We start from the raw sequence: 85,960 nt of genomic DNA, 5'->3' as shown, positions 1-85,960 counted from the left end.
GTTCGAACGTAGTGAGTTTACAGTTTTAGCCATGGAATATGAAAAAATCATATTATTTCTTTGCGCAAGCTCATCTAAGCATCGGATGACTGACCACCTAATTTCAACACAGTACTTTAACATAGGCACAATTTAATATAAATCTATAACATCAACAACATAGAACCATCTGCTGAAACAAATAAGAAAGTTACAGCATATATTGAATTGTAATCAACTATTGGAGGCAAGTTATGATAGCTGCAATATATAGTAGAAAAAGCAGGCTCTCCGAAAAAGGTGAATCTATCGAAAACCAAATTGACTTGTGTAAACAATATGGTAATACTATAGGAATTACAGATTTTTTAGTATATGAAGATGAAGGCTTCTCTGGGGGTAATATAAATAGACCACAGTTTCAAAAACTTCTACAAGATGCAAGAAAGAAATGCTTTAGTTATCTTATTTGCTATAGACTTGACAGAATATCTCGTAATGTAGCTGACTTCTCAAATACTCTTGACCTTCTACAGAGTAATAAAATTGAATTCGTTAGCATCAGAGAACAATTTGACACATCAACACCAATGGGCAGAGCTATGGTATACATCTCTTCTGTATTTGCACAGCTTGAAAGAGAAACTATTGCAGAAAGAATCAAAGACAACATGCTTGAACTTGCTAAAACCGGAAGATGGCTTGGAGGTACTCCACCATTAGGTTTCAGATCAGAACCTGTTGAATATATAGGAAAAGAAAATATGAAGAAGATGTACAAACTTGAAGTTATTGAGGAAGAAATATCTATCGTCAAAACCATATTCGCCTTATATCTTGATAAAAAAAGCACTTCTACAGTGTCCAGATATCTTTGTTCAAATAATATTAAGGGCAAAAATGGAGGTGACTTTTCTAGAAATACAGTACTCCAAATATTGAATAACCCTGTATACACCTTTGCCGATAAGAACATGTATAATCATTTTAATAACTTAGGTGCCACTCTATGTAATGATTTTACTGGAGAATATGGACTCATGGTATACAACAAACGTGAAGGTGGTAAAAAAGATAAACCTGTTAAGGAGTGGATAGTATCCTCAGGCCTACACCCAGGTATTATCCCCTCTAACCATTGGCTACAATGCCAAGAAATATTAAAAGCCAATGCAAGCAATCCATCCGTACGTTCTAATACTAGCAAACATTTTTTATTATCTGGATTAATAAAGTGTGGTAACTGTGGAAGCAGCATGTCCACTTGGAGCAACTTAAATAAGAAAACTAATAAACTTGAACTATACTATAGGTGTGAGCTTAAGAATAAAGCTAGCAATCGCTGCTCTAGCAAAATGCTGAACGCCTATGCTGCAGAAGATGCTATAATAACAGCTTTAAATAATATAGATATAAGAAGCATAATTAGTCTTTATTCTAATGATAAAATTTTAAAAAACATCAAACTCGAACCTCAAACTGAAACCTCATGCTTAAAAAAAAATCTCTCTGCTAATAATAAAACTATTCAGGGATTAGTAAGAAAACTTGCATTAATAGAAGACCCAGTTACCCTTAAACTTTTAGAAAATGAAATAAAGGCTTTAAATAACGACAATCTTTCTATTGAGAAAAAGCTAGATAAACTTTCTGCTAAAAACATAGATGAAAGGGTAGAAAATATAGTATCAAATATAAAAACTATAAAACAGTTCTTTGATTATATTGATGATATGGAGATAAAGAGAGCATTTATTAAAGAAGTGATTGATAGTATTACTTGGGATAATGAGGTTTTAACGATTAATATTGTTGGAGCTAATAGCTCCTTAAGTATTTAAGCATAGTTTATTCAACTATGCTTTTTATTAATGACTAACTCCACTTAGATTTAGTCCAACTACACCCAAAATAATTAACAATATAGAAATTATTTTCAAAGCACTAACACTTTCTTTAAAAATAAATACTCCAATAATTGATATTATAACTATTCCAGCTGCAGACCAAACTGCATAAGCTACACTAACATCTATCTTTTTAAGCGCCATGGACAAGAAAGTAAAACATATCCCATATCCAATTAAACTACCTAATGCTGGTAATATCTTAGAAAATCCATTAGATGTTTTCATTAGAGTTGTTGCTATAATTTCGAAACTAATGGCTAAAATCAAATAAATCCAATGCATACTAATCCCTCCTACATAATATTAGCCCAACTATTGACTAGTATTATTATAGGCTATGAAAATCTGTATTTCAATTATTGTAATTTTTCAAAATCTTAAGCAACTTATAAAATTATAAATATTCTTGTATATAATACGTAATTTTATACGTTCTATTTTTTGTTCTTTACATTTTGTATCATGCTTCCACCATAATTATTAGTAGTATTTGAAGTATTCCAGGTATTATTACCGAAACCATTCTTCGCTGGTGAAATCAAAAATCCTAATACCACTCCCATTGAAAATGCTGTGGCTGCTACTGCTAAAACATCTCTTTTTCTCATGCCAATACCTCCCTCTAACCAATTTAAAACTCAACTTATTCAATACTTAATAGCCAATATAGATTAGTCTGATAAAATAATTCATAAGTTAACTGTCAGCACTTGTAATATGATTATATTACCTTTTCAAATGCAACTCTTTTGTTTTTATCTTCTAGATATATTATCCCACAGTATTGAAATCCACTTTTCTTTAGTAATTTCTGCATGGATAGATTATGCTCATGGGTATCAACTTTAATACTATGTACTCCTCTATCAACAGAAAGTTTTTCTACATTTTCAATTATGACAGACGAAAGTCCTAATCCCTTATACTCATTGTCCACTGCTATTCTATGTATTACTGCAAAAGAGTTGCTGCTTAACCATTGCCCTTCATAAATATTATCATAGGTACTCTCTCCATCAAAAGAAATAGCTGCAGTACCAACTATATTAGAGCCTTTTATCAATACATAACTATACCCATTTGTGATATCATTTCTTATGACTTCTGGATTGGGATAGCCATCCTGCCATTGATCTATTCCATTTTCCTTAAAATATATCTGTGCCTGATTTATTATAGTCATTATGCTTCCTATATCTGCTTCAACGGTCCTTCGAAATATCATTTGATTTACTTTCCTCCTTTGTACTGGTAATCAGAAATACTTGCTGCTACTTTATAATCTCTAAAAATTCTATTAGATTGCCACCAGAGCTTTACACTAATATTTCTTTTTCTATATATGTAATATTATCACATTTATACCTACTTATCATCATATCTTTATGATTTGGCACAAAAGCTCCCTTCCTCTGTCCTAATTGTCAAATTGAAATTTATACACGTTAAACTTTTACAAATTCATAATATCTTACTGATTTTATATACAAATATGCTAAGCTTTTATATAATAAATTTAAATTTATTGTTAAATACTTGAAAAACCGTTTACAGTAGGTAATATAATCAGGCTTTATTCTACTTTATAATATCTATTAAACTTGTTACAATGGGGGCGCTATACATATGAATAAAATATTTAAGGTTGCAATTGTTCAAGAAACTCGTGAGCCTTACAAAATGGATTTAAATACAAATAAGGGACTTAGTGCAATGAAGAGAGCAAAAGAGCTTGGGGCCGACATTGTTTTATTTCCAGAATGTTGGATTACAGGATATGAGTTTCCTAAAGTACAAAAAGATTTAGATATAAACGAAATTCTTAATACTAAAGAATTTATAGAATGGAATAATCAAGCTATAGATGAAGATAGCGAGCATATACAAATATTCTGCAAAGCTGCTAAGCTTTTAAACATAGGTGTTGTTATCACAGCTTATACAAAAGGTATAACTAGACCTCAAAACTCTGCCTTTGTAATAAATAAAAGCGGACAAATTATTATGAAGTATAGCAAGGTGCATACCTGTGATTTTGCAGATGAAAGATTATTAGAATCTGGGGATGAATTTAAGGTTTGTGACTTCGATGGAATAAAGCTTGGAATCATGATTTGCTACGATAGAGAATATCCTGAAAGTGCAAGAATACTAATGCTAAAAGGGGCAGAATTAATATTAGTTCCTAATGATTGCGAATCCATGAGACCTAGAGTGCAGGCTTTGTCTACAAGAGCCTATGAAAATATGGTTGGAGTTGTCATGGCAAACCCTCCAAGAAGAAATGCTGGCTGCTCTTGTGCTTTTAGTCCAATAACTTGGGATAGTAGTGGCATACCAGTAGACAATACTATAGTACTAGCTGATGCAGAATCAGAAAATATCTTAGTTGCAGATTTCGATTTAGAAAAATTACGTCACTATAGAAATCATGAGATGATGGGAAATACTTTCCGTAAGGTAAAAGCCTACTCTGAATTATTAAATGATGCTGTTAAAGAACCATTTAAAAGATAATGTTCCATCATAATATGAATAGACCATTATTAAAACTACAAAACGGTGTAAAATTTAAATCTATCATAAAAGCAGAAATTTGAAAACTAAATGATTTCTGCTTTTTTATTTCAATATAATGTTACATAAATGAAAGCAATAAAGCCATAAATATATTCTAACTAGGATTCATTTCACTGATTATGGTCATACTAAAATAGAAAATTAATGAAAAAATAGTGGAGGATACAAATAATTATGGATATATTTCACTTCATTTATAAGCCTTTGATAATATTTTTTGTACTTTTCATATTAGTTCGCTTAACTGGAAAAAAGTCTTTGTCTCAAATAACATACTTTGATTATGTTTCAGCAATCACAATTGGAACAATAGCTGGTTCAATAACCATCGAAGATAATGTAGGAATTATAAAAGGAATTGTTGTGATGTTAGTTTGGATTTTGATTCCAGTAATTATGTCTTATATAGGTTCTAAAAATTTAACCTTTCAAAGAAAAACTGTTGGGGAGCCTATTATTTTAATAAGGAACGGAACTTTAGACTATAACAACTTAAAAAAGACGAAATACAATATTGAAGACTTATTAATGCAACTTAGAAAAAAAGAAGTGTTCGATATATCTGAGGTCGAATTTGCACTTCTGGAGGTAGATGGTGAATTAAGCATATTGAAGAAATCAGCCTATAATTCAGTAACTCCTAAAGATTTGAATATATCAACTCCATACAAGGGATTAACCTTAAGTTTGATTATTAACGGAAGGATTTTAGAATCTAATTTAGCTCTTTCAGGAAAAGATAAATCATGGTTGAATAATCAACTTAAACAAAAAAATATGGATTCGGTAGAGGATGTTATATATTGTGGATACACCTCAGATGAAAGATTAGAGTTATTTGCAAAAACTGAACATACTACTTAAAATTAATTTGATTAATTCTAAAATCATACTAAAACACAAATGGCAGAAGTCCTTGCAAAAGCAGGTTTTCTGCCATTTGTGTTTCTGTACAAGTTGCAGATAAGACTATGCAGCAAGTATTATCTAAAAGTGTAGATATAGGATTCTGTGGTCCTGAACAGACGATTTATATTTATAACCAAAAAAGAGAAGACTACCCTGTTATATTTGCGCAACTTACTCAAAAGGATGGTTCTTTCTTAGTTGGAAGAAAGGAAGATAAGAACTTCACTTGGGAGTCTGTAAAGGGTAAAACTATCATAGGCGGTCGTCCTGGTGGAGTACCTGAAATGGCACTAGAATATGTTCTAAAAAATCATGGTCTACAACCTGGTAAGGATGTTAATGTAGTCACTAATATAGCTTATACCGCAACTGGTGGAGCCTTCAAAGGCGGAACAGGCGACTATGTTGCTTTGTTTGAGCCAACAGGTTCTATGCTTGAGAAAGAAAAGTCCGGAAGCATAGTTGCATCTGTAGGTGCTTCAGCTGGTGTCATTCCTTATACTGTTTTCTTCTCAACTAAATCATATATAGAAAAGAATCCTGATGTAATAGAAAAGTTTACTCGTGCTATCATAAAAGGTCAAAACTGGGTTGAAAAACACAGCGATAATGAAGTTGCTAAAGCAATTATTTCATACTTCCCAGGTACAGATGAAGATATAATAACAAATGTTGTTAAAAATTATAGATCAATTGATGCCTTTGCTAAAGTTCCAACAATGAAGGAAGAGGACTTTACTAGATTAATGGATATTATTCAATCCTACAAATCAGATTTAATACCATCAAGACCTCCTTTCAATAAAATAGTTGATAACTCCTTTGGCGAGAAGGCTTTAAAGGACTTATCTAAATAAGTTCAGTTTTTATTGTCACGGATATTATTAGCACCTTATCCGTGGCAAATTTTTAATAGGTGGTGAAATTATGGCCCTGCTTGAAATTAAGAATATATATATGAATTTCCATACTCCCGATTCGGTTATAGAAGCCTTAAAAGATATTAATATTACTATAGATAAAGGCGATTTTGTAAGCATCATAGGTCCTTCAGGCTGTGGCAAATCTACTTTACTTAATATAATCTCAGGACTTCTTAAACCTTCCTCAGGAGAAATACTATTCAATGGAGAAAGTCAAAGTGACCATGACAGGGTAGGCTATATGTTTCAAAAGGATAACTTATTTGAATGGTTAAACCTTTGGGACAATGTAACACTTGGTCTTAAGATAAAGAAGGTCTTAACAAAAGATAATATTGAAAAAGTAGATAAGCTACTATCTCAGTATGGCTTATCAAAATTCAAAAAGAGCTATCCCAGCCAATTATCTGGAGGTATGAGACAAAGAGCTGCTCTAATAAGAACCTTAGCTCTTGAGCCAGAAATATTACTTTTAGACGAACCTTTTTCAGCATTAGATTATCAGACACGACTAAAGGTATGCGACGAAATCTTCCAAATAATAAAGCAAGAAAACAAAACAGCTGTAATGGTTACCCATGATATATCTGAGGCAATATCTACTTCTTCTAAAATAGAAATTCTCTCTAAAAGACCTTCTTCATTAAAACAGGAGCTTATCCTAAACTTTAATGAAGATCTTACCCCTCTAAAAAGGAGAGATGAGACAGCGTTTAGAGAATACTTTAATATAGTATGGAAGGAGCTTGATTTGAACGATGAATAATGAACAAGAGCATGAATTGTATCTAAAAGAGATCCGTAAGTCAAAGATAAAATTAGCCTTTGTAAGAATATTAGTATTAGTTATTTTCTTAGCTTTGTGGGAAATAGCTGGAGATTTGAAATGGATTGACCCTTTCCTAACCTCTACTCCTTCAAGAGTGGTTAAATCAATAATAAAGTTTTATGGTGAAGGTACTCTAGTAAAGCATATCCTTGTAACCTGCTATGAAACTATATTAGGCTTTGTACTTGGTACAGTACTAGGAACTATAATAGCTATAGCCCTATGGTGGAGTGATTTTGCCTCCAAAGTTATGGAACCTTACCTTGTAGTATTAAATGCACTACCAAAGGTTGCCCTTGCACCAATAATAATCTTCTGGGTAGGAAATGGTATAACAGCAATTATTGTAATAGCACTTCTAATATCGATAATAGTTACAATAATGGGTGTATTTGCAGGCTTCCAAGAAGTTGATGTAGAGAAGATTAAATTGATGAAAACCTTTGGTGCTAGCAAGCTTCAGATGCTTACTCATTTGATTATGCCTGCCTCAATACCAACTATGATATCAGCTCTAAAAATTAACGTAGGTTTGTCCTGGGTAGGCGTTATAATGGGAGAATTCTTAGTAGCAAAAGATGGATTAGGTTTTCTTATAGTATATGGTGGACAGATTTCTCAACTTGATATGGTTATGATGAGTATAATAATTCTCTCTATTATTGCTTATATTATGTATAAATTAGTTGCAATATTGGAAAATTTCATCAGAGTGAAATATTGATTGTTTAAATTTGCCTCTTTAAATAGTATAATTAAAGATGTACCACTTCGTTTCGAAAATATAAATTTTATACGAAGTGGTATATCTGTATATAATACTACTTAAACGGGGGAATTAACTATGGGAAAAAAAAGCAATGGCTTTTCCAAAGACATTATAATTATTATAGCTATCTTCGCCATAATGTTTTTTGTAAATCCGACAATTGGAAGCATTTTATTTTGGGTATATATAGTTTTTAAAGCTATTATGAATCGTGATGTGTTAGCAGCTTTTATGGCAAATAGTGCTTATAGAAAGTATAGATATGATTCTGCTATTAGTTGGTATAAAAAAGCTGCTTTAACTAAAGTGTCAAAATCAAGAATAATTGCCAATTACGTGTTTCTTGAGCTAAAGCACGGAGATGTTATGGAAGCTGATAAAGTGTTCACAACACTAACTTCAGAAAGAAAATTCAAAGATAAGGACTTACAAAATCTAAAGATGGCTGAAGCATTGATAGAGTGGAAAAAAAGTAACATTGATAAAGCTATAGAGGTACTTGAATCCTTACAAGATTCTGATAGAACTTCTTCTGTACTGGAAACACTTGGATACTTCTTAATTGTAAAAGGTGACTTGGATGCTGCTTTGAAATTCAATGAAGATGCTTTATCAAAGCATGAAGACAGTTCCATAATAAGAGCTAACCTTGGTGAAATATATTACAAGCTTGGTGATTATGAGAAAGCTAAAGAACTACTAATTAAACTAATCAATGAGCATGTCAACTTTGCAGAGCCTTATTACTTCTCAGCCTTAATACTGTCAGAAGAAGGTAAGAAAGACGCTAGTATAGAGCTGCTTAAACGAGCATCTAAACTGGAGGAATCTTTTTTAAGCAATCTTAATAAGGACATAATAGATAGTGAACTAGAAAAGTTAAGTATAACAGAGGCGTAAACTATAATCTTAAAACATACATAATTTAAGTCTTCATAAAGGATACATATAGTCACGAAATCTATGCATTATAAGGGAAACTATTTTCTTATAAGCATAGATTTTTTATTGAAATTTACCAATATTCCTTTCTTAAAATATTCTTTTTCATGCCCTTTTCTCAAATATACTTTGGCTTTACATTAAAATTTCGAGTATTTAGGAGCATGTTTCTAATTCGTATATATAGTTAATCGTAACTACAAATGAAATTGTTTTCTATGTAATATTAAGTCACATTCTGGAGTTTACCTTCTTGTTAAAAGGTGCTAAATTATAATAGTGTATTTGAGGAGGTGTGGTTTGTGAAATTATTTAGAGAATTACTTTTAATCTTAGTAATATTTTTTATTGGTGAATTTATATCAAAAACGCTGTCTCTTCCTATCCCAGGAAATATAGTTGGTATGATTCTATTATTAGTCCTACTTTTAACAAAAGTTATTAAATTATCTTATGTTGAGACGGTAGCAAATTTCTTTCTTGATCATCTTTCATTTTTCTTTATACCCGCAGGGGTAGGTCTACTTACATCTATGGATGTTTTAAAAAGTGCCTGGGGAAGAATTCTACTTGTTTGTATAATTAGCACAATCATAATGATAGCTGTAACTGGCTTTGTGATACAGCTTATGACCAAGCTAATGAAAACTAATTAAGGAAGTGTCTTTATGAACATATTAACAGGAAATGCTCTATTTGGCATAGTTATATCTCTTTTAGCCTTTGAAATCGGATTATTACTTTATAAAAAAACTAATTTCCCTTTATTTAACCCATTATTAATATCTATTGCTTTAGTAATTGGTTTTCTTTTACTATTTAAGATTGATTTCAAAACTTATAATCAAGGCGGTCAGTTTATAAACATGTTCTTAGGGCCTGCCACAGTGATACTAGCTGTACCTTTGTACAAACAAATTGAACTTTTAAAAACTTATGGACTACCTATTTTTATTGGAATCTTCGTTGGAAGTACCGTCGGAATAATTAGTATTATATTACTCTCCTATGCATTCAAATTAGATCCAGTGATTATAAAATCTTTGGCACCTAAGGCTGTTACAACACCTATAGGTATGGAAATAAGCAGTGAACTCAATGGTATAGTGCCAATAACTGTTGTAGCTATTGTAATAACTGGAATAATCGGCGCTATGATAGGTCCATTGATATGTAAGTTTTTCAAAATTCATAACAAGGTTGCTATAGGAATTTCTTTAGGTACAGCATCTCATGCTGTGGGAACCTCTAAAGCTCTAGAAATCGGAGAGACAGAAGGTGCTATGGGTTCACTATCTATAGGAATCGCGGGTTTAATGACAGTATTTCTTGCTCCAAGTATATATAGCTTACTAAATCATTTTATTCATTTTTATAAGTAGTGACTTATAGAAAAAAATGCACTGAAGCAATTTTCTTCAGTGCATTTTTTATTTTATTCAATTTTACTTTGCTTCTATTGGAGAATATGTATTTTTAACACTAATTAATTTTCTATATAGCAAATTTATATTGTTTTGGCTCTTAACTCTTAAGATATTGTTTCTAGTATAGTCCTCAAGCTTACCCATAAAGTTAGATGGCTCTATTTCCTTTTCATATACCATCTTTAAACCTTTTTCCCAGCTTGCAGTAAGTATTGGGTTAAGCAATGATGGGATTGAGGAGCTTATAACCTCATAGATCATCTCACCTTTTATAGTTGGTGTTAGTATCTGTGTTTTTGAGTTAACAGTTAAGTAATTGATATTAATAAGCTTTTTAATAATTTCAGCTCTTGTAGCAGAGGTCCCAATGCCTGAGCCCTTTATCTGCTCTCTCAAGTCATCATCCTCTATTAGCTTACCGGCATTTTCCATAGCTATAACCATAGATCCTGATGTATATCTCTTTGGCGGGCTTGTTTCTCCTTCTTTTATGGTAAACTGTCCAATCTTAAGCTTATTACCCTTTCTAAGCTCATTTAGCCATAGATAGGAATTGTCATCATCTTCTTTACTATCACTTTTCAAAATATCTAAATATCCTCTTTCAATACATACTTTAATGCTCTTAAAAAACTTTTCTCCCATTATATCAGCTGTTATTGAAAGCTTAGAATACTTGGCCGGTGGGAAAAATATACTTAAAAATCTTGTTACCACTAATTCAAAAATTTCGCGCTCTAACTTGCCTAGAGTTCTTACAGCCCCTTCTCCTTCACCAGTTGGTATTATAGCATAGTGGTCCGTTATCTTTGAATCATCAACATATTTACTTTTAACTATATCCTTAGTCCAATTGTTCTTCATTATCTTCATAGCATTTTCTGAAATACTAGGATTGTATGAGAATTTAGTAAGCTTATTTAACGTCTTTCCTATCTCTTTAGCCACTGCTGAAGAGATAACTCTTGCATCAGTTCTAGGATACGTTAATAGCTTTTTCTCATATAGCTTTTGAATTACGCCTAAAGTTTCATCAGGACTTATCTTAAATCTTTTAGTACATTCATTCTGTAATTCTGCCAAGTTAAATAAAAGCGGAGCATACTTTGTCTCTTTAGTCTTCTTGACTTCATCTATAAGCGCAAGTTCTGCAGGTTTTAAACTGGTTACAAGCTCTTCTGCTGTATTTCTAGCTTTGAATCCAGTATCATTATACAAAAGAGGAGATTCATAATACCTAGAGCCTTGCACTGCTTTCCATTCTGCATCAAAAGCATTTTCTTCCTTTTTTAACTCCACATTAACCTTATAAAAGCTTGTTTTAGTAAAGTTTCTTATTTCTCTTTCTCGGTTCACAACTATTCCCAAAACACAGCTCATTACTCTTCCTACAGCAATTACTACATGATTCTCAGATAAAACTTCAGATATTTTTCTCCCATACATCAATGTAAGCAATCTTGAAAAGTTTATCCCTAAAAGAAAATCTTCCTTTGCTCTAAGATATGCTGAAGCTGCTAAGGAATCATACTGGTCAAGAGGTTTTGCTTCCTTAATACCTCTTTTGATTTCTTCTTCCGTTTGCGAATCTATCCAAACTCTCTTTTTCACCTTATTGGGAGTACCAGCCATCTGATCAACTAACCTATAGATGTATTCTCCTTCTCTCCCAGAGTCCGTACAGACATATATAACATCAACATCATCTCTATTTAATAATCTTGAAACTGTATCAAATTGCTTTTTTACGTTTGGTATAACATCATATTTATACTCTTTAGGGAGAAAAGGCAATTCTGCCAAATTCCACTTCTTAAACTTAACATCATAAGCTTCTGGATAACACATTGTTACCATGTGTCCAACACACCATGTAAAAATCGACTCCTGCCCCTCTACATATCCATCACTTTTCTTACCATTTACTTTTAATAACTTTATAAATTCCATGGCTACAGATGGTTTTTCTGTAACAAACAAAGCTTTACCCATAATCAAAATCCTTTCTAAGAAAACAACCTATGTTTTTTTAGGAAGTTCATAAGTTTAATTGTTCAAAAAACAAGATATTTAATTCTTAAGTTATTGAACCTTCACCTTTATACCTAGCTGTTTCAAAGTATCCTAGGCGAAAAAATATAGCTTCCCTCTAAAGAGAAGCTATATTAATTATATACTATTTTAACGATAAATTAAACCTTTATTCGAATTTACTATAAACAACCTTACCATCAACTATTGTATATAGAGTAGTTGTAGCAACTTCAAATGGACTTCCATCTAGTATTACTATATCTGCATCCTTACCAGGTTCTAAGCTACCAACTCTATCCGCAATTCCAGCTATTTCTGCAGCATTTATAGTTATTGTGCTTAAAGCTTCTTCAAAGGTTAACCCTTCCTTCATTGCATAAGCAGCACATAGAGGTAAATGCTCTATTTGTATAACAGGGTGATCTGTTATTATAGCGACCTTAATTCCTGCTCTTATTAACTCTATAGGTGTCCTAAAGCTTTTATTAGCAAGCTCTATCTTTGTACTAAAAGTCATTGTAGGTCCTACTAGGGCAGGAACTCCAGATTCTTTTATCTTATCAACTATTAGATGACCTTCTGTACAGTGATCTAAGGTAATTGGAACATTAAATTCCTTAGCTATTCTCAATGCTGTCAATATGTCATCTGCTCTATGAGCATGAGCCTTAAGCGGAATCTTTCCTTCTATAACTGGTACTAAAGCTTCATACTTAAGATTAATCTCAAAGAATTCGCCTTTTTCTTCGGCTTTCTTTTTCTTTCCTATATAATTCTTTGTTTCAGTCAAGGTTTGCCTAAGAAGCGCCGCTGTAGCCATTCTTGTCATAGGAGCTTTACCCTTTGCATTATATACTCTCTTTGGATTTTCACCAAAAGCTATCTTCATAGCCACAGGTTCCTTTAATATCATGTCATCAATGCAGTTTCCTTGAGTTTTCATAGCTACAAATTGTCCACCAATAACATTGGCACTTCCTGGACCAGTAAGTACAGAAGTTACTCCAGCCTTAACTGCTTTTCTAAAAGCTCCATCCACTGGATTAACGCCATCTAAAGCTCTTAGATGAGGAGTTATAGGATCAGTCATCTCATTAATATCATGCCCTTCAAATCCCATACTTTCTTCTTCGCCACCTATATGAGTATGCGCATCAATCATTCCAGGAATTACATATCCACCTTTTGCATCGATAATTTGCTCATCATATACCTTTAGGTTCTCTCCAACTTCTACAATCTTTCCATCCTTTACAAGAATGCTTCCACATTCAAAAGCTTGTCCAGCCATAGTAAAAACTTTCCCATTTTTAATTAGCATATAACACATCTCCTTATTTCATTATTTGTAGAGTTCCTAGATTAACTATTAATTTATGCATGCCATGAAATATCAAAAACAGATATTTTCGAACAAGTATAAATTGAGTTTGGGTATAGGAGCTCTTTATTATTATATTTACACAATTTATCAAAAAATTTAGTTAAATTAATATATTATAGTAATTTAAGCCACTGAAATTATAGAATTTATATTTATAGAAATTATTTAAATTTATCTTCATAGTTTATTCACCTTAAGTAGGTACAAATTGAATCCAAAATATATTTTTTAGTTCTTATAAGTTCTTATATAAAAACTTATAAATACAACTTTTATTATAAATTGGTCCATGCTACTCTTATAAAAATATTTTATCATATTATTAAAAATAATTAAACGTTAAAATAATTATAGCAAATCAAAAAGGGAGCAAAATTTGCTCCCTTTAATTATAAGCTCTTATTTAGCAGATGGATCAGTTAATTCTACTTTGTAGATATCATATGTCCAATCTCTAAATGCAGATATATTTAAGTTCTTAACTTTTGAACTTACAGCCCAAATTTGCTTTGGATTTGATAAGAATAAATAAGGAACTTCGTCATTTATTAACTTACACCATTCTTGGTAAGCTTCTTTTCTAACCTTTTGATCAGTAGTTCCTAAGCCTTTAGTTATTAACTCTTCAGACTTATCTGGATGCCATCCAACTGAGTTATATCCACCTAACACATCTTGTGATTTAGAGAATATTCCTGATGGATCTGGATCTGTTGAAAGTGACCAGCTCATAGCATACATTTGGTAGTCTTGTTTGTCATAAACTTTTTCTGAAATAGTGTTAAAGTCCATTGCATCAGTTACTAACTTAATACCAAGTTTAGTCCAGTCTTCTTTAACTATTGGAATAAGCGCTTGTATTACAGCACTATCAGATGTTGCTAACCAGTGAACTTCGAATGGTTTTCCATCTTTTTCTCTTATCTTTGTAGAAGCATTCAGCTTCCATCCAGCTTCATCTAATAACTTATTAGCTTTATCTAAATCATAAGTGTATTCATTTATTCCTGTTGGTTCTACCCATGATGTTGGTGCATTATGAGTATTTGCTACTGTAGCATAACCTTGATAGTATGAATCAACAAAATCTTTTCTTCTTGTTCCATACATAAGAGCTTGACGAACCTTCTTATCAGAGAACATTGGAAGTCTTGTATTTAATCCTATATAACTATAGTTGTTAGCTGAGAATATTTGTTGATCTAGGAATCCTGCACCTTGAACCATCTTTACAGTGTTTGCATTTGTTGTGACTTGGTTAACATCAACTTGCCCTGCTGATAGTTCTTGAACATTTGTCTTATCGTTTGTTACCTTGTATATGATTTTTGCAATCTTTGGAGCGCCTTTATAGTAATTATCATTCTTTTCAAAAGAAACTGATTCACCTTGTTTGAAATCTACAAACTTATATGGACCAGCACCTATTGGTTTAAGGAAGCTATCCTTTATTTTTTGCATATTTCCTTTTTCAAAGTTGTATACAGACTTTGGCATTATACCATAACCAAAATCATATATTCCAGGCCCTTTAACTTCTGTTAAAGTGAAGGAAATTTTGTTTTTATCTATAACCTTTATACCTGAAACTGAAGTAGCGGAGCCTTCTTTATATTCTTTGTAACCTTGAAGCTTTTCAACAGCGTCAGTTCTTGGTCCATCATACTTAGGATCACATAATGCAGTATAAGTGAAAGCTACGTCATCAGCAGTTACAGGTGTTCCATCTGAGAACTTAGCATTATCAACTAATGTAAATGTATATGTCTTACCATCTTGAGAAATATCCCACTTTGATGCTAATGCTTGAGTTGGATTTCCTTGTTCATCATTTGATATAAGTCCTTCAAAAATAAGAGAAGTTACATATCCATCATAAACTGAATCAGAATAAATTGGATTAAACTTTCCTTTTGGTGCATTACCACCAACAATTAAAGTGTCCTTTCTGTCCTTAGCAACCTGAGGAAGCTTGCTTGCATCTGTAGCTTTCTTTACCTCATTAGCTTTTTGTGAAGCAGCTGCATTATTGTTTTTCTTCGCACTGTCCTTTGTACCACATCCTGTAAGAACTATTGCTCCTGCAAGTATTGTACTTAATAAAGCGATCGATTTTCTCTTCATTAATTCCTACCCATATTACACAAATATCGTGTAACAGAGTAGATTCACCCCCCTTTTACTTTATATATATAATCTGAAAACAGATTTTAACTATGATAAAATTATAAACATATTGATAAAAATTTATTACTAGTATTTATTAAGTATTAACAAATTTTTAATGCTTATATATTTTATACCATATCTTCTCAAATAACACAACCTCTTTTTTATACTTTTTTATTATTTTTTTATAAATTCCTGATTATTATAATAAGTTTAATAGATAAAACCAACAATTAATTATTGAATTATCATTTAGCACTAGAATTTAATTGTTTACATCTCATTCATCATCCATATAAAAAAGTTTAATGCTCCAGCATATGCAACCCATAACATATACGGAACAAGTAAAATACTAGAAATTTTGTCTACCTTTATAAACTTTATAAAAGTTATTATAATAAAGATAAATAAAATTACCAATTCTATAAAGGCTAGTCCATAAAGTCTTAGTTTGAAAAATATCAATGGCCACAAGAAGTTAAGTATTAATTGAATAGAATAAAACAACAATGCATTATTAATATTTATACCTTGTTGCTTTAGTTCGTATACTCTATATGCAGCAATTGCCATGAGCAAATACAGTATTGTCCAAACTATTGGAAAAAGCCAAGAAGGCGGTGAAAATATTGGTTTAGCTAGATTCAAATATTGTTTTTCACTAGCTGAAGTAATAAACCCAATAACTATTCCCCCACCTAATGCCACCAAAATACTTATTAATAGGTCTCCAAAATTAAATTTTCCGTTCACTTTAAAAATATTCATAATATCCTCCCTTTAATTTATCACCTTATTTAAGATTACAGTGAAATTTGTATTTTATCCTTCAGAAAAATTATAGTAAGAATATTTTTGTTTTATTACACTATATATAAGAACTGAAATGTAATGAATAATAAATTTGCTTAAGAAACTTTTTTCAGCAAACTTTTTTGCGCAGCTACCTTTACAAATACATATGAGGAAAATATGACAGCCAATATAATTTTCCTTTTTTATTCTTTCTCCTACATCTATATTTAAGGCACCAACTAATATTTATCAACAGGCTATATCAAAATATAATCCCATAAAGAATAAGAAAATCACTGAAATAACAATTTCAGTGATTTTTGGCAAATACCTTTACAAACTCGTATTTTCAGACCCTATTAAAATTTTGTATTATTCTTGTACACAAAAAACTCCATTAGTTTAGCAAAACAGTGAATTTTAAAGGCAACTCGCCTACTTGACTGTTACATATTAGTTATATATATCTGAAAATTCTATATCAACCTTTTCTTTTAACTCATTAAATTTGTTATTTGTAAACATTTTATAGTCACACTTCTGATCTTTTATCCTATCAAATCTTATTGTAAACCTATTTCCATTTTCAAAGGTATCTAGCTTTATCTCTCCCCCTTGCAGTTCTACTAGCGCTTTTGATATAAATAAACCTAATCCACTGCCTTCTTTTCTACTATTTAGATCATATTGAGCTTTAGAAAATTTATCAAATATATAACTTTGCTCTTGTTCTGAAATTCTTTTAGAATCATTTAGTATGCATATACTCACGTCGCTATCACTACAACTTATAGAAACAAATATATATCCTCCAGCCCGTCCATATTTAACACTATTTGATAGTAGATTTAGGATAACTCTCTCAAGCAATTCCATATCGCAGTAAACATAAATCTCTTCTTCATCTGCATCAAAAGTAAGCTCCATCTTGAATCTATTAACATATTCCAAAGTAGATTGTGCTACATTTTCAACTAAATATACTATGTTATATATACTCATAGTCGGTGTTAAATACCCCTCAGATATTTTGTTTGTATCTATAAAGTTATTTATGGTCCTAATCAGCCTAAGACAGTTTCTCTTTATATTCTCACTGTTTTTCTCCAAGCCATCCTTCTTTTTCTCCTCTAGATACAAATCATTTAGCTGTAATGCAGAATATATTACATTTATAGGAGTTCTTAATTCATGAGATATATTAGTATAAAACTGTCTTTTTGTCTTTTCATCCTTAATATAATTATCCAACTCACTTTTTAGTGTTCTTACCTTGCCTATATCAGTTATATCTCTAATATCTACAACACATATTGAGTTATTAATACACTCTAATTTTAAGTCGTAAACCTTGCTACTTCCATTACTATTTTCAATAACAAAACTCAATTTATTGATTTCTTCATTATTATCTCGTCTAAGGGTACTAATATATTCAATAAAATCATCCAGATTTAGTTTCTCTATCTTCATCCGATCTTTATAAAGCAGTTTTAACAGCTTATCTGCTGAAGAGTTAACAAAACTAATCTCCCCATGCTCGAATATCAAAATCGAATCAGATATTGAGTTAATAAGCGTATTATATTTATTTTTGCTCATTTCCATCATTTTCTTCAACTCAATCTCTAAATCCATCCTTTTTTGAAGAATTGCTTTATAATGATTTTGATCTCTTTCCATTTGCCTTAACTCATCATACATCTCATTATAAGTACCTTGTATTAAAAACTTACTTATTCCTTCAAATAAAGTATAAAAAGCAAGATATTTAAAAATATGAGACATAAGTACAACATCATAATTGGTCTTGCTAAAGTTATAAAAATTTATCCTTGAGATGCTTTCATAAATCAATACAAGTATGGTGTAAATTATAATATATTTCTTAGCATCTCTTGATGTGTTTCTATTTTTTAATGTTATTGTTATGATTCCAATAAACATGAATATGATAACTATCCAATTAACTTTTATAAAAACACTTCTATTATAACTATTTATATCTGAATTTGTATAATAATATGAAGACATGAGAGTTAGGAATAATATAAAAGAAGATATTGCAAAGATAACACTGGATTTGACATAACTTATGGACCTCTTAGTAAAATATAAGGACATTAGTATAATTAAATACTCTAGATAATTCATTATGAAAGACATTATTAAAGTAAAGCTTATAATATCTTCATACTTCTTTCCACCACTGTATGAAAGAATATGTATTACATTGACTATACAAATAACTGAAAAATTTAATCCTATATAACTGAACAAATTATTCTTTCTTAGATTAAATCTATTCATAGAAAACATAGTAAGAGAAACTCCAAAGGTAGTACATAATATTTCAACAAACTGATGAAAAAACATGTAATCTCCGTTCTTTTCACATATAAGTATTATGATTAAAAGTATAGGAACAAACAGTTTCAGTACTATATTCTTAGATTTTACAATGCTATTGTCATACATACCTATATATACTCCCTCGCGAATTTAATTACTACTTTTGTCCCTTTATTATTAGAACTATCAATAAAAACTTGTCCACCTTGTAATTCTACCAAGTTCTTCACTACATAAAGACCTAGTCCAGAACTTTGATTGGTTGTTATGTTACTATTGTCTTTAGAATTAAACTTTGCAAAAGCTTCATTCATATATTCCTTGCTAATCCCTCTACCTTGATCTGATACCTCTATAAATACATTTGCTTCTGTACAATATATATCAACCTTTATCTCACCCTGATCAGAATATTTAATTGCATTGGATATTAAATTGAGTATTATCCTCTCAATAAAATTTCTATCACATAGTACATATATATCTTCTTCCTCAGTATCAAAAATAAGCTCTAAATTTTTATCTTTTGCATATTCAACTAATTGCTGGATAGTTTCTTCAATTATTTCTACAATATTATTTTTAACCATCTGAGGCTTCAAATACCCAAAGTCTATCTTTGAAGTATCTATTATATTGTTAGCAAGTCTTATGAGAGTCATACAGTTATCCTTATTTATAAGGTTGTATTTTTTTAAAGCTTCAATATCATCATTTTCCAATAGATATTTTGTAAGTTGAGTAGCACTATATATAACATTTATTGGAGTTTTTAAATCATGGGATATGGTAGACAAAAAAGTCCTTCGCATTTTCTCTTCTAACTTTTTTTGTTTTATCTTCTCTTCCATAGATTGCAGATTAAGCTTTTCCGTCACATCACTAAATACTAAAATAGACTCTTCTTCATTATTATTAACAGTAAATTCTCTTATTTCAAAGTGAGCTATCTTGCCACCAACCTCTGCAACTCCATCATAGTTTATACACTCATCTTCATATACGATTGTATCTTCATTAATATATATAAGAAACTTAATACTTTTATTTATAATGTTTCTTAAGCTTTTAATATTAAAAATCTTTAAAAACTGATTATTGGCAAGCATTACTCTGTTATTGGTTTTATTTATAATGGCCATAGGAAGCGGCATACTATCAAAAAGAACCTTATAGTCCCGCTCTCTTGTTTCTAGACTCTCTCTTATCTTTGCCATAGCAATGTTTTTCATATAGATTCTTTTATTAAACTGCTCAAGATTCATATTATGCCAATAGATATCATTGAATATAGTTTTATAAGGCTTATCTAAAAATTTATCTATAAAAGCTACACATATAATTAAATATGCACCAAATCTCAATAGGTTTGAAGGTAAGCAATCAATTTTACTAAAAAACACAAAATAATTTAACCGTATAATATAAGAAAAAAGTATCATATAGACGAATATATAAAAGTAATTAACTTTATTTTTAATTCTAATATGAATGTTATTATTTCTCACTATCGGAAGTAATATCATTACTAAATTGATCACTTGTATAGCAAACTTAACATGCCTAGTAGATAATCCAAGATCAATCATTATAGTATATAAACTAACAAAAGCTACCAGTGATAATAGATATATAAAGATTAAAGTTTTATGATTATAAGACCTGTTCATTGTATTCAAGGATAGATGTATATAGATACTTTCTGCTATACTGCTTATATCCACAATCTGCATTATAATATTGTACTGAGGGTAGTTACCCTGTGTTCCAGATATCTGTAAAGTTATATTCATAACGCTTAATAGTCCAATAACAAAGAATACAATATATGAAATCATTAAAAATCTAGAATTAGCAAATTTAGTTGTAGTATATAGAATAATCATAGATTCAAAACACAACATTGTAATAATTATATTAATTAAATAAATTGATATATTAGGATGTATGCTAAAAGTAATAAAGAATATTGTAGAAAGAACACAAAATACAACGAGTGCTTTTACAAACTTTTCTAAATTAAAGTATAAAAAATCTACTGTTTCATCATTTTCACTCATAATTAATACCTCCTACAGAATTATTTTATATTAATTATGGGAAAATAGGAATATAATTTCACAATTTAATAAATGGAGGTAAAAAATTGTTTAAAGATTTTAGAAATTTTGCTGTAAAAGGTAATGTATTAGACTTAGCAATAGGAGTTATAATAGGAGGTGCTTTCGGAAAGATAGTAACCTCCTTGGTAAATGATATAATTATGCCTATTTTAGGACTTGTTTTAGGTGGACTAAACTTCTCCTATTTAAAGTTAGTGATTAGAAAAGCCTCACCTGGCAATCCCGGGCTTACCATAAATTACGGTCAGTTTATTCAGGCTATAATTGATTTTTTAATTGTCTCCATTTCAATTTTTCTATTTATAAGATTGATAGAAAAGTTCAAGAAAAATAGTCCTGATGAGGAATTATTAATAAAAACTTCAAGAGAAGAAGAGCTCCTTACTGATATAAGAGATTTATTAAAGAATAAATTTTTCTCCTAATGCTAAGAACTTATTTACAAGATAGGTTTACTAACTCAACATTCCTTAATGAACCTATTAGTAACCTGGTTAAAAAAACACAAAAATATAAGCCATGCATATAAGGATATTAATTTTCCTTATTATGCATAGCTTTTATATAGTATCCAACAGCTCTTTTACATATATTTTTATTCTATAGGTCTATATTATTAATAAATTCTAGATATAATTTGTCATTTCTTATTTCTTCAAGTTCATCATCTTCATCAATATATTTTATGAAGCCTGGATAAAGCTCTACAGCCTTTATCAAGTCTTTAGCGGCCTCTTCTACCTTATTTAAAACAGATAAAAAACAGCTTCTATTATAATACAGAAATTCACACTGCTGATTATGGCTTATTCCTTCTGATAAAACTTCTATACCTGTTTCTACTTCTCCTCTTTCTTTATACAAGATTGCTAGATTTAGAAAAGAATAGGGATAGTGACTATTTAGTTTTATTGCTCTTCTGTAATAAGCTTTTGCCTTATCGTAGATATTGAGCCTAGAGTATATTACAGCCATGTTAAATGATGCCATATAATTCATCTTATCTATTTCTAAAGCCTTGCTAAACATCTTAAAGGCCAAATCATACTTACCTAACTCTTCATATATAGCTCCTAAATTAGTAAATCCCCAAAAATCGTAAGGATCTATTTCGGTAAACCTTATATAATAGTTTATCGCGGTTTCCTTATCTCCAAGGCTGTCATAAGCATTGGCTAAAAAGAAGCATGCTTTTCCGTACAACGGGTTAAGTTCAAGGGCCTTTTTATAATATTCTATTGCCTTATCATACTGCTCCATCTCATCATAGATAACACCTAACCCATAATAAGCTCTCTCCTCTAAGTTATCCTTTTCTATTATATCCTGGTATGAATTTATAGCCTCATCTTCCATACCTAACTCATCATATATAAGAGCTATATTAATCAATATTTCAATATCCTTGTAGTCCGACTGTCTACTTGCTTCCATATAATGATTAAGAGCTTTCAAAAGTTGACCTTTTTTATATGCTTTTTCTCCTAAGTCTACATAATCCATATAAATACCCACTTTTATTATTTTATACTAAATTTAATATACTTTCCCATCTTATATTTCCACAATATATATTTTTGCCTATCTAATTCACTTAAGTATTTAAAGAATACATCTAATGCATTCAAATTGTAAAGCCCCTTCATTAAGTGACGTGGATATCTCACAGTTTTAGTATAGTTATTTTTGGGGTCTATGATTACTACGGACATATCTTCTTGAACATATATATCCTTGCATCTTATGTCTATTCTAGTAAAGCTAAGCCTTGTAAATTCGTTTATCATATCAAGTAAGGATTTGCATATCTCTCCATTTAAACCATTATCCTTGATATACTTATCAAGTCTTTCACCACCAACATAATCCCTTATTATATATAACTCTCCACAACTATGTATATAGGGAAAAAACTTAGATCCCTTAACTCTTAGCAATATATCAATCTCTTCATCACAAACTTTTTTTTCTCTAAATATTTTAATTATCTTATTATCAGGAAGGCTATATACAATTCCGTTATGCCCTTCCCCCAAGTACTCGCTATGTTTAAATTGATTTTCTATCTCCTCTGTAAAATCAACACTATAATCCCAATTTCTGACCACACAACTCACATCCTATGATGAATTTTACTAATTTATACGTTTTTTTATTAGTAAATATGACTCATTGGCAAGCAGTATAACAGATATATTATTTTAAAATTAGGCTTAGTTAAAGTACTATGTTGAAATTAAGTGATCAGTCATCCAATGCTTTAATGAACTTCCGCTAATTGGTGTCTCATATAGCATCTCCTTCATAACCACTTAACTTCAACAATATTATTAAACATAGTCTAAAATTAAAAGCCAGTATAAAGAATCCCTATATCTAAACTTAGTTGAGTTAGGAACTCTTTATACTAGCCAATTTGTAAAATTCCTAATTATAACTTACTAGGAATTTTGTTAATTATATCATTGGTGCAGATGACGGGACTTGAACCCGTACGTATATACACGCGCTTCTGAGACGCGCCTGTCTGCCAGTTCCAGCACATCTGCATATATTACATGTTAATATATGGTACTAAGTTTATTCTAGTTCAATTATTTACTTATGTCAACATTTAGTCCTACCTATATTCACTTGCAGCTTTAACAAACTATCGCTTAATCATATATACGCAAAACTCTACTGAATGAAATATAATTATGAATTGCAATATACTCGATACAACATATACTGCTTGTATATTTTAAAATGCAAAAAAGAGAAGTATTTCTACTTCTCTTAAAAATTCATAAAATAACTCCAAAATACCGGTGCCCTGATTTTGACACCTATCTCTCGATAGGTGGGTGTTCTCACAATTATATCAATCGCCTAAGATGCCGTCTAAGGGTCTCACAAAAAGGTACATATCCATAATTAAATCTTGAACTCCCTTTGTTGTAATGTAGGTTCAAAATAAGAGCTTGTCGCATATCCTAGAACATATGAACTTATTTACACTTAGTTAAGCTTTTTGTGTTTTCTGCTTCTATAATGAATTATATACGATTCAGAAACAAATTTCAATAGTAAATTTATCAAGTCACAATAAGTTAAAAATTAATTAAATATTTAATAGTGAACTGAATTATTAACTACTGGAACTTTATTTTATAGCTAAATATTCATTATGTCAATATAATAAAAGCTATATTTCTATATGCAAATTCTTACATATTTTGCACTTATATTTTTAACTATTAATTATATTGAAGATCTGCTTCTAAGTAATACATTTAAAAAACTTACTATATGAATAAGTTTTATAATTATAATTTGTAAGGCTTTAGCCTTCATAAAAGAATCCTATAATAAAAGCATAGAAACTTAATATATTCTATACTTTCATTATAGGATTCCAAACTAAGCTTTAAATTAAGAAAACTTAGGCCCATATTTAACATTAACCTAAAAGTCCTAATTATTATATAAACTAAAGATCTTATATAATTTGCTTAATTTTAGAAATCCTATAATCTTAGCACTAAACATTTATAAAGTAAAAAACTTATTATTTACCCTTTATAAATTACCTAATTCAAATTAGTCATTTTTGTTAGTAACACCCTCAGACTTCTTATAAGCGTCAGCAAGAATATCTGTTGGTACTGCATAAGGATTACTAAATCCACGACTTATAGCAAGCTCACATAGTGCTGCATGACCATTCATAACTTGGCTTAAGCTTGAAGCGTACATTGCTCTTAGTTCTGGAGTTGAGCTTGTTAAAGCAGCATTAAGATATGCATTAGCAGAACACTTAGCAGCGCCAATCATATTGCTAAGTATAATCTCATCATTCATAACGGTATCTTTTAATCCCATGTTTTCTAGTAATGTTGACATCAATTTAATCACCTCTTCCTATCTTGTAACTTGGTTTTCATTAATAAATTGTTGAATTCCTCTTATTCTTCCCTCTGCAGCCAAAACAGCAGCTTCAGCTTGTTTCTTAATTTCATCATCATTTATAAATCCTTGTACTGCTCTAGCAACTGCTAAGCCATCTCTTTCGGCAGTTAGTAATCCAGATAAAGAAAGAACCTCAGCATCTGAAAGTTTTCTCATTATAGCACCTCCAAATAAATAAATTTCTATCCTATTTTCTGTATTAAATGAAATATTAAACATGTAAATAATTCCACAAACTTTTCATTCAATCACTAATTTCCTTAAGTTATTTAATTTATGTATAATAAAATCCAATTAAGCCAAACTATACGAACATAATATAATAAAAGGATGGTGAGTTATTATGGAGGAAGTTAAAGAAATAGATGCTAGAATTATAGATTACTTTAATGAAACTTCAGATGGTTCTATCATACAGCTTGATAAAGAAATTACGTTGTACTTTTTAAAAACTTTAGTAGGTTTTAGCGAAATAATCGATAAAATTCAGATTCCTTATATGAAAAATAAGGATACCTTTAACTTGTATATTCAAAATATGTCTACGAAAATAGATGATTCAAATATAAGCGAGATAGAATACTTAGTAAGTGGCTATGTAGTGGCTAAGATAAATAATACTTTAGTTGCTATGACAGGTTTTTCAAGTTCAAAATCTAGAGCTATAAGTACAGCTATAAGAGAATCAAGCTTTGAAGGAGGGCTAGAATCTTTTATCGAGAAAGTGGACACTAACATTAATCTAATAAGAAATCTTTATAAAACAGACGAGCTTATAGTAAAAATTCTAACCATCGGTAAAACTAATAAAAAAGAAGTGGCTTTACTTTATAACAAAGCTAATGTGGATACAGAATTATTAACTGAAATTAGAGATAAGATTTTAACCATTGAAGAAGGAACAGTTGGTGCACTAAATGAACTGCAGCAAATAATAATAAAGGGTCAGTTTATATTTCCGCGTCTTATAACTACTGAAAGACCTGATAGAGCAATTAATGCTATAGATAAGGGGAAAGTAGTCATTTTACTAGAAGGAACACCTGTAGCAGCTATCTCCCCTTCATCTTTTCATGAATACTTCACTACCGTTGATGATAAGTATTTGCTTCCAGTACCTTCGATTTTTTTAATATGCATAAGATATATAGCATTAGTTATTAGCATAGTACTTCCTTCGGCGTATGTTGCATTTGAAGCCTACAATCCCGAAGTATTTAGGGTTCAACTTGCCCTCTCCATAGCTGGTTCTAGAGCTGGAGTGCCTTACACCTCTTATATTGAAGTTACTTTCATGCTTTTAATGATGGAATTTCTTATAGAAGCAAGTTTAAGACTTCCAAAAACCATAGGTTCTACTGCCACTACTGTTGGTGGACTAATTTTAGGTCAGGCAGTTACTGAAGCAAGCTTAGCCAGCGAAGTTATGATAATAATAGTATCAGCAGTTGCCATATCAAATTTTGTTATACCAACAACCTCGATGAGTCTTTCTATAAGAGTTCTTAAATATTACATACTGTTTTTCACTGTCATAGGAGGAATGATTGGGTTTATTACAGGAATGATTACTACTATTTTTTATCTCACATCGTTAAATAGTCTGAAAAATCCATTTTTTGATCCAGCTAATATACCGTTAAGTAGAATAAAATCTATCTTTGGGAAAGTGCATTAATATGAGATCTAAATATTTTTATTATTATATAGTAGGACATATATTTATTAGCATGATAGTTTATTATCCCAATATACAAAGCAAAAATATTTATAACGGATTTATTTTTGCTATATTTATAGGCTATTCCATATCAATGTTCAACAGCTACTGTCTAATAAACTGTTATAACATTTTTGTGAAAAAAGATCTAATATTTATTACAAAAAAATTATTTAATAAGTACATAGGAACATTGATTGTATACTTACAAATAATTACTTCATTTGTAACTGGAATAGTTATATATATACCTCTAATCATAGTAATAGGAACTAATATTATGCCTCAAACCAATAGAATGTATATAGCTATGTTTATTCTTTTTATATATTACACAGCTTTCAAGAATTCTGAGAGATCAATATTATATTCCATAGGGTTATTTTCATTATTTTCAATTGTTCTGATTCCTGTAATATTCACTGTAATAATAAAAGGTTTAGATTCTAGATTTATAATAGGTACAATAACTCATTCATTAAAGTTTCCTTTTTTTAAAATGATAGTTTCCGCAGCATACTTTTTTAATGGAATAGAGAGTTTATCAGTATATAATACTGGTTTAGAGAAAAAGAGCTTCAAAGTGGCTTACCTAATATATGGTCTTATCGGAATACCACTATCCTTCTTACCAATTTTAGTACCGATAGGAGTCTGGGGTCCGAATGCAGTACAATCCCTAAGCTTTCCAATACTTGCAACAGCTGATACTGTATCACTAGATCTATTTATAATAGAAAGAACTCTCTTTCTAATGTTGCCTTTATATATTTCTTTACAGATATTAGGCTCAACCTCATACTTTTATGTAGCCAATAAGTTATTTAAAAACACGTTAAACTCATCAAAAGCTCGTGGGTTAGTTTACACAGTGGTTATATTATTCCTATTGGTACTTCCAACAATAGCTACAGATTTTGAAGCAATTCTTAATATAGGAACCATCTGGGGATATATTTGGTTTGCCATAATCTGCATTACTTGCCCAACCTTATATTATAAAAGTAAAAAGTGGGTGAAAAGTACTGAATGAAAAGATTATTTTTTTTACTATTATCATTTGTTTTTATATTGAATTGTTACGGATGTGACTATAAAGATATTGATAGGAGAATTTTTATAGTAGCTATCGGTATTGATTCTATCAATGAAAAAGGTGATGTGAAGTTAACCATAAAAGGTGCCATTCCATCAAATACAAAGGTTAAGAGCTCTGATTTGAACTACAAGCTAGTGGAAGTTGAAGCCGACTCTATAGGAGCTGCACTAAGGAAGGTAAAACAAAAATTGGCACTAGAGCCAGACTATAGTCATATGAAAATATTAATTTTGGGAAAAAGTTTTTTTAATCAATCTCAGGATAACCTAAGACATATTGCTGCATTTTTTATAACAAGAAGAGATTTTCAAAATCTTATGTGGGTTACAGCCGCCAATCCATCAGCTAAGGAAATCTTAGATACGCAGTCAGTTACAGAAACCTACGCTGGCGCTGATTTATTTCTAAGATTTGGTCAAGGAGTTGACTCCCCATATACCTATAAAAAAAAGCTTTCTGAGTTATACACTCAATTAAATACGCCAGGACTAACTACCTCAATGCCAGTTTTTGAATTACAGAACGATGGTATACAAGAAAACGAGTTAGCAATATTAAGTAAACATAACAGACTATCAATGCTTTTGAAAAATGAGCAGGTTAAGATGTTTAATATACTAGCAAACAACAAAACAAACTCTGCATTTATATACGTTCCTACAGATGGTAATAAAATACTAGGCTTTAACCTTAGGAGCAGTAATACAAAATACTCTTTTACTAAGCAATCAGACCTTACTATCTGTAACGTTAATGTCAAATTAAAACTCTTGGTAGAAGAAGGAACAGAATATAATATCGATAGACAGGAAGCTTTAGAAATAATAGAAAATGAACTTAAGTGTAAAATAACTTATTTACTTGAAAAGTTTAGATTTGAGAATGTAGACCCGCTAAATCTCCAGCTAAATTATTGGCAGTATAACCCTTCATATTCCTTATCTGATGAATGGCTTTCAGAAATATTACCTAAAGTTCAATTTAAAGTAAGTGTAACTGCAAGGTTCGAAGGAAAAAATGTAGCAAGATAATTTTCCCCCTTGAAACTCGCAGGTTTAAGATCTATAATTTCTCCATATTATATAACATAGGAGGTGTTACTTTATGACTAGTGAACATTTAGATAAACTTAAACCTATGGAATATGCTGATATAGAAGGACAACAATTAAAGCGTTTAAGAGATTTAGAAACAGAATTCAATGAAGAGTTTGGCACAGAATTTTATTTTATGGTAATGAAAAAAGGAAACAAATAAGACACTTCGGTGTCTTTTTTATTTCCCAAGAAATATTATCCTATTCACTTATTTCTTCTTTTATTTGCTTCTCTAATATTCCAAAGCTTAAGTCATCTTCAGAGCCACTAACCTTTAAAAATGACTTTGTAAGATCCTCAACGGTTGGTTCCAATACACCAAAGAATTGATCCATTGCAAATTCCCTCTTCTTGTCATCTTCATTATCTCCAAATACTATGTTTATCAACCCTTCAATCATCTGATCCATGCCCCACAACTTTAGATGAAGTAACTCATGCACCACTATCTCCTCAAGATTAGTACAAGTAGGATTGCTATTAATCAACACCACTGCTTTTCTGTTAGAGGTATCTATCTTTACATCACCAGATTTTCTCCAAGGCTTTTCAACAATCTTCAGGTACAAATCCCAATCCTCTAACCTCAAAATCTTTTGCCACTTAATCATAAGTTCTTCTGTGTTCTTAAAATCTACCACCATTTCAGTCTCTCCCATTTTAATTCTCCGTTTTATTTTAAAAAACATATCTATTTATACATTTTTTCGTTAATGTAATTATACAGTAAGATACTTAATATGTAAATTAATCCAAAACTCATTATTAAGTTGGGTCATTAAGTTCCTATACAATTATAAAACTTCAACTATTAATTTATGAATCCCCTAGGACTGCTACTTTTGAATAAGTGTAAATTATTTAGACAGATAAACGCTTTATAAAATCAACTCATATAAGTAAAACCAACAAGATTATAATTTCTTTATCATGCTACTCCCAGTAGCTTTACCTCAACTACCTTCCAATTGCCGTCAATTACTTTTAATCTTATTTTATACTCACGAGCAGCAATAGGTCCTCTCCATTTATAGCCTCTTATAATTATTCCATCTGGTATGTCAGCACTTACCTCTGTCATCATCAGTAAAACTCCATCTAATTTTAATTGCCCCATATCACTAGCTAAGCCAATTTGCTGCAGCTTGAAAAGAGAGGCATTTAACAGCTGTTTATTATATTTTTTGAAGTAATCAATAGCCTTTTCTCTTTCCTCATGAGTTGTATCAGTGAAATACACGGACTCCATATCTAGTATAATATTATTATGATGTGATAAGTCCTTATCCTCTGAGTACATTGCATCATAGGCCAAAATAAATGCATCTATGATTCTCGGATTAGTATTCCTCTGTGATATATCAGGTATGAAATAGCTTGTAGCAATAGTAATTGAGGTTATCAATGACATCAAAAGCTTCATTTAGTACACTTCCTTTACTTTTTTCAGTAAATCACTAAGTCATTAATCACCTATAGATATCATACTTAAAATATTGATTTACACATTCCCAATAATATTCAGAGGCTGAGATTATAATACATATATAAATTTAGTTATAATCATTGGTATCCATACGATATAACTTCTTCTGTTAGTGTTCTAAATAATAAAATATTTATCCAGAGCACTTAAACATTTACCTTTTTAATAATAGCTATATTAAAATGAAAACTACATAATTCTGCAATCCTAAGCTTCACTGCTTACTCTAATCAGCTATATAAAACTATTGGTATTTTTTCCAAACTACTTCGCATATATCCTAAAATATATTAATATATAAATGAGTAATTATCCTTTTGACATAAATAGAAAATTATTTAATGGAGGATATTTTAAATAAAAAACGTTATATCATTATCTTTATTCTAATATTATCAATAATCTTATTAACCTTGGGCTTAAGTAACATTAACTTGAATCCTGAAGTATCTTATAAAAATAAATCCTATGCAGGAGAAAATTAAAATTGGACTGTTTCTCTTGATGTATGGGATGGATTTCTAGACATTAAAATTGCACCTAAAAACTTAGTACTAGATAAAGACTCTAAAATTCAATGTAAGCTTAAAACCGCCTCTAAATATACAGGTTCAGGAACTATTTATTACGCTAATACAAAAAAGTGTTTTATGGCGTCAATGTCATTAACTTATGCCCCTATTAATTATAAAGGTGAGAGTGTGACTATAACCTACAATAATAAAGAGGAACAAGTAAGTCTACAACCTATAATGAAACAGACTAAATAACTTATATGTAAATTATGGGATTAAAAATCCATTGGAGGTGATATTATTATTAATTTTATAACCACAAAGAAAGTAATAGATTCATGGGATCCTTTTAAACTTATAGATTTTGTAACTCCAAATGAATATGACCGAGAAATAAAAAGAATAGTTGAGAAAGCTAATAAGATTAATGCTCTTACATCTGAAATACTTGCAAATATAATAATGGATATATTCACCAAAAGCTTTGGTAACGACATTTTTGAAAAACACGAAGCTGAATGCTTAGAAATAGCTCGACAGGTTTTAGAATACCAGAAATAAAATGTTTCTATTAGGCGTAGAATACTATGTATATTAATAAGTACAACTCTCACTTCTAAGTTGTACTTATACAATGTTTTTATATTAACTACTTTTATTATTTATTCTTATTAGCTACCCATTAATATTTACCTTCTTTAATCAAGGTATTATTTATAATTTCCGTTATTCTTTCCACATTATCGTTTATAAAAAAATGATTTCCATCAAAATTATAAACCTTAAAGTCTTTATCTCCATGATCTTTCCAAGCTAGTATCTCCTCTTTAGTTATATCATCTTTTTTTCCATTAAAAATTGAAATGTCGCATTGAATCTTTTCTTTCATTTCTTTATAAATATACTCTTCCAAGATTTTAAAGTCACTTCTAAGAATTGGAGCAAACAAACTAAGTAACTCTTCATTTTTTGCTACCTCTTGCGGAGTGCCACCTAACTTAATTACTTCTTTAATAAACTCTTCATCAGGTAATGTATATATCTGTATTTTCTTTCTTGGTATGCTAGGCGCCTGATATCCTGAAAAAAACATGTGCTTTGGCATATTAAGTTTTTCATTGAATCTCTTGCCTCTACCCTTTAGTTCTATAGGTACTAGCTTTATTGAAGGACTTAGATACCTTTTCCATTTATAATATATGGCTCCTGATCCACCTTCATATGGCAAACAAAATAATCTTATCGAATTGTCCTCCACTTATTCAAGATTAAACCCAGTATATTTATCAATTAGACAGTTTTGATCTAATCTTATTATGTTATTAGATATTTCTTGGCTTATTGAACACACAGCTACCTTATACCCTGAATCAATATCAAACAACTTAAAAGTATGCTGATTATATTCATTATCCTTAATAACTTTAATATCCTTAGACTGATCTATTTGAATGGAAAATGAACTTAAAGGCATTGCTAGCCCATGTCCACAACATTTAATATAACTCTCTTTTAAAGTCCATATTTCATAAAACCTATTTAAACTTAATTTCAACTCTTTACTAACAATATACTCAAACTCTTTTTCTGTAAAAAAGCTTTTAACTATCCCCTCATAATCAATAGGCTTTATCTCTTCAACATCAACGCCTATAGGTTTACCATCAATAGCACACAACACATAGTCTCCAGAATGAGATATGTTAAAGCTAAAGTTAGGATACTCTTCCAAATAAGGTTTGCCATATTGATTTTTATTAAAACTTATATGTTTATTATCAACATTAAAATTTTCAAGAATTATTGTTCTTATCAATATTTCCCCGATTAATGTCCTAACTTTATCTTTTGTATTAATAAATTTCTCAATCCTACACTTCTTCTCTAAATCAATTAACTCACATAGCTCGTCCATTTTTTCTTTACTTAGCTCAGAAATTTTCACCGCATATATTTTCATAAAACACCTTTTTATATTTTTTTCTAGCCTTATCGCATATATTTTATTGTAATTATTAACAATAAATCCATTATAATATAACAATTCCTGTTTTTAAATATTTATACACATATATATTTATAATTAATTGCAAAAAAAAGAGCAGGGTCTCCCCTACATCAAGCCTTATAGAGCTTAAATATAAATAACATAAATAGAGATTAGAATTACTCAAATACTATCCTAGGTCTACTTTTGTTTTTGAGCCTACATTGTTTTCTACAATTTCTTTAAAAACTATAATATCATTTTCATCTTCAAAAAATCTTCTAGGTATTACAACAGCATTGCTTTTAGACACTGTAAATATAAACATATCATTATATTCATTCATATCAGTGAAATCATCCCACTTTACAATTTTGTTACCTCTTTCAGACTTAATCTCTATACCTTTTTCATTTATAATATATGTTTGTTGATATTTTAAAAAAGGATCACTTCTATACGCCCTATCAACTGCAAATCTTGCAGAAATAAGCATACATGCCTCAACAAATAGAGCTCCACAGAAGGCTGTTACAACAATAAAATCCATCTCTTTTAATTTATAAAAGAAACCTCCAGAAATTATTAATAAGAGTATAAACAATAAAACAAATATTACGACGTATTTTATCCTCATACTAAATATACTCAGAGATCTACAATCCTCTAGACTTATCATTCCTCTAACTTCAATACTCTTTTTTGATTCCAACTTACTTCCTCCCTATAAAAACGTTAGAAAAGTATTTTTCATCTATCTTCATATATTAACTCATCTTCCCTTAAATTCATAGCTCTTACCAATGAACTTCTCATTTATTAAAATTGATATTATTATAAATACTGTTTTCCTGTTATTATATAAAGTTCTACCCATTTTTTTGAATCATGTATGAATGTGCATTTTTATTACTTCCTTACTATGATATTTTAGTATTCTTTTTAAAAGTATTAAAGATGCTAAAGTTTTGACAAATCAATTTGTAGTTTCCTCCACTCACTTTCATATAAAATAGCTTCCTTCTCAGGAATATTATATTTCACCCAATCTCTTTCACTCACCTTATTATCTCTTGCTATTACTATCTGTATCCAAATTTTCAAATTCTTCTGCAATAGTCTTATGAAGTCTAGAACTTGTGAAAAATTCTTCTACTAGCTTCATTTCTGAATCACTTATACGATTTTCATAAACCGAAATTATCTCTCTATTTTGTAACTTTAATTCTTCTTTTGATCTTTTTGAACAATTAATATTACTCTTACTTTCTCATTTAAATTTCTAATATATATGTCTATCTTAAAACAAGAACTTTACTAACTAAGTAAAATGTTATTTAGATAAGAAAGGATATATCCAATATTTGAAAGATCAAAAGGTAAGAGCAATAATATAAAGACATGATCGTAGCTCCATATAAATAGAAAATGAGCTTATCAGAGCTAAGTAGCGAATATGGCACTTCAAATTCAAGAATAAGAAACTTGAGATTAAAATCGTTAAACGCCTTTAACAATAGTAACATGCATATTCACTACAGATGATTGGTGAAATCAGAGTTATGAGAAATAAATATCAACACAAAAAGCAAATAAAAATATTGCTTTTATAAAGCTAACGAACTTGCTTACACTAATTATCTATTAGAATAATTATGGTACTTTTTACCCAATTTAGATTTAAATATTATTCTTAATTTTTTCAATGTTTCTTCTTCAATATCATTCTTAGGAACTATGTGAGCTTGCCTATTACTAATATATAAGTAAAACATATCACCAATCTCGTATATCTTATGAAATGAATCATATTTTATAATTGAATTTCCGCTAATTGCTTCAGCTATTAATTCTACTTCAATATATTCTGAAGTAAACCTGTATATGGTTGGATTTTCAATAACCTTTTTAGCAGTCTTATAATAATTTTTTGGTGCAAATATTACTAGATAAGTCATAAGAAATGCTAGAACAAGTAACATTAATAATAAAATAGTATTTATAGCGTCAAATCCGAAAGAAATAATAGAATATAAAGACACTACCCCTCCTATCGAAAATATTATACAAAATATTGCCAAGCGTTGTTTGTATGATTTTCTTCTAAATAAACTAAACAGGAAATACTTTTTAAATATATCATATGTCATAGTACTTTTTACTTCTGCCAGTATTTCTTGATTCATATCCTCCTCTTTACCTTTAGTATCCATGTCAATCCCTCCAAATTTTAATTGCTTATGATAGATGCTACCTCAAAATAATATTATACTTTATAATTATACCATCTCTAACTATAGTACTACTAGTGAAATTAGAAGGTAGTACTCAACAGTAATAGCAACACTCCTACAACAAAAAAGAGCAACACGTCTATGACTTTTCCAATCATAAACGTGTTGCTCTTTTGAACCTGTGACATCAGCTATATAACTAATGTCCCTATTCTCTTTGGTGCGAAAGACGGGACTTGAACCCGTACGATTTCTCACACGCCCCTCAAACGTGCGCGTCTGCCGATTCCGCCACTCTCGCATATATAATATCATGTGCCAACATTTTTATGACACGTGAATATTATATTATAATGTTTTAATTATTTCAATAGGCTGATATGAATTTTTCTTCCAAATGATTTTTAATTCTGCATGGCTAGCAGTGCATTGAGATTGTCAAAAGAGTATACTTCCTTGGTATCCCCATTTCCAAAGGAACCATAGATTTCATTATTCTTATCTACTATTTGAAACTCTAAAAGCTTCTTTATCAGTAAGTCATAGAGTTCCTTGTCCTTGCAGTCTTTTGCTATCATTGCAGCTACGGCATATACTGCTGTAGATCTTATATCTGTGGTATTCTTACCTGTTGCTATATCGTATTTTGCATAAAGCGCACCGTCAGTTATCATCTTTTCCTTTATCCAACTCACCGTTGAGGATACATCTTCACCATTTGCTTTTAGGTATTTCACTGTTAATAAAGATAAAAGTGTATCAGCTTCTTTTTGCTCTATAAATTGTTTTTTACCGTTGTCATAGGTAGTCCTATACAAAGGAAGTTCCTTTGATATGTAGGCTTTATTTATTAGACTTTTTGCTTCATTATATTTGGTTATCCATCTTCTATCCATATTTTTAAGTATATTCATAGTATTAATATCTAGATAGCAAATGGTGGTTGTTGTACTTACTCCATAAGCATCCTTAAAGTCTGCTGGTATATCATCCTTCATATTATTTTTCAGTATGGAGTCTGATATCTTTATCGCATCTTTTCTATATTTAAATTCTTTCCATCTATCATAGCCATATATTAATGCCTTTATTATCCTGAAGTCATCTATTGTAGCAGAGGTTTCTGCCAAAGTGCCATTTTCTAATCTCCAGCCAATGGAATTACTTTTAAGCATCATTTTGTTCATAACAATATCACGATGTTTATTAAAAAGAGCTTTATCCCCCTTCTCAACAGCATAGAGCATGATAAGTCCTTCTGATTCTGAAAGAACTGCATGACCCTTTGTTATATCCTTTAAACTTGGTTGATCCAAATAGTTAGTATATATACCACTGTTTTCCGAGCTTAACTTATTAGTTATAAACTCAAAGGTAATCTGCTCCTCCTTACTTATCTTTGGAACAGTCCATTGCTTATTTAGATGAATAGGAACTATATATCTAAAGTTTTTAAAAACCAAAACTCCAGTAATCACAATTATGATCAAGACTAACCCAAGTATCTTTTTTCTCATGTTTTCCCCCCTTATCCTCTTGTAACTATAAATTTATACCACCTTATTCCAAACAAAGCTTATATTATTTATCAAAGCTTGTCTAGTTATAAAGTGGTATACATTAACATAAAACTTCCATATTATATTTTATACTGTTGTATTCTTAAGCAAACCTCTTCAATTATATCTCATGAAGTTAAGGTGTACTGCAATAGGTACAATTTTTATCAATTACACATAGCTTCTTTAAAAATCATTATATTTATAGTAATAAAAACTCTTATATGTTAGCAAATACTATTTTATCCTAGGGAGTACCCCTTGACTTCAACATAGTTTATTTATATAAGAACTTATATATATTATAGTTTACTTTAACCTTCTTCAAATACTTGTCTGTTTCCTTGAAAGGTATATATTTTAAAGTCTTACCGTCACCGGAATACTTACTATCACTTAGCCACTTATTTACGTTTCCTCGTCCTCCGTTATAGGCGGCTATAACTAAATCCATATTCTTAAACTCATCCCTTAGATTCTTTAGATACCAACAACCCATATTTATATTATAATCTGGATCTAGAAGCTCGGAAGAATCCGAATAGCTTATGTTCATCTCTTTTGCCGCCCACTTTGCAGTACTATCCGTTACCTGCATAAGTCCGTGTGCATCTTTAAAAGAATGAGCATTTGAATTAAAATTACTTTCAGCTCTTATTACCGATAACACTAGCAATGGGTCTAAATCATATTTTACACTGTACTTTTCAATAACACTTTTATACTTATATGGGTAAACAACATTATAAACGCACCATCTACAAACTGACAAAACAACAATAACAATAACAAAAAATACAATGTACTTTCTTAATTTCATAATCTTCTCCTAAATATAGTAGGGCCTTAGTTTTATCTACTATAGATAAGCCACTTCAAATATTCAGTTTATATTTTTAAAGCCTCCCCACAGAATCAAGTTTAGTTAAAAATACTATCCGTATTGAAGGACTATATTCTAAGATAATAGATAAATTAATATTAAAAATATTATTTGTAAAGGCTCAATATTTCTATCATATCATCGACCTGCTCTTTGGTTTTTACTAAGCTTGCGCTATTATCTATTATAAAATTTGCATATTCTTTTTTTCTCTCCAAAGGAAGCTGAGCATTTATTCTATTCAAAGCCTCACTTTGGCTTAGTTTGTCTCTTAATTTTAATCTAGAAATCTGGGCACTGCTATCTGACCAAACTAATATAACAAAGTCCATGTCTTCATTCATATTATTTTCAATCAGTGTTGGAGCGTCTAAAATGACGATTCCAACACCTTTTTTATTGTATGCTTCAAATTGTTCGTTTATTTCCTTTATTATATAAGGCATTATTATATTTTCGTATTTTACTCTTTGCTTAGGAAATCTGAATATATGATTGCCAAACTCTTTTCTTCTAAATTCGCCTCTCCAGTCAAAAAAGCCATCTCCAAAATCGTCTTTTACTCTTAATAGTATCTCTGGATATTTTGAAAGTACATCCTTTGCAATCTTATCTGCATCTATGATACAAAAGCCCGACTCTAGAAGTATCTTAGAAACAGTACTTTTTCCAGTACCTATCCCACCAGTTAAACCAACCTTTATCATAATTTCCTCCTTACTTAGCATCGTACCAGCTTTCACCTATATTAATATCAACTTCAAGTGGAACATTAAGCTTTACAGCACTTTCCATCTCTTCTTTAATTAGCGCTTTAATTTGTTCAAGTTCTTCAGGAACCACATTTATTATAAGTTCATCGTGTACTTGAAGTATTAACTTACTTTTCATGTTCTTTTCTTTCAATTTATTATACACATTGACCATGGCCATCTTTATTATATCCGCTGCACTTCCTTGTATTGGCGCATTCATGGACAGTCTTTCACCTAAGGCCTTAACCATTTTGTTCGAAGAAGTTATCTCAGGTATGAATCTTCTTCTATTCATTATGGTTGTAACATAACCTTCTGCCCCAGCATCTTTAACTATGTTATCCATAAATTCTCTGATCTTAGGGTATCTATCAAAGTATATATCCATATACTCCTTTGCTTCTTTTTTAGTAATGTGTAGATCTTGTGAAAGACTAAAATCACTTATTCCATAAACTATTCCAAAGTTTACCGCCTTTGCTCTGCTTCTCATTAAAGATGTAACTTCATCAATTGGTGTTTTAAACACCTCTGATGCAGTCTTTGTATGAATATCAATGTCATGCTTAAAGGCATCGATCATATTCTCATCATTTGCTATATGAGCCAAAACTCTAAGTTCTATTTGAGAATAGTCTGCTGAAAGAATAACGTCTTTCTCTTCTCTAGGAATAAATACCTTTCTTATCTCTCTACCCATTTCATACTTTATAGGTATATTTTGAAGATTAGGTTCTGTTGAAGATAATCTTCCTGTGGTTGTAACAGTTTGATTAAAGTTAGAATGTATACAACCATCTTCATCTATAACAGCCTTAAGACCTTCAATATAGGTTGAATAAATCTTAGTAAGCTGTCTAAAATAAGTTATCTTATCTATAATTGGATGTTTATCTGATAGTTTTTCTAAAACCTCAGCATTTGTAGAGTATCCTGTCTTTGTCTTCTTAACCACTGGCAGATCAAGCTTTTCAAAAAGTATCTTTCCTAATTGTTTAGGCGAATTAATATTAAATTCTTCCTCTGCAAGCTCATAAATTGTTTTTTGTGTTTCATCTATTTCCTTCTTAAACTTTTCAGAAAGCTCATCTAACATTGATGGATTAACCTTAAAACCATACTCTTCCATAGAGGAAAGTACTAAAGTTAGTGGAAGCTCTACATCATAAAGCAGGTTTTCCATCTTAGCTTCTTCAATCTTAGTCTTAAGGTAAGCATATAACTTTTTCATATGGAAGCAAAGCTTCATGTTTACAGTTTCTACATCACCTTTAGGATCTTCTCCTAAATATTCATTAACTAAGGTTAATATAGGATAATCACCCTTTGAGGAATCTATTAGATAAGCAGCTAATGCAGTATCAAATATAAGTCCCTTCATATCAATATCAAGTTTTCTTAGAGCAGTTAAGAAGTTTTTAACATCATGACTTACCTTCTTTATGTCCTCATTTTCAAAAAATTGTCTTAGTATATCAATTCCCTTATCATTGTTGACGGCATCAAATACGATCTCATAATTCTTTTCTCCATCAGCTATGAATATATCTTTTATTGTTAAAAGAGAATATTTGCTGATGCCTTCCAAATTAAAGGTAAAGTAAACTTCCTTTGCTAAGGACTCTAATGCTGCTTTAAGCTCTTCAACTGAATCTACCTTCTTAAAGTCTACTTCACTATCAGCACCAGACTTTTCTTCACCTTCAGCCTCTGGAATCTTATCAAGCAGTGTCTTCATTTGAAGTTTGAAGAAAAGCTTTCTAAGCCCTTCTCTATCAAAGTTCTCATTAGATCTTATCTCATCTAGATCAAACTCTATTGGAACCTCTGTGTTGATAGTAGCAAGTCTCTTAGAGAATATGGCTTGCTCGCTGTATTGTATTAGGTTTTCTTTAACCTTTTTACCGCTTATCTCTTCAACATGTTCTAATACACCTTCTACACTTCCATAGGTTTGAATCAGCTTATAAGCAGTCTTTTCACCTATTCCAGGTACACCAGGGATATTATCTGATTGATCTCCCATAAGACCTTTAACATCTATGAATTGAGTTGGAGTTACTCCCATCTCTTCGATCATTCTGGTTCTTGTATATATCTCTTTTTCAGTTATTCCTTTTTTAGTTATAACAACATTAATATTATCTGAAGCAAGCTGAAGCGCATCTCTATCTCCAGTAACTATGTATACCTCTATGTCATTACTTTCAGCAAACTTAGCCAAACTTCCTATAAGGTCATCAGCCTCATAACCATCCATCTCGTAGATGCTTATGCTGAATAAATTAAGCATTTCTTTTACAATAGGAAATTGTGCTGCAAGTTCTGGAGGCATCTTTTTTCTTCCCGCCTTGTAATCTTGATACTCAAGATGTCTAAAGGTTGGAGCTTTTCTATCAAAAGTAGAAACTATATAGTCAGGTTTAAGCTCTTCTTTCATCTTTATAAGCATATTAGTAAAGCCATAAACTGCATTGGTATAAACACCTTCATTAGTGGATAAAAGCGGAATAGCATAGAAAGCTCTGTTAAGCAAACTATTACCATCCAATATCAATAAACGTTTCATAAATACTCCTCCAAATTTGTCTCATGTTCCATGTTCATATTTTATCTAAATCCAAGTAATTTTTCATTATCATATAGATGTACCACTTCATAATAAAACTTAGACTTCGGATTGAAGTGTTACATCCTTAATATCTTTATTGACTAAAATCTATAAGTATATTCCATGGTGTAAGTTAAAGTTTTATTATATATAAATCATTTAGCTACTTAATCAATGTTCAAAAGTATTTACAGCTTCACTATTAATAACCTAGACAATCTTTAAAAGATTCTTTCAATGCAACTGTGAGCTATTTATAAACATTCCTTAAAATATGAAACACTAATTTTAACATTAAAGATTTAATCTAAAACTCTACTTATTTATTATAATATAAACCCTATTTCTTTCCAACCACACTAAGCCAAATACTTAGTAAATGAAAGCATATTCAATGTATGTAGAATAAAATATAAATATCTTTTAATATATCTACAAATATTATTCCTTATAATGATTTTTCTCATAATAATTTTATTAATTCATGTTTTGCATTAATTTCTCAAGAATTAGTAAAAATTTATTAAGAAACGATTTAACTTATTACTATGATTTGGTAAAATCTTATATAAAGTACTTTTTACAAGAGAGGTGTTCATATGAAAGATGAATTATTAAGAAAATATGCTGAGCTTGCAGTAAAGACTGGTGTTAACATACAAAAAGATCAATTGCTAGTTATAAGCTCTCCAATAGAATGTGCTCCATTTACTAGATTAGCTGCTGAAATAGCTTACGAAGTAGGAGCAAAGGATGTAATTATCCAATGGAATGACGAGATATCAAATAAAATAAGATATTTAAAAGCTCCTGAAGAAACCTTTGATACCATACCACAATGGTTAGCAGATGCTAGAATATGTCCAGCTAGAGAAGGCGCTGCTTTCTTGAGCATATCTGCTTCTGATCCAGAGCTATTAAAAGATGTAGATCCAAAGAGAATTGGTAGAAATCAAAAAGCTTCTCAAATAGCATTAAAGGAATTCAGCGAAAGACTTATGAGCAATAGAAACTCTTGGTCTATAGTTTCTATTCCAACTGTAGGTTGGGCTACAAAGGTTTTCCCAAATAATACTGCTGAAGAAGCTGTAGAACTTTTATGGGAGCAGATATTTAAGGTTGTAAGAGTTGACAGTGAAGATCCAGTGGCTGCATGGGATAAGCATAAGGCTACCTTAAAAGAAAAGATGACTTTCCTTAATTCCAAAAACTTCAAAACTCTTCAATACACAAATGCAAAAGGTACTGACTTAACTATAGAGCTTCCAGAAGGTCATATCTGGGCAGGTGGTGCAGACTATACCAATGATGGTGTAGAATTTATAGCAAACATGCCTACAGAAGAAGTTTTCACCCTTCCAAAGAAAACAGGAGTAAATGGTATAGTTTATAGTTCAAAACCATTAAACTATGGTGGTAACTTAATCGATGACTTCTCAATAACCTTTGAAAATGGAAGAATAGTTAGCTTTACTGCTGCTAAAGGCTACGATGTTTTAAAGAGCATAGTTGAAACAGATGAAGGTTCACACTATTTAGGAGAAGTAGCTTTAGTACCTTATGACTCTCCTATATCAAATTCAGGTGTTATATTCTTCAACACTCTTTATGATGAAAATGCGTCTTGCCACTTAGCAATTGGTGCTTCTTATTCTATAAACATGAAGGATGGAGAAAACCTAGGTGAAGAAGAGCTTGAAAAAAGAGGAGCTAATCAATCCTTAACTCATATAGACTTCATGGTTGGTACTGAAGATCTTAACATTATAGGTACTACAAATGAAGGCGAAGTAATACAAATATTCAAGTCAGGTAACTGGGCTTTCTAAAGTTTAGCGATGTATAAAGATGGTTTCCCCATTCTTTATGCATCGCTTTTTTACTGTCTAGTAAAGTATATTTTTGTGTTAGTGACAACTAGTAATATCAATGGTTCAGAACACCTATCTAGGGTAAGCAGTATAAATAATTATGGTGACCACAAGATTTTCCTCCTGTACATTAGAAAAACCATATTAATAAGAAAAGTAAATTTGCTTGAAATTAAACAAGTTAAAAAGTAAAATTCTTAAATTCTTATGATTATATACTTATAAAATCAAAACTTTATATATTCATATAATTATATAAATATATAGTCCTAGTTGGGGTTAGCAGTTTTTTATTGTTTTACCCAGTAATAGCTGCAGTCTTTCTTCCTATCAAAAAAGCCATATTCTATAAGGCATCTTCTTATAGTAGCATAGTCATCAAATATTCTCATTAAAACCTCATTAACTTCTTTTTCAGTATACTTTTTATCTCTAGAAAAATTAGTTACTATTTGAGATAGTACTGCAAGTTTTTTCTTCTCCTTTGATGGAAATACCTTAAGGGCACCATTGTCATCAAAGTAATTCTTCAACACCTCTCTCCGTTCTTCTTCAGTTATATTATAGCGATCATCTAAAGTTGTTGCTGATAAATGTGCATTCACAAATTTTGACATTTCCTTATCCTCTACCTCCTGTGAATTATTTTTCATTAAATCTAAAATAGCTAGAAGGGCTTTAGCTTGAAGCTCTTTTTCCTTAAGCTTAAATCTATAACTTCTCACTGTAGACGCTGACAAGCCCATATTAGTTCCAATTTCTTTATCGTTAAGCCCCTGATGACTGAACTTTATAAATTCCTTCATGTTGTCACTTAAGCCAGTTATTTTCTTATTTCTATCTATAAGAAAATCAAACATGTCGCCATGAACCTCATTTATATGCTTTTCACAGCTTTTCTCTGCATCGTAAAATTCTTCTCCTATTTTGTATACTCTTCCCTTTTCAAAGATACTTTCACAAATCAAGCATTTGTAGTGCTTATTTTTTTCATCATAAAAGTACCCTTTCTCAATTATGTCTAGGCTAAAATCAAACAAATAATCTTTTTCCATATAATCACCTCACTAACATTATATGCAATGACAAATATATTATCAACATATTTTTAATAAGTTTATATATTAATAAACAAATTGTAACTTAGTTTAAAATATAATTTCTTCACCATCTTAATTACGCATATTTATAGATATCCTTCTAAAAAGATAAACTACTTCAATCCTTGACTTAAAATAATATTTTCCAGGAAGCTACGAAGCTTTATCTTCATAAATTTTACTTTTAAACAGCATAAATATAGATGTACAGCTTCCATACAAAATCCACTTTTTAAAGGCTGTTTTTACGGTGGTAACTATAAAGCTTATCCACGCCTTGTGTATATTGAAGGAAAATACTATTTATGCTACACTTTTATTCATAAAACCCTTAAGTCAAAGCTTTGTGCAAAAGTATTCATTACGAGCATATTACAGGGCTTTATTATTTTTTTGTAAATTAAACATCTTTAGGAGGATATAATGATTAAAATAAATAAAATACATCATATCGCTATAATCTGTTCTGATTATAAAAAATCAAAAGATTTCTATGTAAATAAACTTGGATTTACTGTAGAAAGAGAAATATATAGAAAAGAAAGAGATTCTTATAAACTTGATTTAAATGTTAATGGAGTTTATCAGATAGAATTGTTCTCTTTTCCAAACTGTCCTGAAAGGCCTAGCTATCCTGAAGCTAGAGGGTTAAGACATCTTTCCTTTGAGGTAGATGACATAAATGAAGCTGTTCGTGAATTAAACGAAAAGGCTATTATAACTGAACCTATAAGAATAGATGAGCTTACCAAAAAGAAGTTTACTTTCTTCGAAGACCCTGATCATCTTCCTTTGGAGATATACGAGAAATAAGAACAATGAAAAATTCACTGAAACTACTTCAGTGAATTTTTATTAGTTATATAACTTTTTTTAAAAGCCTCTGTATAGAAATATTATTTAAAAGTTCTTATTTAAGAAATGTTATGAAGCTAGCTACTAGATAATTAAATGACTCTTTGCACAAGTTAATTGAAGCGTAGGATGACAAACCACTTAATTTTATTTAACAAAAAAATTTTAATATTCTACAATATCTTATATCTCTACTTAAGCAACTGCTTAATCCTATTATTTATATCTTGAATATTGTACTGCTGAGGGCCTTGCTGCCCTAATTTATATTTTTCTTTAAGCTTTAATATTCTATAGACCTTGTCATCAATTTGCTCTTCGGTTAATTCTTTATTCTTAACTGCATTTCTTATTGAATCTAGAACAGTCTTCTCTTTATTAAAATCATGACAAACCAAAACTATATCACTACCTGCTTTTAGTGAGGTCACCGCTGCTTTGTTTATATCATAGTTTAAGGTAATTGCACCCATAGTCATATCATCGGTTATAATAACGCCATTGAAGCCTAATTCCTTCCTAAGTAAATCAGTTATTACATTCTTAGATAATGAAGCTGGGTACTGACTGTCTAACTTGGGCAATAATATATGAGCTACCATTACCATATCAGCCCCATTATCTATGGCCTTTTTAAATGGTATCAGCTCAAAGTTTCTAAGCCTGGTCAGATCATTATTAACTAAAGGAAGCCCTTTATGAGAATCTACAGAAGTATCTCCATGTCCTGGAAAATGCTTTACTGCAGATATTATTCCTTTAGACTGAATGCCCTTCATGGTTGATAGCCCAAGCCTTGATACTAAATCAGCATTATTTCCAAATGCTCTATCTCCTATTATAGGATTTTTAGGGTTGCTATTAATATCTAGAACTGGTGCAAAGTCAAGATTTAGTCCTAAAGAACCTACTTCATCACCTAAAACTTCTCCTACTTTATTAGAAAGAACTTCGTTATTCTTCTTTCCAATATATCCACTGCTAGGTAGCTTTAAGTACTCACTAGGAATTCTCGAAACTCTTCCACCTTCTTCGTCAACAGCTAAAAATAAAGGAACTGCATTTTCATTATAATGGTTCATAGCTTCAACCAAACTCAAAGTTTGGCTACGACTAGTTATATTTTCTTTAAAAAATATCACTCCACCAACATGGTAATTCTGTATAAGTTCTTTAATATTATCGTTCATCTCTGTGCCATCAAAGCCTATAATGGCAAGCTGTCCTATCTTCTCTTCTAAAGTTAATGACTTTACTTTTTCCTTTATCGGATCTTTTTCCACTACAGGTGGAACGGTACTTTCACCTGTATCATTAGAATTTTTATTTTCATCAGCTTTAGTACTATTGAAAGAAGCATCATTTATATGCAGCTTTCCTCCAGCAATTAGAAAACCAGCTGCAAAAGCTATGATAATAAACACTATGGACAATGATATTATTAAGAACTTACGCATACTACACCACCATTCTTAAAGTTTTTCCCTCCTACTCGAGGATTCTTTAAAGATTTTTACTAGCTTCTCTTTATCATTATTGACCAAGGATTTTTTTATATCCTCAAGCTTCTCTTGAAAAACTTCAATGGTGCTTATTAAATTCTCTCTATTGGATAAAAAAAGTTCACTCCATAACTCTTCATTTATATTGGCAATTCTAGTGAGATCTCTATAGCTATCACCTATAAGCTCTCCTGTTGGATATCTGCCATCATCGCTATTTACCAATGCTACTGCCATAGCATGTGGTAGCTGGGAAGTGTATGCAACTATCTTATCATGCTCATAAGGATTTACCTTTTTAACATTAGAAAACCCTATTGAATATGCTAGTTTTTCAACAGCATTAATACTCTCAGTCTTATTTCCATGATGAGGAGTTATTATATAATTTGCCCCCTTAAATACTTCTGCTGATGCAAAATCAATTCCCTTTTTTTCTCTTCCAGCCATGGGATGTCCAAATACAAAATCAATATTTTCTCCAACTGACTCTAGGATATCATCCACCATTATCCCTTTTACTCCAGTAGCATCTGTAATTATGGCCCCTGGTTTAAAATATTGCTTATTGCTGTTTACAAAATTCAGTACAGACATTGGATATATACAAAGAATTACTAAGTCAGATAGCTCTAAAGGTTCTTTTCCGTCCAAATATCCTTTTTTTATTATTCCAAGCTCTTCTGCCTTATTCAAAGTACTAATATCATTATCTATACCATAGACCTGATGTTCCTCTAAAGGCTTTAATGCTTTAGCAAAGGAACCGCCTATTACACCTAGCCCCACTATAGTTATATTCATAATTCTCCCCCAAAGTTCTACTTTATAAAGTTATTTATTTATAAGTTTACTTAGCTCCTCATATAGTTCCTCGCCAATATCATAAGATAGCTCTCTTTCAAGCCATATTTCCTCTGCTTTTATCCCCTGAGCTATAAGCATGTAAAGCCCATCTACGGTCTTCTTTCCTAAGGCTTTTGCTCTCTTTAAAAGCTCTGTTTCCAAAGGATTATACACTATATCTACAACTGTATTACACTTTTGTATTACAGTATCTCCTATAGGTGAAAAACCTACCTTAGGATACATTCCTACTGGCGTTGTATTTATTATTACTTCTATATCCTTTAATTGTTCTAGTTCTGAATAGCTAAGGCAACTATATTCAGGGTATTTATTTAAAGCCGCTTCCTTATCTCTAGAAACTATATATATCTTTCCAGCTTTTTTATCCTTAATATACTGCACTACAGCTTTTGAAGCTCCTCCAGTTCCAAGCACTGCAAAAGTCCTGCCTTCTACCTGCACTTCATTTCTTATAAGAAGCTCTCCAAAGCCGAAGTAATCAGTATTATAACCTATGGTCTTATCTTGTTCTATTTTTATAGTGTTTATTGCTCCTATACCTTTTGCTTCTTCTGATATAACATCAAGCTGATCCATAAGTATTTCTTTATAAGGTATGGTTACATTTACTCCTTTTATACCTAAAACCTTTAAAGCTTGCACAGCCATTCCTATATTCTCAGGCTTTATTTCATATAAGGAAAAGCTTGCGTTCAAATTAAGTTTTTCAAATACTTTCTTGTGAATTTGTGGCGAAAGACTATGCCCTAGTCTCTCACCTATTAACCCCAATGCATTCATTTTTCCACCCCTACAAACTATACTTTCTTTAAGCTTTTAATTACACTCCAGTTCCCTTTTATACACTCCTAAAAGTTTAAAATAGGAAGTATTTTTTTCGCAGAGCTCTAATAAGTCTTTTACCACTACATCTTTTATATTTCCCTCGAAATCTATATAGAAGAAATATCTCCAAGGCTCTTTTGCTATAGGCCTAGACTCAATCTTAGTCATGTTCAGATTGTTTACTGAAAACCACTTTAAAGCATTGAATAAAGCTCCAGCCTTATTTTCAACTGCAAAAACTAAGGATATCTTATTATTTTCTATTCTATTTATAATGTTCTTTCCTACTACAATGAACCTGGTAAAGTTATCTTTTTCGTTACTTATGCCTTCTTTAATTATAGAAAGGTTGAATATATCTGCCGCTCTCTTAGAAGCTATAGCTGCTTTTTCTTTTACGCCAGCTTTGCTTACACGCTCAGCACTTATGGCTGTATTTAGATCTGGTACGGCATTTACACCTTCTAAGCTGTTTAAATATCCACTACACTGCTCTATTCCTTGAGGGTGAGAATATATTTCTTTCAAATCCTCTTCCTTTGCTCCATTTACCCCTAACAGATGATGTTCTATCTTTAAGCACTTTTCACCTACAATATAAAAACCATACTTTCGTAAAAGATCATAAACCTCCTTAACTGCACCTGTGGAAGAATTTTCAATAGGCAAAACCCCAAAATCAATTTCATCCTTAGCTAAGGCCTTGAACACATCTTCAAATCTTTCATAGTTTGAAGTATTGTGTCTTATACCAAAGAACTGAAGTAGTGCTTCTTCTGAGTAAGAGCCATTAACCCCTGGATAGCCTAATCTTAAGTTTTCTTCTTTATAGAAAGGTTTTTCTTCATTAATAGAAGCTTTAGCTATATCATTTTTAGAAAGCTCTAGTGACTGATATTCCTTGCTTATATCCATCATTGACAATAAAAACTCTTTTACAAAAGGTTTTAAGTCTTCCTCTTCAACTAAAGCAACATTTTTTTCTATCACTTGATTTTCTCTGTTTCCATTAAAGATAGGAACGTTGTTTTTCTTCTTATATTCTGCTACCTTTGTTACAACCTTCATTCTTTCTTCAAATAACTCCACTATCTTCTTATCTATGTCATCTATAGACTTTCTATAACCTTCTATATCATTCATTAAAATTCCCCTTCCATTAAGTCAAGTAATGCCAAAGCAGCAATTGCCTCAATAACCACTACGGCTCTAGTTACGATACAAGGATCATGTCTTCCTTCAATTTGAAGCTTAGTATCTTCTTTTTTATCTATGTCTACTGTATCTTGATACTTTATTATTGAAGCTGTTGGTTTAATGGCTACATTGAAAAGTACTGGCATTCCATTGGTAAGTCCACCTAAAATTCCACCATTATTATTAGTTTTTGTAGCTATTTTTTCCCCTTCATAGTAGTAAGAATCGTTGGCTTCAGAACCTTTAAGCTTTGAGAGTTCAAAGCCTTTTCCAAACTCTATACCTTTAACTGCTGGAACTGAAAAGGCTAGATGGGCTATGGTACTCTCAAGAGAATCAAAGAACGGATCACCAACTCCTACTTCTACGCCAGTTATAGCACACTGTATCACTCCTCCTACGGAGTCTCCTTCCATCTTTGCAGAAAGAATTCTGTGCTCCATAAGAGCTTTTTTATCGTCATCTATTAATGGGAGATCTTTTTCTTTTAAAGTATCTAGAACAGTACTATCAATATATATAGGATTAAATTCTTCATCTTCAATGTCTGCAATGGATTTTATATGGGCACCTATGTTAATGCCCTTTTCTTTTAGAATTGATTTTGCTATAGCTCCTGCAAATACTAAAGGAGCTGTTATTCTGCCGGAGAAGTGTCCTCCTCCTCTGTAATCATTAAAACCTTTATACTTAACTGAGGCTGGATAATCTGAATGGCTTGGTCTCATAACATCTTTCAGTTTGCTGTAATCTTTAGATCTGGTATCGTTGTTTCTTATTATTCCGCAAAGTGGTGCTCCTGTTGTCTTACCATTAAATACTCCACTGAGTATCTCAACTCTATCCTCTTCTTTTCTAGCTGTTGCAAGGTTGCTTCTTCCTGGAGCTCTTCTTTGCATTTCTTTATAAATTTCTTCTTCATCTATAGCTTTTCCAACTGGAAGTCCGCTAATGTTTATACCTATAGCTCCTCCATGTGACTCTCCAAAAATAGATAGCTTTATATTACTGCCCCACACTCCACTCATTTAACTCACCCCCTAATGATTTATAGTCTTGCCAAAAGCCTGGGTATGACTTTTTTACACATTGTGGATTGTTTATTATAACTTTTTCTTTACAGCAGGTTGCCGCTATGGCTAAACTCATTGCTATACGGTGATCCTCAAAGGAGCTAACCTCTCCCCCCTTAAGACTTTCAACCCCTTCTATAACCATGTAATCTTCGCCTTCTCGTACCTTTGCGCCTAATTTATTTAATTCTGAGGCTATGGCACTCAATCTATCGCATTCTTTTATTCTTAACCTGCCGGCATTTATTATATTTGTAGTACCTTTTGCTAGTGCAGCTGCTACCGCTACCACTGGAATTATATCTGGGCACTGCGCTGCATCAACAGTGATTCCTACTAATTCTTCCACCTTTAGTGAAACTTTATCCTCTGAAACACTAATATTAGCTCCCATTCTATTTAGGATAGCTAATATCTCTTTGTCTCCTTGAAGACTTTCAAGATTCAGCTTTGACAGCTCTACTTCATTACCTAGACAGCTAGCGACCAAATAAAAGGCAGACTGAGAAAAATCACCTTCCACTTCATATTTAGTAGCCTTGTAGAAACTATTTCCTTTAATTACAAACTCTTTATAATCATTATTTACAATATCTATCCCAAACTTCTTTAGCATGTCTAAGGTAAGGTCTATATAACCTTTAGATTCTAAGTTAGTTGTTATTACAATCCTTGAATCACCATTAAGAAGTGGTAAGGTAAACAATAATCCACTTATAAATTGAGAGCTTACATCTCCTCTTACATGAAATTCTCCACTGTTTAAGCTTCCATTAATCTTTAATTCAAGAATTCCTTCCTTATTATAATACTCTATGCCCTGTTCTTCGAAAATCTCGTAATAAGGCTTTAGTGGTCTTTTACCTAGATTCCCTTTTCCAACAAAGGTTACTTTGTTATGTTCTACAAGAAATAAAGGAACTATAAATCTTAAGGTAGATCCAGATTCATTGCAGTCAACTATGGCATTGTCCTTAGCCTTCAAGTCTCCACCTGTTACCTTAACCCAAGTATCACCTTTTTCGTAATGAGCACCTAGGTTTGCTATAGCTCCTAGGGTAGCTATGATGTCATCAGAAAAATCAACATTGGTGATCAAGCTCTCTCCCTTAGCTAGTGCTGCACATATAATAGCTCTATGAGCCATGCTCTTAGATGGCGGAATGTTTATATTCCCAATTAGCTTTTTGGGCTTTATCTCAACTTTTTTCATTCTCTCTCCTCCAAATCTAAGTCTTCAAATATATCTAAGGTTGTTTTATATATCTCACTTTTACCTATTTCACTTATCAATATAATATTTAAACTGCCGTTTAAATTTTTCTTATCTAGCTTTATTGTGTCCACCAATTCTTTTATTTTTAAATTGTTAACCTTCCAAGGTAGATTATACTTTGCTAAAATATTCTTAATATTTCTATTAGTACCTATCTCAGTAAGGCCTTTAGCTTCTCCAAGCTTAGTTATATAGTACATTCCTATAGCTACTGCTTCTCCGTGAGTATAAGCTTCATAATTATAATACTTTTCGATAGCATGGCCTAAAGTGTGTCCGAAGTTTAAAAGCATCCTATCCCCTTTATCTTTTTCATCCTTTTCTACGAACTGTCTTTTAATATCCACACACCTATAAATAACATTTTCTATCTCTGCCATAAGCTCTTCTTTGTTATTAAAACTTATGAGTTCATCAAATAAATCTTTATCACTAATGGCACCGTATTTTATAACCTCTGCTAACCCATCAAAGAAAAATCTTTCAGATAAAGTAGCTAAAACCTCTGGATCTATTATTACTTGTTTAGGATGATAAAAACTTCCTACTAGATTCTTTCCTTTTTCTAGATCTACTGCAACTTTTCCTCCAACTGATGAATCCACCTGTGCTAAAAGTGAAGTAGGTATTTGTACAAAGTCTATTCCCCTGAGATAAGTTGAAGCTACGAAACCTGCTAGGTCTCCTATAACTCCTCCCCCTAAGGCTACTATCAAGTCACTTCTCGTTAAGTTAAAGTCCGATAAGCTGTTGTATATATATATAAGACTCTCAAAGCCTTTTGTCTTTTCCCCCGGTTCAAGTATTATCTGTCCCACAGAAAAGCCTTCTTTTTCTAAAGAGTTACGAACAGTGCTTCCATAATGTTCATGCACATTCTTATCTGTTATTACTACTATTTTTTCCCCTTTAAATACCTTCTTTATCTGCTGTCCGCTTTTAGCTATACTTCCCTTTTCTATGATAATTTCGTATGAATTGTTCGTTAGATTAACCTTTAAATTCATGATAATCTCCCTTAATTATATACATATTTATTCTACGCTTAATAACATTGTTGAAATTAAGTGGCTATGAAGGAGATGATTAATCACTTAATTTCAACATAGTATTCTAACATCTCTCTTATTTAATCTCTCTACCTACAGCAGTAGCTATATTTTTAAGGTCTTTTACTAGGTTTTCGAATACTTCAGGTTTTATTGACTGCTGTCCATCACATAACGCATTTGCAGGATCATTATGAACTTCTATTATAAGTCCATCTGCTCCAACTGCAACTGCAGCCTTTGACAATGGTTCTACCATCCACCACATTCCAGCAGCATGACTTGGGTCAACAATAACTGGAAGATGACTTAGCTTCTTTATAGCAGGTATAGCACTCAAATCTAAAGTGTTTCTTGTGTAGGTTTCAAAGGTTCTTATTCCTCTTTCACAAAGTATCACCTTTTCATTACCTCCAGCCATTATATATTCAGCTGACATTAGAAGCTCTTCAATTGTTGCTGATAAACCTCTTTTTAGTAATATAGGCTTATCTATCTTGCCAAGTTCCTTTAACAAATCGAAGTTTTGCATATTTCTAGCTCCAACTTGTATCACATCTACATCTCTCGCAAATCTATCAAGCTGGCTAGTGGACATTATTTCTGTAACTATAGGAAGTCCTGTATTCTTTCTTGCAACCTGTAGTAAATCAAGTCCATCCATTCCAAGTCCTTGGAAGCTGTAAGGCGAAGTCCTTGGCTTGAAAGCTCCTCCTCTTAGTAGTTTAGCCCCAGACTCTTTAACGTTTTTCGCTATCTCTGTTATCTGCGTTTCACTTTCTACAGAACATGGTCCTGCAATTAAACATATATTTTTCCCACCTATTTCTGCATCCCCAATCTTTATAACTGAATCTTCGGGATGGAATAGTCTATTAGCTTTTTTATAAGGTTCTTGTACATGCATAACTTTCTCCACATTTCTATTAGCTTCAATTTTTGTTGGATCAATCTTTGTGGTATCTCCAATAAGTCCTATGATACTCTTTTCTGACCCTTCCGATAAATGAACATGAACCCCAAGTTTTTCAAGCTCAACAACTAGTTTTTGTACCTCTTCTTTTGGTGTTTTGTGTTTTAAAATAATAATCATAATATAGCCCCTTTCAAAATTAATATATATTTTATATAAAATTAGTAAACTTGATATAATGAACATGTTATTAATAAATTAAAAGTTACTCATATTAAATATGAACCACAGATAATAAAAGATTTGATTACAGCATTCTTTAAGTTTTCTAAGGATACTTATCCAAAGTTTTATCAGTGTTATAAATTCATATAAGAGTAAAAAAGTCTCTGAAGTGATCTTCTTCAGTGAGTTTTTTGCGCATCTGCCTTTCCGAATGCATATGAGGAAAATCTGGCAGGCGAATAAGTTTTCTTTTTTACTGTTTACCATAAATAGCCTTTTCTAGCTATTTATATCGCTAGGTTTAAACTAGTATTTTTTTTATATTCTCCTAAACAGTAAAAAAAATAAGGCCCACTAATGAGCCTTAAGATTTACCGAATTATGACATTTCCACCTTAGAATGTATTAAGCTAACTCATTAGAGATTTCTTTATTCGATTGCAGAACAAGTAACCAGCGTTATAAAAATAACCCCAGCTAAAAAAGTAAAAAAAGCTATTAACTTGTTCTAATCTAACTCTAATATTGTTTAGCATAATTACCTCCATTGGTATTTTAATCTATCAATTTATAAAATCATAATCCTTTAGAAATTATTTGTCAACCCTTAGTAAACTTTTACAATATATATTTTTTGGAAAATTTAAAATATAGACTCTGTTAAAGCACAGTGTTGAAATTAATTGATGAATCATCTGATACTTGTATGAACTTGTGCAAAGAATAAATATGATTATCCCTGCAAAGCGCTGATTATTTTTTCTATGCTTTCATAATCTTCGTTGTCAATTAGTTCCATGACCTTGCTTCCAATAACAACACCATCGCAATATTTTGCCACATTCTTAGCCTGGTCAGGATTAGATATACCAAAGCCCGCTAACACAGGTAAAGCTGATATTTCTTTTGCTTTCTTTAAAAACTCTATAGTTCCTTCATTGAAGCTTTTTCTAACCCCTGTAACCCCAGCTACAGTAACTGCATATAAAAAGCCATCTCCTGCTTTAGAGATTTTCTCAATTCTACTTTCTCCACTGGTTATTGCGCACAAAGGTATTAAGCTTATATCCTTACCTTTTATATGAGGAAGTACAAAATCAAATTCCTCTAGCGGAAGATCTGGTACAATTAGTCCATTGACCTTCACCTCCTCCATTGTAGTAAAGAAAGCTTCTAAGCCATAATTTATTATAGGATTAAGGTAGGTCATCAGTATAAGTGGCACTGAAGTACTGTTTCGAAGTTCTTTTATTGTTTCAAAAATCACTTTCAAATTTACTTTATTTGCAATAGCCTTGTTACCTGCTTCTTGTATCCTGTCTCCATCAGCTACAGCATCAGAAAAAGGCACTCCTATCTCTATTGCTGTGGCACCTAGCTCTGCCAGTCTAAGTATGGTATTCTTAGTGCTCTCAATAGACTTCTCTCCAAACATTATATAGGGTACAAAGGCCTTCTTATTTTCCTCTTGTAACTTCTCTATAGCAGCTCTAATCAACTAAACTCACCCCCAAAATCTCACTTACTCTTTCTACATCCTTGTCTCCTCTACCTGAAAGGCATAAAACTATTATCTTATCTTTTCCGTAATTCTTGGCTATCTTAGCGGTATGCGCAATAGCGTGAGCACTTTCCATAGCTGGAATTATACCTTCAAGCTTCGTCAGTAACTTGAAGCCTTCCAAGGCTTCTTCATCATCTATATAAGAATATTTGGCTCTTTCAATATCTTTAAGATAGCAATGCTCTGGTCCTACGCCAGGGTAGTCCAATCCTGCCGATATAGAATAAGCCTCTTGTATCTGTCCACTTCTATTTTGAAGTATATACATCATGCTACCGTGAAGAACTCCTACTTCACCCTTTGTTATGGTTGCAGCATGCTTTTCAGTATCTACTCCCTCGCCTGCAGCTTCAACTCCTATTAATTCTACATTTTCATCTTTTATAAATGGATAAAACATGCCAATAGAATTACTTCCACCACCAACGCAGGCAATAACTGCATCTGGAAGTCTTCCTTCTTGCTCCATAAGCTGCTTCTTTGTCTCTTTGCCTATAACGCTCTGAAAATCTCTAACAATCATAGGAAAAGGGTGCGGCCCTAATACTGAACCCATAACATAGTGGGTATCAAACACATTACTAACCCAGTATTTTAAAGCTTCATTAACAGCATCTTTTAAGGTTTTCGTTCCACTTTTAGCTGGAACTACCTCTGCTCCTAGCATCTTCATTCTAAACACATTTAACTTTTGTCTTTCTATATCTTCTTCTCCCATAAAAATCTTGCATTGAAGACCAAATAAAGCTGCTGCTGTTGCTGTTGCAACACCATGCTGTCCAGCTCCTGTCTCTGCTACTATTTTTTTCTTTCCCATCCTTTTAGCTAATATCACTTGTCCTATAGTATTGTTTATCTTATGAGCACCAGTGTGATTAAGGTCCTCTCTTTTCAAGTAAATCTTTGCTCCGCCACAGTACTCAGTAAGATTCTTAGCGTAATAAAGCGGTGTTTCTCTTCCAACATAGTCTCTAAGATAGTACTCTACCTCATTCTTAAACGCTTCATCATCCTTGTATTTTAAATAAGCTTTTTCTAGTTCAATAACTGAGTTCATTAAGGTTTCTGGAATAAACCTTCCTCCGTAGTTTCCAAAATGTCCTCTTTCATCAGGCATTGCATAGTCTTTAATTTCTTTCAAAATCTCTCACCTTCCTTATAAATTCTTCAACCTTATTTAAATCCTTTATTCTATTTGTTTCTACACCGCTGCTCACATCTACCATAAATGGACTTACCTCTTTTATGGCGCCTAACACGTTGGAGGCATTAAGACCACCAGCTAATATGAGCTTGCTTCTTATTTCTTCTGGTACCGACTTTATAGACTCCCAGTCAAAAACCTTACCTATCATATCTCCTGTAAAATCCTTTGGAGAGTCCACAAGATATCCAAAGCAATGGTATTTTGCCATTTGTTGAAAGTCCAAGGCATTAGACTTAAAAGCTTTTATATATGGTACTTCTAGGCTTTTGCAATAATCAGCACTTTCTTCACCATGGAGCTGAACCACATCCAATTTACATATTCTTTGAATCTCTTTTACTTTTTCAAGAGAATTATTCATAAAAACTCCGATTTTCAATATCTCCTTAGGAAGCTTTTCTATTATAGCTCTGGCTTCTAAAGGTTCAATTTTTCTTATACTTTTACAGAATACAAAGCCTAAGGCATCAGCACCTAATTCACTACATGCCAAAGCAGTATCTACATCTTTTATTCCACATATCTTTACAAGTGTTTTCATAATTAATCTGAGCCTCCTTTAAAGCTTAATAGTAGCTCCTTAAAGTTACTTGAAGTAACAAAGGCCTCTCCTACTAAAACTCCTCTTATCCCTTTCTGTTTAACCTTTTCAACCTTAGCAAGAGAGTCAAAACCACTCTCAGATATGATATAACTATCTGGAAAGTCCATCTTTTCCTTTAAGGAAATTGTATTTTCAACATTTACTTCAAAGGTCTTAAGATTTCTATTATTAATTCCTATAAGCTTTGGCTTAAGCTCTTTTATCTTTTCTAAGTCCTCTTCATCATGGATTTCTACTAATACCTCAAGGCCTAGGCTTAGTGCCTCCTCATAAAGCCTCTTTAGGCTTTCCTTTGAGTTAATTGCAGCTATTAAAAGCACCAAATCTGCACCTAGACTTAAACTTTGATATAACTGCACCGAGTCTATTATAAAGTCTTTTCTTAATACAGGTATGGAAACTGCTTCGCATACTTCATAAAGATCTTCTTCCTTTCCTTTGAAGAAATGCTTTTCTGTTAAAACAGATATACAGTCTGCGCCACTAGCTACATACTCTAAGGCTTTAACCTCTGGTTTCAGCTCCATATTCAAAGCTCCTTTAGAGGGTGAAGCTTTCTTTATCTCGCTTATGATCTTAAAATCATTATATTTAAAACCTTCCACGAAAGAATGAAAAGCTCTATTTCTTTTAGGGAAACCCTGTTCTTCATATTTAAGCTTGAGCTCTTGTACTTCTGCTTCTTTAAGTTCTAGAATCTTTTCTAAGAAATTTTTCATATTTTATTGCTCTCCTCGATTAAACTTTCCAGTTTTTCCATTGCCTTACCTGAGTCTAATATGTCTTTTGCCATATCTATACCAGACCTTATATCCTCGCAAACTCCGCTAGCAAAAATACCAAGAGCTGAATTAAATACCACTGCTTCTCTATAAGGACTCTTCTCTCCATTCAATATTGACAAGGTTATTCTGCTATTTTCCTTCGCATCTCCACCAGCTAAACTCTCTAAGCCTATCCTATCTATTCCGTAATCGCTACTTTTGATAACCATATTATTAACTTCTCCATTTACCAAAAAGGCGCAATAATTATCTCCATCTAAAGTACCTTCATCCAGCCTATTGTCTCCATTTATAACCAAAGCTCTCTTCTTTCCTAAAAGCTTAAGAGCCTCACAAAGATCTTTGACAAGCTCTTTTTTGTATACACCTATTAACTGGTTGCTAGGATTTAAAGGGTTGGTCAAAGGTCCAAGAATATTGTAAACAGTAGGTATACCAAGATTTTTTCTTACTTTCATTACATATTTCATTCTTGGATGCATGGTAGGAGCATACAAAAATGCTATTCCAACCTCATCAATGAGCTTTTTAACCTTTTCCTTAGAAAGATCAATATTTACCCCAAGCTCAGACAGTAAATCTGCGCTTCCACATTTACTTGATATTGATCTATTACCATGCTTTGCTACCTTAACCCCTGCCCCAGCAAGTACAAAAGCAGACGTGGTACTTATATTAAAGCTATTAGAGTAATCTCCTCCAGTACCGCAATTGTCAAAGGAATCTTCTACATCGAAGTCAATACTTGAAAGCTCTCTCATAGCTTTTGCCATACCAGCTATTTCCTGGGGATGCTCTCCCTTTGTCTTAAGCGCCGCAAGAAATGCTCCTATTTCACCTTCCTCAGCTTCACCACTTAAAATATATTTATTTGCTTCATAAGCCTCTTCAAAGCTAAGTCTTTCATTTATAGTTACTTTTCTAAGTGCACTTTGAAATTCTGATCTCATCACTTATTCCTCCTAATATTATCTTTTATATCTAAAAAGTTTGAGAGAAGCTTTTTCCCTTCTGGTGTAAATATTGATTCTGGGTGAAACTGAATACCGTAAACAGGGTACTTTACATGCTTTATTGCCATTATCTCACCATCATCAACTGAAGTTGCTAGTGAAAACAGCTCCGTCCCCATGTCCCTAATGACTAGAGAGTGATATCTCATAACCTTTGTGGGACTCTCTATTCCTTTAAACAAAGCATCGTTGTTATGCTCTATCTTTGAGGTCTTTCCGTGCATTACCTTATTGGCTTTAACAATGTTGCTTCCGAAGACCTGTCCTATGCTTTGGTGTCCAAGGCAAATTCCTAGTATAGGTATTTGCTTATAGGTTTCATTAATTATTTCCAAGGTATTTCCTGCATCCTTTGGGTATCCAGGCCCTGGAGATATTATTAAGGCTTCAGGTGAAATTGCATTTATTTCCTCAGAAGTTATCTTGTCGTTTCTATAAACCTTAACCTCTTCTCCCAGTTCGCTTAAATATTGATAAACGTTATAGGTAAAAGAATCGTAGTTATCAATAAGTATAATCATTCTATAACCTCCAGTACTCCAAGAGCCTTATTATAGCTTTCTTCATATTCAGTCTCAGGAACTGAATCATAAACTATACCAGCTCCAGCTTGCACATATCCTTTTCCATCCTTTAAGATCACAGTTCTTATGGCAATGCAGGTATCCATATCTCCATTAAAAGAAAAATATCCGATGGCTCCTGCATAGACTGTTCTTTTCTCTTTTTCAAGCTCTTCTATTATTTCCATAGCTCTTATCTTTGGTGCACCAGATAAGGTACCAGCTGGCAGACAGAACTTTAGTGCATCAAAAGCCTTGCTTCCTTTCTTCAACTTTCCTGTAACCTTTGAAACAATATGCATTATCTTAGAATAGAGCTCTACCTCCATAAGTCTTTCAACCTTAACGGTGCCAACCTCACTTATTCTTCCTATATCATTTCTTGCTAGATCCACAAGCATTAGATGCTCAGCTACTTCTTTTTCATCTTCAAGCAGCTCTTTTTTTATAAGCTCATCTTCTTCTGGCGTAGTTCCCCTCTTTCTTGTTCCTGCTATAGGCATTGTAGTTACAAGATCCTTCTTAACAGATACAAGACTTTCTGGAGAAGAACCAACAATCTGAAAATCTATATAATCTATATAGAAAAGATAGGGTGATGGGTTTTTGCTTCTTAGTCGCCTGTAGATTTTAAAAGGGTCCTCCTTAAAACTGCAGCTAAACCTTTGAGAAACTACTATTTGAAATGCATCTCCATTTTCTATATATTTTTTAGCCTTATCTACCATGTCCATATATTCTATTTTTGTGGTATTTGAGTTTACTTCTCTTTTTGAAGTTTCATAAGCTTCTAAGTTATTGTTTTTTGAGTATGAGCAAAGCTTCTCTCTTATTTGTAATAGCTCTCCTTTAACTTCCTCGTACTGTTTCCTCTCGTCTCTTAATAGGACTCTGTGAATAGAGATATTTTTATCGAAATGGTCGTATACTATAAAGTTTTTGTAGAACATAAGATACGCTTCAGGAATACCCAATGCATCCTTATTGGAACTCTCAATATATTCATATTGCTTTATAACATCATAGCCCACATAGCCTACTGCTCCTCCCTGAAAGGGAATGTTGTTTTCATCTTTATAGTTAATCTTCTCTATAAGGTTTTGTACTTCATCAAGTACCTTACTTGTCTTTTCTACTGTGACCTTATTTTCTGTAATTTCAACATTCTCTCCTGAACTCTTTATCTCCGCATAAGGATTGAAGCCTATAAAGCTATATCTTCCCTTCTCAGGCTCAAACACTGAGCTTTCTAGAAGAAACATCTTGTCTTCTCTTAATGCGTAAAATATAGAAATTGGTGTCATCTCATCTCCGTTAAATTTGTGATATAAATCTAAGGAATAACCTTCTTTTCTAAGCAAATCAAATTCTTTTTTTGAATAACTAAAAATACTAACCACCTCTTTATCTAAAAATTAAAAATATTTCAAAAATTAAAATTGTTATTAGAAAGCCATCACTCATTAAAATCTGAGCTTAAAAAGTTTCTTAAATACTGTTCTAAGTAATTGAAATTACTAGGTTTAACTACTATAAAATTTTATACTGGTCTAGACAGTAAAAGGTAATGCTTTTTTAAGATTAATAGACACACCTAGGCATTAATATATTTTGGATATATCTAAAAAAACAAAAAGTCCCCTACATGCAAAAAATGCATATAGAGGACGATAATTATCGCGGTGCCACCTCAATTTACTTAACAAAAAGTAATCTCTTAATCAGATACATAACAATATCCTATCCCTATAACGTGGGAATACGTGTCACCTACTAAAACTTTCGGCTCCCTCTCGTAAGTCCATTCAGCCTATGTCCAAATACTGCATCTCACCGCCTGCAGCTCTCTGTAATTCTTTCAGTACGCTTACTACTCTTACTCATCGATTTATCACTTTATGAATTTATTATAATAAAGTAACCTTATTTTGTAAATATATTTTTTTAAAGTTTTATTTATTCTTTTTTAGGCTAATCTAAGTACTGGATCATTTACACTTCAATTTGAATATGCTATCTTAAAGCCCTTTTTTATTTATTAGGAATTTTAACTTAATTTTTATCAGTCATATTTAAATTGAATTAAATAGATTTTAATAATTATCTTTATGTTAACATAGCAATATTTCTTATAAAATTTATTGTTTTTGCTAAAAATAAGATGATTATTTAATATAAAAATTTTTTTAATGATTTGTTGTTAATTTTTTATTAATAATTTTGTAACTTATTAACCATTTATTTAGTCATAACGATTATGGATTATGTTACATCAGAGTATATAATGTTATTTGCAATAAAAATATATAAAACTTTCATTTTATAGTTAGTTTATTTTTTTAAGTTATTTTAAATTTTATGTTTCATGGAGGGAGAAAAATGGAAAGTAAAAACAAGAAAAAATTAACTCTTGTACCACTGATTTTAATGATATTTACTTCAGTGTTCGGATTTGCAAACATGCCAAGATCATTTTATCTTATGGGCTATAGTGCAATTCCTTGGTACATAATATCCGCAATTACATTCTTTATTCCATTTGCATTTATGATGGCAGAGTATGGTGCTGCTTTCAAAAATGAAAAAGGTGGAATATATTCATGGATGGAGAAATCAGTAGGTCCTAGATATGCATTTATAGGAACTTTCATGTGGTATGCGTCTTATATCATCTGGATGGTTAATATATGCTCATCTATATGGATACCACTATCAAATCTGATATTCGGTAAAGATACTACTGCTACTTGGTCATTATTCGGCCTTGGATCCACACAAACTTTAGGAATCCTTGGAGTAATATGGATTTCAGTGGTTACCTTTACAGGCTCAAGAGGGTTAGAAAAGATAACAAAAATAACTTCCGTTGGAGGAACAGCGGTTGCTTTATTAAACATAGTTCTATTAGTTGGTGCAGTTGTAGTTCTAATTGCAAATGGCGGTCATGTAGCTGAGCCTATAACCGTTAGTGCCTTCACTACATCACCAAATCCTTCATATCTAAGCTCTATATCAGTTTTATCCTTCTTAGTTTTCGCTATATTCGCTTATGGTGGAATAGAAGTAGTTGGTGGTTTAGTTGATGAAACTGACAACGCAGAAGTTACTTTCCCTAAAGGAATAACAATAGCTGCTATAGTTATTGCAATAGGTTACTCCTTAGGAATATTCTTATGTGGAATCTTTACAAACTGGACAGATGTTCTTTCAGTAAAGGGTGTACACATGGGAAATGTAGCTTATGTAGTAATGAAAAACTTAGGATATCAATTAGGAATTGGCTTCCACTTAAGTGAAGCTGGAGCTTTACAACTTGGTGCTTGGGTTGCTAGATTTGTTGGTCTTTCTATGTTCCTTGCTTTATCTGGTGCCTTCTTCACTTTATCCTACGCTCCATTAAAGCAATTAATAGAAGGAACTCCTGCAAAATTATGGCCTGGTAAGATGAGTATAGTTGAAAAGGGAATTCCTAAGAATGCTATGTATGTTCAATGCGCGATAGTTATTGTATTTGTATTAATGGTTTCCTTTGGTGGTCAAGGTGCAGCTGCTTTCTTTAGTAGACTAGTACTTATGACAAACGTCGCTATGACTATCCCTTACTTATTTATTTCAGGAGCTTTTGCTTCCTTTAAGAAAAAAGAGGAGATTAAGAAGCCATTTACAGTTTTCAAAAGCAATACAACTGCATTGATAGCTACTATAATAGTAACTCTAACAGTAGGTTTTGCAAACTTCTTTACTATAATAGAACCAGCAACTAAAGGTGACTTATCATCAACGCTTTGGATGATAGGTGGTCCTATATTCTTTACTATTGTAGCAGTCTTAATGTACTGGAGATATGAGAAAAGTCAAAATTAACACCTTAATTTACAAGTAAATATTCATATTTTATACAACCCGCTAAAGTGATTTTCTTTAGCGGGTTCTTATATGTATTTATTCAACTCTTTATATTACTAGGTTTAGCTAGAAAGAATTATGTATTTTTATTAAGAGTAAAAAATACAGCTTGATTCTTTCAACTCACCATCCTCATAAACAAACTTAGCTGAAAAGAATTTATCTTGTTTCATCCAACTTAAAAACAACTTATCTCCTTCCCAGAGTGGAAGCATTAACAAATCTTCATCATCAATCCATTTCAAATTGCCCTCATTTGACTCAGTAAGTTCACCCTCATACTCTGAAGCTGAAAACAAAAACACATACCAATCTTCACCATCTTTGAAGGCAGGAAATGTAAGCAGCCCTTTTAAAGATGGATTTTTTAATGTTAGTCCGCTTTCCTCCAACACCTCCCTCTTAATGCACTCCTCAGGTGTTTCTCCTTTTTCCATCTTACCACCTAAACCTACCCATTTACCTTCATGTACATCATTTATCTTTTTTACTCTATGTAGCATAAGGGTCTTATTATTCTTTCTTATGTAGCAAAGAGTTGAGTTTTTCATCTTATCACCTCAATCATTTAATATTTCTTCAAGATATATGGATTCAATATTTTTTACAAATCTCTTATATATTCCAATAATAAATTCTAAAACATAATTTTCTCTATTTTTTATTGTATTAACAATTATAACCATATGACTACAATTCTATCTCATAATATAGCTAATTTCTACATATAATTATTAAATAGTTACTAGCTCTGGATATGATTTTTTTATATTAGCCATGATTTTTCTTATTATTATTTTTCTTATATTTGCACTTAAGCCCTCTAAGCATACTTATCCAGAGCTTTATCTAAAATATAATTTATTAAAGAATAAAAAACTATTGCAAACTATATCTTATTAGTATAGTATATTATATTATATATAAAAAAGTAACTAACTAATTATAAGTAATTCTTGATAGGAGATAAATTTATGAAAGATAGATTACCAGCACTTTTCATCGGCCATGGAAGCCCTATGAATGCTATTGAAACTAATGAATATACAAAGATGCTTAATAAACTAGGAGAAACTATAGGAAAACCTAAGGCAGTATTAGTTATCTCAGCCCATTGGCTTACAGAAGGTAGTTATATAGATATACAAAATAATCCTAAACAGATATATGACTTTTACGGATTCCCAAGAGAGTTATATGAAGTGGACTATAAGCCCTCAGGTTCTTCAGAATATGCAATAAGAGCCTATGAACGCCTAAAGGCCTTTGGAGTTAAATCCACAAAGGAATGGGGTCTTGATCACGGCTCTTGGGCTATATTAAAACATTTATACCCCAATGCAGATATACCAGCTTTTCAGTTAAGCCTTAATCACGCTTTTACGCCTGAAGAGCATTATAATTTAGGAAAAAAGCTAAAGGAGTTAAGAGATGAAGGTTATTTGATTCTAGGTAGCGGAAACATTGTTCATAACTTAAGAAAGATGGATTTCGACGCTTCTGATAGTCCATTTGACTGGGCTAAGAAATTTGATGATTACATTGCAAATTCTTTAATTAGTAATAATCACCTTAACTTGATTAACTACAAGTCTCAGGGTATTACAGAAAAATTAGCTTTACCAACTGATGAACACTATCTACCACTATTATATATAGCTGCTCTTCAAGAGGCAGATGAAAGTATAAGCTTTCTTCATGAAGGCATTGAATTCGGCTCGCTATCTATGAGAAGTTTTGTTGTTTCGTAAAGTACAAAGCCTCACTAATATTTATTTCATTAGTGAGGCTTTGTTATATATTTATGTACAGCAAAAAAGATGTACCAACTAATTGGCTTATACTCCAAAGAAATAGCACCCATCATTAATCCTAGGATAAAATCAATTAGTATAGCTGGCACATCTATAAATTATTTAATTCCGCTTATTTTCCCTTTTAATGCTTTCATACGACCATTTACATAGTTTAAAAGTTCATTTTTATTTTCCTTTATTTCAGCAGGAGCATTAGAAACTATGGTTATTAGATCTAGCTTATTTGCTTTAACTTTTTCAGCAATTTCGTAAGCTAGATATCTATTTTTTACGCTCCAGTAAGCATTATTAAACTCATCTACCTGTCTTCTATTGTAGTAGCCTTTTTCTATACCAAATTGGAATAAATCTGCTGCTGCTTCCAATTCTTCTAAATCTTCAGCTTCTAAAGTTTCATTGATTAGCGATTGAAATGTTTTCATTCTAGCACCCCTCTTTAGTGAGATATTCTTATTTTAAACCTATAGCTAATTTATATACTGGTGTATACTGGATAATACTCCAGGAAAATATATATAGGATAAGACTCTACTATTTACTTATAATATAAAATTTTTACCACTTATATAATACATTATAATACTGTATTAAATCAAATAAAGTTTATTTTAAATTTTTTATTAATTTACTATTACAATTTCTAATTTAATATTTATATCTGTTTAGTAATATAATTTTAGTATATATACTTTAATAAATATAATGCATAGGTGTTTATAAATCTGTGAAGTTCTCTCTATTATAACTAAACCAATGATTTTATTAATCCTTAGTTATTAGTTACTATTTAGATTATACTTTATTTGAAGCCATTCCGTTATACCTTATTAAGAAATATTTCACATAATCTAAATTATTTTAGAACAAATCTTAATCATAACGTAAAATATTGGCAAAACTATAAATATATTAACCTTTATATTGAACGTCAACAAATAAAACTGTATATTATTTATATGATTAAAATGAAATCTGAATAAGATATTTTATATGAAGCAAATAATTTTTATTTTTTTACTGTATTGCAAAAAAGATATTCTAGTGACTTAAGATTCTAGGTTAATCTAGAAAAAATTTTATGCTTTCAATTACAGTAGAAATCATTATTTTATTGTACATATATCTTAAGAATTTTGAAAGGAGTTAACAATGGAAGATAATTTTTATACTAAAAAAGAAGAATTAATGAATTCCCTAACCCACGGGATTGGAACTGCATTTGCAATAGCAGCTTTGGTTGTCGGAATTGTTCTAGCTGCTTTAAAAGGAACTGCTTGGCATGTAGTAAGCTTTTCCATATACGGCTCAACCTTAGTTATACTTTATCTAGAATCAACCTTATATCACAGCTTACCTGGTAAGAAGGTAAAAAGATTATTTAGAAAATTTGATCATATGTCTATATTTATACTTATTGCTGGAAGCTATACTCCCTTTTGTCTTACAGTATTAAGGGGACCAGTAGGTTGGACTATATTTGGTATTGTATGGGGCTGTACAGTGGTTGGAATCACTTTAAAGGCCTTTTATACCGGTAAACGCGAAATACTATCTACTGTACTATACGTTGTAATGGGTTGGCTTATAATGTTTGCTATTAGACCTCTTTATGTAAATATGCCTTTTTACGGGTTCTTATTTTTGGTCCTTGGAGGGGTTTCCTACACTGTAGGTGCATTCTTCTTCATAAAGGATTCAATCAAATATAATCATGCTATATGGCATCTATTCGTAATTGGAGGAAGTGTATTCCACTACTTCTCTATTTTAAGTTTATTGTACTTGAAATAATAAAAGCTTTATATTGGTGTTAATATTAAAAAGCCGCTTAAGCTATCTTTCTTCAGCGGCCTTTTTGCGTATCTAATTTTTCTTAGAGTATATTTAGTTACACTACTCTTCAACAAATTCTAATACTATCCTACGCTTTTTAAAACCATATCTATTATAGAAGTTTATTACATTTTCATTACCAGAAGCTACTGTTATTAATTTCTTCTTTACCTTATTGCTTTCTAGCCATTCCAAAGCTCTTCTTATCAATTTGTCACCAACTCCATACTTTCTTGCCTCTTCCTTTAAAAATAAAGAGTCTATTTCTCCAATTGAATCATGGCTTATAGTACTTATACAATATCCTATACAATTATCAAAGGGGTCAATAACTATATCTATATTTATTACTTTTGAAGTCAGCAGCTTCTTTTTCCTTTCATTAAAGGTAAAGCTTTCGTACTGACTTCTGAAGTCTATAGATTTCTCCTTATGATATTCATTTAACAACTCCCATAGCGGTTCTACGCTATCTAGAAGCTCTTCGCCTCCATTAAGGTATCTATAACGCTCCATATCCTCACAGTGAAGGTTCCTACAACTCCCCTTCATATCTCCTTAACATTATTATTAACTAAATCACTTTAAATCAAGGCTATGTTTAATACTATTGGTGAAATTAACAGAGCCTAAATTAATTATAATAATGTTTTATTTTTAATACCACCTATATCAATATTCTTATGATTTTATAGCTATTATCTATATATACCTCTTCATAATAAAATTTATCAAAATAAAGCTTCTTAGATTCATATAAAGCTTTATTTTCAGTCTAAAAATTAAAGTGGTACATCTTGATAAACCCTAAGCAAATAAATAAGCTTCAACTGACAGTTAAATTAAATTATCAACTGTACAAAATACACCAAACTAACTGTAAGAAATTTATAAAAATCATACAAAAGCTACAACTTTGTTAAAATAAGGTAAACTTTACAAAAGCTCTTTATATTTGTACCATATTCCTGTATATTTGTTATTGTAAGTGATGAATTTCTTTTTCTAAGTAACTTAAAACACAAGAAAATAAAGTTATATTCCTAATAAAAATAGTATATTATAACTCAACAGTTAATTTTCCCATGACATAACCTATCTTAGAATGAGATCCGTTACTTATTTATTATATTTGAGAGGATTGATATAAAATGAAAAAACTAATAAAAAAATTAAATCTCTTCCTAGTATTCACTTTTATGCTTGCTTCAGTATTTGTAACAAACTTCACAAGTACAGCTAAGGCATATACATCTACAACTTCTGCTTATAGCAGCTACGCTGTAATAAATGATTTTCAAGGAGTTGCAAATTATATCCATGTCTATGGTCACTTACCAAGCAATTATATAACAAAGTCCCAGGCTTACGCTTTAGGTTGGGAACCTGGAGAAGATCTTTGGGACTATGCACCTGGTAAAAGCATAGGAGGCGATGTTTTCACAAACTCTGAAAGAGTTTTACCAACTAAGTCTGGTAGAGTTTGGCACGAATGTGATATCAACTATAACGGGGGACATAGAGGTGCTGATAGACTTCTATATTCTAATGACGGCCTAATATACGGAACTACTGATCATTACAATACTTTTACCCGTTATTATTAAAGAATTTCTAAATATATTATGAAGTGGCAAACTATAAAATACTAACTTAACCATTTCATTGATTTCGACTATAATAAGAAGAGCAGCTATTGGTTCTATTAAGGAGATGGGTATATGAAAATAGTATTGGACGGTTCAAAAATTACCGATAAAGAAAAGCTTCATTCCATACTTAAATCAGAATTTAATTTTCCAGATTACTATGGTAATAACTTAGATGCCCTTTGGGACTGCCTAACTGGCGACATCAGACTGCCCATTGCCTTAGAGTGGAAAAACTTTGATATAAGCCGAAATTTACTAGGTGATTATGCAGACAAAACACTAAATATACTTTTAAAAACTTCAGAACTATTAAAAGGAAGATTTGATGTAAAGGTATCTTAAAACACTTTTCTCTGTGGGAAATAATATATTATTATAAAATCAAATGGCTAAGGAGAAAAAAGCTCCTTAGCCATAATTATTTAATGTATATCCAATAAACTAAAATCTAATTGATTACACTAACACATAAATCATAATACTTTTTTCTAGTTTCTAGTCCACTATATCCTCCGTTTACTCTTAATGTAACTTCCTCTACAGTAGCTCCTTTATCACATAAATCATTCATATTATTCGAATGCCACCAAAAACCTGCACTCATCCAAGGATACATCACTGAGACATAGTCTGCACCTTCCATGACTCTTTGGTCATCGATATCTTCAGCAAATCTTACATAATTATCATAGCCTGTTAGCTGTATATATCCAGCCCCCTTATACTTAGGACCATCACCAGCATATCTATTACCTAAACTTGATCTGTATTCATATGCAAGTCCGCTACCAATCTCCTTAGTATATAGTCCTAATCCAGATTCGTAACTACATTGGCTTATAAAATGCCATATCCTTGGAAACGTTGTTATTTCATATTTTTGGAGACAATGATTTAAGTCAGTAATTATATTAATATTAACATTTTTCCAGCCAATAGCTCTAAGCTGCTCTCCACTTATATAAATACTTGTAGCTCTCTCTCCTAAACTTTGACTCAGCTTAGCTTTATTGTTTAATATTGCCTTGTATATCTCTTCTTCTGTAATATCACCAACAATTCCGTCCGGCTTCAAGTTGTTGTCTCTCTGAAATTCTAATACAGCCTCATAGGTATCCCTTCCAAAACTTCCATCAGCTCCAGAAGTACCTACCTTATAACCCAAGGTCATTAGATTCTCTTGTAACTTGGTTACTTCAACACCAGTGCTTCCAAGCTTAATCATAGCAGCAACTCCTTACCCTTATATTTTAGTATATTTTGTATACCATAATCTAATATATGCATCTACTTAATAAATGTGCTATTATTCAAGATACTTAGGACAAGCTAAAAAACAATATAGTAATGATCTTATTTCCAATCACATGTAAAATAAAGCCTATATTAAAGTAAAGTGTTTAAACATAGTCAACATATAATTAACCGTTAACTTATTGTAAACACTTTACATAATACATATAAAAACTTTATATTATGCTATAATTACTAAATAAATCTTTAATATTACAATTAATGTATAGATATCCAACTTAAACTATTAATTTATACATTCCCGATAATCCCCAGAAGCCTTGATTGTCAAACATCTATAAATTAAGTTTTCGTAAAGGATACCTATATATAACAATACTATTTTTTTACTAAGGGAGCTCATCTATGTCTAATAAATACATATTTCTTATAGCCTTAACGCTGGTAATTCATTTTATCGATACATTATCTTACTCCGTGAGACTAAATTCAGTAAAGAGTGGTAATTTTGCTTTATCAACCTCTCTATTTAACATAATTGTTTTAATTTCAAGAACAGCCAACACTTTTCAAGGACCTTTGATAGGTTCATTAATAGATTCTAGTATTAGTAATAAATATGATCCTCTTATGCAGGTTCGTGGGATAATACTTGCTGCCTCAGGCGGAACACTTATAGGCATATTTTTAATTCCTACATTTCTAAAACTTTTTGAGATTGCCATGGCAAAGTTAGAGGTTAGCGGATCTATTCCCAGTCTTGTAGTGCAATCACTTAGCGTAAGTAACATTAAAAGAATAGCCAAAAGCACCATAAAACCTAAAAAGTCCATGCTTGATAATCTCAGATATAAAAACATACCCAAAAGGCTTTTACTATTAAACGCCTTTATAACCGGTGTATACACCATAGGAGTTCTTTCATCTAATTATGCAGTTATATATTTACCAAACAAGGCAGCCACCATAGCTCAGTCCTCAGGACTTATAAATGGTATTGCAACTATAATGTTGACTCTTTTTATAGATCCTAAATCTGCTGTAATAACAGACGAGGCTTATAGAGGAAAAAGAGAATATAGCGACGTAAAAGCTCTGGTTATAATGCTCATCGGAACAAAGCTTATTGGTACGCTTTTAGGTCAATTACTTTTAGTTCCATCAGCTAGACTTCTATCTCTTATATATAAATAATAAAAATTCATCTTCCAATATATGCACTTGCAGATCAGTGTTTATATTCTCTGCATAGAAGGAAACTTTTTCAAACCTTATTCTTCTAACTTATAGTTGAAAATTTTTATAATAGCTTTATAAAGAAAAAAGGACATTCGTATATGAGAACTATCTCATTTGAACGTCCTTTTTTTTTACCATATAGGTAATTATATTTGTTAGTATATAGGTTGTATACTAACCTACAATAACATTGTATCTACAGCTGAAGAACTCTTCTCTTCTAACTTCAACAGTTCCTTCTCTATCTTTAAATTCACCATTAAAGTCCTCATAGTCAGGATGCCCAAACCATGGTTCAATGCACATAAACGGAGCTCCCTTTTCCGGAGCCCAAATACCTACATATGGAAATCCATTAAATTCTACTGTTAAGAATTTATCGCTTTTCTTAGACTTTATTGTTATTGAATCAGACTTTAGTTTATCAAATATAAACAATCCACTCTCAAATAGAGCCTTGTTAAGTTCTAAGGTATTTGAATCCTTTAGATATTCTTTCCTATTATATGAGATATAAACTTCTTCATTAATAAGCATTGCAGAAGTAGTTTCTTTTTTATTAAATTCTAAATAGCAGTCTTCTAAGGTTTCACTTGAATCAATTGGACACATAAAAGCCGGATGTGCTCCAACAGAAAAATAGATTGATTTATTGTCAAGGTTTATAACCTTATAATTAGTTTCAACACTATTTCCCTTCAAAGTATATTGAATTTGGAAAGAGAATTTAAAAGGATATATCTCTAGAGTATTTTCATCATATTTTAACTCAAAGGTAATTGACTCTTTGGTCTTTGAAAAAATCTCAAATTCTGATATTCTTGCAATACCATGAGCTGGCAATTCATACTCTTTACCATCAACTTTATACTTGGAATCTACAAGCTTACCTATGTTAGGAAATAAATGTGGAGCATGGTACTTCCAGTATTCAGGATTTCCATTCCATAAGTATTCAGTATTAGTTTTCTTTCCGTATATAGAATGTAATTCTGCACCACTTGTACTTGCAGCAACCTTAATATCTTCATTCTCTAAATAATAAATCATAAAGCTTCTCCTAACCTAAATTAATTTCATCTACTATAATTTTATTAAATAAATCATTAACAACCTCTTCTTTTACAAAGCCCGTCTCACTTTCCATTGCATTTGCTGTACCACATGCCGCAGCAAACTTTAAAGTATCTTTTATGCCATAACCTCTAGTTAACGCTACTGCTATTCCTGAAACATAGGAATCTCCAGAACCAACTGGATTTACAGCTTCAACCTTAGGCACAGTAACCTTATAGAACTTCCCATCTAAACCAGCTATAGATCCCTTTGAACCTAGGGATATAACTACGAATTTAATCCCCATCTCATGGAAGCTCCTTATTTCATCTATAACATCTTCTGTACTTTCAACCTTTTTGCCAGTTAACGCTTCAATCTCATCTCTATTCGGCTTTATGAAGTAAGGCTTTCCTTTTATACCTTCTTTTAAAAGATCCCCACTAGTATCTAAAAGAAATCTTTTTTCTTGAACATTAGCTAACTCTATCATCTTTCTATAGAAGTCCTTTGGAACATTTCTAGGAACACTTCCTGATGCAACTACAATACTAGCCTTTTCAAGCAATTCTATATATTTCTCAAAAAATATTAATTGTTCTTCCTCACTGACTATAGGACCTGGTTCAAGAATCTCTGTTTGAACTAAATCATCAGTTATAAAAGCTAAACATTCTCTTGTATCTCCAGTAATACGTGTAAAGTCCTGCTTTATTCCATAATCTTTAAGTTTCTCTTCTATAAACTCCCCAGTTTTTCCCCCAAGCACTCCTGTAACTACACAGTCTTCTCCTAGGATGGTTGCAACGTTTGCAACATGTATTCCTTTTCCTCCAGGGGTATTCTCTACTTCCCTAGCTCTCATTACTTGTCCTTTATTTATATCTTTAATTTCATACTTTTTATCTACTGATGCGTTAAGATTTACAACTAAAATCACTACTATTCACTCCCATATCTAAAAATATTATTTTTAAAAGCGTAGGAAAATCCTACGCTTTTAATTTTTTTAACATATAGATGTATATCATATACCACTTCACATTAAAATTTATATTTCCAGATTGAAGTGATACATCTTTATTAACTAAGCAGGTATATTGTTTTTTTACTCTAATTAATTTAGAATATATTTGTTTGTTAATTTATTTTTATTTTCTTAGGCTTATATGTTTGTATGCCTAAGTTTTTTTATTCTCTTTAAAGAATAACTTCTATATATTAGTATCTATTTACACTTCCGCAAACTTCCATCTTGTGCTTAACTATTTCCTTCATGGCTTCCTTACCAGGTGTCATGTACTTTCTTGGATCGCTTTCTTCAGGATGAGCATTGAAGTATGCTTTAACTGCATTAGCAAAAGGAATCTTTAAATCAGTAGCTACATTAACTTTGCATATTCCTAGAGAAATAGCCTTTTTAACTAGTTCATCTGGAACGTCTGATGCACCGTGTAAAACTAGTGGAACTTCTACAACCGCTCTTATTTCTTGTAGTCTTTCAAAATCTAACTTAGGCTCTCCCTTATATAAACCATGGGCAGTTCCTATAGCAACAGCTAATGAATCTACGTTTGTTCTCTTTACAAACTCAGCTGCATCCTTTGGATTAGTATACATAGCATCTTTTTCATCTATAACTAGGTCGTCTTCTTTTCCACCTAATTTTCCAAGTTCAGCTTCTACAACTGTATCATGAGCATGAGCATAATCTACAACTTCTTTAACTATGCTGATGTTTTTCTCAAAATCGTATTTTGATGCATCTATCATACATGATCTAAAACCTAAATCTATGTTCTTCTTTATTACATCAACCTCTTCAAAATGGTCTAAATGTATAGCTATTGGAACATTATACTTATTTGAAGCAACTTCAGCTATTGCCTTTATATAATCTGGTCCTGCATAGCTTTCTATTGTTGATGGTGTTCCTGCAATTATTACTGGTGATCTCATTTCTTGAGCAGTTTCAACAACTACTTGTAATGTTTCTAAGTTGTGCACATTGAAGGCTGGTACTGCATAGCCTTCTCTTTGTGCCTTTAGAAGCATTTCTCTTGTTGATAATATCATCAAAATCATCTCCTTAAAATTCTAATATTCTATTTCACTTACATCTACTAATCTCTTAGTTTCAGATACCTTCTTAAACCAATAAGCACTCTTCTTGGCATATCTATTTTGTGTAGCAAAATCTACGTAGAATAGGCCGTAACGCTTGTTATACCCATTACTCCAAGACAGCACATCCATTAGTGACCAGACAAAGTATCCACTTACTACTACCCCTTGAGCTTTAGCTTCTAAGATAGCTTCCATGTGTCTCTTTATATAAGCTATACGTGGTGTATCGTCTATCTTTCCAGCTTCGAAATCATCCTTATATCCCATACCATTTTCAGTGACATAAATCTTCTTATAGTTAGGATATTCATTCTTTATTCTGATAAGCATATCGCGAAGTCCTTGTGGGTATATTGGCCAATCCCAATCAGTAGTTTCTACTTCAGGATTATTTACACGCTGCCCAATTCCTTTAAGAGCAAATATGCTTGTTCCCTTTTCACCGGTTCCATTATGATATATATTGCTTTCTCCATCATAAGCTTTTAAGAAATGGCTAGAATAATAATTCATTCCTAAGAAATCGATTTGTGCTGCAGCTTCTTTGAAAGCTTCCATATCGCCATCGTAAATTTCTAATTTACCACCATTTTGAGTTAATATTTCATTAATAGTTTCAATAGTATCCTCTGCATAGTATCCTTTGAAGCAAGCATCTAGCATAAACTTATTTGATATTGTATAGTCTAATTCAGCTGCTCTCTTATCTTCTGCAGAATCAGTTATCGGGTATTTTCCTTCAAGTGTATGGATTATTCCTATCTCTCCTGGTAGATTCATGCTCTTATAAAGGTTAAGAACTTTTGAATGAGCTACCATCATATTGTGCATTGATTGTACAGCTTTAGGAATATCGTACTTTACGCTTGGTGGGAAGTTTCCTATTATATAACCGTTTTGTGCAACAGCCCATGCCTCATTGAAAGTTGTCCACTTCTTAACCCTGTCACCAAAGTTTTCGAAGCAAACTTTTGCAAACTTCACAAAGTAATCTATAGTATCTCTATATAACCAGTCTCCCTTTTCAAAAAGAGATAGAGGTGTATCAAAGTGATGTAAAGTTATGAATGGCTCTACATTATTTTTTATGCATTCATCTATTAAATTGCTATAGTATTCGATTCCTTTAGGATTTACTTCTCCAACTCCATCTGGAATTATACGAGTCCACGCAATAGAAATTCTTATACCATTAACCCCAAATTCTTTGGACAATTCAAGATCTTCTTTATATTTGTGATAAAAATCACTTGCTGCATCCCCAGTAAATGTGCTTTCTGGTCTATTTAAATGTACATCCCAACAACATGGTCCTCTTCCATCTTCCTTAGTTGCTCCTTCAGCTTGGAATGCTGCAGTTGCTCCACCAAAGATAAAGTCGTTTTCAAAGTTATTCATATCTTCTATCCCTTTCTTTTATGTTTCTTCAGTTTATGGATCATTGTTCATTATGTCATGATCTTATAGATCTCTTTAATCACTATAGTTAACAGCAGTAATACTTATTTATTTTCTTTTTAAGTTATATCAATTTATACTTTATCACTAGACTTGTACAATATTAGTCGTGATATTCGCCTCTATCCCATTTCTCTAAGAATTCATCATAGAAATGTTCATTTCCAAATTGATCTTCTCTGTTAGAAGCTATAGCATCGATTTTAGCTATTATCTTTAAATCTTCTTCTGTTGGTTCAAACTTTGTTTCTAAGAATGCATCTATTATATTTTCCATTAAGCCAACACCAGTTATTCTTCCACCGAAACCTATTATGTTAGCATTTAAATGTTTCTTTGCATATATAGCAGAAGTAACGTCTCTTACTAAAGCTGGCCTTGTTCCAACTACCTTAGCAGTTGTAGCTGTTATACCAACTCCAGTACCACAAAGTACTACTCCTAGATCAGCTTCACCTGAAACAACCTTTTCAGCAGCCTTTTTACCAAATATAGAATAGTGCGTTCTTACATGGTCATAAGTTCCACAATCTATAACTTGATGTCCTTTTTCAGTTAAGTACTCTACTATATGTATTTTTCTATCAGTAACGATATGGTCACAAGCAACTGCAATTTTCATAAAAATCCCCTCCTATAGCATCTTATTAAGCATGTCTACTCTTATTTGGTGTCTTCCACCAGCATATTCTGAAGATAAGTAGTTATCTACTAAGGCTTCAGCAAGCGTGTCCCCAACAATTCCAGCACCAATTGCTATAATTGAAGTATTGTTATGATTTCTTGTCATATATGCTGAATGTTCATCTGAAACTTCTGCACAAATTATTCCTTTATGCTTGTTAGCTGCCATGAAAGAACCAGCACCATATCCATCTATTAGGATACCTCTATCGCCTTCTCCAACAAGTATACCTTTGCAAACTCTGTCTGCTGAATCTACTAAATCTACTTCATCTTCAGTCTTATCTATTACTTCAAATCCCTTGCCATTTAAGTATGCTTTTAAATGTTCTTTTAATTTTGATCCGGCTCTATCTGAACCAATTAAAATTTTCATTATTTATTCCTCCCTTATCCCATAAATTATTTTGATATACCTAAAATATTATTTAGCTTCTTGGTTCAATTTAAACTCAGTCTATATACAAACCTAAATAATGAATAAAGGTGTTAGTTATCAATTTTGTTTGACTCAAATAAAAAAACATCTATTCTCTATTCATTATCACTTTTTCGAACTGAACTTGTTATAACTTCAAAGCTGTTTATATCACTTAAATATAAATACTTAATTCCCAAAAAGCTCTTACAAACTGAACTCATCTAGGGATCAGTGCTCATTGATAACCGTGTTTGTTTGTTATTGTGTTGTTTTGTTTCCTTTTGATGTTTTCTTTATACTTTCATTATATTTCTTTATAACATTATTTCAATTCTTATTTTTAGCTATATATAGCTATTTTAAAGCATAACATAGCATTTATAGAATTTAAACTCGTGTTTCCTAGTTTTTCTTTCAGTAGATACCATATTTTCTCTAAATATAGTGTTATCAATGATTTCTTTTTATCTTTTTTGTTCGAAAACAACACATTTTATTTTACAACATAGTATATTTTACTGATAATTAAACATTTTCCTAATAATTTATTACCTGTACTTTTTTATAATTTAAGTTATATATATATTGCATCACTATATCCCTTATATCAAGCCATTAGTAACTCAACCAAAAAAGTTTGTTTATTTTTGTTCGAAATATATTGATTTTTTTCTTTTTTGTTGGTAATATTTAATCAGCAATTGAAAACAATTACTAATTTATTTGCTACTATAAAAGATTTGGAGGTGATTACAGCAAATTTCACTTTCTCCATATAGCATGCTTATATAGAGAAATCACCCATAATTTCTGTATAGTTCAACAATTATAATCTACAGACAAGGATGTAATTTATCTTTATCAATTAAGTAAACGTTATAAGTAAACGTTTGTATGATTCTAATTTTTAGGAGGTTTAATTTTTATGTTAAAGAAAAGTGTTAAATTGATGATTTCAACAATGATGTGCATGGCTTTAGCCGTAGGTGTAGGAGCAAACAGTGGTGCTACAAAACAAGTTCAAGCCGCTACAACTTTCGCTAAAGGCGCTGATATAGGTTGGTTAAACCAATTAGAAAATCAAGGCGTTAAATGGCAAAATGATAACGGTGTGCAAACTGATGCACTTCAGATATTAAAGGATCATGGCATAAATTCAATAAGATTAAGAGTATTTGTAAACCCTCCATCTAACTTCGAATGGACTAAGAACGATGGTACAAAGTGCATATTAGGATACGGCGATACAAACGGTGTAGTATACACTGCTCAAAGAGCTAAAAAACTCGGAATGAGAATTATGATTGATTTCCATTATAGCGATCATTTTGCTGATCCAGCTTATCAAGACAAGCCTACCGCTTGGGCAGGACATAGTTTCTCTCAATTACAAACTGATGTATACTCTCACACTAGTTATGTTATGAATGCTTTAAAGAATGCAGGAGTAACTCCTGAGTGGGTTCAAGTAGGAAACGAAACTAACGGTGGAATGTTATGGCCAGACGGAAGCTCTTCAAACTTCAGCAACTGGGCTGCATTAATAAATCAAGGTTACAATGCAATAAAGGCCGTAAGCCCTTCTTCAAAGGTAATACTTCATTTATCAAACGGAGCTAACAACAGTCTTTACAGAAGTGTATTTGACGGACTTACAAAAGCAGGCGCAAAGTTTGACGTAATAGGAATGTCTTACTATCCATATTGGGACGGGGTTGATTACACTAAGAACATTGATGCTCTAGGATCTAACATGAATGATATGGTATCTCGTTACAACAAAGAAGTTATGATTTGCGAAATAGGCGGACTTGAAACTAATCCAACTAATTCATATAACATGATAAAAGCAGCTATAAGTAAAGTACAAGCAGTGCCAAACGGAAAAGGGCTTGGAGTATTTTATTGGGAACCAGAAGCTAATTCCTCTGTACTTCCAGATAAATATCCATTAGGAGCTACAACTAAAACATCAACTAATGTACTAAAGTTCTCAACAGCTTTAGATGCATTTAAATAAAGTTCTCACCCAAAAGTTTTAAATTCAGATAATTATAGGCCAATTATCTATTTGAGTATTTATATATAACTAAAAGACAAACACTTATCTACTAGTGATCAGTGTTTGTCTTTTTATTTTTCGCCTAACTCTTTGCTAATTCATGCGACAGTTCAAGCCATAGAACACAAAAAATCACATAAATTGTTTACTCAACCTAAAGCATTGGATAGCCAAAGATTTGGTTTTATAACATTCCCCTAGCATCCCATTAACTTTGAAACAAACCTCTTCATCCTCTTCATAGCATCAATTATTTCATCTGTGGAAGTAGCATAGCAAACTCTTACAAACCCTTCTCCACAATCTCCGAAAGCGTTTCCCGGAACCACTAAAACTTTTTCTTCCAAAAGAAGCTTTTCACAAAATTCGTCAGAGGTTAATCCTGTGGATTTAATACAAGGAAATACATAAAAAGCACCTAAAGGTTCAAAACATTCAAGTCCCATATCATTAAAAGCACTAAGCATAATCCTTCTTCTTCTATTATATTCCCTCACCATATCCTGCACATCATCATCACAGTTCTTCAAGGCTTCGATAGCTCCATATTGCGCTGTAGTAGGCGAACTCATTATGGCATATTGATGTATCTTCTTCATAGCTTCTATTAGCACAGGATGGCCACAAACATAACCTAACCTCCAACCCGTCATAGCAAATGCTTTAGAAAAACCATTTATAACAATAGTTTTATCCTTTACCTCCGGAAAACTAGCAATAGAAACATGCTTATCGCCATAGGAAAGCTCTGAATAAATTTCATCTGAGAGTATTATTATTTCTTTATCCTTTAAAAAGTTCACTATAGGTTCTAACTCTTCCCTCGTCATTATAGCTCCAGTAGGATTGTTAGGGAACGGAACAATCAAAACTTTAGTTTTTTCAGTAATAGCTTCTTCTAACAAGTCTACAGTAAGCTTAAACTGATCTTCAGCTCTCAGATTTATTACAACAGGAGTTGCTCCAGTAAATGTAGTACAGCCTTTGTAAGCTACAAAACTAGGCTCAGGTATTATAACTTCATCTCCAGGCCCTACTAGAGCTCTAAGAGCTATATCAATACCTTCACTACCTCCAACAGTGACTATTATTTGGTCTTTCGGATCATATTTTAATTGGTATTTCTGCTCTAAATAACTAGATATCTCTTCTCTAAGTTCCATAAATCCAGCATTGGAAGAATAATGAGTATGGCCTTTTTCCAAGGAGTATATGCCCGCCTCTCTTATATTCCAAGGAGTAACAAAATCCGGCTCACCAATACCTAATGAAATCACATCCTCCATTTCATTAATCAAATCAAAATACTTTCTTATGCCAGAAGGAGGCATATCTTTAACTCTTTTTAGAATCATATCCTCAAGCATCATATAAATATATCCTCCCTATCATCTCTAGTCTTTTCTTCAAAAATAGTTCCATTATCTTTATACTTCTTTAAAACAAAATGAGTAGCAGTACTCAATACATTTTCTTGAACCGCAAGCTTTTCAGAAACAAAAAGAGAAACCTCCTTAAGGCTTTTTCCTTCTACTATTACTGTCAAATCAAAGCCTCCAGACATCAAGTAGCAAGCTTTTACTTCAGGGAATTTATATATCCTTTCCGCAACCTTATCAAAACCTTCTCCCCTCTGAGGACTAACTCTTACTTCAATTAAGGCTGTAACACTATCCTTATGGGTCTTTTCCCAATTTATCAAAGTTGTATACCCAACAATTATATTATCATCTTCATATTTTTTTATGGTTTTCTCAACCTCTTCAAGAGTTCTTCCCGTCATAACAGCTATCTCCTCAGCTGTATATTTACTGTTTTTTTCTAAGATTTCAAGAATTTCATCCATGAATAAAACCTCCCTCAATATATTTTCCTATAAAATAAAAAACCCCTTCAATCCCTGTAAAAGGGACGAAGGAGTATATTCGCGGTACCACCCTAATTAGTGCGCAAGCACTCTCTTAGTAGGAATAAAATATTCTTTTTCTAAAACCGAGCATTGTCAATTGAATACCTTAATTCCATTCCTCTATAACGTGAGGCTACGTCTTTATCTAATTAAGATTAAAATTTAATCTTATTTTTCAACAAGAGACTCCAAGACTGCTTCCACAAAGTTTTTCTGTTGCACTTCCACCATCTACAACTCTCTTTAAGAAAAACACTAAGTGTACTCTTTCTTTTCAACACCTTTGTCATTTATAATTTTTATTTATTATACTCGTAAAATAATAAACAATCAATAGTTTCGTAAAAACTTTATTTCTTTAGTAAAAAAGTCATCGTTACTTTTTTAGAATAATAATGTTTCTTTTCTATAATACCTATAAAATATACAAAAGAGCGTCTAGTAAAACCAATTACTAAACACTCTTCCTTATTAATTTGTAATATACATCTATTTTTTATTGAAATTGAGCCACTACAAACTCTACTGCCTTCTTTGGATCTCTTGTTAAATTAATATATTCTACTCCCTTTGTAGCCACTAACTTAACATTTAATCTTTCAGCATCAGCCTTGATGTCTTCATAATATGAAGCTACTTGAGGAGCTAAAACTATTAAATCAAAATCCTTCATAATCTCATAGTGTGAACCATAAGCTCCTGCTGCTGAAGTTATAGGAAGATTGTATTCCTTAGCTCCTTCTTTCAAAGCATTAGCTAACATTGCACTTGTTCCTGCTCCGGCACAAAGGACTAAAACATTCTTAGCTTCCTTAACAGAAGCTTCAACAACCTTTTTAGGTTCTACTTTTGTTTCTACTGCAGATACTGAAGCTTTTTGAGCTACAGCATTCTTTTCAGCCTCAGCTTCAGCCAATGCATTTGCTGCTTCTTGTTCTAATAATTGATCATCATAAGCCTTAACAAATGGGAAGTATATTATAAAGTCTACAAGTAGTAGTAATGCTAGTAAAACGAATGATAGAACTCCAAAACCTGTTCCTAAAATCAATCCTATTGGCGCTGGTGTAGCCCATGGAAGAACGTACATAAAACTGTTCATCTTCAATATATCTACAAAGAATTTGAATAAGCATACGTTTACTATTGGTGCTAAAAGGAAAGGTATAAAGAATACTGGGTTTAATATAATTGGTGTTGCAAATAACAATGGTTCATTTACTGCAAACATTACCGGGATAACCGACGTCTTACCAACGGCTTTTAATTGTTTTGATTTAGCGAATAGTAAGAATATAATTGGCACTATGAAAGTAGCACCTGTACCACCCATTGTTCCAACGAAGTTTCCTAATCCAACAGTCAATACCTTACTTGCTTGATGTCCTGCTTTAAATAATTGTAAATTAGTATCTACATTAGCATATATGATTGCTGCTATAGCTGGTTCTACTATAGATGGTCCATGTACACCAACAAACCAGAACATAGCCATTGCACCCCATATTATTGCTATCCCAACATATCCGTCAGCTGCTGTGAATAATGGTTGGAATAATTTAATAACTGCTTCTGCAAAAGTTGTACCAAATATACGATTTACACATAAATCTAATGCTACCATTATGAAAGTAGATAGAGCAAAAGGAATTACATCTTTAAATGTTTGAGAAATTGTTCCTGGAACTTCTTTTGGCATTTTTATTGTGATATTGTTCTTAACACATACCTTGTAGGCGTTTACAGCAATAAAAGCTGAAGCGAATGCTGCTAATAAACCTTTAGTTCCCATGTATGTAGTTGAAATTCCACCATTAATTTGGCTTACACTCAATAGTAAAAAACCTACAACTGAAGCTAACATAGTAGAAGTAGAATTAATTTGATTGTTCTTTGGCATCTTTCTATTCATAGCATCAGTTAAGCTACGAGCTGTTGTTGCAGAAACTAAAAGCGCTACAACTCCCATTGAGTAATTATAGATCTTCCATAACCATCCTGATAATCCATCAGGCCAATAAAAACCAAATGCATTCGGAACTGCAGCTATCAGGATAAATATACTGGAGAATAATATTACTGGCATAGCTGACAAGAATCCGTCACGAATTGCTCCTAGATAAATGTTTCTTGAAACCTTTTCAAAGAAAGGTTTACCTTTTTCAATAAATTTTATTAATTTATTCATAATTGCAAACTACCCCCTCAAATAAAAATCACATTAATAAATCGCTTTGACTTCTAAAATTAATAATAGAACGTTTACTTATAATAAGTTCTTCTTTAGCTTGTCTTACTAAAGTGCAACATCTAAAACAGGATTTAACTTTAAAAACAGGCCATTTAATACCTTAATACCGTTCCCCCCTCCTTAATGAAACCTAGTATAAAATGAAAAGTTTACGTTTACTTGTTGTTTGTTTTTGTTCTATTATGTTTGTTTGATAATGTTATTATACTGCCCTGCACAAAACATGTCAAGCACCATTTGTTGTTTTTTTTCAAACAAGTATTTGTTCCAAACACATAGAACGCTATAACCTTAGTATTTTCAAGCATCTAAACAATAAAAAATATTTTAAAATCCTCAAACAAGTGTATCCACAACCGGATACTTTTTTATTTTTTCATGAATATTTCACACTAAACTTTTTTATAAAAACGCACTTTTACTTACATTTATGTCACTATATTCGAATTTTATATTTTTTATATCAACAAAATCAAACAATTTTATTACAAAATAAAACATAGCATAAAGATTTTTAAACAATATCATGCAGAAGTTCCATTAGCATCGATTCTTTTTATCATAAGTTTAGCTATTATATTTTTTCAGATAACGATTTCAGTCAATTACGCACAATATTTCTGTTTGTTTTAGTTCATATATGTTTGGTGTATTTTTTAGTTATTAAAAAGCAACTTCATTTTTAACCTACTAATTTTTAAAGCGTAGGAAATAAATTTCCTACGCTTCTTGATCTACAGACGTGAAACCTGATCCTAGAATATGCATTTTCACATCTCTAATATGTAATACCACTTGAAAAATAATATGGCTCCTCATTCATATAGCTCTTTTGCTAGAAAACAGCTTTATTGGAATGACAGTTATAATTTTTCAAAATTATCAATCAATTCATCCGATAATCTTTTTGGTTGCCCTTAAAAAACTATTTAGTTCTCTTATATAATTCAATAAAGTTACTTATAATATCTCTTAATAATACAACTGTCATCAAGTGATCTTGAGCATGAACAGTTAGGAAACCTACTTCAACCGCTTCTCCGCTTGCTTCCATTTGTAACATCTTAGTTTGAACCTTATGAGCTTCTGCTATTAATCCATTTCCTTCTGTTACTAAAGCTGATGCTTTATCAAAATCTCCAGCATTAGCCGCATTTAGAGCCTGTACATAACATGTTCTAGCGTCACCAGCATAAGCTACTATTTCAATCGTTACCATTTCCATTTCCTGTTTAGTCATTTTAAATCAATCCTCTCAGTATAATAATATTTTAAATCTATATATTCATCTTTATCCCACTCAAGGAATTTATAGAATAAATGATTGTTCACTAGATAGTTGTAAAAGTTTTAATAACAAAATCTCTATCCTAAAATTTATATAAAAATAGCTATAAACCACTGCTTCTGCCAATCAAATAATAATAACCTTGGCTTTAAATGCAGGCTAATCAAAGGTATCAAAATAATGAGTGCCATAAAAATATATTTCTGAAGGCAATTTCAGAAATCAAAATATAAATACACCCTTCATTATAATTATTAAAACAGATATCTTTAATTAACCTGCAAAACCAGTTAATCTTAGATATGAATTAAAAAAACTCAAAATAATCAGAATTATATATTCCAATTACTCCTCCTTTATACTATTAATTATCTTACAGTATTTAGAGTACTTTTCTTTCAGATCTTCATCTAAACTTGAGTCAGTTACCAATGCAGTTAAATCTTCTAACTTATATAAAGTATAAAAATCTTCTCTCTCGATTTTACTTGAATCACATACTAAATATCTCTTAAGAGCATTATTCATTATAATCTGCTGGCATTTACCTTCTTCTTCATTTGAAGTCATTATATGATTTTCTAAAACCCCATTTGCTCCAATAAAAGCTAATTTAACTCTTATGCCTTCTAACAAATGATTGGCAAAGCTACCTACAAAAGTGCTTGTTTTATTTCTTAATCTTCCACCAATAAGTATCAGTTCAATCCTGTCATCATATCTTAACTTTTCAAATATATTCAGGCAATTTGTTATAACCTTTATTGATGATGCATTAATATAATCGCACATATATTCAGTAGTAGTTCCTGGTCCTAAATATACAATATCATTTTCTTTTATTAAACTGGCAGCAATTTTAGCTGTTTCAATTTTCTTATCCGCATTTATTCCTCTTTTTTCATTTGGCGAAAGCTCTTCAACTCTATTACTTTGTTTACTTCTAGCACCACCATGAATCCTAATTAGTAAATTTTGTTCTTCTAGATATTTAAGATCTCTTCTTATTGTCATTTCAGTAGCTTTCAATTTCTGCGTTAGGTCTGCTACTTTTATTGTTCCGAACTTATTTAAATTCTCTAATATGAATTCATATCTTTGCTCCTTTAGCATTGTTATTCACAAATCCTCTCTTATATATTAACCGTTATCACTTTTGTTTGTTTTTGTTTATATTTATATTATAAGTTCTTATACTTATCTTACAAAGCTCAATTTATAATCATTTTACTACATTTAGACAACTTATTCTGATATCTCCTTCTCTTTTCTTCAGATTACTTTTAATAACTATATTTTATATCTATGTTTTCGTTTACAATCCGCTTTTTTTCTCAATATTATTTTCTTTTTTGTTTGTTAGGAACATTTATATATGTTTTTTCTTTATAATTACATAAGATCTATATTAGAATACATCTACATCTAAACTAAAAATTATGTGGCATAGGTATAAGCTCATTCTATCTACGCCACACAAATTAGC

The 85,960-nt window shown here is 31.5% G+C and carries 77 protein-coding genes, 2 tRNA genes, 1 other RNA gene and 2 other annotated features; of the genes, 23 read left to right on the top strand and 57 right to left on the bottom strand.

The annotated features are described in order from the left end of the window. The first annotated feature begins 233 nt into the window (after positions 1-233). Positions 234-1,820 (top strand): recombinase family protein, encoded by a 1,587-nt coding sequence (locus tag GXK57_RS06935; protein WP_160673482.1) that lies wholly within the window; start codon positions 234-236, stop codon positions 1,818-1,820. Between the two features lie 27 nt (positions 1,821-1,847). On the opposite strand, the gene GXK57_RS06930 is transcribed toward GXK57_RS06935, so the two are convergent. The 3 genes from GXK57_RS06930 to GXK57_RS06920 form a co-directional block, all read right to left on the bottom strand. Continuing rightward, positions 1,848-2,171, bottom strand: coding sequence for a multidrug efflux SMR transporter (locus GXK57_RS06930; protein ID WP_160673479.1), 324 nt, complete (start codon positions 2,169-2,171; stop codon positions 1,848-1,850). Between the two features lie 152 nt (positions 2,172-2,323). Further along, positions 2,324-2,497: a hypothetical protein gene (locus tag GXK57_RS06925; protein ID WP_160673476.1), complete on the bottom strand. Its 174-nt coding sequence runs from the start codon at positions 2,495-2,497 to the stop codon at positions 2,324-2,326. 113 nt (positions 2,498-2,610) lie between these two features. Beyond that, the gene (locus tag GXK57_RS06920) at positions 2,611-3,114 is read right to left on the bottom strand and encodes a GNAT family N-acetyltransferase (protein WP_160673473.1); all 504 of its coding nucleotides are present in this window, start codon (positions 3,112-3,114) and stop codon (positions 2,611-2,613) included. Positions 3,115-3,515: 401 nt separating this feature from the next. On the opposite strand from GXK57_RS06920, the gene GXK57_RS06915 reads away from it, so the two are divergent. The 8 genes from GXK57_RS06915 to GXK57_RS06880 all read left to right on the top strand — a co-directional run bounded on the left by GXK57_RS06915 (position 3,516) and on the right by GXK57_RS06880 (position 10,223). Further along, positions 3,516-4,406, top strand: coding sequence for a carbon-nitrogen hydrolase family protein (locus tag GXK57_RS06915; RefSeq protein WP_160673470.1), 891 nt, complete (start codon positions 3,516-3,518; stop codon positions 4,404-4,406). Between the two features lie 237 nt (positions 4,407-4,643). Next, complete coding sequence (locus tag GXK57_RS06910; RefSeq protein ID WP_160673467.1) at positions 4,644-5,333, top strand: DUF421 domain-containing protein; 690 nt, start codon at positions 4,644-4,646, stop codon at positions 5,331-5,333. Between the two features lie 107 nt (positions 5,334-5,440). Continuing rightward, a complete protein-coding gene (locus tag GXK57_RS06905; protein WP_160673464.1) occupies positions 5,441-6,235 on the top strand; it encodes an ABC transporter substrate-binding protein in 795 nt (264 codons plus the stop codon). 70 nt (positions 6,236-6,305) lie between these two features. Beyond that, entirely contained in the window at positions 6,306-7,067 is a 762-nt protein-coding gene (locus GXK57_RS06900) for an ABC transporter ATP-binding protein (RefSeq protein WP_160673461.1), read from the top strand. Next, positions 7,060-7,854 (top strand): ABC transporter permease, encoded by a 795-nt coding sequence (locus GXK57_RS06895; RefSeq protein WP_160673458.1) that lies wholly within the window; start codon positions 7,060-7,062, stop codon positions 7,852-7,854. Before GXK57_RS06900 ends, GXK57_RS06895 begins: the two co-directional genes overlap by 8 nt. A gap of 120 nt (positions 7,855-7,974) precedes the next feature. Next, the gene (locus tag GXK57_RS06890) at positions 7,975-8,799 is read left to right on the top strand and encodes a tetratricopeptide repeat protein (protein ID WP_160673455.1); all 825 of its coding nucleotides are present in this window, start codon (positions 7,975-7,977) and stop codon (positions 8,797-8,799) included. A gap of 344 nt (positions 8,800-9,143) precedes the next feature. Then, positions 9,144-9,497: a CidA/LrgA family protein gene (locus GXK57_RS06885; RefSeq protein WP_160673452.1), complete on the top strand. Its 354-nt coding sequence runs from the start codon at positions 9,144-9,146 to the stop codon at positions 9,495-9,497. A gap of 12 nt (positions 9,498-9,509) precedes the next feature. Then, positions 9,510-10,223 carry an LrgB family protein gene (locus tag GXK57_RS06880; RefSeq protein WP_160673449.1) on the top strand — a complete coding sequence of 238 codons (714 nt, stop codon included), beginning with the start codon at positions 9,510-9,512 and terminating at the stop codon, positions 10,221-10,223. A 63-nt stretch (positions 10,224-10,286) separates the two neighbouring features. Here GXK57_RS06880 and GXK57_RS06875 read toward each other — a convergent pair whose 3' ends face one another. The 6 genes from GXK57_RS06875 to GXK57_RS06850 all read right to left on the bottom strand — a co-directional run bounded on the left by GXK57_RS06875 (position 10,287) and on the right by GXK57_RS06850 (position 21,065). Then, the gene (locus GXK57_RS06875) at positions 10,287-12,260 is read right to left on the bottom strand and encodes a DNA topoisomerase (RefSeq protein WP_160673446.1); all 1,974 of its coding nucleotides are present in this window, start codon (positions 12,258-12,260) and stop codon (positions 10,287-10,289) included. 208 nt (positions 12,261-12,468) lie between these two features. Further along, complete coding sequence (locus GXK57_RS06870; RefSeq protein WP_160673443.1) at positions 12,469-13,623, bottom strand: amidohydrolase; 1,155 nt, start codon at positions 13,621-13,623, stop codon at positions 12,469-12,471. Positions 13,624-14,085: 462 nt separating this feature from the next. Next, on the bottom strand, positions 14,086-15,810 hold the full coding sequence (locus GXK57_RS06865; RefSeq protein WP_160673440.1) for an ABC transporter substrate-binding protein: 1,725 nt from the start codon (positions 15,808-15,810) through the stop codon (positions 14,086-14,088). Between the two features lie 318 nt (positions 15,811-16,128). After that, positions 16,129-16,626, bottom strand: a complete 498-nt coding sequence (locus GXK57_RS06860) for a TspO/MBR family protein (protein WP_160673437.1) — start codon at positions 16,624-16,626, stop codon at positions 16,129-16,131. 480 nt (positions 16,627-17,106) lie between these two features. Next, complete coding sequence (locus GXK57_RS06855; RefSeq protein WP_160673434.1) at positions 17,107-19,131, bottom strand: ATP-binding protein; 2,025 nt, start codon at positions 19,129-19,131, stop codon at positions 17,107-17,109. A 2-nt stretch (positions 19,132-19,133) separates the two neighbouring features. After that, positions 19,134-21,065 (bottom strand): HAMP domain-containing sensor histidine kinase, encoded by a 1,932-nt coding sequence (locus GXK57_RS06850; protein WP_160673431.1) that lies wholly within the window; start codon positions 21,063-21,065, stop codon positions 19,134-19,136. Positions 21,066-21,151: 86 nt separating this feature from the next. Between GXK57_RS06850 and mscL the strand changes: the two genes are divergently transcribed. After that, positions 21,152-21,553, top strand: coding sequence for a large-conductance mechanosensitive channel protein MscL (mscL, locus tag GXK57_RS06845; RefSeq protein WP_160673428.1), 402 nt, complete (start codon positions 21,152-21,154; stop codon positions 21,551-21,553). Between the two features lie 175 nt (positions 21,554-21,728). On the opposite strand, the gene GXK57_RS06840 is transcribed toward mscL, so the two are convergent. The 6 genes from GXK57_RS06840 to GXK57_RS06815 all read right to left on the bottom strand — a co-directional run bounded on the left by GXK57_RS06840 (position 21,729) and on the right by GXK57_RS06815 (position 25,235). After that, positions 21,729-22,631: a tetratricopeptide repeat protein gene (locus tag GXK57_RS06840; RefSeq protein ID WP_160673425.1), complete on the bottom strand. Its 903-nt coding sequence runs from the start codon at positions 22,629-22,631 to the stop codon at positions 21,729-21,731. Between the two features lie 17 nt (positions 22,632-22,648). Then, positions 22,649-23,236, bottom strand: a complete 588-nt coding sequence (locus GXK57_RS06835; protein ID WP_160673422.1) for a protein kinase — start codon at positions 23,234-23,236, stop codon at positions 22,649-22,651. Positions 23,237-23,594: 358 nt separating this feature from the next. After that, positions 23,595-23,677 (bottom strand) — tRNA-Leu (locus GXK57_RS06830). Positions 23,678-23,920: 243 nt separating this feature from the next. Continuing rightward, a non-coding RNA gene (gene ssrS, locus GXK57_RS06825) (6S RNA) lies at positions 23,921-24,113 on the bottom strand. Positions 24,114-24,710: 597 nt separating this feature from the next. Then, positions 24,711-25,013: a spore coat protein gene (locus GXK57_RS06820; RefSeq protein WP_160673419.1), complete on the bottom strand. Its 303-nt coding sequence runs from the start codon at positions 25,011-25,013 to the stop codon at positions 24,711-24,713. An 18-nt stretch (positions 25,014-25,031) separates the two neighbouring features. Then, positions 25,032-25,235, bottom strand: coding sequence for a hypothetical protein (locus GXK57_RS06815; RefSeq protein WP_160673416.1), 204 nt, complete (start codon positions 25,233-25,235; stop codon positions 25,032-25,034). Between the two features lie 187 nt (positions 25,236-25,422). Between GXK57_RS06815 and GXK57_RS06810 the strand changes: the two genes are divergently transcribed. The 4 genes from GXK57_RS06810 to GXK57_RS06795 all read left to right on the top strand — a co-directional run bounded on the left by GXK57_RS06810 (position 25,423) and on the right by GXK57_RS06795 (position 29,155). Continuing rightward, positions 25,423-26,757: a spore germination protein gene (locus GXK57_RS06810; protein WP_160673413.1), complete on the top strand. Its 1,335-nt coding sequence runs from the start codon at positions 25,423-25,425 to the stop codon at positions 26,755-26,757. A gap of 1 nt (position 26,758) precedes the next feature. Then, positions 26,759-27,832 carry a GerAB/ArcD/ProY family transporter gene (locus tag GXK57_RS06805; RefSeq protein WP_160673410.1) on the top strand — a complete coding sequence of 358 codons (1,074 nt, stop codon included), beginning with the start codon at positions 26,759-26,761 and terminating at the stop codon, positions 27,830-27,832. After that, the gene (locus GXK57_RS06800; protein WP_160673407.1) at positions 27,829-28,929 is read left to right on the top strand and encodes a Ger(x)C family spore germination C-terminal domain-containing protein; all 1,101 of its coding nucleotides are present in this window, start codon (positions 27,829-27,831) and stop codon (positions 28,927-28,929) included. Before GXK57_RS06805 ends, GXK57_RS06800 begins: the two co-directional genes overlap by 4 nt. A gap of 73 nt (positions 28,930-29,002) precedes the next feature. Continuing rightward, positions 29,003-29,155: a polynucleotide phosphorylase gene (locus GXK57_RS06795; protein WP_160673404.1), complete on the top strand. Its 153-nt coding sequence runs from the start codon at positions 29,003-29,005 to the stop codon at positions 29,153-29,155. Between the two features lie 40 nt (positions 29,156-29,195). On the opposite strand, the gene GXK57_RS06790 is transcribed toward GXK57_RS06795, so the two are convergent. The 11 genes from GXK57_RS06790 to polA all read right to left on the bottom strand — a co-directional run bounded on the left by GXK57_RS06790 (position 29,196) and on the right by polA (position 40,983). Beyond that, positions 29,196-29,654 carry a hypothetical protein gene (locus GXK57_RS06790; protein ID WP_243156381.1) on the bottom strand — a complete coding sequence of 153 codons (459 nt, stop codon included), beginning with the start codon at positions 29,652-29,654 and terminating at the stop codon, positions 29,196-29,198. A gap of 269 nt (positions 29,655-29,923) precedes the next feature. Further along, the gene (locus GXK57_RS06785; protein WP_160673401.1) at positions 29,924-30,418 is read right to left on the bottom strand and encodes a hypothetical protein; all 495 of its coding nucleotides are present in this window, start codon (positions 30,416-30,418) and stop codon (positions 29,924-29,926) included. A gap of 1,260 nt (positions 30,419-31,678) precedes the next feature. After that, positions 31,679-32,224, bottom strand: a complete 546-nt coding sequence (locus GXK57_RS06775) for a thioesterase domain-containing protein (RefSeq protein ID WP_243156380.1) — start codon at positions 32,222-32,224, stop codon at positions 31,679-31,681. 30 nt (positions 32,225-32,254) lie between these two features. Continuing rightward, positions 32,255-32,956, bottom strand: coding sequence for a 4'-phosphopantetheinyl transferase superfamily protein (locus GXK57_RS06770; protein ID WP_160673398.1), 702 nt, complete (start codon positions 32,954-32,956; stop codon positions 32,255-32,257). Positions 32,957-33,173: 217 nt separating this feature from the next. Then, positions 33,174-33,695 (bottom strand): YcxB family protein, encoded by a 522-nt coding sequence (locus tag GXK57_RS06765; RefSeq protein WP_160673395.1) that lies wholly within the window; start codon positions 33,693-33,695, stop codon positions 33,174-33,176. Positions 33,696-34,620: 925 nt separating this feature from the next. Beyond that, on the bottom strand, positions 34,621-35,196 hold the full coding sequence (locus tag GXK57_RS06760; RefSeq protein WP_160673392.1) for a YcxB family protein: 576 nt from the start codon (positions 35,194-35,196) through the stop codon (positions 34,621-34,623). A 239-nt stretch (positions 35,197-35,435) separates the two neighbouring features. Then, positions 35,436-35,518: transfer RNA gene (locus tag GXK57_RS06755), tRNA-Leu, on the bottom strand. 103 nt (positions 35,519-35,621) lie between these two features. Continuing rightward, positions 35,622-36,734: a glycosyl hydrolase family 8 gene (locus GXK57_RS06750; RefSeq protein WP_160673389.1), complete on the bottom strand. Its 1,113-nt coding sequence runs from the start codon at positions 36,732-36,734 to the stop codon at positions 35,622-35,624. A 319-nt stretch (positions 36,735-37,053) separates the two neighbouring features. After that, entirely contained in the window at positions 37,054-37,596 is a 543-nt protein-coding gene (locus GXK57_RS06745; RefSeq protein WP_160673386.1) for a lytic transglycosylase domain-containing protein, read from the bottom strand. Positions 37,597-37,766: 170 nt separating this feature from the next. Next, positions 37,767-38,366, bottom strand: a complete 600-nt coding sequence (gene coaE / locus GXK57_RS06740; RefSeq protein WP_160673383.1) for a dephospho-CoA kinase — start codon at positions 38,364-38,366, stop codon at positions 37,767-37,769. Between the two features lie 10 nt (positions 38,367-38,376). Further along, a complete protein-coding gene (gene polA / locus GXK57_RS06735) occupies positions 38,377-40,983 on the bottom strand; it encodes a DNA polymerase I (RefSeq protein WP_160673380.1) in 2,607 nt (868 codons plus the stop codon). A 641-nt stretch (positions 40,984-41,624) separates the two neighbouring features. On the opposite strand from polA, the gene GXK57_RS06730 reads away from it, so the two are divergent. Continuing rightward, complete coding sequence (locus GXK57_RS06730; RefSeq protein WP_160673377.1) at positions 41,625-42,854, top strand: aminopeptidase; 1,230 nt, start codon at positions 41,625-41,627, stop codon at positions 42,852-42,854. Positions 42,855-43,186: 332 nt separating this feature from the next. Here the strand turns inward: GXK57_RS06730 and GXK57_RS06725 are convergent, their stop codons facing one another. Then, complete coding sequence (locus tag GXK57_RS06725) at positions 43,187-43,951, bottom strand: DUF2087 domain-containing protein (RefSeq protein WP_160673374.1); 765 nt, start codon at positions 43,949-43,951, stop codon at positions 43,187-43,189. A gap of 471 nt (positions 43,952-44,422) precedes the next feature. Between GXK57_RS06725 and GXK57_RS06720 the strand changes: the two genes are divergently transcribed. After that, positions 44,423-44,809, top strand: a complete 387-nt coding sequence (locus GXK57_RS06720) for a VOC family protein (RefSeq protein ID WP_160673509.1) — start codon at positions 44,423-44,425, stop codon at positions 44,807-44,809. A 233-nt stretch (positions 44,810-45,042) separates the two neighbouring features. Here GXK57_RS06720 and nagZ read toward each other — a convergent pair whose 3' ends face one another. The 15 genes from nagZ to trpE all read right to left on the bottom strand — a co-directional run bounded on the left by nagZ (position 45,043) and on the right by trpE (position 60,878). Continuing rightward, positions 45,043-46,308, bottom strand: a complete 1,266-nt coding sequence (gene nagZ / locus GXK57_RS06715) for a beta-N-acetylhexosaminidase (RefSeq protein ID WP_160673371.1) — start codon at positions 46,306-46,308, stop codon at positions 45,043-45,045. Between the two features lie 15 nt (positions 46,309-46,323). Then, positions 46,324-47,157 (bottom strand): prephenate dehydrogenase, encoded by an 834-nt coding sequence (locus tag GXK57_RS06710; protein WP_160673368.1) that lies wholly within the window; start codon positions 47,155-47,157, stop codon positions 46,324-46,326. Positions 47,158-47,187: 30 nt separating this feature from the next. After that, positions 47,188-48,003, bottom strand: a complete 816-nt coding sequence (gene aroE / locus GXK57_RS06705) for a shikimate dehydrogenase (RefSeq protein WP_160673365.1) — start codon at positions 48,001-48,003, stop codon at positions 47,188-47,190. Between the two features lie 36 nt (positions 48,004-48,039). Beyond that, positions 48,040-49,191, bottom strand: coding sequence for a prephenate dehydratase (gene pheA / locus GXK57_RS06700; protein WP_160673362.1), 1,152 nt, complete (start codon positions 49,189-49,191; stop codon positions 48,040-48,042). Beyond that, positions 49,191-50,273 (bottom strand): chorismate synthase, encoded by a 1,083-nt coding sequence (gene aroC / locus GXK57_RS06695; protein WP_160673359.1) that lies wholly within the window; start codon positions 50,271-50,273, stop codon positions 49,191-49,193. The genes pheA and aroC overlap by 1 nt, the downstream gene beginning before the upstream one ends. Beyond that, on the bottom strand, positions 50,251-51,531 hold the full coding sequence (gene aroA, locus GXK57_RS06690) for a 3-phosphoshikimate 1-carboxyvinyltransferase (RefSeq protein WP_160673356.1): 1,281 nt from the start codon (positions 51,529-51,531) through the stop codon (positions 50,251-50,253). Before aroA ends, aroC begins: the two co-directional genes overlap by 23 nt. Further along, positions 51,528-52,604 carry a 3-dehydroquinate synthase gene (aroB, locus tag GXK57_RS06685; RefSeq protein ID WP_202127688.1) on the bottom strand — a complete coding sequence of 359 codons (1,077 nt, stop codon included), beginning with the start codon at positions 52,602-52,604 and terminating at the stop codon, positions 51,528-51,530. Before aroB ends, aroA begins: the two co-directional genes overlap by 4 nt. 115 nt (positions 52,605-52,719) lie before the next feature. Beyond that, positions 52,720-53,736, bottom strand: a complete 1,017-nt coding sequence (gene aroF / locus GXK57_RS06680; protein WP_160673350.1) for a 3-deoxy-7-phosphoheptulonate synthase — start codon at positions 53,734-53,736, stop codon at positions 52,720-52,722. A gap of 778 nt (positions 53,737-54,514) precedes the next feature. After that, positions 54,515-55,279 (bottom strand): tryptophan synthase subunit alpha, encoded by a 765-nt coding sequence (gene trpA / locus GXK57_RS06675; RefSeq protein ID WP_202127685.1) that lies wholly within the window; start codon positions 55,277-55,279, stop codon positions 54,515-54,517. Beyond that, positions 55,272-56,462, bottom strand: coding sequence for a tryptophan synthase subunit beta (gene trpB, locus GXK57_RS06670; RefSeq protein ID WP_160673503.1), 1,191 nt, complete (start codon positions 56,460-56,462; stop codon positions 55,272-55,274). The genes trpA and trpB overlap by 8 nt, the downstream gene beginning before the upstream one ends. A gap of 10 nt (positions 56,463-56,472) precedes the next feature. Then, the gene (locus GXK57_RS06665; protein ID WP_160673347.1) at positions 56,473-57,093 is read right to left on the bottom strand and encodes a phosphoribosylanthranilate isomerase; all 621 of its coding nucleotides are present in this window, start codon (positions 57,091-57,093) and stop codon (positions 56,473-56,475) included. Between the two features lie 2 nt (positions 57,094-57,095). After that, positions 57,096-57,875 (bottom strand): indole-3-glycerol phosphate synthase TrpC, encoded by a 780-nt coding sequence (trpC, locus tag GXK57_RS06660; protein ID WP_160673344.1) that lies wholly within the window; start codon positions 57,873-57,875, stop codon positions 57,096-57,098. Further along, on the bottom strand, positions 57,872-58,891 hold the full coding sequence (trpD, locus tag GXK57_RS06655) for an anthranilate phosphoribosyltransferase (protein WP_160673341.1): 1,020 nt from the start codon (positions 58,889-58,891) through the stop codon (positions 57,872-57,874). Before trpD ends, trpC begins: the two co-directional genes overlap by 4 nt. Next, positions 58,891-59,475 carry an aminodeoxychorismate/anthranilate synthase component II gene (locus GXK57_RS06650; RefSeq protein ID WP_160673338.1) on the bottom strand — a complete coding sequence of 195 codons (585 nt, stop codon included), beginning with the start codon at positions 59,473-59,475 and terminating at the stop codon, positions 58,891-58,893. Before GXK57_RS06650 ends, trpD begins: the two co-directional genes overlap by 1 nt. Next, positions 59,472-60,878 carry an anthranilate synthase component I gene (gene trpE, locus GXK57_RS06645; protein WP_243156379.1) on the bottom strand — a complete coding sequence of 469 codons (1,407 nt, stop codon included), beginning with the start codon at positions 60,876-60,878 and terminating at the stop codon, positions 59,472-59,474. Before trpE ends, GXK57_RS06650 begins: the two co-directional genes overlap by 4 nt. 299 nt (positions 60,879-61,177) lie before the next feature. Continuing rightward, positions 61,178-61,410 (bottom strand) — a binding site (T-box leader). A gap of 486 nt (positions 61,411-61,896) precedes the next feature. Between trpE and yjeM the strand changes: the two genes are divergently transcribed. Beyond that, positions 61,897-63,381, top strand: a complete 1,485-nt coding sequence (yjeM, locus tag GXK57_RS06640; protein ID WP_160673335.1) for a glutamate/gamma-aminobutyrate family transporter YjeM — start codon at positions 61,897-61,899, stop codon at positions 63,379-63,381. A 131-nt stretch (positions 63,382-63,512) separates the two neighbouring features. Here the strand turns inward: yjeM and GXK57_RS06635 are convergent, their stop codons facing one another. Further along, positions 63,513-63,974 (bottom strand): 8-oxo-dGTP diphosphatase, encoded by a 462-nt coding sequence (locus tag GXK57_RS06635; protein ID WP_160673332.1) that lies wholly within the window; start codon positions 63,972-63,974, stop codon positions 63,513-63,515. A 423-nt stretch (positions 63,975-64,397) separates the two neighbouring features. Here GXK57_RS06635 and ygiD point away from each other — a divergent pair, with 423 nt between their 5' ends. Continuing rightward, positions 64,398-65,174 carry a 4,5-DOPA dioxygenase extradiol gene (ygiD, locus tag GXK57_RS06630; protein ID WP_160673330.1) on the top strand — a complete coding sequence of 259 codons (777 nt, stop codon included), beginning with the start codon at positions 64,398-64,400 and terminating at the stop codon, positions 65,172-65,174. Positions 65,175-65,335: 161 nt separating this feature from the next. Here ygiD and GXK57_RS06625 read toward each other — a convergent pair whose 3' ends face one another. After that, positions 65,336-65,662 carry a hypothetical protein gene (locus tag GXK57_RS06625; protein ID WP_128214693.1) on the bottom strand — a complete coding sequence of 109 codons (327 nt, stop codon included), beginning with the start codon at positions 65,660-65,662 and terminating at the stop codon, positions 65,336-65,338. Positions 65,663-66,389: 727 nt separating this feature from the next. On the opposite strand from GXK57_RS06625, the gene GXK57_RS06620 reads away from it, so the two are divergent. Continuing rightward, the gene (locus GXK57_RS06620; RefSeq protein ID WP_160673327.1) at positions 66,390-67,031 is read left to right on the top strand and encodes a hemolysin III family protein; all 642 of its coding nucleotides are present in this window, start codon (positions 66,390-66,392) and stop codon (positions 67,029-67,031) included. Positions 67,032-67,133: 102 nt separating this feature from the next. Here GXK57_RS06620 and GXK57_RS06615 read toward each other — a convergent pair whose 3' ends face one another. Beyond that, positions 67,134-67,625 carry a GNAT family N-acetyltransferase gene (locus GXK57_RS06615; protein WP_243156378.1) on the bottom strand — a complete coding sequence of 164 codons (492 nt, stop codon included), beginning with the start codon at positions 67,623-67,625 and terminating at the stop codon, positions 67,134-67,136. 599 nt (positions 67,626-68,224) lie between these two features. Between GXK57_RS06615 and GXK57_RS06610 the strand changes: the two genes are divergently transcribed. Then, positions 68,225-68,680, top strand: a complete 456-nt coding sequence (locus tag GXK57_RS06610) for a ribonuclease (protein ID WP_160673324.1) — start codon at positions 68,225-68,227, stop codon at positions 68,678-68,680. Between the two features lie 114 nt (positions 68,681-68,794). Continuing rightward, positions 68,795-69,067, top strand: coding sequence for a barstar family protein (locus GXK57_RS06605; RefSeq protein ID WP_160673321.1), 273 nt, complete (start codon positions 68,795-68,797; stop codon positions 69,065-69,067). A 106-nt stretch (positions 69,068-69,173) separates the two neighbouring features. On the opposite strand, the gene GXK57_RS06600 is transcribed toward GXK57_RS06605, so the two are convergent. Further along, positions 69,174-69,950, bottom strand: a complete 777-nt coding sequence (locus tag GXK57_RS06600) for a peptidoglycan-binding protein (protein ID WP_160673318.1) — start codon at positions 69,948-69,950, stop codon at positions 69,174-69,176. Between the two features lie 434 nt (positions 69,951-70,384). Between GXK57_RS06600 and GXK57_RS06595 the strand changes: the two genes are divergently transcribed. Then, positions 70,385-71,173 carry a lipid II flippase Amj family protein gene (locus GXK57_RS06595; protein ID WP_160673315.1) on the top strand — a complete coding sequence of 263 codons (789 nt, stop codon included), beginning with the start codon at positions 70,385-70,387 and terminating at the stop codon, positions 71,171-71,173. Between the two features lie 219 nt (positions 71,174-71,392). On the opposite strand, the gene GXK57_RS06590 is transcribed toward GXK57_RS06595, so the two are convergent. The 6 genes from GXK57_RS06590 to lacA all read right to left on the bottom strand — a co-directional run bounded on the left by GXK57_RS06590 (position 71,393) and on the right by lacA (position 76,919). Then, complete coding sequence (locus GXK57_RS06590; RefSeq protein WP_160673312.1) at positions 71,393-72,268, bottom strand: aldose 1-epimerase family protein; 876 nt, start codon at positions 72,266-72,268, stop codon at positions 71,393-71,395. Between the two features lie 10 nt (positions 72,269-72,278). Continuing rightward, positions 72,279-73,214 (bottom strand): 1-phosphofructokinase family hexose kinase, encoded by a 936-nt coding sequence (locus tag GXK57_RS06585; protein WP_160673310.1) that lies wholly within the window; start codon positions 73,212-73,214, stop codon positions 72,279-72,281. Between the two features lie 281 nt (positions 73,215-73,495). Next, the gene (locus GXK57_RS06580) at positions 73,496-74,356 is read right to left on the bottom strand and encodes a tagatose bisphosphate family class II aldolase (protein ID WP_160673494.1); all 861 of its coding nucleotides are present in this window, start codon (positions 74,354-74,356) and stop codon (positions 73,496-73,498) included. 15 nt (positions 74,357-74,371) lie between these two features. After that, the gene (gene lacG, locus GXK57_RS06575; RefSeq protein WP_160673307.1) at positions 74,372-75,799 is read right to left on the bottom strand and encodes a 6-phospho-beta-galactosidase; all 1,428 of its coding nucleotides are present in this window, start codon (positions 75,797-75,799) and stop codon (positions 74,372-74,374) included. 163 nt (positions 75,800-75,962) lie between these two features. Beyond that, positions 75,963-76,481 carry a galactose-6-phosphate isomerase subunit LacB gene (gene lacB / locus GXK57_RS06570; RefSeq protein WP_160673304.1) on the bottom strand — a complete coding sequence of 173 codons (519 nt, stop codon included), beginning with the start codon at positions 76,479-76,481 and terminating at the stop codon, positions 75,963-75,965. A gap of 12 nt (positions 76,482-76,493) precedes the next feature. Further along, positions 76,494-76,919, bottom strand: a complete 426-nt coding sequence (gene lacA / locus GXK57_RS06565; protein WP_160673301.1) for a galactose-6-phosphate isomerase subunit LacA — start codon at positions 76,917-76,919, stop codon at positions 76,494-76,496. 970 nt (positions 76,920-77,889) lie between these two features. Between lacA and GXK57_RS06560 the strand changes: the two genes are divergently transcribed. Then, positions 77,890-78,984 carry a glycosyl hydrolase 53 family protein gene (locus GXK57_RS06560; RefSeq protein ID WP_160673298.1) on the top strand — a complete coding sequence of 365 codons (1,095 nt, stop codon included), beginning with the start codon at positions 77,890-77,892 and terminating at the stop codon, positions 78,982-78,984. A 239-nt stretch (positions 78,985-79,223) separates the two neighbouring features. Here GXK57_RS06560 and GXK57_RS06555 read toward each other — a convergent pair whose 3' ends face one another. From GXK57_RS06555 to GXK57_RS06535, 5 genes are all read right to left on the bottom strand, one after another. Further along, on the bottom strand, positions 79,224-80,396 hold the full coding sequence (locus GXK57_RS06555; protein WP_160673295.1) for an aminotransferase class I/II-fold pyridoxal phosphate-dependent enzyme: 1,173 nt from the start codon (positions 80,394-80,396) through the stop codon (positions 79,224-79,226). Next, positions 80,393-80,872 carry an Lrp/AsnC family transcriptional regulator gene (locus GXK57_RS06550; RefSeq protein WP_160673292.1) on the bottom strand — a complete coding sequence of 160 codons (480 nt, stop codon included), beginning with the start codon at positions 80,870-80,872 and terminating at the stop codon, positions 80,393-80,395. The genes GXK57_RS06555 and GXK57_RS06550 overlap by 4 nt, the downstream gene beginning before the upstream one ends. 58 nt (positions 80,873-80,930) lie before the next feature. Continuing rightward, positions 80,931-81,222: a binding site (T-box leader), on the bottom strand. A 209-nt stretch (positions 81,223-81,431) separates the two neighbouring features. Beyond that, entirely contained in the window at positions 81,432-83,123 is a 1,692-nt protein-coding gene (locus tag GXK57_RS06545) for a lactose-specific PTS transporter subunit EIIC (protein WP_160673289.1), read from the bottom strand. A gap of 988 nt (positions 83,124-84,111) precedes the next feature. Then, positions 84,112-84,426, bottom strand: a complete 315-nt coding sequence (locus GXK57_RS06540; RefSeq protein ID WP_160673286.1) for a PTS lactose/cellobiose transporter subunit IIA — start codon at positions 84,424-84,426, stop codon at positions 84,112-84,114. Between the two features lie 393 nt (positions 84,427-84,819). Next, positions 84,820-85,587 carry a DeoR/GlpR family DNA-binding transcription regulator gene (locus GXK57_RS06535; protein WP_160673283.1) on the bottom strand — a complete coding sequence of 256 codons (768 nt, stop codon included), beginning with the start codon at positions 85,585-85,587 and terminating at the stop codon, positions 84,820-84,822. Between the last annotated feature and the right edge of the window lie 373 nt (positions 85,588-85,960).

The sequence above is a fragment of the Clostridium sp. C8-1-8 genome, assembly GCF_009928445.1.
Taxonomy (GTDB): domain Bacteria; phylum Bacillota; class Clostridia; order Clostridiales; family Clostridiaceae; genus Clostridium_AR.
Note: the sequence above shows the minus strand (reverse complement) of the source record. Positions and strands in the feature narration are given on the sequence as shown.

Coding starts and splice junctions, on each gene's coding strand:
- GXK57_RS06600 (WP_160673318.1), bottom strand. CDS start 69,950: ATGATTAAGCTTGGAAGCACTGGTGTTGAAGTAACCAAGTTACAAGAG.
- GXK57_RS06610 (WP_160673324.1), top strand. CDS start 68,225: ATGAAAAAACTAATAAAAAAATTAAATCTCTTCCTAGTATTCACTTTT.
- GXK57_RS06710 (WP_160673368.1), bottom strand. CDS start 47,157: ATGAATATAACTATAGTGGGGCTAGGTGTAATAGGCGGTTCCTTTGCT.
- trpC (WP_160673344.1), bottom strand. CDS start 57,875: ATGAAAAATTTCTTAGAAAAGATTCTAGAACTTAAAGAAGCAGAAGTA.
- lacB (WP_160673304.1), bottom strand. CDS start 76,481: ATGAAAATTGCAGTTGCTTGTGACCATATCGTTACTGATAGAAAAATA.
- GXK57_RS06625 (WP_128214693.1), bottom strand. CDS start 65,662: ATGAAAACATTTCAATCGCTAATCAATGAAACTTTAGAAGCTGAAGAT.
- GXK57_RS06890 (WP_160673455.1), top strand. CDS start 7,975: ATGGGAAAAAAAAGCAATGGCTTTTCCAAAGACATTATAATTATTATA.
- aroE (WP_160673365.1), bottom strand. CDS start 48,003: ATGAATGCATTGGGGTTAATAGGTGAGAGACTAGGGCATAGTCTTTCG.
- GXK57_RS06665 (WP_160673347.1), bottom strand. CDS start 57,093: ATGAAAACACTTGTAAAGATATGTGGAATAAAAGATGTAGATACTGCT.
- GXK57_RS06850 (WP_160673431.1), bottom strand. CDS start 21,065: ATGAGTGAAAATGATGAAACAGTAGATTTTTTATACTTTAATTTAGAA.
- GXK57_RS06595 (WP_160673315.1), top strand. CDS start 70,385: ATGTCTAATAAATACATATTTCTTATAGCCTTAACGCTGGTAATTCAT.
- pheA (WP_160673362.1), bottom strand. CDS start 49,191: ATGAATGATATAGAAGGTTATAGAAAGTCTATAGATGACATAGATAAG.
- GXK57_RS06650 (WP_160673338.1), bottom strand. CDS start 59,475: ATGATTATACTTATTGATAACTACGATTCTTTTACCTATAACGTTTAT.
- GXK57_RS06870 (WP_160673443.1), bottom strand. CDS start 13,623: ATGCTAATTAAAAATGGGAAAGTTTTTACTATGGCTGGACAAGCTTTT.
- aroF (WP_160673350.1), bottom strand. CDS start 53,736: ATGATTATTATTTTAAAACACAAAACACCAAAAGAAGAGGTACAAAAA.
- GXK57_RS06615 (WP_243156378.1), bottom strand. CDS start 67,625: ATGAAGGGGAGTTGTAGGAACCTTCACTGTGAGGATATGGAGCGTTAT.
- aroA (WP_160673356.1), bottom strand. CDS start 51,531: ATGAAAAAAGTTGAGATAAAGCCCAAAAAGCTAATTGGGAATATAAAC.
- GXK57_RS06815 (WP_160673416.1), bottom strand. CDS start 25,235: ATGAGAAAACTTTCAGATGCTGAGGTTCTTTCTTTATCTGGATTACTA.
- GXK57_RS06545 (WP_160673289.1), bottom strand. CDS start 83,123: ATGAATAAATTAATAAAATTTATTGAAAAAGGTAAACCTTTCTTTGAA.
- GXK57_RS06820 (WP_160673419.1), bottom strand. CDS start 25,013: ATGTCAACATTACTAGAAAACATGGGATTAAAAGATACCGTTATGAAT.
- GXK57_RS06605 (WP_160673321.1), top strand. CDS start 68,795: ATGAAAATAGTATTGGACGGTTCAAAAATTACCGATAAAGAAAAGCTT.
- trpD (WP_160673341.1), bottom strand. CDS start 58,891: ATGAGATCAGAATTTCAAAGTGCACTTAGAAAAGTAACTATAAATGAA.
- GXK57_RS06865 (WP_160673440.1), bottom strand. CDS start 15,810: ATGAAGAGAAAATCGATCGCTTTATTAAGTACAATACTTGCAGGAGCA.
- GXK57_RS06590 (WP_160673312.1), bottom strand. CDS start 72,268: ATGATTTATTATTTAGAGAATGAAGATATTAAGGTTGCTGCAAGTACA.
- GXK57_RS06810 (WP_160673413.1), top strand. CDS start 25,423: ATGGAGGAAGTTAAAGAAATAGATGCTAGAATTATAGATTACTTTAAT.
- GXK57_RS06760 (WP_160673392.1), bottom strand. CDS start 35,196: ATGGATACTAAAGGTAAAGAGGAGGATATGAATCAAGAAATACTGGCA.
- yjeM (WP_160673335.1), top strand. CDS start 61,897: ATGGAAAGTAAAAACAAGAAAAAATTAACTCTTGTACCACTGATTTTA.
- lacG (WP_160673307.1), bottom strand. CDS start 75,799: ATGAATAACTTTGAAAACGACTTTATCTTTGGTGGAGCAACTGCAGCA.
- trpB (WP_160673503.1), bottom strand. CDS start 56,462: ATGCCTGATGAAAGAGGACATTTTGGAAACTACGGAGGAAGGTTTATT.
- GXK57_RS06840 (WP_160673425.1), bottom strand. CDS start 22,631: ATGGATTATGTAGACTTAGGAGAAAAAGCATATAAAAAAGGTCAACTT.
- GXK57_RS06560 (WP_160673298.1), top strand. CDS start 77,890: ATGTTAAAGAAAAGTGTTAAATTGATGATTTCAACAATGATGTGCATG.
- GXK57_RS06785 (WP_160673401.1), bottom strand. CDS start 30,418: ATGAAGCTTTTGATGTCATTGATAACCTCAATTACTATTGCTACAAGC.
- nagZ (WP_160673371.1), bottom strand. CDS start 46,308: ATGCGTAAGTTCTTAATAATATCATTGTCCATAGTGTTTATTATCATA.
- GXK57_RS06895 (WP_160673458.1), top strand. CDS start 7,060: ATGAATAATGAACAAGAGCATGAATTGTATCTAAAAGAGATCCGTAAG.
- GXK57_RS06805 (WP_160673410.1), top strand. CDS start 26,759: ATGAGATCTAAATATTTTTATTATTATATAGTAGGACATATATTTATT.
- GXK57_RS06550 (WP_160673292.1), bottom strand. CDS start 80,872: ATGGATGAAATTCTTGAAATCTTAGAAAAAAACAGTAAATATACAGCT.
- GXK57_RS06620 (WP_160673327.1), top strand. CDS start 66,390: ATGGAAGATAATTTTTATACTAAAAAAGAAGAATTAATGAATTCCCTA.
- GXK57_RS06860 (WP_160673437.1), bottom strand. CDS start 16,626: ATGAATATTTTTAAAGTGAACGGAAAATTTAATTTTGGAGACCTATTA.
- GXK57_RS06635 (WP_160673332.1), bottom strand. CDS start 63,974: ATGAAAAACTCAACTCTTTGCTACATAAGAAAGAATAATAAGACCCTT.
- GXK57_RS06725 (WP_160673374.1), bottom strand. CDS start 43,951: ATGGAAAAAGATTATTTGTTTGATTTTAGCCTAGACATAATTGAGAAA.
- GXK57_RS06880 (WP_160673449.1), top strand. CDS start 9,510: ATGAACATATTAACAGGAAATGCTCTATTTGGCATAGTTATATCTCTT.
- GXK57_RS06930 (WP_160673479.1), bottom strand. CDS start 2,171: ATGCATTGGATTTATTTGATTTTAGCCATTAGTTTCGAAATTATAGCA.
- GXK57_RS06910 (WP_160673467.1), top strand. CDS start 4,644: ATGGATATATTTCACTTCATTTATAAGCCTTTGATAATATTTTTTGTA.
- GXK57_RS06800 (WP_160673407.1), top strand. CDS start 27,829: ATGAAAAGATTATTTTTTTTACTATTATCATTTGTTTTTATATTGAAT.
- GXK57_RS06915 (WP_160673470.1), top strand. CDS start 3,516: ATGAATAAAATATTTAAGGTTGCAATTGTTCAAGAAACTCGTGAGCCT.
- GXK57_RS06540 (WP_160673286.1), bottom strand. CDS start 84,426: ATGACTAAACAGGAAATGGAAATGGTAACGATTGAAATAGTAGCTTAT.
- GXK57_RS06795 (WP_160673404.1), top strand. CDS start 29,003: ATGACTAGTGAACATTTAGATAAACTTAAACCTATGGAATATGCTGAT.
- polA (WP_160673380.1), bottom strand. CDS start 40,983: ATGAAACGTTTATTGATATTGGATGGTAATAGTTTGCTTAACAGAGCT.
- GXK57_RS06900 (WP_160673461.1), top strand. CDS start 6,306: ATGGCCCTGCTTGAAATTAAGAATATATATATGAATTTCCATACTCCC.
- GXK57_RS06535 (WP_160673283.1), bottom strand. CDS start 85,587: ATGCTAAAGGAGCAAAGATATGAATTCATATTAGAGAATTTAAATAAG.
- GXK57_RS06855 (WP_160673434.1), bottom strand. CDS start 19,131: ATGTATGACAATAGCATTGTAAAATCTAAGAATATAGTACTGAAACTG.
- GXK57_RS06875 (WP_160673446.1), bottom strand. CDS start 12,260: ATGGGTAAAGCTTTGTTTGTTACAGAAAAACCATCTGTAGCCATGGAA.
- GXK57_RS06790 (WP_243156381.1), bottom strand. CDS start 29,654: ATGGGAGAGACTGAAATGGTGGTAGATTTTAAGAACACAGAAGAACTT.
- GXK57_RS06935 (WP_160673482.1), top strand. CDS start 234: ATGATAGCTGCAATATATAGTAGAAAAAGCAGGCTCTCCGAAAAAGGT.
- GXK57_RS06745 (WP_160673386.1), bottom strand. CDS start 37,596: ATGAAATTAAGAAAGTACATTGTATTTTTTGTTATTGTTATTGTTGTT.
- ygiD (WP_160673330.1), top strand. CDS start 64,398: ATGAAAGATAGATTACCAGCACTTTTCATCGGCCATGGAAGCCCTATG.
- GXK57_RS06555 (WP_160673295.1), bottom strand. CDS start 80,396: ATGATGCTTGAGGATATGATTCTAAAAAGAGTTAAAGATATGCCTCCT.
- GXK57_RS06905 (WP_160673464.1), top strand. CDS start 5,441: ATGCAGCAAGTATTATCTAAAAGTGTAGATATAGGATTCTGTGGTCCT.
- lacA (WP_160673301.1), bottom strand. CDS start 76,919: ATGAAAATTTTAATTGGTTCAGATAGAGCCGGATCAAAATTAAAAGAA.
- aroC (WP_160673359.1), bottom strand. CDS start 50,273: ATGAGTGGAGTGTGGGGCAGTAATATAAAGCTATCTATTTTTGGAGAG.
- GXK57_RS06750 (WP_160673389.1), bottom strand. CDS start 36,734: ATGAGAAAAAAGATACTTGGGTTAGTCTTGATCATAATTGTGATTACT.
- GXK57_RS06770 (WP_160673398.1), bottom strand. CDS start 32,956: ATGAAAATATATGCGGTGAAAATTTCTGAGCTAAGTAAAGAAAAAATG.
- GXK57_RS06730 (WP_160673377.1), top strand. CDS start 41,625: ATGAAAGATGAATTATTAAGAAAATATGCTGAGCTTGCAGTAAAGACT.
- coaE (WP_160673383.1), bottom strand. CDS start 38,366: ATGATAAAGGTTGGTTTAACTGGTGGGATAGGTACTGGAAAAAGTACT.
- GXK57_RS06920 (WP_160673473.1), bottom strand. CDS start 3,114: ATGATATTTCGAAGGACCGTTGAAGCAGATATAGGAAGCATAATGACT.
- GXK57_RS06925 (WP_160673476.1), bottom strand. CDS start 2,497: ATGAGAAAAAGAGATGTTTTAGCAGTAGCAGCCACAGCATTTTCAATG.